The sequence below is a fragment of the Phyllobacterium pellucidum genome, from assembly GCF_013327855.1.
In the GTDB taxonomy this organism is placed as follows: Bacteria; Pseudomonadota; Alphaproteobacteria; order Rhizobiales; family Rhizobiaceae; genus Phyllobacterium; species Phyllobacterium pellucidum.
Map to the genome: position 1 here is coordinate 1 of NZ_JABUMX010000002.1, position 112,154 is coordinate 112,154.

The 112,154-nt window shown below is 58.3% G+C and carries 113 protein-coding genes and 2 tRNA genes (1 of these 115 running past the window's edge); 41 read left to right on the forward strand and 74 right to left on the reverse strand.

Features of this window, described 5'->3' with window-relative positions:
* On the reverse strand, positions 1-689 hold a 689-nt coding region (locus HQ945_RS07815; protein WP_175584987.1), incomplete at its 3' end, for an N-acetylmuramoyl-L-alanine amidase.
* Positions 690-1,393: 704 nt separating this feature from the next.
* On the opposite strand from HQ945_RS07815, the gene HQ945_RS07820 reads away from it, so the two are divergent.
* The 8 genes from HQ945_RS07820 to HQ945_RS07855 all read left to right on the forward strand — a co-directional run bounded on the left by HQ945_RS07820 (position 1,394) and on the right by HQ945_RS07855 (position 10,373).
* Positions 1,394-4,318, forward strand: a complete 2,925-nt coding sequence (locus tag HQ945_RS07820) for an Rne/Rng family ribonuclease (RefSeq protein WP_174207890.1) — start codon at positions 1,394-1,396, stop codon at positions 4,316-4,318.
* 175 nt (positions 4,319-4,493) lie between these two features.
* A complete protein-coding gene (locus tag HQ945_RS07825) occupies positions 4,494-5,888 on the forward strand; it encodes a M48 family metalloprotease (RefSeq protein ID WP_113280740.1) in 1,395 nt (464 codons plus the stop codon).
* 50 nt (positions 5,889-5,938) lie between these two features.
* Positions 5,939-6,730 carry a DsbA family protein gene (locus tag HQ945_RS07830; protein WP_027231425.1) on the forward strand — a complete coding sequence of 264 codons (792 nt, stop codon included), beginning with the start codon at positions 5,939-5,941 and terminating at the stop codon, positions 6,728-6,730.
* Positions 6,731-6,854: 124 nt separating this feature from the next.
* Positions 6,855-7,298, forward strand: coding sequence for a type II 3-dehydroquinate dehydratase (aroQ, locus tag HQ945_RS07835; RefSeq protein ID WP_091922401.1), 444 nt, complete (start codon positions 6,855-6,857; stop codon positions 7,296-7,298).
* 37 nt (positions 7,299-7,335) lie between these two features.
* Positions 7,336-7,815 (forward strand): acetyl-CoA carboxylase biotin carboxyl carrier protein, encoded by a 480-nt coding sequence (gene accB / locus HQ945_RS07840; RefSeq protein WP_027231427.1) that lies wholly within the window; start codon positions 7,336-7,338, stop codon positions 7,813-7,815.
* 31 nt (positions 7,816-7,846) lie between these two features.
* Positions 7,847-9,205: an acetyl-CoA carboxylase biotin carboxylase subunit gene (accC, locus tag HQ945_RS07845; protein WP_027231428.1), complete on the forward strand. Its 1,359-nt coding sequence runs from the start codon at positions 7,847-7,849 to the stop codon at positions 9,203-9,205.
* A gap of 41 nt (positions 9,206-9,246) precedes the next feature.
* Positions 9,247-9,816 (forward strand): leucyl/phenylalanyl-tRNA--protein transferase, encoded by a 570-nt coding sequence (gene aat, locus HQ945_RS07850; protein ID WP_027231429.1) that lies wholly within the window; start codon positions 9,247-9,249, stop codon positions 9,814-9,816.
* Between the two features lie 143 nt (positions 9,817-9,959).
* Positions 9,960-10,373, forward strand: coding sequence for a VOC family protein (locus HQ945_RS07855; RefSeq protein WP_027231430.1), 414 nt, complete (start codon positions 9,960-9,962; stop codon positions 10,371-10,373).
* A gap of 62 nt (positions 10,374-10,435) precedes the next feature.
* On the opposite strand, the gene HQ945_RS07860 is transcribed toward HQ945_RS07855, so the two are convergent.
* The 5 genes from HQ945_RS07860 to gatB form a co-directional block, all read right to left on the reverse strand.
* Positions 10,436-10,828: a DUF2155 domain-containing protein gene (locus tag HQ945_RS07860; protein WP_245273435.1), complete on the reverse strand. Its 393-nt coding sequence runs from the start codon at positions 10,826-10,828 to the stop codon at positions 10,436-10,438.
* Positions 10,829-10,968: 140 nt separating this feature from the next.
* Positions 10,969-11,373 (reverse strand): NADH:ubiquinone oxidoreductase subunit NDUFA12, encoded by a 405-nt coding sequence (locus HQ945_RS07865; protein WP_027231432.1) that lies wholly within the window; start codon positions 11,371-11,373, stop codon positions 10,969-10,971.
* Positions 11,374-11,449: 76 nt separating this feature from the next.
* A complete protein-coding gene (locus HQ945_RS07870; protein WP_174207891.1) occupies positions 11,450-11,938 on the reverse strand; it encodes a GNAT family N-acetyltransferase in 489 nt (162 codons plus the stop codon).
* Entirely contained in the window at positions 11,935-12,444 is a 510-nt protein-coding gene (locus HQ945_RS07875) for a GNAT family N-acetyltransferase (protein WP_174207892.1), read from the reverse strand. Before HQ945_RS07875 ends, HQ945_RS07870 begins: the two co-directional genes overlap by 4 nt.
* Complete coding sequence (gatB, locus tag HQ945_RS07880) at positions 12,445-13,947, reverse strand: Asp-tRNA(Asn)/Glu-tRNA(Gln) amidotransferase subunit GatB (protein ID WP_174207893.1); 1,503 nt, start codon at positions 13,945-13,947, stop codon at positions 12,445-12,447. It lies immediately after the preceding gene.
* A 218-nt stretch (positions 13,948-14,165) separates the two neighbouring features.
* On the opposite strand from gatB, the gene HQ945_RS07885 reads away from it, so the two are divergent.
* The 3 genes from HQ945_RS07885 to HQ945_RS07895 all read left to right on the forward strand — a co-directional run bounded on the left by HQ945_RS07885 (position 14,166) and on the right by HQ945_RS07895 (position 16,862).
* Complete coding sequence (locus tag HQ945_RS07885; RefSeq protein ID WP_174207894.1) at positions 14,166-15,914, forward strand: adenylate/guanylate cyclase domain-containing protein; 1,749 nt, start codon at positions 14,166-14,168, stop codon at positions 15,912-15,914.
* 91 nt (positions 15,915-16,005) lie between these two features.
* Positions 16,006-16,389 carry a DUF6152 family protein gene (locus HQ945_RS07890; protein WP_027231437.1) on the forward strand — a complete coding sequence of 128 codons (384 nt, stop codon included), beginning with the start codon at positions 16,006-16,008 and terminating at the stop codon, positions 16,387-16,389.
* Positions 16,386-16,862, forward strand: a complete 477-nt coding sequence (locus HQ945_RS07895) for a DUF6644 family protein (RefSeq protein WP_113280737.1) — start codon at positions 16,386-16,388, stop codon at positions 16,860-16,862. The genes HQ945_RS07890 and HQ945_RS07895 overlap by 4 nt, the downstream gene beginning before the upstream one ends.
* Before the next feature lie 76 nt (positions 16,863-16,938).
* On the opposite strand, the gene HQ945_RS07900 is transcribed toward HQ945_RS07895, so the two are convergent.
* Positions 16,939-17,304, reverse strand: a complete 366-nt coding sequence (locus HQ945_RS07900; protein WP_174207895.1) for an SET domain-containing protein — start codon at positions 17,302-17,304, stop codon at positions 16,939-16,941.
* Positions 17,301-17,930 (reverse strand): TetR/AcrR family transcriptional regulator, encoded by a 630-nt coding sequence (locus HQ945_RS07905; RefSeq protein ID WP_113280735.1) that lies wholly within the window; start codon positions 17,928-17,930, stop codon positions 17,301-17,303. The genes HQ945_RS07900 and HQ945_RS07905 overlap by 4 nt, the downstream gene beginning before the upstream one ends.
* A 92-nt stretch (positions 17,931-18,022) precedes the next feature.
* Between HQ945_RS07905 and HQ945_RS07910 the strand changes: the two genes are divergently transcribed.
* The 3 genes from HQ945_RS07910 to HQ945_RS07920 all read left to right on the forward strand — a co-directional run bounded on the left by HQ945_RS07910 (position 18,023) and on the right by HQ945_RS07920 (position 20,213).
* Positions 18,023-18,868, forward strand: coding sequence for an NAD(P)H-binding protein (locus HQ945_RS07910; protein WP_174207896.1), 846 nt, complete (start codon positions 18,023-18,025; stop codon positions 18,866-18,868).
* The gene (locus HQ945_RS07915; RefSeq protein WP_113280733.1) at positions 18,865-19,353 is read left to right on the forward strand and encodes an anthrone oxygenase family protein; all 489 of its coding nucleotides are present in this window, start codon (positions 18,865-18,867) and stop codon (positions 19,351-19,353) included. Before HQ945_RS07910 ends, HQ945_RS07915 begins: the two co-directional genes overlap by 4 nt.
* Positions 19,354-19,430: 77 nt before the next feature.
* The gene (locus HQ945_RS07920; RefSeq protein WP_113280732.1) at positions 19,431-20,213 is read left to right on the forward strand and encodes a bestrophin-like domain; all 783 of its coding nucleotides are present in this window, start codon (positions 19,431-19,433) and stop codon (positions 20,211-20,213) included.
* A gap of 11 nt (positions 20,214-20,224) precedes the next feature.
* Here the strand turns inward: HQ945_RS07920 and HQ945_RS07925 are convergent, their stop codons facing one another.
* The 7 genes from HQ945_RS07925 to HQ945_RS07955 all read right to left on the reverse strand — a co-directional run bounded on the left by HQ945_RS07925 (position 20,225) and on the right by HQ945_RS07955 (position 28,458).
* Positions 20,225-21,469 carry a Y-family DNA polymerase gene (locus HQ945_RS07925; RefSeq protein ID WP_113280731.1) on the reverse strand — a complete coding sequence of 415 codons (1,245 nt, stop codon included), beginning with the start codon at positions 21,467-21,469 and terminating at the stop codon, positions 20,225-20,227.
* Positions 21,470-21,556: 87 nt separating this feature from the next.
* On the reverse strand, positions 21,557-23,347 hold the full coding sequence (recJ, locus tag HQ945_RS07930) for a single-stranded-DNA-specific exonuclease RecJ (protein ID WP_113280730.1): 1,791 nt from the start codon (positions 23,345-23,347) through the stop codon (positions 21,557-21,559).
* Between the two features lie 77 nt (positions 23,348-23,424).
* On the reverse strand, positions 23,425-24,036 hold the full coding sequence (locus HQ945_RS07935; RefSeq protein WP_027231446.1) for a hypothetical protein: 612 nt from the start codon (positions 24,034-24,036) through the stop codon (positions 23,425-23,427).
* A 152-nt stretch (positions 24,037-24,188) separates the two neighbouring features.
* Entirely contained in the window at positions 24,189-25,172 is a 984-nt protein-coding gene (gene glpX / locus HQ945_RS07940; RefSeq protein WP_027231447.1) for a class II fructose-bisphosphatase, read from the reverse strand.
* A 178-nt stretch (positions 25,173-25,350) separates the two neighbouring features.
* Positions 25,351-26,667, reverse strand: a complete 1,317-nt coding sequence (locus tag HQ945_RS07945) for a homoserine dehydrogenase (protein WP_027231448.1) — start codon at positions 26,665-26,667, stop codon at positions 25,351-25,353.
* 72 nt (positions 26,668-26,739) lie between these two features.
* Positions 26,740-27,957: an LL-diaminopimelate aminotransferase gene (locus tag HQ945_RS07950; RefSeq protein ID WP_027231449.1), complete on the reverse strand. Its 1,218-nt coding sequence runs from the start codon at positions 27,955-27,957 to the stop codon at positions 26,740-26,742.
* 141 nt (positions 27,958-28,098) lie between these two features.
* On the reverse strand, positions 28,099-28,458 hold the full coding sequence (locus tag HQ945_RS07955) for a hypothetical protein (RefSeq protein WP_036814269.1): 360 nt from the start codon (positions 28,456-28,458) through the stop codon (positions 28,099-28,101).
* Positions 28,459-28,575: 117 nt separating this feature from the next.
* Between HQ945_RS07955 and HQ945_RS07960 the strand changes: the two genes are divergently transcribed.
* The 3 genes from HQ945_RS07960 to HQ945_RS07970 all read left to right on the forward strand — a co-directional run bounded on the left by HQ945_RS07960 (position 28,576) and on the right by HQ945_RS07970 (position 32,180).
* Complete coding sequence (locus HQ945_RS07960; protein WP_113280729.1) at positions 28,576-30,396, forward strand: PHA/PHB synthase family protein; 1,821 nt, start codon at positions 28,576-28,578, stop codon at positions 30,394-30,396.
* A gap of 248 nt (positions 30,397-30,644) precedes the next feature.
* On the forward strand, positions 30,645-31,958 hold the full coding sequence (locus HQ945_RS07965) for a YcbK family protein (RefSeq protein ID WP_246272614.1): 1,314 nt from the start codon (positions 30,645-30,647) through the stop codon (positions 31,956-31,958).
* 146 nt (positions 31,959-32,104) lie between these two features.
* Positions 32,105-32,180 (forward strand) — tRNA-Glu (locus HQ945_RS07970).
* A gap of 120 nt (positions 32,181-32,300) precedes the next feature.
* Here the strand turns inward: HQ945_RS07970 and HQ945_RS07975 are convergent.
* A complete protein-coding gene (locus HQ945_RS07975) occupies positions 32,301-32,483 on the reverse strand; it encodes a hypothetical protein (protein ID WP_246272615.1) in 183 nt (60 codons plus the stop codon).
* Between the two features lie 317 nt (positions 32,484-32,800).
* Here HQ945_RS07975 and sfsA point away from each other — a divergent pair, with 317 nt between their 5' ends.
* From sfsA to HQ945_RS08000, 5 genes are all read left to right on the forward strand, one after another.
* A complete protein-coding gene (gene sfsA / locus HQ945_RS07980; RefSeq protein ID WP_113280727.1) occupies positions 32,801-33,505 on the forward strand; it encodes a DNA/RNA nuclease SfsA in 705 nt (234 codons plus the stop codon).
* Positions 33,506-33,523: 18 nt separating this feature from the next.
* Positions 33,524-34,354 carry a type I methionyl aminopeptidase gene (gene map / locus HQ945_RS07985; protein ID WP_113280726.1) on the forward strand — a complete coding sequence of 277 codons (831 nt, stop codon included), beginning with the start codon at positions 33,524-33,526 and terminating at the stop codon, positions 34,352-34,354.
* A gap of 8 nt (positions 34,355-34,362) precedes the next feature.
* Complete coding sequence (gene radC, locus HQ945_RS07990; protein WP_113280725.1) at positions 34,363-35,163, forward strand: RadC family protein; 801 nt, start codon at positions 34,363-34,365, stop codon at positions 35,161-35,163.
* 95 nt (positions 35,164-35,258) lie between these two features.
* Positions 35,259-36,077, forward strand: coding sequence for an AraC family transcriptional regulator (locus HQ945_RS07995; protein WP_113280724.1), 819 nt, complete (start codon positions 35,259-35,261; stop codon positions 36,075-36,077).
* A gap of 129 nt (positions 36,078-36,206) precedes the next feature.
* Positions 36,207-36,962 carry a 3-keto-5-aminohexanoate cleavage protein gene (locus HQ945_RS08000; protein ID WP_113280723.1) on the forward strand — a complete coding sequence of 252 codons (756 nt, stop codon included), beginning with the start codon at positions 36,207-36,209 and terminating at the stop codon, positions 36,960-36,962.
* Between the two features lie 29 nt (positions 36,963-36,991).
* On the opposite strand, the gene tig is transcribed toward HQ945_RS08000, so the two are convergent.
* Positions 36,992-38,416 carry a trigger factor gene (gene tig / locus HQ945_RS08005; RefSeq protein WP_091921705.1) on the reverse strand — a complete coding sequence of 475 codons (1,425 nt, stop codon included), beginning with the start codon at positions 38,414-38,416 and terminating at the stop codon, positions 36,992-36,994.
* Between the two features lie 635 nt (positions 38,417-39,051).
* On the opposite strand from tig, the gene HQ945_RS08010 reads away from it, so the two are divergent.
* From HQ945_RS08010 to HQ945_RS08030, 5 genes are all read left to right on the forward strand, one after another.
* Complete coding sequence (locus HQ945_RS08010; RefSeq protein WP_051614995.1) at positions 39,052-40,164, forward strand: efflux RND transporter periplasmic adaptor subunit; 1,113 nt, start codon at positions 39,052-39,054, stop codon at positions 40,162-40,164.
* Positions 40,161-43,328 carry an efflux RND transporter permease subunit gene (locus HQ945_RS08015; RefSeq protein ID WP_113280721.1) on the forward strand — a complete coding sequence of 1,056 codons (3,168 nt, stop codon included), beginning with the start codon at positions 40,161-40,163 and terminating at the stop codon, positions 43,326-43,328. The genes HQ945_RS08010 and HQ945_RS08015 overlap by 4 nt, the downstream gene beginning before the upstream one ends.
* 83 nt (positions 43,329-43,411) lie before the next feature.
* Positions 43,412-43,858 carry a pyridoxamine 5'-phosphate oxidase family protein gene (locus HQ945_RS08020; RefSeq protein ID WP_113280720.1) on the forward strand — a complete coding sequence of 149 codons (447 nt, stop codon included), beginning with the start codon at positions 43,412-43,414 and terminating at the stop codon, positions 43,856-43,858.
* A gap of 125 nt (positions 43,859-43,983) precedes the next feature.
* Positions 43,984-44,163 (forward strand): hypothetical protein, encoded by a 180-nt coding sequence (locus HQ945_RS08025; protein ID WP_027231459.1) that lies wholly within the window; start codon positions 43,984-43,986, stop codon positions 44,161-44,163.
* A gap of 160 nt (positions 44,164-44,323) precedes the next feature.
* A tRNA-Leu gene (locus HQ945_RS08030) sits at positions 44,324-44,406 on the forward strand.
* Positions 44,407-44,433: 27 nt separating this feature from the next.
* Here the strand turns inward: HQ945_RS08030 and HQ945_RS08035 are convergent.
* Positions 44,434-45,009 (reverse strand): GDYXXLXY domain-containing protein, encoded by a 576-nt coding sequence (locus HQ945_RS08035; RefSeq protein WP_113280719.1) that lies wholly within the window; start codon positions 45,007-45,009, stop codon positions 44,434-44,436.
* Positions 45,006-46,118 (reverse strand): DUF2157 domain-containing protein, encoded by a 1,113-nt coding sequence (locus HQ945_RS08040; RefSeq protein WP_162737188.1) that lies wholly within the window; start codon positions 46,116-46,118, stop codon positions 45,006-45,008. The genes HQ945_RS08035 and HQ945_RS08040 overlap by 4 nt, the downstream gene beginning before the upstream one ends.
* A 257-nt stretch (positions 46,119-46,375) precedes the next feature.
* On the opposite strand from HQ945_RS08040, the gene HQ945_RS08045 reads away from it, so the two are divergent.
* Entirely contained in the window at positions 46,376-46,522 is a 147-nt protein-coding gene (locus HQ945_RS08045; protein ID WP_081815883.1) for a DUF1127 domain-containing protein, read from the forward strand.
* Positions 46,523-46,681: 159 nt separating this feature from the next.
* Here the strand turns inward: HQ945_RS08045 and HQ945_RS08050 are convergent, their stop codons facing one another.
* Positions 46,682-47,185, reverse strand: a complete 504-nt coding sequence (locus HQ945_RS08050) for a hypothetical protein (RefSeq protein WP_174207897.1) — start codon at positions 47,183-47,185, stop codon at positions 46,682-46,684.
* A 214-nt stretch (positions 47,186-47,399) separates the two neighbouring features.
* On the opposite strand from HQ945_RS08050, the gene HQ945_RS08055 reads away from it, so the two are divergent.
* Complete coding sequence (locus HQ945_RS08055; protein ID WP_113280717.1) at positions 47,400-48,347, forward strand: aldo/keto reductase; 948 nt, start codon at positions 47,400-47,402, stop codon at positions 48,345-48,347.
* Positions 48,348-48,432: 85 nt separating this feature from the next.
* Complete coding sequence (gene trmFO, locus HQ945_RS08060) at positions 48,433-49,842, forward strand: methylenetetrahydrofolate--tRNA-(uracil(54)-C(5))-methyltransferase (FADH(2)-oxidizing) TrmFO (RefSeq protein WP_113280716.1); 1,410 nt, start codon at positions 48,433-48,435, stop codon at positions 49,840-49,842.
* A gap of 134 nt (positions 49,843-49,976) precedes the next feature.
* Here the strand turns inward: trmFO and HQ945_RS08065 are convergent, their stop codons facing one another.
* The 4 genes from HQ945_RS08065 to yajC form a co-directional block, all read right to left on the reverse strand.
* The gene (locus tag HQ945_RS08065) at positions 49,977-50,813 is read right to left on the reverse strand and encodes a phytoene/squalene synthase family protein (protein ID WP_091921717.1); all 837 of its coding nucleotides are present in this window, start codon (positions 50,811-50,813) and stop codon (positions 49,977-49,979) included.
* Between the two features lie 12 nt (positions 50,814-50,825).
* A complete protein-coding gene (locus HQ945_RS08070; protein WP_027231466.1) occupies positions 50,826-51,215 on the reverse strand; it encodes an Mth938-like domain-containing protein in 390 nt (129 codons plus the stop codon).
* A gap of 4 nt (positions 51,216-51,219) precedes the next feature.
* Positions 51,220-53,487 carry a protein translocase subunit SecD gene (gene secD, locus HQ945_RS08075; RefSeq protein ID WP_113280715.1) on the reverse strand — a complete coding sequence of 756 codons (2,268 nt, stop codon included), beginning with the start codon at positions 53,485-53,487 and terminating at the stop codon, positions 51,220-51,222.
* Between the two features lie 62 nt (positions 53,488-53,549).
* Entirely contained in the window at positions 53,550-53,885 is a 336-nt protein-coding gene (gene yajC / locus HQ945_RS08080; protein WP_091921723.1) for a preprotein translocase subunit YajC, read from the reverse strand.
* Positions 53,886-54,048: 163 nt separating this feature from the next.
* On the opposite strand from yajC, the gene HQ945_RS08085 reads away from it, so the two are divergent.
* The gene (locus HQ945_RS08085; protein WP_113280775.1) at positions 54,049-54,912 is read left to right on the forward strand and encodes an ATP-binding protein; all 864 of its coding nucleotides are present in this window, start codon (positions 54,049-54,051) and stop codon (positions 54,910-54,912) included.
* On the opposite strand, the gene HQ945_RS08090 is transcribed toward HQ945_RS08085, so the two are convergent.
* From HQ945_RS08090 to HQ945_RS08160, 15 genes are all read right to left on the reverse strand, one after another.
* Positions 54,913-55,242 (reverse strand): type II toxin-antitoxin system HicB family antitoxin, encoded by a 330-nt coding sequence (locus tag HQ945_RS08090; RefSeq protein ID WP_091921725.1) that lies wholly within the window; start codon positions 55,240-55,242, stop codon positions 54,913-54,915. It abuts the gene before it with no gap.
* Complete coding sequence (locus tag HQ945_RS08095; RefSeq protein WP_113280714.1) at positions 55,239-55,493, reverse strand: type II toxin-antitoxin system HicA family toxin; 255 nt, start codon at positions 55,491-55,493, stop codon at positions 55,239-55,241. Before HQ945_RS08095 ends, HQ945_RS08090 begins: the two co-directional genes overlap by 4 nt.
* Positions 55,494-55,638: 145 nt before the next feature.
* On the reverse strand, positions 55,639-56,955 hold the full coding sequence (locus HQ945_RS08100) for a M23 family metallopeptidase (RefSeq protein ID WP_113280713.1): 1,317 nt from the start codon (positions 56,953-56,955) through the stop codon (positions 55,639-55,641).
* Positions 56,956-57,148: 193 nt separating this feature from the next.
* Positions 57,149-57,802 carry a protein-L-isoaspartate(D-aspartate) O-methyltransferase gene (locus HQ945_RS08105; RefSeq protein WP_027231473.1) on the reverse strand — a complete coding sequence of 218 codons (654 nt, stop codon included), beginning with the start codon at positions 57,800-57,802 and terminating at the stop codon, positions 57,149-57,151.
* Positions 57,799-58,557 carry a 5'/3'-nucleotidase SurE gene (gene surE, locus HQ945_RS08110; protein ID WP_091945896.1) on the reverse strand — a complete coding sequence of 253 codons (759 nt, stop codon included), beginning with the start codon at positions 58,555-58,557 and terminating at the stop codon, positions 57,799-57,801. Before surE ends, HQ945_RS08105 begins: the two co-directional genes overlap by 4 nt.
* A gap of 17 nt (positions 58,558-58,574) precedes the next feature.
* A complete protein-coding gene (gene serS, locus HQ945_RS08115) occupies positions 58,575-59,858 on the reverse strand; it encodes a serine--tRNA ligase (protein WP_113280712.1) in 1,284 nt (427 codons plus the stop codon).
* Between the two features lie 64 nt (positions 59,859-59,922).
* Positions 59,923-60,747, reverse strand: a complete 825-nt coding sequence (gene tatC, locus HQ945_RS08120; RefSeq protein WP_113280711.1) for a twin-arginine translocase subunit TatC — start codon at positions 60,745-60,747, stop codon at positions 59,923-59,925.
* The gene (gene tatB, locus HQ945_RS08125; RefSeq protein WP_113280710.1) at positions 60,744-61,361 is read right to left on the reverse strand and encodes a Sec-independent protein translocase protein TatB; all 618 of its coding nucleotides are present in this window, start codon (positions 61,359-61,361) and stop codon (positions 60,744-60,746) included. Before tatB ends, tatC begins: the two co-directional genes overlap by 4 nt.
* A gap of 58 nt (positions 61,362-61,419) precedes the next feature.
* Complete coding sequence (locus HQ945_RS08130; protein WP_027231478.1) at positions 61,420-61,647, reverse strand: twin-arginine translocase TatA/TatE family subunit; 228 nt, start codon at positions 61,645-61,647, stop codon at positions 61,420-61,422.
* A gap of 185 nt (positions 61,648-61,832) precedes the next feature.
* The gene (gene scpB, locus HQ945_RS08135; protein ID WP_244506643.1) at positions 61,833-62,516 is read right to left on the reverse strand and encodes an SMC-Scp complex subunit ScpB; all 684 of its coding nucleotides are present in this window, start codon (positions 62,514-62,516) and stop codon (positions 61,833-61,835) included.
* A gap of 34 nt (positions 62,517-62,550) precedes the next feature.
* Positions 62,551-63,369 (reverse strand): segregation and condensation protein A, encoded by an 819-nt coding sequence (locus HQ945_RS08140; RefSeq protein ID WP_425500648.1) that lies wholly within the window; start codon positions 63,367-63,369, stop codon positions 62,551-62,553.
* A gap of 60 nt (positions 63,370-63,429) precedes the next feature.
* Complete coding sequence (gene nagZ / locus HQ945_RS08145) at positions 63,430-64,449, reverse strand: beta-N-acetylhexosaminidase (protein WP_027231481.1); 1,020 nt, start codon at positions 64,447-64,449, stop codon at positions 63,430-63,432.
* A 76-nt stretch (positions 64,450-64,525) separates the two neighbouring features.
* Positions 64,526-67,060, reverse strand: a complete 2,535-nt coding sequence (locus HQ945_RS08150) for an SPOR domain-containing protein (protein ID WP_162737187.1) — start codon at positions 67,058-67,060, stop codon at positions 64,526-64,528.
* A gap of 128 nt (positions 67,061-67,188) precedes the next feature.
* Positions 67,189-68,946 (reverse strand): arginine--tRNA ligase, encoded by a 1,758-nt coding sequence (gene argS / locus HQ945_RS08155; protein ID WP_174207899.1) that lies wholly within the window; start codon positions 68,944-68,946, stop codon positions 67,189-67,191.
* Between the two features lie 63 nt (positions 68,947-69,009).
* The gene (locus tag HQ945_RS08160) at positions 69,010-70,218 is read right to left on the reverse strand and encodes a deoxyguanosinetriphosphate triphosphohydrolase (protein WP_113280706.1); all 1,209 of its coding nucleotides are present in this window, start codon (positions 70,216-70,218) and stop codon (positions 69,010-69,012) included.
* 168 nt (positions 70,219-70,386) lie between these two features.
* Here HQ945_RS08160 and erpA point away from each other — a divergent pair, with 168 nt between their 5' ends.
* The 3 genes from erpA (at position 70,387) to HQ945_RS08175 (ending at position 74,116) form a co-directional block, all read left to right on the forward strand.
* Positions 70,387-70,722: an iron-sulfur cluster insertion protein ErpA gene (erpA, locus tag HQ945_RS08165; protein WP_113280705.1), complete on the forward strand. Its 336-nt coding sequence runs from the start codon at positions 70,387-70,389 to the stop codon at positions 70,720-70,722.
* A 40-nt stretch (positions 70,723-70,762) separates the two neighbouring features.
* A complete protein-coding gene (gene xth, locus HQ945_RS08170; RefSeq protein WP_036814313.1) occupies positions 70,763-71,542 on the forward strand; it encodes an exodeoxyribonuclease III in 780 nt (259 codons plus the stop codon).
* A 237-nt stretch (positions 71,543-71,779) separates the two neighbouring features.
* Positions 71,780-74,116 carry a phosphocholine-specific phospholipase C gene (locus HQ945_RS08175; protein ID WP_162737186.1) on the forward strand — a complete coding sequence of 779 codons (2,337 nt, stop codon included), beginning with the start codon at positions 71,780-71,782 and terminating at the stop codon, positions 74,114-74,116.
* Positions 74,117-74,157: 41 nt separating this feature from the next.
* On the opposite strand, the gene HQ945_RS08180 is transcribed toward HQ945_RS08175, so the two are convergent.
* The 7 genes from HQ945_RS08180 to HQ945_RS08210 all read right to left on the reverse strand — a co-directional run bounded on the left by HQ945_RS08180 (position 74,158) and on the right by HQ945_RS08210 (position 83,407).
* Complete coding sequence (locus HQ945_RS08180) at positions 74,158-74,952, reverse strand: tetratricopeptide repeat protein (protein ID WP_036814315.1); 795 nt, start codon at positions 74,950-74,952, stop codon at positions 74,158-74,160.
* Positions 74,939-75,289: a hypothetical protein gene (locus HQ945_RS08185; protein WP_153669261.1), complete on the reverse strand. Its 351-nt coding sequence runs from the start codon at positions 75,287-75,289 to the stop codon at positions 74,939-74,941. Before HQ945_RS08185 ends, HQ945_RS08180 begins: the two co-directional genes overlap by 14 nt.
* A 135-nt stretch (positions 75,290-75,424) precedes the next feature.
* Complete coding sequence (locus HQ945_RS08190) at positions 75,425-76,729, reverse strand: OmpP1/FadL family transporter (RefSeq protein ID WP_036814316.1); 1,305 nt, start codon at positions 76,727-76,729, stop codon at positions 75,425-75,427.
* Positions 76,730-77,124: 395 nt separating this feature from the next.
* The gene (locus HQ945_RS08195) at positions 77,125-79,911 is read right to left on the reverse strand and encodes a valine--tRNA ligase (RefSeq protein ID WP_113280702.1); all 2,787 of its coding nucleotides are present in this window, start codon (positions 79,909-79,911) and stop codon (positions 77,125-77,127) included.
* 218 nt (positions 79,912-80,129) lie between these two features.
* Entirely contained in the window at positions 80,130-80,987 is an 858-nt protein-coding gene (locus tag HQ945_RS08200) for a PopZ family protein (protein ID WP_113280701.1), read from the reverse strand.
* Positions 80,988-81,194: 207 nt separating this feature from the next.
* Complete coding sequence (locus HQ945_RS08205; RefSeq protein WP_113280700.1) at positions 81,195-82,589, reverse strand: TolC family outer membrane protein; 1,395 nt, start codon at positions 82,587-82,589, stop codon at positions 81,195-81,197.
* A 143-nt stretch (positions 82,590-82,732) separates the two neighbouring features.
* Positions 82,733-83,407, reverse strand: a complete 675-nt coding sequence (locus HQ945_RS08210) for a protein-L-isoaspartate O-methyltransferase family protein (RefSeq protein WP_027231494.1) — start codon at positions 83,405-83,407, stop codon at positions 82,733-82,735.
* A gap of 423 nt (positions 83,408-83,830) precedes the next feature.
* Between HQ945_RS08210 and HQ945_RS08215 the strand changes: the two genes are divergently transcribed.
* Positions 83,831-84,382 carry a GGDEF domain-containing protein gene (locus HQ945_RS08215; RefSeq protein ID WP_051614898.1) on the forward strand — a complete coding sequence of 184 codons (552 nt, stop codon included), beginning with the start codon at positions 83,831-83,833 and terminating at the stop codon, positions 84,380-84,382.
* 58 nt (positions 84,383-84,440) lie between these two features.
* Here HQ945_RS08215 and HQ945_RS08220 read toward each other — a convergent pair whose 3' ends face one another.
* Entirely contained in the window at positions 84,441-85,892 is a 1,452-nt protein-coding gene (locus HQ945_RS08220) for an NCS1 family nucleobase:cation symporter-1 (protein ID WP_027231495.1), read from the reverse strand.
* 309 nt (positions 85,893-86,201) lie between these two features.
* Between HQ945_RS08220 and HQ945_RS23100 the strand changes: the two genes are divergently transcribed.
* The 3 genes from HQ945_RS23100 (at position 86,202) to HQ945_RS08235 (ending at position 89,223) form a co-directional block, all read left to right on the forward strand.
* Positions 86,202-87,377, forward strand: coding sequence for an effector-associated domain EAD1-containing protein (locus HQ945_RS23100; RefSeq protein ID WP_113280699.1), 1,176 nt, complete (start codon positions 86,202-86,204; stop codon positions 87,375-87,377).
* 304 nt (positions 87,378-87,681) lie between these two features.
* Positions 87,682-88,836, forward strand: a complete 1,155-nt coding sequence (locus tag HQ945_RS08230) for a nucleotidyltransferase family protein (RefSeq protein ID WP_207719706.1) — start codon at positions 87,682-87,684, stop codon at positions 88,834-88,836.
* A gap of 6 nt (positions 88,837-88,842) precedes the next feature.
* Positions 88,843-89,223 (forward strand): hypothetical protein, encoded by a 381-nt coding sequence (locus HQ945_RS08235; protein WP_174207900.1) that lies wholly within the window; start codon positions 88,843-88,845, stop codon positions 89,221-89,223.
* A 28-nt stretch (positions 89,224-89,251) separates the two neighbouring features.
* Here HQ945_RS08235 and HQ945_RS08240 read toward each other — a convergent pair whose 3' ends face one another.
* The gene (locus HQ945_RS08240; protein ID WP_174207901.1) at positions 89,252-90,139 is read right to left on the reverse strand and encodes a hypothetical protein; all 888 of its coding nucleotides are present in this window, start codon (positions 90,137-90,139) and stop codon (positions 89,252-89,254) included.
* A 151-nt stretch (positions 90,140-90,290) separates the two neighbouring features.
* Here HQ945_RS08240 and HQ945_RS08245 point away from each other — a divergent pair, with 151 nt between their 5' ends.
* Positions 90,291-90,596, forward strand: coding sequence for a DUF982 domain-containing protein (locus HQ945_RS08245; protein WP_174207902.1), 306 nt, complete (start codon positions 90,291-90,293; stop codon positions 90,594-90,596).
* Between the two features lie 405 nt (positions 90,597-91,001).
* Here HQ945_RS08245 and HQ945_RS08250 read toward each other — a convergent pair whose 3' ends face one another.
* The 4 genes from HQ945_RS08250 to HQ945_RS08265 all read right to left on the reverse strand — a co-directional run bounded on the left by HQ945_RS08250 (position 91,002) and on the right by HQ945_RS08265 (position 93,081).
* Entirely contained in the window at positions 91,002-91,655 is a 654-nt protein-coding gene (locus HQ945_RS08250; protein WP_113282351.1) for a hypothetical protein, read from the reverse strand.
* Between the two features lie 152 nt (positions 91,656-91,807).
* Entirely contained in the window at positions 91,808-92,047 is a 240-nt protein-coding gene (locus tag HQ945_RS08255; protein WP_174207903.1) for a hypothetical protein, read from the reverse strand.
* Positions 92,044-92,307: a Pam3-gp28 family putative phage holin gene (locus HQ945_RS08260; RefSeq protein WP_174207904.1), complete on the reverse strand. Its 264-nt coding sequence runs from the start codon at positions 92,305-92,307 to the stop codon at positions 92,044-92,046. Before HQ945_RS08260 ends, HQ945_RS08255 begins: the two co-directional genes overlap by 4 nt.
* A 3-nt stretch (positions 92,308-92,310) precedes the next feature.
* Positions 92,311-93,081, reverse strand: coding sequence for an N-acetylmuramidase family protein (locus HQ945_RS08265; RefSeq protein WP_174207905.1), 771 nt, complete (start codon positions 93,079-93,081; stop codon positions 92,311-92,313).
* A gap of 87 nt (positions 93,082-93,168) precedes the next feature.
* On the opposite strand from HQ945_RS08265, the gene HQ945_RS08270 reads away from it, so the two are divergent.
* Positions 93,169-93,597 (forward strand): thermonuclease family protein, encoded by a 429-nt coding sequence (locus tag HQ945_RS08270; RefSeq protein WP_246272617.1) that lies wholly within the window; start codon positions 93,169-93,171, stop codon positions 93,595-93,597.
* A gap of 10 nt (positions 93,598-93,607) precedes the next feature.
* On the opposite strand, the gene HQ945_RS08275 is transcribed toward HQ945_RS08270, so the two are convergent.
* The 13 genes from HQ945_RS08275 to HQ945_RS08335 all read right to left on the reverse strand — a co-directional run bounded on the left by HQ945_RS08275 (position 93,608) and on the right by HQ945_RS08335 (position 104,718).
* Complete coding sequence (locus HQ945_RS08275) at positions 93,608-94,024, reverse strand: hypothetical protein (RefSeq protein WP_174207907.1); 417 nt, start codon at positions 94,022-94,024, stop codon at positions 93,608-93,610.
* The gene (locus HQ945_RS08280) at positions 94,024-95,331 is read right to left on the reverse strand and encodes a hypothetical protein (RefSeq protein WP_174207908.1); all 1,308 of its coding nucleotides are present in this window, start codon (positions 95,329-95,331) and stop codon (positions 94,024-94,026) included. The genes HQ945_RS08275 and HQ945_RS08280 overlap by 1 nt, the downstream gene beginning before the upstream one ends.
* Positions 95,332-95,333: 2 nt before the next feature.
* Positions 95,334-95,798: a hypothetical protein gene (locus HQ945_RS08285; RefSeq protein WP_174207909.1), complete on the reverse strand. Its 465-nt coding sequence runs from the start codon at positions 95,796-95,798 to the stop codon at positions 95,334-95,336.
* 304 nt (positions 95,799-96,102) lie between these two features.
* Positions 96,103-97,410 (reverse strand): hypothetical protein, encoded by a 1,308-nt coding sequence (locus HQ945_RS08290; RefSeq protein ID WP_174207910.1) that lies wholly within the window; start codon positions 97,408-97,410, stop codon positions 96,103-96,105.
* Positions 97,411-97,412: 2 nt separating this feature from the next.
* Positions 97,413-98,366, reverse strand: coding sequence for a hypothetical protein (locus HQ945_RS08295; protein WP_174207911.1), 954 nt, complete (start codon positions 98,364-98,366; stop codon positions 97,413-97,415).
* Between the two features lie 11 nt (positions 98,367-98,377).
* Positions 98,378-99,184 carry a baseplate wedge 1 family protein gene (locus HQ945_RS08300; RefSeq protein WP_174207912.1) on the reverse strand — a complete coding sequence of 269 codons (807 nt, stop codon included), beginning with the start codon at positions 99,182-99,184 and terminating at the stop codon, positions 98,378-98,380.
* Entirely contained in the window at positions 99,184-100,074 is an 891-nt protein-coding gene (locus tag HQ945_RS08305; RefSeq protein ID WP_174207913.1) for a hypothetical protein, read from the reverse strand. Before HQ945_RS08305 ends, HQ945_RS08300 begins: the two co-directional genes overlap by 1 nt.
* Positions 100,071-100,433 (reverse strand): contractile injection system sheath initiator, encoded by a 363-nt coding sequence (locus HQ945_RS08310; RefSeq protein ID WP_174207914.1) that lies wholly within the window; start codon positions 100,431-100,433, stop codon positions 100,071-100,073. Before HQ945_RS08310 ends, HQ945_RS08305 begins: the two co-directional genes overlap by 4 nt.
* On the reverse strand, positions 100,430-101,101 hold the full coding sequence (locus tag HQ945_RS08315) for a Gp138 family membrane-puncturing spike protein (protein ID WP_174207915.1): 672 nt from the start codon (positions 101,099-101,101) through the stop codon (positions 100,430-100,432). The genes HQ945_RS08310 and HQ945_RS08315 overlap by 4 nt, the downstream gene beginning before the upstream one ends.
* Complete coding sequence (locus HQ945_RS08320; protein WP_174207916.1) at positions 101,098-101,988, reverse strand: phage protein; 891 nt, start codon at positions 101,986-101,988, stop codon at positions 101,098-101,100. The genes HQ945_RS08315 and HQ945_RS08320 overlap by 4 nt, the downstream gene beginning before the upstream one ends.
* A 2-nt stretch (positions 101,989-101,990) precedes the next feature.
* Complete coding sequence (locus tag HQ945_RS08325; RefSeq protein ID WP_174207917.1) at positions 101,991-102,314, reverse strand: phage baseplate plug family protein; 324 nt, start codon at positions 102,312-102,314, stop codon at positions 101,991-101,993.
* Positions 102,311-102,919, reverse strand: coding sequence for a phage baseplate protein (locus tag HQ945_RS08330; protein WP_174207918.1), 609 nt, complete (start codon positions 102,917-102,919; stop codon positions 102,311-102,313). Before HQ945_RS08330 ends, HQ945_RS08325 begins: the two co-directional genes overlap by 4 nt.
* Positions 102,919-104,718 carry a tape measure protein gene (locus tag HQ945_RS08335; RefSeq protein WP_174207919.1) on the reverse strand — a complete coding sequence of 600 codons (1,800 nt, stop codon included), beginning with the start codon at positions 104,716-104,718 and terminating at the stop codon, positions 102,919-102,921. Before HQ945_RS08335 ends, HQ945_RS08330 begins: the two co-directional genes overlap by 1 nt.
* Positions 104,719-104,766: 48 nt before the next feature.
* Between HQ945_RS08335 and HQ945_RS08340 the strand changes: the two genes are divergently transcribed.
* A complete protein-coding gene (locus HQ945_RS08340) occupies positions 104,767-105,426 on the forward strand; it encodes a hypothetical protein (RefSeq protein WP_174207920.1) in 660 nt (219 codons plus the stop codon).
* Positions 105,427-105,625: 199 nt separating this feature from the next.
* On the opposite strand, the gene HQ945_RS08345 is transcribed toward HQ945_RS08340, so the two are convergent.
* The 9 genes in view from HQ945_RS08345 to HQ945_RS08385 are tightly spaced (at most 52 nt apart) and all read right to left on the reverse strand, a layout consistent with a single transcriptional unit that may run on beyond the window.
* On the reverse strand, positions 105,626-106,048 hold the full coding sequence (locus tag HQ945_RS08345; protein ID WP_174207921.1) for a phage tail assembly chaperone: 423 nt from the start codon (positions 106,046-106,048) through the stop codon (positions 105,626-105,628).
* Between the two features lie 50 nt (positions 106,049-106,098).
* Entirely contained in the window at positions 106,099-106,533 is a 435-nt protein-coding gene (locus tag HQ945_RS08350; protein ID WP_174207922.1) for a phage structural protein, read from the reverse strand.
* Between the two features lie 12 nt (positions 106,534-106,545).
* Entirely contained in the window at positions 106,546-107,685 is a 1,140-nt protein-coding gene (locus tag HQ945_RS08355) for a DUF3383 family protein (protein ID WP_174207923.1), read from the reverse strand.
* A gap of 52 nt (positions 107,686-107,737) precedes the next feature.
* Positions 107,738-108,241: a phage neck terminator protein gene (locus HQ945_RS08360; protein ID WP_174207924.1), complete on the reverse strand. Its 504-nt coding sequence runs from the start codon at positions 108,239-108,241 to the stop codon at positions 107,738-107,740.
* Positions 108,238-108,570, reverse strand: coding sequence for a hypothetical protein (locus HQ945_RS08365; RefSeq protein WP_174207925.1), 333 nt, complete (start codon positions 108,568-108,570; stop codon positions 108,238-108,240). The genes HQ945_RS08360 and HQ945_RS08365 overlap by 4 nt, the downstream gene beginning before the upstream one ends.
* A complete protein-coding gene (locus HQ945_RS08370) occupies positions 108,570-109,034 on the reverse strand; it encodes a phage virion morphogenesis protein (RefSeq protein ID WP_174207926.1) in 465 nt (154 codons plus the stop codon). The genes HQ945_RS08365 and HQ945_RS08370 overlap by 1 nt, the downstream gene beginning before the upstream one ends.
* Positions 109,034-109,726, reverse strand: coding sequence for a DUF4054 domain-containing protein (locus HQ945_RS08375; RefSeq protein WP_174207927.1), 693 nt, complete (start codon positions 109,724-109,726; stop codon positions 109,034-109,036). The genes HQ945_RS08370 and HQ945_RS08375 overlap by 1 nt, the downstream gene beginning before the upstream one ends.
* On the reverse strand, positions 109,719-111,701 hold the full coding sequence (locus tag HQ945_RS08380) for a hypothetical protein (RefSeq protein ID WP_174207928.1): 1,983 nt from the start codon (positions 111,699-111,701) through the stop codon (positions 109,719-109,721). The genes HQ945_RS08375 and HQ945_RS08380 overlap by 8 nt, the downstream gene beginning before the upstream one ends.
* Positions 111,701-112,154, reverse strand: partial view of a hypothetical protein gene (locus HQ945_RS08385; RefSeq protein WP_174207929.1) — the 3' portion only. The gene runs 2 nt beyond the window's last position; 454 of the gene's 456 nt are visible here — the last part of the coding sequence; the start codon is cut by the window's right edge — 1 of its three bases falls inside, at position 112,154; it ends in the stop codon at positions 111,701-111,703. The genes HQ945_RS08380 and HQ945_RS08385 overlap by 1 nt, the downstream gene beginning before the upstream one ends.

The following is a 112,154-nucleotide window of genomic DNA, read 5'->3' on the forward strand; positions in this document are numbered from 1 at the left end:
CGCAGGAACGTATCGTCGTTGCGTGTCATCTCGACACGGATGCCGGAGATCTTCTGCAATTCGTCCCGCAACTGCTGCGCGAACATCAGCGTCACATTCTTTTCCAGGCTTCCGCCGGCACTCTCCGGGCCGCTGTCGATCCCGCCATGGCCGGCATCGACGACCACGGTGAACGGTTTCGGCGCCTGGCTTGCTTCACCGGGAGCGGCGGACGCCAATCGATCGCCGGTTGGCGTCGATGTCGTCGAGGCCGTCGTCTGGTTCTGCGTCTTCAATGCTTCCGCAAAGGCACGGTCGGACGACGCGACGAGATCGGCAACGAGCCGGTAGCCGGGACTGTTATCGTTCTTAAGGACATCGATCCGTTCGACCGAAAATGGTCCCTTCAAGGTAAAGATGAGTCGCGAACGCGTTGCGTCGATCATCCCATAGCGCACATCGGTGATGAGACCCCGCGCCTCGGTCGATTTCTTGTCGAAGCCAAAAACCGTCTTCGGCATGTCGATCGCCAGGCGATGCGGATCGCCGAGCAGCATTGTCGAAATGTCCGGCTCCTGGTCGAAATTGATGACGACGCGTGTGCGCAGTTCGTCGCCGGCTGCCTGATAGGTCAAAGCGGCGAGATCGCCCGCCGCATGCGCGACAGCGCCGCCCTGCAATGAGACAACAAGGCCAAGAAATGCAGCCATGATTATCCGACGGAACACATTCACACCTTTGAAACTGAGCGGGCAGGCAATCCCCGCAAGCACCTCTCGGCCGACCAAACACGCACTGGAAGTCTGCTCAGGGCCTATTATCTATGACTATTAGGTAAGGAGCCATGGTTAATAATCTCTTATTCAAGGTTATTTCGTTGCAGCCGTTGATGACACGATTATGAAGAAGGCCTTGTCATTAAGCGACACACCTCCTAAAAGCAAAGGTGAGTTACTTTCCGCCCTCCGGAATCAGCTCTTCGATGTCACCGCAAATGCCGGAAAGACAAGCGGAGCACAGACATGGCGGCGCGATGGCGAAGCTTCGCTGTAGGTAACCGACAAAAGGATTTGGCGCGCGCGGACAGGGATTGTCGGCAGCGCTTTGTGAACGGCAGATCGCGCAGACAAGGCGCATCGGGCCAGCCCCTAGCGGGGTGATAACAGTGGCGGCACAGCTGAAAAGCGTGCCATTCGTGAGGTCGTTTCGTCAGGAACAACAATGTTTGGTACAGATGTGACCATAACCGGCTTACAAGCCGCGGCTGCCTCAAGGCAGGTCCGCGCGTTGCCGCGTCTGTCTGTTTCTGCGAACTTTAATATATCCGGCAGATGTGAAGACGCGGCTCCAGATACCTTGAGGGTATCCGGGCTGTCTCGCGTTGTTAGCGTTGCAGCCGGGGAGAAGAATTATAATGTCGGACAAGATGCTAATCGACGCCTCCCACCAGGAGGAAACACGGGTTGTCGTGGTTCGCGGCAACCGGATTGAAGAATTTGACTTTGAGTCGGAACACAAGAAACAGATCAAAGGCAATATCTATCTGGCGCGTGTCACACGCGTAGAACCATCCCTCCAGGCTGCTTTCGTCGAGTATGGCGGCAATCGCCACGGCTTCCTCGCATTCAGCGAAATTCATCCTGATTACTATCAGATCCCGGTTGCTGACCGTCAGGCGCTGATCGAAGCGGAAGCGGAAGCTGCAAGCCAGGACGAAGATCACGAGGAACATGCAAGCGAGCAGCGCAGCCGTGATCGCAATGATCGCAGCTCGCGCAATCGCCGGCGCGGCCGTCGTGGCCCGCGTTCAGGCGAAGAATCGTCGAAGCTTGATGCCTCTTCGGAAGAGAACGCCGAGGAGAGTGCCGTCACGGACGAATCCTCTGAGGACGAAGCCGTCGTGGAAGTCGCAGCCGAAGAGGCGAGCGAATCCCAGTCTGACGAATCGGGCAGCCAGACCCGCGCGGCTTCGATTGATGCCGACGTGATTTCCGAAGCTGTCGTCGTCGACGGCGATCCGGAAGACACAGAGGACAACGAGACCCCGCGTTCGAAGAAGTCCGGTCGCCGCTCTGGCGACGACAAGGATGATGCGCACGACGAACTCGATGAAGTCGAATCGGTTGGTGCCGAGGATGCGATGGAAGAGGTGCCTACGCACCAGCGCTTTCAGCGCCGCCAGTACAACATTCAGGACGTCATCAAGCGCCGGCAGATCCTGCTCGTTCAGGTCGTCAAGGAAGAGCGCGGCAACAAGGGCGCAGCGCTGACGACGTATCTCTCGCTCGCTGGACGATATTCCGTGTTGATGCCAAACACTGCCCGTGGCGGCGGCATTTCGCGCAAGATCACCAGCGTACAGGACCGCAAGCGCCTCAAGGACATCGTCAAGGATCTCGAAGTTCCGAAAGGAATGGGCGTCATCCTGCGCACCGCCGGTGCAAACCGCACGAAGCCTGAGGTCAAGCGCGACTACGAATATCTGATGCGGTTGTGGGAGAACGTTCGAAGCCTCACCCTCGCCTCTACTGCGCCGACGCTGGTCTATGAGGAAGGCAGCCTCATCAAGCGATCGATCCGCGACCTCTATAACAAGGACATCACCGAGATCCTTGTCGCCGGCGAGAACGGCTACCGCGAGGCCAAGGACTTCATGCGCATGCTCATGCCGAGCCATGCCAAGGTCGTGCAGCCCTATCGCGAATTGACCCCGATCTTTGCCCGCAACGGAATCGAGGCGCAGCTCGACCGTATGTTGCAGCCGCAGGTGACGCTGAAATCCGGCGGCTACATCATCATCAATCAGACCGAAGCGCTCGTCGCCATCGACGTGAACTCGGGTCGTTCGACCCGCGAACACTCGATCGAAGACACCGCGCTGCAGACCAACCTCGAGGCCGCTGACGAAGTTGCGCGGCAGTTGCGGTTGCGCGACCTTGCCGGCCTCATCGTCATCGATTTCATCGATATGGAAGAGAACCGCAACAATCGTGCAGTTGAGAAGCGGCTGAAGGATTGCCTCAAGGATGACCGCGCGCGCATCCAGGTCGGCCGAATTTCGCATTTCGGTCTGCTCGAAATGTCGCGCCAGCGCATCCGCGCCAGTGTTCTCGAAAGCACGACACAGGTCTGCGCCATGTGCGGCGGCACCGGGCATGTGCGCTCGGCCTCGTCGATTGCGCTGCACGTCATGCGCTCGATCGAGGAATACCTGCTGCGCCATTCGCAGAACAATATCATCGTACGTACCACCGTTCCGACGGCGCTTTACGTACTCAATCACAAGCGCCAGAATCTTGCCGATCTCGAGGCTCGTTTTGGTCTGACGATCAGCATCGAGGCCGATGACAGCGTTGGTGCGCAGCACTTCGCCATCGACAAGGGTTCGATCGCACTCGGTCCCATCGTTCTGCTGGCAGAGACCCCGACGCTCGGCATCGCCGACGATTTCGAGGATGCCGATATTCCGGTCGAAGAAGCTGATGAAGTCGAAGACGTTCAGGCGGCCGACACGGCCCGCGTCGACGGCGACGACGGTTCGCGCAAGCGCCGGCGCAAGCGGCGGCGGCGTGGCGGACGTGACCGTCAGGAAGCTGCCGCGGGCGAGCCGGGCCAATCAATCCGCAGCGACGACGATGCGGACGATGCAGATCAACCGCCCGTTCCAGGCGAGGATGCCGCAGCGAAGAAAGCACGCGAAGATGAGAACGAACGGCGCAAGAAGCGTCGCCGTGGTCGCCGTGGCGGCCGCAAGAACCGTCGCGACGGCGATGACGGCGATAATTACATCGCTGCAAAAGCCGTCCCCGACGCGGAACCGGTGTTCGTAACCATACCGCTTCCGGACTTTGCCAAGGCAAAGACGATCGAGACGGTCGCCGACGAGGCCGAAGCTGCCTCCGTCGTCGCTGCGGTCGAGACACCTGCGGTCGAGTCAGTGGCCGAAGGGGTGCTTGCGGTTATCGAAGAAGCGCCCGCCAAGAAACCGGCCAAGCGCAAGTCGCGAGCAAAGGCTGCCGCCGAACCGGCGGAGGCCGCCGCCGAGCCAGTGGAAACCGTCGCCGAAGCTCCGGCCAAGCCGAAGCGTGCACCGCGCAAGTCAACGAAGAAGGCCGTTGTCGAAGAGGCGGTTACTGCCGAGGAATCGCCCGCGCCGCAGCCCGAGACAGTCGAAGCCGAAGCGCCTGCGCAAGCGAAAGCAGAGCCGGTCGCTGCCGAACCGAAGCAAGAGAAAGTTCCGAGCGAGCCGGTCGTTACATCTACCGTTGCTACGGAAAAGAAGAGCGAAGGTGAAGCGCAACCGAAGCGTGGCTGGTGGCAGAAGAAGGGTTTCTTCTGAGCCGCGATCGATTGAATTGAAGACAAGAGGAACCGGCATTCGTGCCGGTTTTTCTTTATGAAAGCCGGTATTTGGCTTGTTGCGCCGCAGATTTGCCGAATTGGGCAGATTTCACAAGGTAGGAGGAGCTTGGGCTCCCTTTCATTCGAAGTTCGATTTCGATACCAATGGGACTATGATGACAATTCGCCGTTCATGCCGCTCGCTCGCCTCCATGATGCGCCCCACTCTCATCGCCCTGACCGCGGGCGCGCTGGTGGTTGCCCAAGGCGCAGTCGCTCTTGCCCAGTCCCAATCATTGCCAATCGTCCGCGATGCCGAGATCGAGGCGCTGGTTACGGACTACGCAACGCCGATCATCAATGCGGCTGGCCTCGGCAAGCGTGCGATCAAGGTCGTCCTCGTCAACAACAGCAGTTTCAACGCTTTCGTTGACGGGCGCCGCATCTTCATCAACACCGGCGCGTTGCTGCAAGCCGAAACGCCCAACGAAATCATCGGCGTCATCGCCCACGAAACCGGCCATCTTGCCGGCGGCCACCAATTCAAGTTGCGCGAGCAATTGGCCAACGCAAAGACCATGGCCGTGGTAGCGGGCCTTCTCGGCGTCGGCGCTATCGTCGGCGGCGCCGCTGCGGGCGCGAGCGGCCTGTCGAAGGCAGGAGCCGGTATCGCGATGGGCGCGCCGGAAGTCGCGATGCGCAGCCTGCTCAATTATCAGCGTACGGAAGAGATGGCGGCGGATCGTTCGGCCATAACCTACCTTGCCGCAACCCAACAATCGGCCAAGGGCATGCTCACGACTTTCGAGCGTTTCTCCAACGCCCTGTCGCTGACGGGCACGCGCATGGATCCCTACCGCATCAGCCACCCGCTGCCGCGTGAGCGCATTGCCAACCTCGAGACGCTGGCCCGGGCAAGCCCCTATTTCGACAAGAAGGACAGCCCTGCGCTGCAGCAGCGTCACGATCTGATGCGCGGCAAGATCGCCGCCTATACCGGCGGGGGCGCCAGCGTCCTGCAAACCTTCCGCAAGGATCCACAAAATATCGGCGCCCGTTACGGCGACGCGATCGCCACCTATCTCAATGGCTCGGCGCAATCGGCCTTGACGAAGCTTGATCCGCTGATCAAGGAGCAACCGAAAAACCCGTATTTCTACGAGATGCGCGGCGAAATGCTGTTAAAGCAGAACAAGGTGCAGGATGCTGCCAACGCCTTCGAGAAAGCAAGTTCACTCGATCCGCGCAAGTCCGGTCTGATCCGAATGAACTACGGCCGCGCCTTAATGCTGACGGGAACGCCGGCGAACCTCAAGATTGCCGTCGACGAACTCAAGACGAGCATAGGCCGCGACCGCGAGTCCCCGGCGGGCTACGCCTATCTGGCCCAGGCCTATGGGCAGATGGGTGACATGGCGCTCTCCGATCTCGCCAGCGCGAACGAAAAATTCTATTCGGGCAAGATCCAGGACGCTCAAATCTTCGCGACCCGTGCACAACGTGGCTTGAAAAGCGGCTCGCCCGAGTGGATACAGGCTCAGGACATTATCAGCGCCAAGCGCAAGTAAGATGCGGCAATCCCTCAAGGGACACAGTTTTTGAAGAAGGATACTCCATAATGGCAAAAGTCGCTCTGATCGGCGCAGCCGCAGGCCTCGTCAGCATCGCCGCATTGGCGCTCGGCTATCACGCAGGCCGGACCGATCTCATGGCCTCCGCACCGGACAAGACCGCGGTTACCGCTTCGACCACCGATCGCACCGAGATCGAAGGCATCGTGCGCAACTATCTGATCAACAATCCCGAGGTCATGCTCGAAGTTCAGACCGCGCTCAATACCAAGCAGGAAGCGGCGCAGAAGGAAGCCTCGACGCAGGTTATCGGCGAAAACAAGGACAAGATATTCCAGTCCGCCAATGACGCTGTTTTCGGCAATCCCACGGGCGATGTGACCATCGTCGAGTTCTTCGACTATAATTGCGGCTACTGCAAGAAGGCGCTCCCCGATATGGACGCGTTGCTGAAGAGCGATCCGAACCTGCGCTTCGTCATGAAGGAATTCCCGATCCTCGGGGCCGATTCGACGCGGGCGCATATCGTCGCCAAGGCATTCAAGGCGGTCATGCCCGAAAAATATCTCGAATTCCACCGCGACCTTCTCGGCGGCGAAGGACGTGCGACCGAAGCTTCCGCCATGGCGATCGCCGTCAAGCTCGGCGCCAATGAAGCGCAGATCCGCGAAAAGATGAATTCGCCTGAGATCACAAAGAGCTTCCAGGAAACCTATGACCTCGCAAATAACCTCAGCATCACCGGCACTCCATCCTATGTCGTCGGAACCGAAGTAGTGCCCGGCGCCCTCGGTGCGGACGCATTGGCCGAGCGGATCAGCCATATTCGCAACAAATAGGTCTGAATATTTACTTCTGACTGCGAAAACCCGTTGTGGACAAGCAATAACGTGACTTTGCAGGCTTTTCGCTTGCCGATAAGCCGTCTATATGGGACCAGCATTTTCGAACCGTCCGGTAATCATGAAGCAAACGATCTTCGTCCTCAACGGCCCAAACCTCAACATGCTTGGCAAGCGTGAGCCGGGTATCTATGGCGCCGTGACTCTGGACGACATCGAAGCCATGTGCCGGACCGAAGCCGAGGCACTCGGCTGCAAGATTGATTTCCGCCAGTCCAATCATGAGGGTGATCTGGTCAGCTGGATACAGGAGGCAGGCGAGCAGAAGGCATTGGTGTTGATCAATCCCGCCGCCTATACGCATACCTCCATCGCGCTGCATGACGCTATAAGGGCGGCATCTGTAACGCTGGTGGAAGTTCACCTTTCCAACATCCACGCACGCGAGTCGTTCCGCCACCACTCCTACGTTTCCTCTTTGGCCAAAGGGGTGATATGTGGCTTCGGGGCCGACGGCTACCTGATGGGCTTGCGCGCACTCATCAAGCTGGCAACGCCGCAGTAGCTGGCAGTGCCAATCAGAATAAGGGGCTTGAAAAAGCATGGCTAACAGAACCACCGGGATCGACAAGGTCATGATCCGCGATCTCGCGGAAATCCTGAACGATACGGACCTCACCGACATCGAAATCGAGCAGGGCGACCTTCGCATCCGCGTTTCGCGCCAGGTCACCGTGCAGGCGGCAGCCCCGCAGCCGTTCTATGCGCAGGCTCCGGCGGCCGGTCCCGCTCAGCCAGCATCGCCCGCAGCGTCTGCGCCGGCGGCAGCGCCCGCCGCCGATCCCTCGAAGAATGCCATCCCCTCACCAATGGTCGGGACCGTCTATCTTGCGCCCGCACCCGGCGCACGCGACTTCATCCAGGTCGGTACCCAGGTGAAAGAAGGCCAGACGCTTCTGATCATCGAAGCGATGAAGACCATGAACCAGATCCCCTCGCCGCGCGCCGGCACAGTCACCGCAATCCTCGTAGCGGATTCCCAGCCCGTCGAATATGGCGAGCTGCTGGTCGTGATTGAGTGATGCCGGACCCCGTGGGTGAATCGAGAGCGTGATGTTTCAGAAAATTCTCATAGCCAACCGCGGTGAAATCGCCCTGCGCGTCCTGCGGGCCTGCAAGGAACTCGGCATCCAGACGGTGGCTGTCCATTCGACCGCCGATGCTGATGCCATGCATGTACGGCTCGCCGACGAAAGCGTCTGCATTGGACCGCCGCCCTCGCGCGAAAGCTATCTGAACATTCATCAGATCGTTGCCGCCTGCGAAATCACCGGCGCGGACGCCATTCACCCCGGTTACGGCTTCCTGTCGGAAAATGCCAAATTCGCCGAGATCCTCGAGGCGCACAATATCACCTTCATCGGGCCTACCGCCGCGCATATCCGCGTCATGGGCGACAAGATTGAAGCCAAGCGTACGGCGAAGCGCCTCGGTATTCCGGTTGTACCGGGTTCCGACGGCGGCGTCACCGACGACAAGGAAGCTGCGCGCATTGCGGCGGAGATCGGTTATCCGGTTATCATCAAAGCCTCCGCCGGCGGCGGCGGCCGCGGCATGAAGGTGGCGCTCAACGAGGACGAACTGTCGATCGCGCTGTCCACGGCGCGCACGGAAGCCGGTGCCGCTTTTGGTGACGATGCCGTCTACATAGAAAAATACCTGCAAAAGCCCCGCCATATCGAAGTTCAGGTCATGGGCGATGGAAATGGCAAGGCGGTACACCTTGGCGAACGCGACTGTTCCTTGCAACGCCGGCACCAGAAGGTCTGGGAAGAGGCCAACTCACCAGCCCTGAACTCCGACGAGCGCGAGCGCATCGGCATGATCTGCGCGAACGCCATGGCCGACATGGGCTATCGCGGGGCCGGCACGATCGAGTTCCTCTACGAAAATGGCGAATTCTATTTCATCGAAATGAACACGCGTCTTCAGGTCGAGCATCCGGTGACCGAGGCGATTACCGGCATCGATCTTGTACATGAGCAGATTCGCGTCGCCTCGGGCGGCGGGCTTTCGGTAACCCAGGAGGAGATTCGCTTCTCCGGCCACGCCATCGAATGCCGCATCAACGCCGAAGACCCGCGCACGTTCACGCCCTCGCCGGGCAAAATCACGCATTTCCACACACCCGGCGGCCTTGGCATTCGCGTCGATTCCGGCGTCTATTCCGGCTACAAGATCCCGCCCTATTATGACAGCCTCATCGGCAAGCTCATCGTTCACGGCCGCAACCGCGTCGAATGCATGATGCGCCTGCGCCGGGCGCTCGATGAATTCGTCGTCGACGGGATAAAGACCACACTTCCCCTCTTCCAGGATCTGATCAACAATCCTGATATCGCCAATGGCGACTATGACATTCACTGGCTGGAGAAATATCTGGCCGGAGATACCGCAGAAGAAGAGGCATGACGGGCAATAACCCGGTAGAATCTTTCAAAATCGACCCCGCGTTGCTGTTGCGTGCCTACGCGACCGGGGTCTTTCCGATGGCCGAAGAGGCCGACAATCCGGAAATATTCTGGGTGCGCCCGGAAAAGCGCGGCATTATCCCGTTTGAGAATTTTCACGTCTCGCGCAGTCTGCGCAAGACCGTGCGCCAGGGTCGCTTCTCCATCCGGCTCGACAGCGATTTCGCCAGCGTCATCGCCGGATGCGCCAGCGGGTCGGGCGAGCGTTCCCGCACCTGGATCAACCAGCCGATCCGCGAGGCCTATGGCAAGCTGTTCGAACTCGGTTACTGCCATACCGTGGAAGCCTGGCTTGACGGCCGCCTCGTCGGTGGGCTCTACGGTATCGCCCTCGGGTCGGCCTTCTTCGGGGAAAGCATGTTTTCGCGCGAGCGCGACGCCTCCAAGGTCTGCCTCGTCCACCTTGTCGGTCACCTGATCGAGAAGGGCTTTACGCTCCTCGACACACAGTTCACCACGAACCATCTCGAGAGCTTCGGTGCAGTCGAGGTGCCGCGCCGCCAGTACCAGAAGATGCTGGAAAACGCACTGGCGCAGTCCGCGGAATTCTGAACGGCGACATCCCGCTTCCACATTGTCGGTGTATGTCTTCTTGCGGGCGAGTGCCGCGCAATTTTTTCTAAAAGAGAATGTCGACCCGGTGCGCACTCGTTCGTCTTAGGGAGGGAATAACCCGACAAACAAGGAGAATTGTCGTGAAGATCAATGCTTATCTGAACTTTGATGGAAAGTGCGAAGAGGCTTTCAACTTCTATGCCGGCGTACTCGGCGGCGAGATCGTCGCGATGATTCGTTTCGACGAAATGCCTGAAGGCAACGACATGCCGAAGGAACTTGCCAAGAATATCATGCACGCGACATTGCATATCGGCGACAACGTGCTGATGGCATCAGATGCACCGCCGCCCTATTTCCAGAAGGCGCAGGGCATGACGGTCGCCATCAACGTCGACACGCCTGCGGAAGCGGAGCGCATATTCTCTGCCCTGTCACAAGACGCGCAACACGTGCTGATGCCGCTCGGTGAAACCTCCTGGGCTCAGCGCTTTGCGATGTTTACCGACAAATACGGGACACCCTGGATCGTCAACTGCCCGAAGCCGATGTAACTGATCGCATCGGACGGCCGGCACGCTGGTGTCGGCCGGTTGAACGCAAATCTAGAGCGAAATCAGCTCTTTGCCGGCGCCGGCACATCCGACTTCTGCTTGCAGCTCTTCAGCCAGACATCATAAACCGGATGCTCGACGGCATTAAGACCAGGGCTGTCGGCAAACATCCAGCCCGAGAAGATGCGCCTGATCTTGCGGTCGAGGGTGATTTCGTCGACCTCGACAAACGTATCCGTTTTTGGTGCCTCGGTATCCGGGCGCGTATAGCAGACGCGCGGTGTCAGCTGCAGCGCGCCGAATTGCACGGTTTCACCGATATAGACGTCGAATGTGGTGATGCGGCCGGTAATCTTGTCGAGCCCTGAAAAAACAGCAATCGGATTGGTGATCTTTTCATCTGCCCGCGCCGGAGCAATCGCGGTGGCCGCCGCAACAGCAGTGGCTGTGGCCATCACTCCAATCATCCGTGCAAACCTGGCGCGAAAGGGAACAGTCAGGGTCGAGCGGATCATTGCACTTCCGGGGTTAGCGGTGTCGGGGATTTCGATTCCAGCCAGTCGATAATGATCAATTGTGGCAGAAGAAGATCGGATCAGGCACCAGGCGTCCAGGCATCGTAATCGCCGGTGACGGTCGGACGATTGTCGCCATGGGCAATGGAGCCCTTGGGGCGATAAGCGGCTGGTGAACCGGTCAGATTCGGCTGGTGGCTCTTTTCCCAGCCATATGGCTTGTAGTTTTCCTGCGACGGGGGCGTGTCGACCCGGTGGTGCATCCAGCCGTGCCATCCAGCGGGAATCGCCGAGGCTTCCGCATAGCCATTATAGACGACCCAGCGGCGCTTGCGCCCTTCCGAATCGAATGTGCTGAGGCCCTCGTAATAAATATTGCCGAGTTCATCCTCGCCGACCTTCGTACCCTTGCGCCAGGTAAAGAACCGGGTCCCGAGCGTCTGCCCGTTCCACCAGGTGAAAAATTGGGTGATGAAAGTCTTCATGGCAATCCTCGAACGATCTCGTTCAGCCTTTGGCAACTCAAGGGTTTATGGCGGTATCACCAAGGAATGGCAAGGGTCAAGTTGCCGCGTGAGCGGGTGCCAGCCGCAATTTGAAACCGGCATGGCTCTTCTCGAATCCGAGCCGCTCGTAAAAGCGGTGGGCGTCCGGGCGCTTGGCATTCGAGGTGAGTTGCACGAGCGCGATATCGCGCTCGCGCGCAACATCGAGACAGTGGTTGATCAGTTTTGCCCCAATGCCCTTACCGCGCATGTCGGAGCGGGTCTGCACCGCCTCGATCGCCATTCGTCGGGTACCACGGCCAGTCATCGATGTTACGAACGTAACCTGCGCCGTGGCGACCACCTCGCCGCCCAGAATGCCAACGAAGAGCAGATCATTGGGACTGGACTCGATGGCGGCGAAGGCCCGCACATAGTCAGGCAATGCTGCAGGATCGGTCGTATCGCCATGACCGCCGATTGTGTCGTCGGCAAACAGCGCGATCAGCGCGGGAAGATCGGCGCGCGTCGCTTCCCGGAAAGTAACATCAGTATCGACGTTCACGGCGCCAGCTCGTAGCCAGTCAGTGATTTCTCGAAAACAACGACCGAGATACCTGAATTCGGCTCGCCCCAATTGTCGATCCGGTTATTTGTCCGCTCGAATCCCCTGCTTTCATAAAAGCGGATAGCTTTCTGATTTGCCTCGATAACTTCAAGCTGCATCGAGAAGACGCCGGGAAACGCGCTTTCGACTTCGGCCAGCAGCAGCGAGCCGACGCCCTGCTTCTGGCGCTCGGGGTGAACATAGAGCTGGTTGAGGATCGACAGCCTGTGATCCTTCTGCGAGGCATAGGCCATGCCGAGAATATCGGCACCGTCATCGGCGATGATGAACTCCGAATAGGGCTTGGCCAACTGCTTCTTCAACGCGTCCAGCGAATGATAGCGGCCGGTGATCGCCTTTACCCTCTCGGCTCCATATACGTCGTCATATGTTGCGTGCCAGGTTGTAACCAGCATTTCGTGGACGGCGTCGAGATCCTCTTTCGTGGCGCTGCGAACCCACATTTACTCGACAATCCCCAATTTCGCCTTGACGAGATCGCTGACCGCCTGCGGGTTGGCCTTGCCACCGGTTGATTTCATCACCTGGCCGACAAACCATCCGGCGAGCGTCGGTTTCGCCTTTGCCTGTTCCACCTTGTCCGGGTTGGCGGCAATGACGTCATCAACAGCCTTTTCGATCGCGCCGGTGTCGGTAACCTGCTTCATGCCCCGGCTTTCAACCAGTTCGCGCGGGTTGCCGCCTTCGGTCCAGAGAATCTCGAAAAGGTCCTTGGCGATCTTGCCGGAAATCGTGCCTTCCTTGATCAGGTCGAGGACAGCGCCGAGCTGGTCGGGCGATACCGGTGATTCCTCGATGCCCTTGCCCGCCTTGTTCAAAGCCCCGAGGAGATCGTTGATCACCCAGTTGGCGGAAAGCTTGCCGTCGCGGCCCTTGGCTACGGCCTCGTAATAGTCGGCAATGGCCTTTTCGGTAACGAGGATCGACGCGTCATAGACCGACAATCCCTGCTCATTCACAAGGCGCAACTTCTTGTCGTCCGGAAGCTCGGGTAGATCGGCCTTCAACGTATCGACATAAGCCTGTTCGAACTCGAGCGGCAAAAGGTCCGGGTCGGGGAAATAACGGTAATCATGCGCCTCTTCCTTTGAGCGCATGGAACGTGTCTCACCCTTGACCGGATCGAAAAGCCGGGTTTCCTGGTCTATGGCGCCGCCATCCTCGAGGACACCGATCTGGCGGCGGGCCTCATATTCGATGGCCTGTCCGACAAAGCGGATCGAGTTGACGTTCTTGATCTCGCAGCGCGTCCCGAACTCACCGCCCGGACGGCGCACCGACACGTTGACGTCGGCGCGCATCGAGCCTTCGTCCATGTTCCCGTCGCAAGTGCCGAGATAGCGCACAATAGTGCGCAGCTTCGTCAGATAGGCCTTCGCCTCGTCCGAGGAACGCAAATCGGGCTTCGATACGATCTCCATCAGGGCGACGCCGGACCGGTTGAGATCGACATAGGACATGGTCGGGTTCTGGTCGTGCAGTGACTTGCCCGCATCCTGTTCGAGGTGCAGCCGCTCGATGCCGATTTCTATATCTTCGAAGTCGCCTTTGCGGTCAGGCCCCACCGAGATGGTCATCGTGCCCTCGCCGACGATGGGCTGCTTGTACTGCGAGATCTGATAGCCCTGCGGCAGGTCGGGGTAGAAATAGTTCTTGCGGTCGAAGACCGACTTGAGATTGATTTGCGCCTTGAGTCCGAGCCCTGTCCGGATCGCCTGGCGCACGCACCACTCATTGATCACCGGCAGCATGCCCGGCATCGCCGCATCGACCAGCGACACGTTGGCATTCGGCTCGGCGCCGAACTCGGTCGATGCACCGGAGAACAGCTTCGAGTTTGAGGTTACCTGGGCATGGACCTCCATGCCGACAACGATTTCCCAATCGCCTGTGGCGCCGGATATGAAACGCTTTGGGTCGGGCGTACGGGTATCAACTAAAGTCATGCTGCCTGTCATTCCTGGCTCATTCGTGTGTTCTATTGGCTAGTGCAATCCGCTCGGTCAGGCAAGTGTTTCTCATATGCGAATGGCTGAAAGCCAAGCCCTAATCCCTCTGATGCAATAGCAAGCAGGGCAGACACGCAGTAATACACCGACTTGGCGCATGCCAAACACCGTGATTAACTGAGTGCGTCAGATGGGGATCGGGGGCGACACCTGATATGGCAGATGAACGTGTCAAACGACGACTCGCTGCGATTTTCGTCGCCGACGTGGTAGGCTATACGCGCCATATGGAGCAGGATGAGGCAGGCACCCTCTCCCGTCTGAAGGCCCGGCGCCGCGATGTTCTCGACCCGCTGCTGCTCCGTCACGAGGGGCGTCTCGTTAAAATTCTCGGCGATGGAATTCTTGCGGAATTTGCCAGCGCCGCAAGCGCGGTTCGCTGCGCCGTGGAACTGCAGCGGGACATGGCCGCGGCCAATGAAGGACTGCCCGAGACGCGCCAGTATGTGCTGCGCATCGGTATCAGCCTCGGCGATGTCATCGTCGAGGGCAAGGACCTCTACGGCAACGGCGTCAATCTCGCCGTAAGGCTCGAAAGTCATGGCAACGCCGGCGACATAACGATCTCGTCCAACGTATTCGATCAGGTCTGTCGTGAGGTCGTTGCGGAGTATGACGATCTCGGGCCCGTTTCGATGAAGAATTTCGCCAAGTCGGTTCATGCCTACCGCGTCCGGCCGTGTCCGCAGCAGCCGCCAGGAGCGGATGGTGGTCAGTCCACGCCATTGTCGTTGCCGCCGCGGCCGTCCATTGCGGTACTGCCGTTCAACACGATGGGCGCCAATGCCGAGCATGGCGCCTTCGCCGATGGGCTTACCGAAGACCTCATTACCGAGCTTTCGCGCACGCCCGGCCTTTTCGTCATCGCCCAGCATTCAGCCTTTGCCTACAAGGGAAAACCAGTGGACGTCCGCCAGATCGCCACCGAGCTTGGCGTGCGTTACCTGCTCGAAGGAAGCGCCCGCCGTTCCGCAGAGAGAGTGCGCGTCAACGTTCAGCTCGTAGACACGCTCGGCGGCGGCTACCTGTGGGCCGAGCGATACGACCGTGAGATCGAGGATATTTTTGCGGTGCAGGACGACGTGGCCGCAAGGATCGTGGAGGCGCTTGTTGGACGACTTATCGTCCCGCCCATGCGCATTCGCCCAAAGAGCATGGAAGCCTATGATCTTTGCGTGCGCGCGCGCTCGCTTGGCTGGAATTCCGCCGGATCCCCTGAAGCCATCTACGAATCCATCGTCCTGCTCCAGCAGGCGATCGCAATCGATCCATCTTACGCCGAAGCCTATGGCTGGTTGGCATTCAATCTGTGGTCCACCTGGGCAAATGCCATGGATGCTACCGGGGACAATCGCAGACTGTCGCTTGAAATGGCTAGAAAGGCAGTGGCCCTCGATGCCAATGACGCTCAAAGTCGCTGGATATTGGGTTATCTCCTTGCCTATGAAGGGCGATGGTCGGAATCGGACGCGGCGTTCGATGCAGCGATCGCAATGGATCGGAACTCGGCGGACGCGTTGATCTTTCGCGCAGAGCTTCTCGCCTTTGCCGGACGAGCGAGCGAAGCCATGGACGTCATGGAACAGGCGTTCAGGCTAAATCCGCATCCGACCGCCTCATATTATTGGGAACAGAGCCTCGTATATTACGTCGCCGGTCAATATGAAAAAGCGATCGAAACCGTGCGCCGCGGCCCCGCATACCGCACTGGGGCCCGACGCATTCTTGCGGCAAGCCTTGCGCAGGCCGGGAATCTGAACGAAGCCCGCCAGGAGGCAGCGCTCTTCATGGCCAACAACCCGAACTTTTCCATCGGAAAGTGGGCGGAATCGCAGCCATTCCGCGATCCGGAGACGCGGCAATTGTTTGTCGAGGGATATCGCAAGGCCGGGCTGCCCGAGTGACGCTGCCCGGCCTTCACAAGACTGTTGTTTGGCCTTCCCGCTAATCGATGGGATAGTTTGACCTGTCAGGCAATTGAAAAGGGAGGCAGTCATGCAGACTCTGCTAGGCCGAATTTTCAGTGGTGCCGCCGTTGCAGCGATATTCGCCACCGGTGCGCTCGCACATCACGGCTGGTCCTGGGCCGAAGCCGACCAGATCGAACTGCGCGGCATTATCCGGGAAATCTATATTGGGCCGCCGCACCCGACCCTTGATGTCGAAACCGCGAGCGATGGGCTTTGGCGCATCGAACTTGCCAATCATAACCAGACCACGCGCGCCGGCTTCATCGAGGGGTCGGCAAAAGAGGGTGATGAAATCGTCGCGCTCGGCAACCGTTCCACCGACCCGCAAGAGAAGCGTATGAAAGCGGTGAGGATTTCGGTCGCGGGCAAGACCTATGATCTTTATCCCGAGCGTATAAAAACGCAGTGAGCAGCGGTTTCGTCGAGCTGCTGCAGGGACTCTCCGAATGGCCGGTCGCCGTGCTGCTGCGGCGCTATCAGATTGCATATCTGATCGCCAACGCCGTCCATATCATATCCGTCGGCCTGCTCATCGGCGCCATCGTCACGCTTGATCTTCGCATTCTCGGCCTGTTCAAGCAGTACCCTGTGAACATGCTTGCGCCGCCTCTCATCCGCGTAGCGGCAACGGGCATCGCGCTTGCCATGATGACCGGGTTCATCCTGTTCACCGTGCGGCCGGTAGCATACGTCAACAACCCTGCCTTCCTTGCCAAACTTGCCCTGATCGCGCTGGGCCTGGGCAACGCATTGCTGCTCAGCCGCAGCCGGTCCTGGCGGTTCGAAAAGCAAGTGTCCGGCGGAGCGCGCATCGCCGCGCTCATATCGTTGACCGTCTGGATATGCGCCGTCATTGCGGGACGCTGGATCGGCTTTATCTAGTCGTCGTCCTGCATGAACGTCGTATCGTCCCGTTGCATGTAGCCGTCGGGTACCGGCTGCACCGCATAGTCGAGCGTCAGTTCTTCGCCTGCGGCGATGGAGCGTATTGCCCGCATGGTGCGATAGTCGGCGCGCCGATCTCGATACTGGGATTGAAACTGTGGTTGATAAAGCCGTAGCTCGTGCGCAAGGGACGAACCAGCAGCATTTCGCCCGGCAGCGCATTCCATTCCATTTCCGTCAGCAAGACCGGGTAACGCTTCGCTTCCACCAACTGACCATCGAGAACACAAAGTACCTCGTCCCTCGCCCAGGCACGGCTGGTGAAAAGCCCCTGCCCCTGCAGCCCGCTTTTTGCCACGTATGTATCGGGAATAGTCTCGATAAGCGCTTCGCCGTTGAGGAAGATTTCGGCGCAGGTATCGATCGTCGGCTTGCTCATTCTTGATCCATCTCCCGCAAGACCATGTTCTTGAAGTGCTCAACCAAGGCATCGCCCTCCGCCCGCTCGACCGAGATGGCAAGGCGCATCGTTGCTTCGCCAAGCTGCATGATGAGAAAACTCGACCGTTCGAGTTCGGTCCGGTCGGCAACGGGATTGACGCGTGCACGGGCGCTCGCCAGTACCGCGCCATTGATGCGGCTATCGGCAAGATCGATATCGCGCAGCGCCTTGTCGGCCTGCATGCCGGACCAGATATCGCGCATTACCGGCTCGGCCAGGAACATAGCATAATAAATATCGATCAATTCGCCGAACGCCCGGCGCAAACCCACCTTGTCGCTAACCCCTTCCAGTCCTTCGGCAATGCATTGCTGGCCGGCCACATTATAGCGCTCCGCCAGCGTCCGAATGATTGCCGCCTTGTCGGGGAAATACTGGTAGAGCGAACCGATCGATATGCCTGCCATTTCGGCGACATCGCTCATGCGCATGGCATCGCTGCCGCTTTTTTCAATGAGCGCCGAGGCGCACGCCAATATGCGCTCAACCCGTTCGCGGCTGCGTTTCTGGGTGGGTTCACGCCGCGTCCCCGTCTCTGTTGCCACGATGCCAGTGTCATTCATGAGTATTCCTCACATTTTTCTTGACTCCTATAATATGAGGATTTATCACATTTGCAAATATGAGACTTCCTCATATTTAATGGGAGCTGAAAATGACAACGTTCCATAGTTCGCAATTTCCTGTTCTGATCGTTGGCGGCACAGGCAAGACCGGCCGACGCGTGGCCAAGCGCCTTGCCGCCCTCGGCCTTCCCGTCCGCATCGGTTCGCGCCAAGGCACCCCGGCCTTCGATTGGGAAAATCCCGACACGTGGGCCGTGGCACTGGAGGGTGTATCGGCGGCCTATATCACCTACTACCCGGATCTCGCCGTTCCGGGCGCCGCGGATGCCGTCGGAGAGCTTGCCCGCCTTGCCGTTCGCAAGGGCGTGAAGCGTCTCGTTCTCCTTTCAGGACGCGGAGAGCCGGAAGCGCAACGCGCCGAACAGGCTTTGCAGGCATCGGGGGCGGACTGGACGATCATACGCGCGAGCTGGTTTGCGGAGAACTTCAGCGAGAGCTTCTTTCGCGAACCGGTCCTTGCCGGTGATCTTGCGCTGCCGGTGCAAGGCGTGCGCGAACCCTTCATCCATGCCGATGACATTGCCGACATCGTCGTCGCCGCGCTGACGGATGCGAGGCACATCGGAGAGCTTTACGAGGTCACCGGCCCGCGCCTGATCACATTTGCCGAGGCGACCGCGGAAATCGCCAAGGCGACCCGCCGGGATATCCACTTCACCCCGATCCCTCACGACGTCTTCATGCAGGGGCTGGCGGCCGATGGCGTTCCGGATGATGTCGCCGCGTTGATCGATGAGCTTTTCAGCTCGGTGCTGGATGGACGCAATGAATATCTCACCGATGGCGTGCAGCGGGCACTCGGCCGGGCACCGCGGGATTTTGCCGAATTCGCCCAAGCGGGCGCCGCGGCCCGCGTATGGGAGCAGGTGAAATGATTGCTCTCATTCCAATCCTCACTCTTCTTGCCGCCCTTGGCAGCGGTCTGATGGCCGGGCTGTTCTTCGCGTTCTCGAGCTTCGTCATGGCGGCGCTCGCTCGCCTTCCCGCCGATCAAGGCATTACCGCCATGAACTCGATCAACGTGACCATTCTCAACCTCAGCTTTAGCGTCGCCTTCTTCGGAACAACTATTTTGTGTCTTGGGCTTGGCGTGGTCGGATTTCTCCGCTGGTCCGAGCCCGGATCGATTTGGCTCGTTGCAGGAAGCCTGCTCTTCCTGATCGGCACGATCGCTGTGACGATGATCTTCAACGTGCCACTGAATGATGCGCTTGCCACCGCCAACCCCGCGAGCCCCGAGAGCGCAGCGCTCTGGACGCGTTACCTTGCCCAATGGCTGCCGTGGAACCATGTCCGCGCGCTCACCAGCATAGCGGCATTGATCAGCTTCATCCTGGCCTTTGCCCGACAGTCAGCCTGACCAAACCTTGTCTCCTGTCCTTTTTCCGGAAACACAGTAGATTAACCAGGCAATTGCGCTTGTTCCCGGGGGAATACATGGCTTTTGAGCTTCTTGTCGCGGTGCTGTTCGTTGGCGGAACGATAACCCTGACGCTCATTGCCTATTTCCTGATGCGCCTCATTACGGGCGGCGATCCCGATGGCCAGGAACGCGATCTGGCAAGTTCGATCATCTTCCGCGTATCGGCCTTGCACGGACTAATCCTGGCTCTCGTCTTTGCGCAGGAGATGATCGACTACCAGCAGCTTCGCAATGAAACCGCCACCGAATCCAACGCCATTGCCGATATCTACTTCGACGCCGGCCGCTATGGCGGCGGCCATGCCGGGGCGATCCAGACGCCGCTCGGCGAATATATCAGCGTGGTGGTCGACAAGGAGTGGGCGATCCTCGGCGCCACCGACCGCCTGACTCCGGAGGCCTGGGCGAAGTGGGACGCAGCCTATGCGGCCGTGCTTGATCTCGAACCGACGAACAAGCGCGAGGAAAGCCTGCGCAACCACATGCTTGAGCGTCTCTACACAGTTGCCGAAAGCCGAACCAAGCGGGAAAGCAATGTCGCCGACTCGATGAGCGGCATCTTCTGGTTCGCGGCTCTCTCCGGCGTCGTGTTCATCGCGCTCGCCTATTATTCCTATCCGCCGCAGCGACGAAATATCGTTCTCATCTCCATGTTCGGCGCCTATACCGGCATTATTCTGTTTCTCATTTATGCCTTCTCCAACCCCTATAGCCCGCCCGCAGCTATGAGCCCCGGCCCGCTTCTGCGCCTCCAGGAGCAGATCCGCCACTCGATCTCGCAACCACCGCAGACGTAACGAATTGTCCCTCAAAAATCTTCGGCGGCAGGTATTCGGCCAAATGCGATCTTCGACCCTATGTAGTTTCCGGGCCCATTCGCTGGACCAAGGTTCAGCGCCTTGGATCCGTGCCTTACCCTAATCGTGTCGAGAACATCCGACACCCGCTCCCACTGACTCTGCGCTTGACGGCTGTCGCGCGTATCGAACAGGTCGCGACTGGCTTCCTGCTCCTCGGAGAGCTCATGCAGGACGACGGTGACGGAACTGATGTTGTTCATCTCGCCTGACATCACAAATTTCTCGTGCAATCCATTGAGTGCATTGAGAAAAGTATGATCGTCGCGCGCCGGCCTGAACCGCTTGTCCATGCTTGTGCGGCTTTCGCGGCGCGTGCCCACGGTGTAGGTCAGCGCCCCGGCGCGATGATGTGAACGGCGCAGCCTCCGTGCCGCGCTCATTGTCAAAAGACGCGCACATTGCAGCACCTTCTGCGGCGTCCGCCAGTCCGGAGGCAAATTGCGGCCATGGCCGAACATGCGCGTGATCGTTTCCGGCTTTTCGACGGAGTAGCCGTGCAAGGCGGCAACGAAACGTTCGCCTTCGACGCTGTTCCAGATCGCCCGCGCGTGCTTGGGAGCAAGTGCCCAAAGGCCTGCGATATCGGTGACACCTGCCTCTATGAGACGCGTCTCCATGCCCTTGGAAATACCCGGCAGATCGCGCAAGGCAAGACCCAGCAATTTCCCCGGCAGATCGGCGTGGTCGAGAACCACGAAGCCATCCGGCTTATCCATCTCCGCCGCAACCTTGGCGAGCAGTTCATTGAACGAGATGCCGATCGAACAGGTGAGCACCGGACCAAACTCGTGGCGCAACGATCGCTTGATGCGCGACGAGAGCTCCGCTGCCTGCCGCGCTTCGGATTCGAGCAGAGTGCAGGCCAGTTCGTCGATCGAGCGCACCGCGGCGATCGGAACGCACCGCTCGATGATTTCAAGAATGCGGTTGTGCAGGCGCACGTATACATCAGGCCGCGCCTCGATGAACACGATGTCCGGACATTTCTCCCGCGCCTCACGTACTGAAGTGCCCGTCTTGACGCCGAATGGCTTGGCTTCGCGGCTTGCGGCGATCACGCTGGTATAGGGAGAATCGAGCGGAACGACCGCTATTGGCCTACCCTGCAGCGCCGGATTGAGTTGCTGCTCGGCGCTCGCAAAGAAACTGTCAAAATCCAGATATAGCTTTTCAGGATGGGTCGGCTTGCGCATGTTCCGGGGCTCTCACATTGAGAACAAAAATAGAACATTTGCTCCGGAATTAAAACAGCAATCTTGGCAATTGCGAAGAAGCTCCGGTCAGACAGCACGTGCCGCGTCGAGAATGCGAAACTGTGTGGTTGTCGAACCATTCCAGTGGTTGAGGGATAGATTGCCCGCAACGTGGATGGTTTGGCCGAGATTTTTGAACAGGAAATCGCCGAGCGGGCCACCGACAGCGCGAAACGCCATGGCATTGATCCGCGAGCCATCGGCACTGACGAGTGTCGCTCGCACATGGCCGCTTCCCACTTCCCGCGCATCGGTAAGACGGTGATGCGGCAGTACAAGCACCGGTTGTGGATGCCCCGAGCCGTAGGGTCCCGCCCGCTCCATCAGGTCGTGCAAGGCCACGGTGGCGCCGGCGGCGCTGAGCGCTCCGTCGATTTCCAGCGATTCATTGCCGCGCAATTCCCCGACCATGGCCGCTGCATTTTCTTCGAAAAAGGCCCGCAAGGCGCCGAGTTTGCCGCGTTCCACGGTTATGCCGGCTGCCATGGCATGCCCGCCGCCCTTGACGAGAAAGCCCTGTTCGACCGCGCCGCGTACCAGCCTGCCGAGGTCGAACCCGTGGATGGAGCGGCCGGAGCCCGCGCCGGTGCCATTGGCATTGAACGCGATGGCAAAAGCCGGACGCCGGGTTTTTTCTTTCAGCCGGGCCGCGATCAGCCCGACGATCCCCGGATGCCAGTCGTCATTCGCGGTAACGACGATGGCGGGGCCGGCGGCCGCTGAAAGTTCGGTCATTGCCTCCGCTTCAGCCTGTTCCAGCATGGCGGTTTCCATCGCCTGGCGTTCTTGATTGAGGCGGTTGAGTTCCTCGGCAATGCGCAGCGCTTCGTTTGGATCGTCCAGCGTCAAGAGACGCGCGCCGAGGCCAGCATCGCCGATACGCCCGCCGGCATTGATGCGAGGGCCGATCAGATAGGCGAAATGAAAGGCATTGAGCGGTTCACCGATGCGTGCAACGCGCGCGAGGGCCGCGAGGCCGACATTTTGCTGGGCCCGCGCGACAAGAATGCCCTTGACGACGAAGGCACGGTTGAGTCCCTGCAGCGGCACGACATCGCAAACGGTCGCAAGCGCGGCAAGGTCGAGCAACGACAAGAGGTCGAACGGGGGCGCGCTCGCGCCGACACCCTGTTCGCGCATCGCGCGCAACGTCTGCACGAGCGTCAGGAACACGACGCCTGCAGCACAAAGGTGGCCCTGCCCCGAAAGATCGTCCTCGCGATTGGGGTTGACCACGGCAAGCGCGGCAGCTGGCAACGCGCCGCCAAGCTGGTGATGGTCGAGCACGACGACATCGGCGCCCGCAGCCTTCGCCGCCTCGATGGCGGCCGCGCTGTTGGTTCCGCAGTCGACCGTTACGATCAGGCTCGCCTGCTGCGCGAGTTCCTGCATCGCCGCAGGATTGGGACCGTAGCCTTCGAAAATCCGGTCAGGGATGTAGATGCGGTTGGCGATGCCATAATGGCTGAGGAACCTTGACAGGATCGCCGAGGAGGCCGCCCCGTCAACGTCGTAGTCGCCGAAGATGGCGACCTTTTCGCGGTCCGCAATTGCCCTTGCGATGCGTGCCGCGGCAATTTCCATATCGGTCAGCGATGTGGGATCGGGCATGAGGCTTTTCAACGTCGGGTCCATGAAGGCAACCGCCTCGTCGAGCCCGACACCCCTGCCGGCCAGCACGCGGGTCACGATATCCGGGAAACCATGGTTCTGCGCCATAGCGAGCGCAATGTTCGCCTCGCGCTGGGCGAGCCGGTCCACCCATTTCAGGCCGGTTGCCGATTTTTCAACGCCGAGGAAGAGCCGTGCCGATGTCATTGCATCGTTCAATCACCCGCCGACTGCGAAAGCAATGCTTCGAAAGGCCTATCCAACGCCAATCACGCCAACGGGTGTCAGTTGCTGGCAGGAGGCAGCGCAAGTTCGCTGATGGCGGAGGCCATGGCGGAGGCAAAGTCGGCAAGTTGCCGGTCGACCACCTCTTTGGAGCTGAGGCGATAATTCATTACGGGCTGTATAAGCATGTAGCGCCCGAGCACGCCGGTGGCGCAGACGAGAAAATCGTCCTTCTTCTGCGGATCGTCAGAGCTGACACAGGCCATGGCGCGGTTGCCGTAGCTTATATTGGTCCGCTGCGCCACCTGATTGGGCTGGCTCGAATGGTATTGGAATGCCTGGTCGAGCAAGCTGCGCACCACGGGATCATCGGGGCCGTCCTTGACCGGGTACATGCCGGCGACATTGCTGGCACGGACCCCGTTGACCGAGACGATCGCTCGCGCATCCACGCCGCCATATTCGACAGTCGCGCTGAAATTCTGCGGATCGGCATTGCGGCTGATGACGGTGAAGGGGCCGGAGGTATCAGGCAGACCGACGAGGATGTCGCGCGAACGGTAGCCTTGAATGAGATCCAGGTCCGTTTCCTGCGCATGAAGCGGAGAAAACGGCACTAAAACCAAAAGTATCGACAATATATTGCAGACAATTCCGTAATGGATATTCATGCCTGACCCGTTGCGAAGAGGTACTCATATGACAAAATACCAAAAAACACGTGATCCCAATAGGGTAGAGTGAAATCAGCAGTAATTATCGTAAAAAAAAAGCTGCCGGTCCTGAACGAGACAGGCAGCTTTATGTGAAGGCGGGCGCGTCGTTACTGAAACTTGGCCATGTCCTGATGCTTGGCCTTGATCTCGCGCACCGTTTGCGAATGCGAACGCATGACGACCGTATGCGTCTGGATGTAGTCGCGGGCAAACTTGACGCCGCTGAGCATGTTGCCGTCGGTCACGCCCGTGGCGGCAAAGAGCACGTCGCCCTTCGCCATTTCTTCCATCGTATAGACCTTCTTGGGATCGGAGATGCCCATCTTGGCGGCGCGTGCGATCTTGTCGTCGCTGTTGAGCTGCAAACGCCCCTGCATCTGGCCGCCGATGCAGCGAAGCGCCGCCGCGGCAAGTACGCCCTCAGGGGCGCCGCCAATGCCGAGATAGATGTCGATACCGGTCTCGTCCGGATCCGTCGTATGGATGACGCCGGCAACGTCGCCATCACCGATCAGGCGAATTGCAGCGCCCGTCGCACGCACCTCCTCGATCAGGCGCGCATGCCGCGGGCGGTCCATGATGCAGGCGGTGATTTCGTTGAGCGGCACGCCCTTCGCCTTGGCAACGGCGGTGATATTTTCGATGGCAGGCGCGTCGAGATTGATGATTCCGGCTGGATAACCCGGACCAACGGCGATCTTTTCCATGTAGACGTCGGGCGCATAGAGAAGATTGCCCTTCTCGGCAATCGCGATGACTGCGAGAGAATTCGGCAGGTTCTTGGCGCAGATCGTCGTCCCTTCAAGCGGGTCGAGGGCGATATCGACGGCGGGACCGTTCCGCGTGCCGACTTCTTCGCCGATGTAGAGCATCGGCGCCTCATCGCGCTCACCCTCGCCGATCACCACGGTTCCGGCAATCGGGAGCCGGTTGAGCTCCTGACGCATCGCATCCACAGCCGCCTGATCGGCCGCCATCTCGTCACCCCGGCCGCGCAGGCGTGCAGCAGCCACCGCTGCCCGCTCGGTTACGCGCACCAATTCGAGGGTAAGGATGCGATCGAGACCATTTTGTTCGGAGGTTTTCAGCATAGTTTTTCCTGCGTTGGTGTGGCGACGCCGTATTTTCGGATCGCCACAGCTCTCCTTAGCGTCGGTATGCAACCTTTTGTCAAAGTCGCACCGATGCGGCAAGGGCTCGCAAAAAAGCTAATCGATTAAACGCCCTAGGCGCAGTTTCTTCCAGTGGTTGCGGCTGCGCGAGGCGGTCTCAACCCGCCCGTTCGATACGGATCATCTGCGGTTTGTCGGTCGCGTGGCCATCCTTGACGATCCCTTCGAGCGCTTTCTTCACCGCAGCTTCAGTGGTCTCGTGCGTGACAAGAATAACCGTCTTCGTCGCTTCCGGCTGGTTGTCGGCGCTCTGGCGCTGGACGATGGATTCAAGCGAGATATCGTTGTCAGCCATGCGCTTGGCGATAGCGGCAAACACGCCGGCGCGGTCGTGCACCGTCAGGCGGATGAAGTAGCCGCCCTCGTGCGAGCGCATCCGCGCCCGCTTGTAAGGCGCCAGCGCCTTTGCCGGTGTACCGAACACAGGACCGTGCTGGAAACCCGGCCGGCTTTTGGCAATATCGGCAAGGTCGCCAATAACGGCCGAGGCCGTCGCCGCGCCGCCGGCGCCAGGTCCTGACAACAGCAATTCACCCAGAAGATCGGTTTCAATCGCGACCGCATTGGTGACGCCGTGGACCTGCGCAATGACGGATTCGACCGGCACCATCGTCGGATGAACGCGCTGCTCTATGCCACTGTCGGTTTTCAGGGCCACGCCCAGCAACTTGATGCGATAGCCGAGTTCGTCGGCCGCCTTGATATCGGCGAGCGAGATGTTGCTGATACCCTCAAGATAGATGTCGTCCGCGGAGATCTGAGTGCCGAATGCAAGGCTCGTCAGGATTGCGAGCTTGTGTGCCGTATCATTGCCCTCGATGTCGAAGGTCGGGTCCGCTTCCGCATAGCCGAGACGCTGCGCATCGGCGAGACAGGCATCGAACGAGATACCCTCTTCCCACATGCGCGTGAGGATATAGTTGCAGGTGCCGTTCATGATGCCATAGACGCGCGAAACAGTATTGCCGGTGAGCGACTCGCGCAGCGCCTTGATAACCGGGATGCCACCGGCGACCGCTGCCTCGAAGTTGAGGAGAACGCCCTTATCCTCCGCGATCTTTGCCAAGGCGACGCCATGCTTGGCAAGCAGCGCCTTGTTGGCGGTGATGACGTGCCGGCCGGATTTCAGCGCAGCCTCCACGGCGGCACGCGCCGGCCCTTCGTCACCGCCGATCAATTCGATGAAAACGTCGATGTCGTTTGATTTGGCAAGGGCAACCGGGTCTTCGAACCAGCTCGCTGAGGAAAAGTCGACGCCACGATCGCGCTTGCGGTCACGCGCCGAAACGGCGGTAACCACGATTTCCTTGCCGCACTGGCGAGTGAGCATTTCGCCCCGGTCACGCAATATTTTCAGAACGGAGGCACCAACAGTACCCAGTCCGGCGATACCCACGCGCAGCGCTTCACTCATCATGCAATTCCCTGAAATTTTGCTGAAACGGCGCCGGATGGCGCCGCCGATTTTACTGCGAACGCCGCCAGATCAACGACGAACGTTCAACGGGATGACGTTGTGCAGTTTTTCGTCGGCCGTGGCAAGAAACCGCTTCAGACTGCGTGCGGCCTGACGTATCCGGTGCTCGTTCTCGACAAGAGCGATGCGGATGTAGTCGTCGCCATGCTCGCCGAAACCGATGCCGGGGGCGACCGCAACGTCAGCGTGCTCGATCAGCAGCTTGGAGAATTCGAGCGAGCCGAGGCTGCGGAATTTTTCCGGGATCGGCGCCCAGGCGAACATGGTCGCCGCCGGTGGCGGTACATCCCAGCCTGCCCGGCCGAAGCTGTCGACGAGCACGTCACGCCGGCGCTTATAGATGCCGCGCACTTCCGCGATGTCGGACCCGTCGCCGTTGAGTGCAGCGGCCGCCGCAACCTGGATAGGCGTGAACGCGCCGTAATCGAGGTATGATTTGACCCGGGTCAGCGCCGCTATCAGCCGCTCATTGCCGACGGCAAAGCCCATGCGCCATCCGGGCATCGAAAAGGTCTTCGACATCGATGTGAACTCGACCGCGACATCGATCGCGCCCGGCACCTGCAAAACGGAGGGAGGCGGCGCGCCGTCAAAATAGATCTCCGAATAGGCGAGATCCGATAGAATGATGATCTCGTTCTTGCGGGCGAAAGCGACGACATCCTTGTAGAAATCGAGCGACGCCACATGGGCGGTCGGATTGGACGGATAATTCAGAATAAGTGCCAGCGGCTTTGGAATGGAGTGGCGAATGCCGCGTTCCAACGCCGGAATGAACTGATCGTCGGGCTTTGCCGGAATCGAGCGAATGACGCCGCCCGACATGATGAAGCCGAAAGCATGGATCGGATAGGTCGGATCGGGGCAAAGCACGACGTCGCCCGGAGCGGTGATCGCCTGCGCCATGTTGGCGAAGCCTTCCTTCGAGCCAAGGGTCGCGACGACCTGCGTATCCGGATTGAGCTTCACGCCGAAGCGCCGCTCATAATAGGCGGCCTGGGCGCGGCGCAAACCGGGGATGCCTTTCGATGCCGAATAGCGATGCGTGCGCGGGTCCTGCACGGCCTCGCACAGCTTGTCGACAATGCCCTGGGGCGTCGGAAGGTCTGGGTTGCCCATGCCGAGATCGACAATATCCGCACCCGCCGCTCGCGCGCTCGCCTTCAGGCGATTCACCTGTTCGAAAACGTAAGGCGGGAGGCGGCGAACTTTATGAAATTCTTCCATAGGCTGGGTCCGGTTAAAAGGGTTAATTATGCGCGTCGCGCTATACAACGAAACGCTACAGCGGTCGAGTAATCATTGCGGGCATTCGCGCCGGCGATCGCGACAGCCTCCCACCTCATTGTGGGAAAGATGCGGCCAAAACTAGGGCGTTGTCTTCTTGCCTTCGATCGCCGTCAAATCGTCCTGCTGCTGCTTGATCAGCTTCTGCAAATCCGCCTGCTTCTTGGCAGCCGCCGCCGGATCGGCCGAGGGACCGGATTGCGCGGCTGTCTTTGCCGCCGTCGTCCTGGCGATCAGCGCCTGCTTCTCTTCCGGGGTAAATTGCGTCGTCTCGCCCTTCGGGTCCGGCGTAAAATGCGGATAGGTGCCGGTATTGACGGGTCCGGTCAGCGGCGAATTCGCCATGACCGGCTGCGCCGAGTTATTTGCGCAGGCGCCGAGCCCCGAAATCAGAACGGCGCCGAATGAAAGGCGCATGAGGTTTTTGACCGGCAAGTTCATTTTATGTCCCGATTGCGAAAAACGAATTCATAATGACGATAACAATTGCACGTTAGAGGGATAGCACCAATTTATGATATGATGTCAATATTGTGCGACATGGGAGGAAGTGCCTGCATGGACAATCAAGGGGACAAGACAGGCAAAGCGCCGAACCTTGATAATTATGTCATCAAGGATCCAGAGGCGTTTGCCCGCAATGTCGCCCACATGATCGAGCAGGCCGGCAAGGCCGCATCCGCCTGGGTTGAGCCGCGCGAAAAGGGCCTGAAGCGCGATACGCTTGCCGACCCTGTGACCGATGTCGTCAAGACACTCTCCAAGGTTTCCGAATATTGGCTCGCCGAACCGGCGCGTGCCCTCGAGGCCCAGACAAGGCTGTTCACCAGCTATATGGCGATCTGGTCGAACTCCATTCGCCGCATGAGCGGCGAAGACGTGGAGGATGTCGTCACGCCCGACAAAGGCGACAAACGCTTTGCCGACGAGGATTGGGGCAAGTACGCCTTTTTCGATTTTCTCAAGCAGGCCTATCTCGTCACGTCCCGCTGGGCCGCCGAGCTCGTCGAAAACACCGAAGGGCTCGACGAGCATACGCGGCATAAGGCCTCCTTCTACGTGAAGCAGATTACGACTGCGGCCTCGCCGAGCAATTTTCTCATGACCAATCCCGAACTCTATAAGGAAACAGTCGCCAGCAACGCGGAAAACCTTGTCCGCGGCATGAAGATGCTTGCAGAAGATATCGCCGCCGGCGGCGGTGACCTCAGGCTCCGCCAGTCCGACACGACAAAATTCTCGCTTGGCGAGAATGTAGCCACCACGCCGGGCAAGGTCATCGCGCGCAGCGAAGTCGCCGAGATCATCCAGTACGAGCCGACGACGGAAAAGGTGCTCAAGCGCCCACTTCTCATCTGCCCGCCCTGGATCAACAAATTTTACATTCTCGATCTCAACCCGGAAAAATCATTCATCAAATGGGCAGTTGATCGGGGACACACGGTCTTCGTCATCTCCTGGGTCAATCCAGACGAGCGCCATGCTCACAAGGACTGGACGGCCTATATCAACGAAGGGCTGCGCTTTGGCCTCGACACCATCGAAAAAGCCACGGGCGAAAAAGGTGTCAATGCCATCGGCTATTGCGTCGGCGGTACGCTGCTGAGTGCGGCGCTTGCGCTTTTTGCCAGAGAGGGCGAGGACCGCATCAAGAGCGCGACGCTCTTCACCACACAGGTGGATTTCACCCATGCCGGCGATCTGAAGGTTTTCGTCGATGAAGACCAGATCAGTGCATTGGAAAAGGCGATGTCTGCCGAGGGCTACCTTGAAGGCACGCGCATGGCGACGGCCTTCAACATGCTGCGCTCCGGCGACCTTATCTGGCCCTATGTCGTCAACAACTACATGCGCGGCCGCGATCCCCTACCCTTTGACCTTCTCTATTGGAACGCCGACGCGACGCGGATGAGCGCAGCCAACCATTCCTACTATCTGCGCAATTGCTATCTCGACAACAATTTGGTGCGCGGCATGATGCAACTCGCCGGCGAAAATCTCTCCCTCGCCGATGTCAAGATTCCGATCTACAACCTTGCGGCCAAGGAAGACCACATCGCTCCAGCCCTTTCGGTCTTTACCGGGTGCAAGTTTTTTGGTGGGGATGTCACCTACGTCCTCGCCGGTTCGGGCCATATTGCCGGTGTCGTCAATCCGCCGGCCAGGAACAAATACCAATATTGGACGGGCGGAGCTCCCATCGGCAATTTTGATGACTGGGTCGCCAAAACCCGGGAGCACCCGGGTTCCTGGTGGAACCACTGGGAAAAATGGATCGAAACACAGGCTCCAGAACGCGTTTCCGCACGCAAACCCGGCGAACAAAACGTTGAGATTCTGGCCGAAGCACCAGGAACCTATGTTCGCGTCAGGGTGTAGGAAAGAGTTGATTCGAACCGGCGGCGGCTGCCAAAGCACAGGTGAAGACAATGGCAAAAAAGCGGCCAATCACGTTTTCGCCTCATTCTATCTATACTGGACGACTTGTGCAGATACCTAAAAGTCTTTAACTCTGGCGACTCTACGCCGGTGTTTTTGCACTTAGACAAAACTTCGCGAGCTTTCTGCTCTTATAAAAGCGGTCTCCACGATCCACGGAAATCGCGAAAGACGAGACGGGGGAATCGTTGAAAATACTGCCAGCCTCAGTTTCTGCCTTGCGGGCAAGTACCGTCGCATGCGTCGTTGCGCTCTCCGCATTCGCAGCAACCTCCTGCACCACTGGCACCAGCCCCAGCGTGACCTCCGCACTGACCAGCGCTGCCGAGTCGACACAAACTGCCGAAGCCAAGTCCACCTCAGAACACGGTATGCCCTCCACCGGCACGGCGACAGTATCGCCCGAAGCGCTTGCGCTCGCCGGCAACACCGAAGCCAATGCCCTGCAAGCCATGAAGGATGCAACGAAGCCAGCCGACGCCAAGGCTGCTGCGGCAGTCGCGTCGACAGAACAGCAGGCAGCGGCCACCGCACCGGTCGAAGCGGCTCCGCAGCAGAAAACCTCGCTCTTCGGTTCGAGCGCGCCGGCAAAGCCGGAAGGCACCTTAGATGTCGCAAGCGCCGCAGCAGCGGCAGCTCCGGCCAAGACTTCGCTCTTCGGCAACAGCATGCGCGGTGAAGGCGCACCAGCGCCGCAAAAGGCTGCGCCGAAGCCTGCCGAGGCCGCGGAAGCACCGGCCAGCGCCGAGACGGCGAAGCCCGACGAGGCTGCAGCCAATGCAGACGTCAAGCCCGCCGAGACCAAGGCGGCGGCTGCCACCGCCCCGAACAAGGACAGCGGTCTCCTCCTTCGCCTTTTCGGCAACAGCCAGAACAGGCCAGCGGCAAGCCGCCAGGTTGCAATCATCCAGCCAAGATCCCAACCGCAGCTTCGCTCCGCCGAGCCTCCGGTCCAGACGGCATCGGCCGCGCTTCCCTCGGCCGAATCATTCGAAGGCAAGACCGAGCATCTGTCGTCCTTGCCCGGCGTTCGCCCGAATGCCGGCATTCAGATCATGCAGCGCGACAGCCTTTACGAAGACGATGACGTCGAGGCTGCGCCGGCACAGGTGATCCTCGCTTCCGCTGCCGGCCTCGCGCGTCTCGCCCCGAACGGCTTGAAGGTGCAGCGCGAGAATGTGCAGGTCGCATGTCTCAAGCCGCAGCTCGTCGGCTTCCTCAAGTCGATCGAGCGCCGCTTCGGCAAAGCGGTAATCGTCACCTCCGGCTATCGCAGCCCGCCCTACAACCGCCTGGTAAATGGCGCCAAGGCCTCGCTCCATATGTCATGCGCCGCCGCCGATATTCAGGTGCCGGGCGTTTCCAAGTGGGTTCTGGCCAATTTTGCCCGCTCCATGCCCGGCCGTGGCGGCGTTGGAACTTATTGTCACACCGAATCGGTTCATGTGGACATCGGACCGACCCGCGACTGGAACTGGCGCTGCTCGCGTGGCCGTGGCTAGCCGCACCGCGAAAACCGCCTCGTCCTTAGACGCTGTCCTGTGTCGGCTAACGCGCAAGTTGAACAATCTTCATTTTTTTTGAAAAAAGAATGCTCAATGGGGTTGCGGCGCAAAAACTGTTTCACTATAAGCCGCTTACCTGCGGGGCGCCCATCGTCTAGCGGTCTAGGACGCCGCCCTTTCACGGCGGAAACAGGGGTTCGATTCCCCTTGGGCGTACCAGGTTTTCTTCTTGGAAAATCAGAACCTTAAAGCGCAAAGCTCGTTTGCTTTTGTGGCGCGTATCCCGTGCAAACGGCCAGCCCTGCGCGAGCTGGCCGCACGATTTGGCGTTTACACGACTCAGTTGGATGGCGCAGGCTTTGCTGGCTCGGGAGCAGGTGTCGCTGGCGCCGGATCCGGTGTGGTCGGCTCGGATGTCGTGGCAGGCGCGCTGGTTTCACCCTCTTTCGGCTTGTTGTCGCATGCGGCCAAAGTGAGCGCGGCGACGGCTGCGACGGGTAAGAAAAACTTGAAGTTCATCATGTTCTCTCCTGTTTGTTTCGTCCCCATACATAGAATGGGTCAGCGAAAGCGGTTCGAACACCCCGGCATTTTCAAGCTTTATCACGCACTGTTAGACAAAGTTATGAGACCGATATCGGCGGCTGACCTATCATCTCCTTATTGCCGGGACTCATTTGCCGGCAGTAGGGTTCGGTTTACCTCCACTCGGACCCGATTCTCCCACCCCAGAGCAAACTAACCTGCCTTTAGAGGCAGGTTTTTTTATGCGGCATCTGTTGTCACTGGACCCGTTCACGCTGATTGCCGTCTTTTTGCGCTTCGGCTAAACCCAAATCATGAATTTCGCTTCACCCCTCGTTACCGGCAGGCTGGTCCAGCGCTACAAGCGCTTTCTCGCCGATATCATTCTCGACGACGGCGGCGCTGCGATCACGAGTTCGGTCCCTAATACCGGTTCGATGCTTGGCCTCACCGATCCCGGCATTCCGGTCTGGCTCTCGCTCTCCGACGGCGCGAAACGCAAATATCCGCACACGCTGCAGATGGTCGAGGTTGGCGGCACGATGGTCGGCATCAATACCGGCCTGCCCAACCGGATCGCGGAAGAAGCCATCCTTGCCGGGATGATACCCTCGCTCTCGGGCTATGCCGAGCTGAGACGCGAGCAGAAATATGGCGCGAACTCGCGTATCGATCTCCTTTTGCGCGGCCCCGGTCGTCAGCCGGCCTATGTCGAGGTCAAGAACGTCCATTTCTCCCGAAAAGCCGGCCTTGCCGAATTCCCCGATTCGTCAACGGCGCGCGGCGCAAAACATCTGGACGAGCTCGGAAACATGGTTGAAAATGGTTTTCGCGGTGTAATGCTTTATGTCGTCCAGCGCGGGGATTGCGAACGACTGAGGATCTGCGGCGAGCTTGACCCGGTCTACGCTATGGCTTTTGATCGGGCAATGAAGCGCGGGGTTGAAGCATACGCTGTAAAATGCCACATCACGCCCACGGGCATTGCTGCCATAAGCACGATGCCAATTATCGATTGATGCCAACCGGACTTAACTATGGTCACCTATCTCGACGCACAGAACGCGCCTCTTAAGAATACCGGCCAGATCCGGCTGCACGGCCCGGAAGGGTTCGAGGCGATGCGCAAGGCTTGCCAGCTGACGGCCCGCTGCCTCGACGAACTGGCATCGATCGTGGCGCCCGGCGTCACGACAAATACGATCGACCGGTTCGTGTTCGAGTTCGGCGCCGACCATGGCGCCCTGCCCGCGACGCTCAACTATCGCGGCTACACCAAATCGAGCTGCACGTCGATCAACCACGTGGTTTGCCATGGCATCCCCGATGACAAGCCGTTGCGCGAAGGCGATATCGTCAATATCGACGTCACCTATATCCTCGATGGCTGGCACGGCGATTCAAGCCGCATGTATCCCGTCGGGCAAATCAAGCGCGCTGCTGAACGCCTGATGGAAGTCACGCTTGAAAGCCTGATGCGCGGCATTGCCGCCGTTCGGCCGGGCGTGCGCACCGGGGCCATTGGCGCTGCCATCCAGAGCTATGCCGAAGCCGAGCGTTGCTCGGTCGTGCGCGACTTCTGTGGCCACGGTGTTGGCCAGCTCTTCCACGACGCACCCAACATCCTTCACTACGGCACGCCAAATGAAGGTATTGAACTGCGCGAGGGAATGATCTTCACGATCGAACCGATGATCAATCTCGGCCGACCGCATGTGAAGGTGCTTGCAGACGGATGGACGGCGGTGACACGTGACCGCTCGCTCACCGCGCAATACGAACACACCGTCGGCGTCACCAGCACGGGCTGCGAGATATTCACTCTATCGCCGGCCGGCCTGTTCGCGCCCGGACTGAACCTCGGATAGGATAGGCAATGAGCGAAGAAAAGCCGGAACCGACTTTCTTCCTCAACGAACCCTCCGCAAAATCCACCCCTAAACAACCAGTCGTTGAGCGTTACGGTGCTTCGCACAACGCGCAGCCGAAGGAGTCGGGCAATGACACGCCGCATTATGTCGGTCATCGCGATCGCATGAAGGAGCGCTTCGAGAAGGTCGGCCACGATGGTTTCGCCGACTATGAAATGCTCGAAATGCTGCTCTACCGCTCTATCCGACAGGGCGACACCAAGCCGCTTGCCAAGGCGCTCATTGCCCGTTTTGGTTCACTGGCGGAAGTCCTAGGCGCGCCTGAGCACCTGCTGCGCGAAGTAAAGGGCTGCGGCCCTGCCGTCACTTTCGACCTCAAGCTGGTATCCGCGCTCTCGCATCGTGTTATCCGCAGCGATATTCGAGAGAAGGCGTTGCTGACATCGTGGAACAAGGTCATCGAGTATTGTATCGCCGCGATGGCCCACGAACCCCGCGAGCAGTTGCGCATCCTGTTCCTCGACAAGAAAAACGCGTTGATTGCCGATGAGGTGCAGCAGGTCGGCACTGTCGACCACACGCCTGTTTACCCGCGGGAGGTGATCGCACGGGCACTGTACCTTTCCGCCAGCGCGATCATTCTGGTTCACAACCATCCGTCCGGAGACCCGACGCCTTCCAAGGCGGACATCGAGATGACACGGACCATCGCCAATATCGGCGCGCAGATGGGCATTGTCGTCCACGACCACATTATCGTCGGCAAGAACAGCCACGCCAGTCTCAAGGGATTGCAACTTTTCTGAGAATTGCCGGACAATATCCTGTTCGACAGCAAACCCGATCAAATGAACCATTCTGAAAAGTCCTATTCAGGTATCGTGCTTGCATGGAGATTTGAATGAACACGGTCGAAAAAGCGATCTGGTACATTGAAGGGCATTTTTCCGAGGGTATAACCCTCGATGACATCGCCGCTTCGGCGGGCCTGTCGCGCTTTTACATGTCACGTGCCTTTGCGGCTGTGACTGGCTGTTCGGTCAGCGGCTACATCCGGGGCCGCCGGCTCAGCTCGGCCGCCCGGCTTCTCAGCGAAGGTGCTCCCGATATTCTCTGCGTTGCGCTCGGGGCCGGTTACAATTCCCATGAAGCATTCACCCGCGCCTTCCGCGATCAGTTCGGCATGACGCCGGAACAGGTTCGTGCGCAAGGCCATGTCGACAACATCCCCCTGGTGGAGGCTATCAAAATGGACGAAACATTGCTCGTAAATCTGGAAGTACCGCGTGTCGTTGCCGGCAAGCCTCTTCTCGTCGCAGGATTGGGCGCGCGCTACAATTGCGAGAGCAGCAAGGCGATCCCGTCTGCACCGCATATCGGGCATATTGCAGGTCAGGTCGGCGACATTGCCTACGGCGTTTGCTGCAATAGCGACGATGAGAACAACTTCGATTACATCGCCGGCGTCGAGGTCAGGGATTTCTCCGAAATTCCCGACACATTCAGCCGCCTCCGTATTCCGTCCCAGAAGTACCTCGTTTTCACGCATCAGGATCATATCTCGACGATCCGAAGCACCTTCATGACCATCTGGGGCAACTATCTTCCGGAGTCTGGCCATGAGGTCGCCGATGCTCCCAATTTCGAGCGCTATGGGCCGCAATTCGATCAGAGAACCGGAAATGGCGGGCTCGAGATCTGGATACCTGTGAAGTCCTGATCGTTTTCATTGGTGGGCCAGCGGCAGCCGGCCCGCCGCAACCATGCGCCGCTCCAACCGTTATTGCTGACAGATGGCTGTTAGCAGGTTTGCTAAGATCAGCCGCCTTGGCAAGATGGGAGCTGACACATGCTGCAAGCCTGCCTCAACGGCGGTCGTAACCGCGATTTTCACGCTGCCGTTCCCTTTACGGCAGACGAGCTTGCCCGCGACGCCGCGCTTGTCGTGGCGGCAGGCGCCGGCGAGCTTCACATACATCCGCGGGATCTGGATGGTAACGAAAGCCTTGCCGCCTCTGATGTCAGCGCCGCGATCCGCGCCATACGTGAAAGCGTTCCGGAGGTACCGATCGGCGTTTCGACACATTGGCGCATCCCACCCGGCGGCAAGGCGCGCCAGGCCCCGATCGCGCAATGGCAGGAGCTTCCTGACTATGTATCGGTCAATCTGATTGAAGAGGATGCTGCCGAGATCATGGCGCTTGTCTGGGATAAGGGCATCGGCGTCGAAGCCGGCCTATGGTCGATAAGCGACGCCGAGCGCTTCATTGCCCTTCCTGACGCCAAGAAGTGCCTGAGAGTGCTCATTGAAGTCAATGAACAGGACTTTGATGAGGCAATGGCGGTGGCAACTGGGATCATATCAGTGCTGGAACAGGCGAAATTCGAGCTTCCCATTCTGCTGCACGGCGATGAAGCGAGTGTCTGGCCGATGTTCAACCTGGCAATTGCGCGCGGCTATGATGGACGCATTGGCCTCGAGGATGGCAAGCTCCTTCCCGAAGGCAAGGAAGCCGAGGACAATGCCGACCTGATCCGGGCTGCGGTGGTCCTGGCGCATGGCGGCGATACGCTTCTCGGTACCGCAAATGAAAAGGGCGGCTGACGCCGCCCTTTCCGGATCGATAGTGAGGCTTATGCCTCGTCGTCAGTCTTCTTCTTGGCAGCCTTCTTCGGCGCGGCCTTCTTCGCAGGCTTCTTGGTCTCTTCCGACTTGGCATCCGCCTCATCGTCGGCCATCAGCTCTTCCTTCGTCACCTTCTTGTCGGTGACCTTGATGTTCGAAAGGAGATGGTCGACCACCTTCTCCTCGAAGATCGGCGCGCGCAGATTGTTTACGGCTTCCGGCGTCTTACGGAAGAATTCATAAATCTGCTGCTCCTGGCCCGGATAGCGGCGAACCTGATCGTAGACGGCGCGCTGCAGCTCTTCTTCCGTTACCTCGATGCCGGCCTTGTTGCCGATTTCGGAAAGGACGAGGCCGAGACGAACGCGGCGTTCGGCCAGCTTGCGATATTCTTCGCGCGCTTCTTCTTCCGTCGTGTCTTCATCTTCGAAGGTCTTGCCGGCTTCCTGGAGGTCGTGACCGATCTGTGCCCAGATGTTGTTGAACTCGGCGTCGATCAGGCGCTCCGGCGATTCGAACTTGTATTCACCGTCGAGCGCGTCGAGAATCTGGCGCTTGACCTTCTGGCGCGTAAACGTGCCGTACTGGCTCTCGATCTGTTCGCGGATGACCTGGCGCAGGCGGTCGGCGCTTTCGATGCCGAGCTTCTTTGCGGTCTCGTCGTTGATTTCGAGTTCGCCCGGCTTGGCGACTTCCTTGACTGTGACGTCGAAGGTTGCGTCCTTGCCGGCAAGGTGCGCAGCACCATATTCAGCCGGGAACGTCACGTTGATCTGCTTCTCGTCGCCAGCCTTGACGCCGATGAGCTGATCTTCGAAGCCGGGGATGAATTGGCCGGAGCCGAGGACGAGCGTCGCGTCGGTGTCGGCGCCGCCATCAAACGGAACGCCGTCGACTTTGCCGAGGTAGTCCATCGTCACGCGATCGCCGCTCTCGGCCTTGCCCTTCTTCGTCTCGAAGGTCTGGGCGGAGCTGGCAACGCGCTTAACCTGCTCTTCGACTTCCTCGTCGCTGACATCGACGACTTCGCGGGTCACGCTGATGTTCGACGCGTCCTTGATCTCGATGGCAGGAAGAACTTCGTAGTTGAGCGAGAATTCGAAATCGGCTTCGCCGCTCAGAACCTTTTCCGCTTCCTTCTCGTCCTCAGTCATTACGACTTCCGGCTGGGTAGCGGACTTTTCGTTGCGGTCGGCAAGAATGGACCGCGAGGAATCGCTCAAAATCTCGTTTACGACTTCAGCCATGAACGACTTGCCGTACATCTTGCGCAGATGGGTCATCGGCACTTTGCCAGGGCGGAAGCCATTGATGCGCGCCTTGGCGCTGGCGCCCTTGAGGCGTTCGGAAAGCTTTGCTTCCAGATCCTTGGCCGGAACGACGACCTTGATCTCGCGCTTCAGCCCTTGATTGAGCGTTTCAGTAACCTGCATGTCCAAACCTTCACTTTTTTAACATTTGTCCCGCCGTTGCCGGCTCGTTGGCCTAAATTGCGGGAGAAAACTGCCTGCCCTTGCGGCTTCCGGTGCGGACGAGGAGCTTTACTCACCATCCACGTTGATTTTATTGCCTAATTCCAGTGCAACTCTCGATTTGCGACACGAATTCTAGCACAGAATGTGGCACAAAGTTGCGAAAGAGATTGCACCCTCACCGACTGGTCGCTCCCTTTACTTGCCTTGCGGGCAAAAATCAATGGCGCAGCCCGGTTGCTGCTTCGAGAAAAATGCCCGTTTTGCAAGGCGTTTAACCTTTAAATACCAGTCGCGATTGCAAGGTGACAACCGATTCGAACTATGCAAGTCTGGATTCGTGGGGTTTTGAGACAGGTTGTCTCCGCGTCGCCCGGCTGGGCGCACGAGCGTATCTGGTTGAATTACTCCACCTGAGCGTTGAATTCTGACTTTGCGTAACTAGACCCGATCGTCCGATGATTTGCAGTTTCAGCCGCTCCATCCGGTTGATTTGTCTCATCCCGCGTGGTCGTTCAGTGTCCGATTGTTTTGGAGGCCTGCCCTTGCCACGAACATTCATTTCCGCCGTTAAACTCGGCCTTGCAGCCGCTATTATGACCGCAACTTCAGCTTTGGCGCAGGAGGCTGCCGCCCCGCCTCCACCACCTGTATCGGTTGCAAAACCCATTGTTCGCGATGTGATCGATGCCGATGAGTTCATCGGCCGGTTCGACGCCGTCGATCAGGTCGCTGTGCGCTCGCGTGTGTCGGGCTATCTCGATACGGTCCACTTCAAGGACGGTGCGCTCGTCAAGAAGGGCGATCCGCTGTTCACGATTGACCAGAGGCCGTTCCAGACTGCACTCGATCAGGCGCAAGCGGCGCTCGAGGTCGCAAAGACCACCCTTACCTACGCCGAAGCCCAGTACAAGCGCACTGAATCGCTGACCGGGAGTGGCACCCTGTCGGTATCGACGCTCGACGACCAGCGCCGCGCCTATCTCGCCGGCCAGGCGAGCGTGCGTGGCGCGGAAGCCGCGGTCGCTCAGGCGAAGCTCGACATGATGTACACCGAAATCACCGCGCCGCAGGACGGACGCATCGATCGAAGGCTGATTTCCGTTGGCAACCTCGTCAATGCCAATGACACGATCCTGACGACGATCGTCTCGCTCGATCCTATCGACTTCTACTTCGACGTCGATGAGCGCAACCTGCTTTCCTATGCCCGTTCGGCGCGCGAGCGGGGCAGCGACCTTCAGGAAGGCGGTGGCGGGCTGGATGTTACGGTTCGGCTGACGGACTCGAAGGAACCACCGGTCAAGGGCAAGCTCGACTTCTCCGAAAACCGGCTCGATGCCCAGACAGGCACGATGCGGGTGCGAGCCCGCTTCGCCAATCCGGATTTCGTCTTGCAGCCCGGCCTGTTCGGGCGCGTCGAAGTCTCAGCCTCGAACACCTATAAAGGCATCCTCGTCCCTGATGATGCAGTTGGCGCGGACCAGAACGAGCGCATCGTCTACACAGTAAGCGAAGACGGCACGGTTACGCCGAAGCCGGTGCGGCTTGGGCCCAAGCAATATGGCTATCGCATCATTCGCGAGGGTCTGACCGGGGACGAGACGATCGTCGTCAATGGATTGATGCGCATCCGTCCGGGCGTAAAGGTCAAGCCGGAACTTATAACCCTGCCACCCGAAGCCAAGGCGACGGGGGTCGGCCAATGAGGTTCGCGCATTTCTTTGTCGACAGGCCGATCTTTGCATCCGTCCTGTCGATCGTGCTGTTGATCGTGGGCGGCATTGCCTACACGCAGCTTCCCGTCGCCCAATATCCGGAAATCGCGCCGCCGACGATCGTGGTGCGCACCTCCTATCCCGGCGCGGATGCGCAAACCATTGCCGACACGGTGGCGACGCCGATCGAGCAGGAAGTCAACGGCGTCGAGAACATGCTCTACATGTCCTCCTACTCGACCGCAGACGGGTCAATGGCGCTGACGATTACCTTCAAGCTCGGCACCGACCTCGACCAGGCGCAGGTGCTGGTCCAGAACCGCGTTTCCATCGCCGAACCGCGCCTGCCCGAGGAGGTACGGCGTCTCGGCGTGACCACGACGAAAAGCTCGCCCGACCTGATGATGGTCATCCACGTTCTTTCGCCGAACAACCGCTACGACCAGCTCTATGCGTCCAACTATGCACGCACCCGTATCCGCGACGTCCTCCTGCGGCTCGACGGCGTTGGCGATCTGACCATCTTCGGCGAACGCGAATATTCGCTGCGCATCTGGCTCGACCCGCAGAAACTTGCTGCCTACGGCATGACGGCGAGCGACGTCGTCCAGTCGCTGCGCGATCAGAACGTGCAGGTTTCGGGCGGTTCGATCGGCGGGCCGCCGACGTCGGGCAACAGTGCATTCCAGTACACCGTCACGACGGAAGGGCGTTTCAGCGACGCGAGGCAATTCCGCTATGTCATTGTCAAAGCTTCAGATACCGGCCGCCTCGTCCAGTTGCAGGACGTGGCGCGCATCGAGCTCGGCGCCAAGGACTATGTGACCAACAGTTACCTCGACGGTAGTCCCGCCGTGGCGCTCGGCATTTTCAGCCGGCCCGGCACCAATGCCTTGGCAACCTCCGAAACCATTCAGGAGACGATGAAGGAACTCGCCAAGGATTTCCCGGACGGACTGACCTACAACATTGTCTACAACCCGACCGAGTTCATCTCCGAATCGATCAACGAGGTCTACAAGACCATCATCGAGGCCGTCATTCTGGTGGCTCTCGTCGTGCTCGTATTCCTGCAGTCCTGGCGCACCGCCATTATTCCCATCGTCGCCATTCCGGTGTCGTTGATCGGAACGCTCGCCATACTCCTTGCCTTCGGCTTCTCGCTGAACATGTTGACACTGTTCGGCCTCGTCCTCGCCATCGGCATCGTCGTCGATGACGCGATCGTCGTCGTCGAAAACGTCGAGCGCAATCTTTCGTCCGGCATGACGCCGAAGCAAGCGGCCCACGTCACCATGGATGAGGTCGGAACGGCGGTCGTCGCCATCTCGCTCGTACTCATTGCCGTATTCGTGCCGACCGCCTTCATCCCCGGCATTTCCGGCCAGTTCTATCTGCAATTTGCCATCACCATCGCCGTCGCCACCGCGATCTCGGCGCTCAACTCATTGACGCTCTCCCCGGCCCTTGCGGCAATCGTCCTGCGCCCGCACGGGCATTCGCAATCGAGAAACCCGCTTGCGCGCGCCGGCCGCTTCCTCGCCAACGGCTTCAACACGGGCTTCGACCGAATGGCACATGGCTACTCCTGGATCATACGCCATCTTGTCGGCTCGACCGTCGGGCTTCTGGCCTCGCTGCTCGTCTTCGTGGGTCTCCTCGCCGGCACATGGTACATGGCCAATATCGTACCGCGCGGGTTCATTCCGACCATGGACCAGGGCTATGCCATCGTCGTCGTCCAATTGCCCGATGGCGCGTCGCTGGAGCGCACCGATGCGGTGATCAGGCGTGCCTCGGACATCGTCCGCAGCGTTCCCGGTGTAAGCCATGCCGTGGCGTTTGCTGGCTTCAGCGGCGCCACCTTTACCAATGCGTCGAATGCAGGCGTGGTGTTCGCGCCGTTCAATTCCTTCGAAGAGCGACTGCCAAAGGGCGAGACGGCGCAGGCGATCATCGGCCAGCTCTTCACGAAGATGCAGAGCATCCAGGAGGCCTTCATCATCGCCGTGCCGCCGCCGTCGATCCGCGGCATCGGCAATTCCGGCGGCTTCAAGATGCAGATTCTCGACCGCGACAATCCGGACATGCGCCGCATCCTGCCTCTTGCCTATCAGATGATGGGTGAAGCCAACAAGACGCCGGGACTCACCGGGGTCTTCACGACCTTCTCGGCGTCGAGCCCGCAATATTTCCTCGAGATCGACCGCGACAAGGCGCGGGCATTGAACGTACCGATCCCCAACATCTTCGAGACGCTGTCGATCAACCTCGGCACCTCTTATGTCAACGATTTCAATGCATTCGGCCGCGTTTATCAAGTGCGCGCGCAGGCGGACCAGCAATATCGCATGGACCGGGCCGACATTCTGGCGCTGAAGGTTCGCTCGGCGACGGGAGCATTGGTGCCGCTCGGAACGCTGATCGAGATCAGGGACACGACCGGACCCTCGCTGGTGCAGCGCTACAACATGTATGTTTCGGTGCCATTGCAGGGCAATCCGGCGCCGGGCATTTCGACTGGTGATGCACTCGACAAGATGGAGCAACTGGCGGCGCAGACGCTGCCGGTGGGAACGACGTTCAACTGGACAGAACTCGCATTCCAGGAGCGCAGCACCGGCAATACGGCGATCTACATCTTCGCCCTGTCGGTCATTTTCGTCTTCCTGGCGCTTTCCGCTCAGTATGAAAGCTGGATCCTCCCCCTTGCCATCATCCTGATCGTCCCGCTCGCTGTGCTCGCCGCGCTGATCGGCGTGCACCTGCGTGGCATGGACAACAATATCCTGACCCAGATCGGGCTTGTAGTGTTGATCGGCCTTGCCGCGAAGAACGCGATTCTGATCGTCGAGTTTGCGCGACAACACCAAGACGACGGCGCGACACCCGTCGAAGCCGCAATCGAGGCAAGCCGTTTGCGCCTGCGCCCGATCCTGATGACCGCATTTGCATTCATCTTCGGCGTGGTTCCGCTGATGATCGCAACCGGCCCCGGCGCGGAAATGCGCCAGTCGCTGGGAACGGCCGTGTTCTCGGGCATGCTGGGCGTTACGTTCTTCGGGTTGTTCCTAACGCCGGTGTTCTACGTGGCGCTCCGTTCATTCGGGCGCAAGCGCAAACCCGCGGTGGAGGCTCCGGCGCGGGGCTTCTAGTCCCGCTCCATTACTGGCTTGCGTTAAGGGTCGGCGGGCATCATGCTGGTGCGCGCTGACTTATCATTCATGCGGAGCGAGAGATGATTATTACCGAAATGTCGCGGCAGGAAATCAAGGAACTGCTGACCCGGGCCAGCATCGGCCGGCTCGCCTGCGCCAAGGATGATCAGCCTTACATCGTCCCGCTTCGCTTCGTCTACAATTCCGTCTACCTCTATTCCTTCACCACTGTTGGGCGAAAAATCGAGTGGATGCGCGAGAACAACAAGGTCTGCGTCGAGTTCGACGAGATCGATTCGACCAATAGCTGGAAGAGCGTGGTCGTTACCGGCAGGTTCGAGGAGATCACAAAGGAACATGGCGACGAGCGCAACATGGCCCATGATCTCTTGAACAAGAAGGCCGAATGGTGGGAGCCCGGCTACGTGAAGACAGTCATTCGCGAACAGGAACGCCCGCTTGCCCCGGTTTACTTCCGCATCGCTATAACAGAAACGACCGGCCATAAGGCGGTCAAGGAGCGTTAGACGAAGTTCGCACATTCCCCTTTTCCATAAGGTAGAAGAATGTGATCCTGGCCTGCGAACTGGTGCAACCAACGATACCCCTTAGACGTTGTATAATTGAGGGACCAATCAAAAGGAGCACCACCATGGGCGGAACGTCCAATCAGCATTTCGTGCGCAGGATGCCAACTGCTTCGGATCATCTCATCGATACGATTCGGCAGGCGACGCCAAAGCCAAAATTCAATCCTGAACGCTTGTCGGACGTTTTGAAGCGCTCCAAGGGGGCTTTTTCGATTACGAAGAGCCGGCCATCCGCCAAGTAGGCGCGTACCTATACTGTCCAGCCCAAGTCCGTATCGGCGGGCCATGCCTCGCATGGTCCCGGCTCGCTAATCTTCTTTTGGAACAACCCCTTTTTCCTTTGACGGCAGAAATCACGATGCTATAGAGACCGGCGCTTGGGGTGCGGTAACGCCTCCATCTGCGGATGTGGCGAAATTGGTAGACGCACCAGATTTAGGTTCTGGCGGGAGACCGTGGGGGTTCGAGTCCCTCCATCCGCACCACTGGCGCTTGACGCATAGTTGCGATCTTCAGTAGATCGGCTCCTCGTAGAGAACTTCTCCGTTATTTTTCAGAGCGCGAATTTGCGCATCTCCCGACGGCGAAACCGCGATGACAGCCTCAATCCTGCGTTCCCGCTGCTGGTCTTCGATCACACGTCCTTCCCCCTCCGGCACATAATAGCGCTCGATCCCGTATTGGATGTGAAGATCGTGATAGATCGCGGCATTGGCGTAACCGGAGGTGCGGCCGCGCAGCTGTATTTCACCGGGCGCCAGATCCTCGCGCTTTTGCCACGAGGCGCTGCTTATGCCCCAAGCACCGTCATCCGCCTGCTTCAACGCTACATAGATATCGGCGAACCCGGTTGACGTCGGCGGCGTCCCAGTCACCTTGTTAGCCTCTATTGTCGCGATGCCGTAACCAAGTGTGACATAGTCGCCGCGCAGGAAATCATGTGGATCGACCGGCTCGGTAAGCAGCGTGATATTGGTGCCGCTGCGCAGGATCGACGCCCGCTGTGCGACCATGGCGTAGAGGGCTCCGGACTGTAAAATTGCCACAACGGCGCCGAGCAGGATCAGGCGATTTACCTTCAGGATCATGCCGTTGCTTCCTTTTTCGGATTCTTTCTTTGAAGTCTTCGCTCCATTCTGACGACGAAGGCCGCCAGCAACAAGACGAGGATGCCGGCAGTCAGGAAGAAGCCCGCGGTGCCTATCAATGTACCGATCGTCTTGAACGCCAGGTACAGCACCTCAAGCGAAAAGACAGTGTAGGAAACCCAGCGCACCGTAAGGTTCCGGTGCCCCGAAAAGGCGAGGCCCGCGACGGAGCATCCCAAAATCGCAAAGCCGATGGCAACCTGATTGGCAACTCCTTCGCTGAATTCGTCGAACTGGAAGAAGATGAGGGCGATGACCAGCATGATGAAGCCATATCCGCCGATGGCCTCGCTCCAGCCGGTCAGCTGCTGGGTCGCCCTGCTCCGCAGTGCATCCGCGAGGAAGAGTGCCGCGCCGAGAACGGCCGCGATCCAAAGGATTGCCTGGTCGTCCAGATCGAACCGGACCACGAAGACATAGGCGATGAGGAGAATGGCAATGAAATGTCGCGCCTGCTTCGCCTTCGTCCACCAGACAAGTCCCGCGCAGGTGATTGCAAGTACAGGCACCAGCCAGATGTAGTTCCAGTGGTCTGGAATCGATGGTTCGAGCGAAGTGAACAGGTAGAAGCCGGTAATTGCGACGCTCGTGGACGTCAGTACCTTTGATCGCAGTAGGAGGGCCGCCACCATCGTGCCCGCCACCCAAAGAAGCGCCGCATCGGTGGTGTCTCCCGAGAGGTGGTACATTTGGCCAACGAGACCGATACCGGCACCGAATGTGATGGCGGCGATCAGGTAGAGCGCTTCGCTGAATATCCTGTCGCCCAGGCTTGCCCGCCAGGCGCCGCCGATATAGCCGGCGCCGATCACCGATATGATCAGTCCGAGCCGAACAAGGCGCGGCATGAGTTCCCAGTTGGCCGCGACGAGGGAGACGATGGCTGCGCCCAGCAAAACTGCGCCGAGAACCGCAAGGACGCCTCCAAGCCCGAGACCGTGTCCCCTGCCGTCCATGTCCTTGCGCAAGCGTTCGGCCGTCGTCTCATCGATCAGACCGTCCCGCTGCCAGCGCGCAATGTGTTTCTTCACGCCAATGGTTATCGCCAAGGTCTGCTCCTGAATCGCTGCAACGAGTCTTTAGTATAGCGAGGTGGCGGTCATCCTCCTATGGCGATCCCTGCGTGCTCGCAGCGCCACAATCACGACATTTGTGCGCCGCAACAATTAACATCGATTAATGTTGCAATGCAGCAATTGCATAGCTGATCTGCAAACTTGGCTCTGCAACTTTCAGGGGCCGTGCACTATCTTCCACTCAACGATCAAGAGTGATCAAGCAAACAACAACCGAAGTGGTGATTGAAATGAACCTTATCCGCTCCTACAGCAACTGGCGTCGTTATCGCGACACGGTTTCCGAACTGAACCGCCTGTCGTCCCGCGAACTCAGCGATCTCGGCATTGCCCGTTCGGACATCCCGTACGTCGCCAAGAAGTCCGCAATTCGCTAATCGCATAGAGAATATCGCCGGGGCTTATCCTCCTCCCGAAGCCCCCGCGATCAAAGGCCGATACTCCGCCTCCCTGATCGGCCTTTATCAAACGACACCCACCGCACCTCCTCCCGCGGTGGGTGTTGTTGTTTCAGGCCGCCTCCAGCCTATTGAGCCCTAGCGGACGCCGCCATATCCCCTGCTTTTCCATTCTGCGAGCGTCATGACGTCTGGAGCGCCGCCTCCCGGCTCATACCAGGAATCGACTGCCCAAAGCGTACCGCTGCGGTCCTTCAGAACAGCAGTGAAGTGTGGATAGCGCCCGTCGAAAAAGCTTCCGCGCGAATCCCGCCGGGCAACGGTGTGGAACTGCAACAGGCCTGCACCCTGCAGATAGTGCAGGAAGTGATCGGTATTCGTGGATTCGTCCACGCAATCCATCTGGCCGCGCTCGCGTCCCTTGCCAAAGTCCATCTTCGGCCGGTCGACGACGCCAATCACCTGCGTATTGCGTTGTTCGAATACTTGAACCGCCCGGCGAACCGCCGCGCGCTCGCCCTCCGGCGATTTGCGGCCGGACGCCATGATGGAGGCAATGCGGGAACGGTCGGTGCCGGTCAGCGTTACATTGGTCTTAAAATAGCAGCCATAACCGTGGCAAACGCTGAATGTCTGCGCCATGGCGATGGATGCGGGACTGCAAAGAATGAGAAAAAGAAAACAGAAGACGAGTTTATTTAAAACTTTTGTTTGCATGCGCCAACACTAACAATTGTTTTCACCGAAGCCCAACAGATTTGCATAATATGGTTGCTCCCGGAAATCCTCACCTGGCAACCGCCGGCGCCGCACCCTAAATCACCCCTGGCGCACCTCACCCAATCGGAGAATGATCATGCAACAACGCCGTCTCGGCCGAACCGGCCTTTCCATCGCCCCGCTCGTCTTTGGCGGGAATGTCTTTGGCTGGACCGCAGACAAGAAGACATCCTTCGACCTGCTTGATCGCTTCGTCGATGCCGGCTTCAACGCTGTCGATACGGCCGATGCCTATTCGCGCTGGGTGTCCGGCAATGAAGGCGGCGAATCCGAAACCATCATCGGCGAATGGATGAAATCGCGCAAAAATCGCGACAAAATTGTCATTATCACCAAAGTCGGCTCCGACATGGGACAGGGCAAGAAGGACCTTTCGGCTGCCTATATCGCCAGGGCGGCTGAGGCTTCCTTGCGCCGGCTGCAGGTAGATGCGATCGATCTCTATCTTTCGCACTGGCCGGATCCGGAAACACCCTACGAGGAGACCCTCGGCGCCCACGCGGAACTCCTGAAGGCGGGCAAGGTCAAGTCAATCGGCGCATCTAATCTCGATGCCCAGCAACTGCGTGCCGCACTCGACGTATCCAGGGAAACTGGCCTGCCGCGCTACGATGTGCTGCAGCCGGAGTATAATCTCTACGACCGCAAGAGCTATGACGGACCGCTGCGCGATCTCTGCATGGCCGAACATATCGGCGTCATCACCTATTTCAGCCTCGCACGCGGCTTTCTGTCCGGCAAGTATCGCAGCGAAGCCGACCTTGGCAAAAGCGCGCGCGGCGGCGGCATCAAGGATTATCTCAATCCGCGTGGATTCCGCATTCTTGCCGCGCTTGACGATATTGCCGCCAAGCACAAGGCGAAGCCCGCGGAAATCGCCCTCGCCTGGATCATGCAGCGCGAAGGCGTTACCGCCCCGATTGCCAGCGCGACGTCCCTTGAACAGTTGGACAGCCTGATCAAGGCGGCTTCGCTCAACCTGAGTGCCGAAGACGTTACCCAACTCGACAAGGCCAGCGCCTGATCGCTTGGATCGAAAGCCGCCGCATTGCGCCGTGCGGCGGCTTTTGCACATTGATGCGGGCGGTCAAAGCGTTTATTGGAAAGCCATGTCCATCAAACCTGTACACATCATTGGCGGCGGTCTCGCCGGTTCCGAAGCTTCATGGCAACTGGCGCAAGCCGGTGTGCCTGTCATCCTGCATGAAATGCGCCCTGTGCGCGGCACGGATGCCCATAAGACCGAAGGACTGGCCGAGTTGGTCTGCTCCAATTCGTTCCGTTCCGACGATCCCGAGACCAATGCGGTCGGCGTGCTTCACGCCGAAATGCGGCTTGCCAATTCGCTGATCATGGCCGCGGCAGACGCCCACCAGGTGCCGGCCGGCAGCGCCCTTGCCGTCGATCGCGACGGTTTTTCCGACAAGGTCACCGCAATCCTCGAAGCGCATCCGCTCATCACCATCGTGCGCGAGGAGATTACCGGCCTGCCGCCAGCAGAGTGGGATAAAGCAATCATAGCGACCGGACCGCTGACGGCTCCTTCGCTTGCCGAGGCCATCGGCCGTGAGACCAGCGCCGACGCCCTCGCCTTTTTCGATGCGATTGCTCCGATCGTGCATTTCGATTCGATCGACATGAACGTCTGCTGGTTCCAGTCGCGCTACGACAAGGTTGGACCGGGCGGCACCGGCAAGGATTACATCAACTGCCCGATGACCAAGGAGCAATACGAGGCCTTCGTGCAGGCCCTGATTGCCGGCGACAAGACGGAATTCAAGCAGTGGGAGGGCACGCCCTATTTCGACGGCTGCCTGCCCATCGAAATCATGGCCGAACGCGGGCCGGAGACGCTGCGTCACGGTCCGATGAAGCCCATGGGGCTCACCAATGCGCACAATCCGACCGTCAAGGCTTATGCAGTCGTTCAACTGCGCCAGGATAATGCGCTTGGCACGCTCTACAACATGGTCGGCTTCCAGACGAAGCTGAAATATGGAGCGCAGACTGAAATATTCCGCATGATCCCCGGACTCGAAAACGCCGAGTTCGCGCGCCTCGGCGGCCTGCACCGCAATACCTACCTGAATTCGCCCACACTCCTCGATCCGACGCTGCAATTGAAAAGCCGGCCAGGACTGCGCTTTGCCGGTCAGATCACCGGCTGCGAGGGATATGTAGAATCGGCCGCGATTGGTCTGCTCGCCGGCCGGTTTGCCGCCGCCGAACGACTGGGCCAAGCCGTTACGCCGCCGCCGGCCACGTCGGCATTTGGGGCGCTCCTCGGCCACATTACCGGCGGCCATATTGTCACCGATGAGGAACCAGGAAAGCGCTCCTTCCAGCCCATGAACGTCAATTACGGGCTCTTCCCGCCTATCGAGGCACCGAAGTCGGAAGGCAAACGCCTGCGCGGCAAGGAAAAATCCAATGCCAAGAAGCGCGCCATGAGCGCCCGCGCCCTCGCCGATTGTCGCACCTGGCTCGGATTGCCGGCGATTGCCGAGGCTGCGGAGTAGCAAGCTACTTCACTTCGGAGTTGCGTTCCTCAAGGGTGCTCACGACTCTGGGCTGCCGCCCATCTTTCCGCTTGCGGGGGGATGCCCGGCAGTGCAGAGGGGGATAACTGCGACCCCGATCAGCCTTGTCCATGTTAACTGACGGAAGCCTTCAGCATCGCCCACTGCCGGCGCAGCGGCGTGATATCGGCAACTTCGTTCGCAGCATCAGCGCCCTTTGCCTTCAGCTTTTTCAGATAGATACGCGTAAGGCGCGCCGGGAGATAGGCAGGACGCAGGCTGACGCGCAGCTCCTTCGCTCCAGCTTCAAACTTTGCCAGATGGTCAGTCGCAAGCGCTATCATGGCAGCGACTGCACGCGCAATCGCTTCTCCATCAGAACCATCGAGGAGATTCTGCGGGCTGCAGCCGACCGCTGTCAGAATATCGGCCGGGATATAAATCTGGCCGCGCCGCCTGTGCAGGGGCAGGAGCCGCAGCAGGCCGGAAATCGCCTGCGCAACGCCAGCATGTCCCGCCGTATCCGCGTGCTTCAGAGCGGCATCCTCATCGAGCACCAGCGATGCCAACTGGATCAAGGCCGACGCGGTCTCGCCGCAATAGCCTTCAAGATCATTGCGGCTGGGCATCGGGTCGTCATAAAGGTCGAAAATCCGGGCCTCGCAATAATTGTCGAAAGCCTGCCGCGGCAGGTCGTGCGTCTTGATCGTGTCGAGGAGCGCGGCGGCCACCGGATTCGCCGAGACCGCGCCATGTTCGGTGCCGTTGATCAGATCGCGCCACCATTGCAGCCGTACTTCGCCGGGCAAGGGATCGTGGATCAGGTCGCGAATGCGAGCGATCTCCGCATTGAAGGCATAAATCGACGCCAGCGCGCCGCGCTTGTCCTCGGGGGCATAAAGGATCGAGACATGGCGATCAGGGTCCGCATCGCGCAGGAACTGCATGCAGTAGGTTTCATTGGCGTTCATCGAGATGCCGCCTTAATCGACGGCGATCAAGGCAGCCGCCACCGCCCGATCTTCGGCCAGCAAGACATTATAGGTGCGCACTGCCGCGCCCGTGCTCATGGGATCGGCGGAAATGCGGTATTTGCGCAAGGCGTCGCGCAGTTCCTGCGGCAGCCGGCGCAGCTCCGTGCCGGTGCCTACCAAGAGGATCTCGATGTCATCCGCCTGCTCGATCACGAGCGACAGATCGGCAGCCATCACGATCGGCGGTGTTTTCGGCTCCCAGCCATGAATGCCTGATGGAAGACACAGGATCGAGCCACGATGGGACATGTCGGCAAAGCGAAATCCGCCATTGCCATAGGCATCGATCGGCGCGCGCCCCGGAAAATGGGCGTCCCGGATTTCAATGCCCTTGGCCAAGTCCCTAAACTCCGTTCTGCTCGGACGCCACCCTCGTGGTGTCATCGACAACGTCGCGGCCCTTGAGCCCGAACAACATCAATAGTGGACCGGCCACGAAGATCGATGAATAGGTCGCAACAATGATGCCGACGGCAATGGTCAGCGCGAAGGAACGCACGTCATCGCCGCCATAGATGTAAAGCATAAGGAGTGCGAGGAAGGTAGCAAGTGAAGTCAGGATAGTGCGCGACAAGGTTTGATTGATCGATGCATCGAGAACGGCCGACAGCGACATGGTATTGCCATGGCGCCTGAGGTTTTCGCGGACACGATCATAAATCACCACCGTATCGTTGAGCGAGTAGCCGACGATGGCAAGAAGCGCCGCGATGCTCCAGAGATTGAATTCCATCTGGAAGATAACGAACATGCCGACGATGAGCACGACGTCGTGGATCGTGGCAAGGATAGCGCCGAGAGCAAAATGCCACTCGAAGCGGAACCAGACATAGGCCAGGATGGCGACGAGCGACAGGACCACGGCGAGCACACCCGCCTGCGACAATCCACTCGATACGGACGGGCCGATGACATCGACACGGCGGAAATCGTAGTCGTCCTGCAGTTCGCCGCGGATCTTTACGCCGACGGTCTGCTCGGCATTCTCGCCCTCGCCCTGGCTTCCAACCGTTATCAAGGCGCGGTCGTCCGACTTGAACGGTTCGATTTTGACCTCGCCGATGTTCAGATCATCGAGTCGGCTATAAACATCGTCAAGGTCGATTGGCCCTTGCCGCGACTGGATTTCGACCAGCGTACCGCCCTTGAAATCGATGCCGAAGTTCATGCCGACAACGGCAAAGAGGACGATGGCGGCAATGCTCGAAAGCGCCGAGAAACCGAGGGTCAGGCCGCGCAATTTCATGAACGGGATTCTGGTGTTGTTCGGCACGAGCTTGAGCGGTGCGCCAGGCACTTCCTTTGGCTTCGAGCGTTGCACCCAGATCGATATGAGCCACCTGGTCAATGTAAATGTCGTGAACAGCGTCGTAACGATGCCGATCGTCACCGTGAGGGCGAAGCCGTGCACGGGGCCGCTGCCGAGAATAAACAGTACGAGCGCTGCAATCAGCGTGGTCACGTTGGCATCGACAATTGTCGCGAGCGCCCGGGAAAACCCGGAGTCGATGGCCTGGATGACTGAAAAGCCCGCCCGCCGGTCTTCACGGATGCGTTCATAAATAAGGACGTTCGAATCCACCGCCATGCCGATCGTCAGGACGATACCGGCAACGCCGGCAAGGGTCAGCGGTGCGCCGAAGAGCGTCAGCACTGCAAGGATCAGGAGGACATTGACGACCAGCGCAACGCTGGCGATGACGCCGAGGAAGCCATAGGTCAGCAACATGAACAGGATAACGAGCGCTGCGCCGATCAGGGCCGCAATCTTGCCGGATGATACTGCTGCAGCGCCAAGGTCGGTACCGATGGTGCGCTCTTCGATCACGGTAACATCGGTCGGCAAGGCGCCCGCACGCATGACAAGCGCAAGATTGCTCGCGCCGGAGAGGTCGAAGTTGCCGGTAATCTGGCCGGTATTGCCGGGAATGGCCTCGCTGATCACCGGCGCCGACAGAACCTGATTGTCCAGGACGATCGCAAAGGATTGCCCGACATTGGCCTTCGTCGCCTTGGAGAAGCGATCGGCGCCGATGCTGTCGAGCCGGAACGTCACCACAGGCTCCTGTGACGCTGTGTCGATACCGGCCTGCGCGTCGACAAAATTCTTGTTCGAAACGAGCGGCTCGGTCTTGACGAGATATGGAACCGGCGGATCGTCGAAGGAATAGACGACCTCATCGCCTTCCGGCGGTGTGCCATCGACTGCCTTCTGAGCCGGCATCGACGAATCCACCATCTGGAAGGTGAGTTCGCCTGTCAGGCTCAAAATGTCCTTGAGGAGCTGCGAATCGTAGAGGCCCGGCACCTCGACAAGGATACGCCCGTTGCGCTGGCCCTCGACATTCGGATTTGTATAGCCGAGTTCGCTCAGGCGCCGTGTCAGCACCGCCATCGTCGCATCCGTATCGGGGAGATGGTCCTTGTCGACCTGCAGGCCGATGCGCGATCCGCCTTCGAGATCAAGCCCGAGGGCAAGCTGCTTCTTGGGCAGCCAGTCCGGCAGCTTTACCAGTTGATCCTGCGTGAACAGATTGGGAAGAGCCAATATGACGGCTGCCAGAACAACGGCCCAAATGAGTACGGTCTTCCAGCGGCTGAAATAGAGCATTCGGCAATAACCTTCGGCATAGAATCAACAGGGCGGCTCCGTGGCCGCCCCGTAACTATGCCTTATTTCTTGTTATCGGCAACCGGTTCGCCCTTGACCCGTACATCGGCGACCATGCCGCGCAACACCCGTGCCTTGACGCCATCGCCGATCTCGACATCGAGTTCGCCCGTATCCTCATACACCTTCACGACCTTGGCGATGAAACCGCCGCCGGTGACGATCGTGTCGCCGCGGCGAATTGCCTTCAGTTGTTCCTCGCGCTTCTTCGCCGCCGTGCGCTGCGGACGGATGATGAGGAAGTACATGATCACGAAGATGAGGATGAATGGCAGAATGCTCATGAGCATTTCCGGTGCGCCGCCGGCGGCCTGTGCATATGCAGGAGTTACGAACATTGAGACAAACCTCCAGAGAAGACATATTTTGATTATACCTGAGCCTGCGCAATACAATGTTTGCGTTGGCAAAAGCAACCGTACAAAACCGTGAGGGCGGCTTTTCGATTTATCGTCAACATGATAGTTGCAGGTGCGCAGGTAAAGCAAAGGCTGGATGGGAATGTCGCGGGAATTGCTGACGGATAAACTTGACCGCTTGATTAAGGTGCTGGAGCGAATGGCGCCGCCTGAGCCGCAGGCAGTCGACCTCGATAGCGCCGACTGTTTCGTCTGGAATCCGGACCATCTCTGCTTCGATCCAGTAACCAGGGTCAATCGCGTCGATATCTCGCTGATCCGCGGCGTCGACACTGTCCGCGATATCCTTTTCGACAACACCAAGCGTTTTGCCGAAGGCTTCCAGGCCAACAATGTGCTCCTGTGGGGCGCGCGCGGCATGGGCAAATCCTCGCTGGTCAAAGCGGTACACGCCTCGATCAATGCTGCAGCGGGCGATAATGGCGCGCCCCTAAAGCTTGTCGAGATCCACCGTGAGGACATTGACAGCCTCCCTGCCCTCATGGCGGCGATCAAGGACACCGACTACCGGTTTATCCTGTTCTGCGATGACCTTTCCTTCGACCATGACGATACGTCCTACAAGTCGCTGAAAGCTGCGCTCGAAGGCGGTGTCGAGGGCCGGCCGGACAATGTCATCTTTTACGCGACATCCAACCGGCGGCACCTCTTGCCGCGCGACATGATCGAAAACGAGCGCTCGACGGCGATCAATCCGTCGGAAGCGGTGGAGGAAAAAGTGTCCCTTTCCGACCGTTTCGGCCTGTGGCTCGGATTTCACAAGTGCAGCCAGGACGATTATCTGGCCATGATCGACGGCTACGCCGCGCATTTTGACCTTGGCGTCGAAAAGGGCGAGCTCCATGCCGACGCCCTGGAATGGTCAACGACGCGCGGCTCGCGCTCGGGGCGTGTCGCCTGGCAGTTCACTCAGGATCTCGCTGGGCGGCTTGGGAAGAAGCTGTAGTCAGCTCGCCGCCTTGTCCAAAGCCTCTTCGGCCCATTGGTTGAGGCTTTTCCCGGCCCGTTCTGCAGCCAGGACTGCGCGGCGATGAACTTCGGGCTTCACCCGAAACATCATCTTGCCCGAGTAGGGCTTCTGCGGCTCCTTGCCGATCTTGGCGCAAGCCTCGATATAGTCATCCACCGCTTCATGAAAAGCCGCTTTAAGGTCGACGACTGTATCGGCATGAAAGCCGACGCCGTCGCTTATATCCGCGATTTTGCCGAAAAATATTTCATCTTCGTCGTCATACTCTACCCGCGCAGTATAATTCTTGTAGTGCATGACGTTCATGGTTCGATTCCAATTCTTTCCAGAAAGGCCCGGGCGGCGCCGACTTGATAGCGCTTTGCTTCCTTGGTGGGATGGGGCCTGTGAAAGCTTTCCAGTTCACCATCCTTTTCAAATTTGACACGCGAGCCACGACCCTCGATCGTCCGTGCCCCGACGCTGACCAGCAAGCTTTCGATATCCGACCATGCTATCGAGCCAGCGACCGGGTCAGAAAAGACAGCGAGCAGGGTTCGCCTATGCCTGCTATTCATCAAAATGCCTCTTTAAAATATATTACTTGCAAGCATTGAATGCTAGCACAATCGTCAATCTAAAATGCAAAACCCCCGAAGGTTGATATCCAACTTTCGGGGGCCAAATTACATAAAGGCTTCTGAGCTCGCGGTCGAAGCCTGATCAGGATTCGAGATATTTCGACGGATCAACCGGCGTCGAGTTCTTGCGCACCTCGAAGTGCAATTTCGGCTGGGTGGCGTTGCCGGTCATGCCCGACTTGCCGAGTTCCTCGCCGCGCTTGACCTTCTGTCCGCGCTGGACATTGAGCTTGCTGGCATTGCCGTAGACGGTGACAAGGCCGTTGTCGTGGCGCACGAGCACGGTATTGCCAAACTCCTTCAAGCCGTCGCCCGAGTAAATGACGACGCCGTTCTCGGCGGCCTTGATCGGCGTGCCTTCGGGTACGGAGATATCGATGCCATCGCTACCCTTCCCGTAATTGGCGACGACACGTCCACGCACCGGCCAGCGCATGCCGGTGACGCCGGTCGCCGATGGTGCTGCGGCCACGTCCTTCTCCGCATCGTCGATGACCTTCTCGCTCTCCTGCGGCGGTGTATACGGCTTGGCCTGGCCGTCAGGCTGGGCATTGGCCGGAGTTGCTGCAGTCGGCGCGGCGTTGGCGACAACCTTGGGCTGTTCGGCGGGCGGCGTCGATGCGGTCTTGACCTGGTCGACCGCGCCCTTCGACTTCATGTTATTGGCGACATTCTGCGCAAGCGAACCGCTGGAAGGCGGAATGATCAGCGACTGGCCGATACGGACAGTACCGTCGGTCATGTTGTTGGCCTGCTTGATGGCCTCGACATTGGCGCCGGTCTTGCGCGAGATCGCATGCAGCGTATCGCCGCTCTGCACCGTATAGGCACCGTTATTATTAGCCGGCGTCTTTGCAGACGTAGCGTTGGGCTGCGTTGCCTTTACCTGCGGCGCTTGCGGCATTACGGCAACGTTGTTGGCAGAATTATGGGCTGGCTGGGCAGGCATGCGTGCTTCACGTCCGTCGGGGGTCTTCAAAGTGTTTGTGCTGGAGCCAAGCGGTGCCGCCCGCATGGGCTGGACCGGTTCAGCGGATGCCATCTGCTGGCTGCGCGCCGGAGCGCTGGCAACCGGAGCAAGCGCAGGACGCGAGGGCTGCGACGATACGGGCGGCAAGGCCGACGCACTGGCTGCGCCAACCGGCGGCAGGTTGCCGCGCTGAACTTTTCCGCTGCCGACCGAAGCGGTCTGCGTCGAATCGACCGGCGGCGTATAGGGCTGCGGGCCGTTGTTCTGCGCCATGACGGAGCGCTGGTTATCGCTGTAGCCGGAGCTGAAATCGGCGCTGGTGAAGCGCTGCACGCCTGAGCTGCAACCTGCAGCCAATCCAGCAACCGTAAGAATAGCGGCATTTAGAGCCAGCCGCCGTGACGCTTTGTCTAATGTACTCAAACGCATCGCATGTCCCGCCCGTACTCAATACAAGTTTATTGACGCCATTAGATCGTGTTAATGTTACCCGACGGTTAAAGTGCTCATAAAATTTGCGAAAAATTCACCAAACCCGTAAAGGGTTGCCCTTCGTCGGCTTAGAGATAGCTACGCGGGGGCGCTACGAGCTGCGCCGAGTGCACGTAGTTGATTACGTAGATCAGAGCGCGGCGGATAGGCCTTCGAGAAGCGGCAGGAAACGCACCGGCATCATGTCCTGGCGCTCGAAACGGCTGCCGATCTTCGAAAGGCGGGCCATGACCTGCCTACCCTCAAGCGCGCCGATCGGCGCGATCATCACGCCGTTCGACGACAAGAGGTCGACGAACTGGCGCGGCAGGCTCTCGAACGAGCCCCAGACAATGATCCGGTCAAACGGGCCGTCATTGGCAAGGCCGTGCCTGCCGTCGGCATGTTTGACGAAGGTGTTCTCGATCTTCAGCGCTTGCAGCCGTTGCTGGGCAAGCTCGGCAAGCGTTTTGTAGCGCTCCAGCGACAGGACACGGCCCGCAAGGCGCGCCATGACGGCGGCCGTGAAGCCAGTACCGGTACCAACTTCCAGCACGCGGTGGGTCGGCTCGAGATCAAGCGACTTGATGAGCTGCGCCTGAAGGTCGAGCCCTTCCATGAACTCGCCGCACTCGATTGGCAGCATCCCCTGGCCATAGGCCAGAGTACCAAGATTGCCATTGACGAACGCCATGCGCGGCGTCGCCTCGAAGGCACCGAGCAGGCGTTGGTCGGTATTGCCGAGCGAGCGCATGCGCAAAACGAACGCGGCAAACCCCTCCCGTTCGGACAATGCAGGCTTCATGCGAAGGCATCCTCCAGCGCCGCACGCGTTTCGTGCGCGGTGAGGTCGAGCTGGAGGGGCGTTATCGAGATAAAATTCTTGCGGATCGCCGCGACATCACTGTTTTCGGCCGGCACATCCTTGCCCCGCCCGTAGCGCAGCCAGTAGTAGGGCAGACCACGACCGTCATGACGCTCTTCGATGGCGAGGCCATGGGAAAGCTTGCCCTGCACGGTGACCCGCGTCCCGGCGACAGCGCCGGCGTTGCAGTTCGGGAAATTGAGATTGATAAGGACGCCCTTCGGCAATTCGACGCCGAGCAACTTCTTCAACAGATCCGGCGCGTGCGCCGCCACGACGTCCCAGGGCAGCACCCGGGCGTCGCCCTCAAGCCCATATTCCTGCGACAGCGCAATCGACCTGATGCCGAGCAGCGTGCCTTCGATGGCACCGGCGATGGTTCCCGAATAGGTGACGTCATCGGCGGTATTCGATCCCGCATTGACGCCCGAGAGGATAAGGTCAGGCGGCTCCGGCATCAGGTGCTTCACGCCCATGATCACACAATCCGTCGGCGTGCCGCGCAATGCAAAGTGCCGCTCGTCGATCCTGCGCAAGCGCAGCGGATTGGAGAGCGTCAGCGAGTGCGCAAGACCGCTCTGGTCGGTTTCCGGCGCGATCACCCAAATATCGTCCGAGAGGCTTCGGGCAATGCCTTCGAGCACACTCAGACCTTCCGCATGAATTCCATCATCGTTGGTCAGTAGTATGCGCATTGCCCTATCCTTGCCTGTTAAACGGCTCTTTCGATTCGTGTCAGCCCACCCATATAGGGCACGAGTGCTTGAGGAACCGTAACGCTGCCGTCCTCATTCTGGTAATTTTCGACAACCGCGATAAGCGCGCGGCCGACCGCGACACCGGAACCATTCAGCGTATGGACGAAGCGCGTCGACTTCTCCCCTTCCGGCCGGTAGCGCGCATTCATGCGACGGGCCTGGAAATCGCCGCAGACAGAGCAGCTCGAAATTTCGCGGTAGCTCTTCTGCCCCGGCAGCCAGACCTCGATGTCATAGGTTTTCTGCGCGCCAAAGCCCATGTCGCCCGTGCACAGCGTCACGGTGCGGAACGACAGATCGAGACGCTTCAGCACCTCCTCGGCGCAGGATGTCATGCGCTCATGTTCCTCGATCGAACGATCAGCATCGGTGATCGACACCAACTCGACCTTCATGAACTGGTGCTGGCGCAGCATGCCCCGGGTATCGCGCCCGGCCGACCCGGCTTCCGAACGGAAGCACGCGGTCAGTGCCGTCATGCGCAGCGGCAGGTCGCGCATGTCGAGGATTTCCTCGCGTACAAGATTTGTCAGCGGCACTTCGGCGGTCGGGATGAGGTAGCGGCCTTCGGTCGTCTGGAACAAATCTTCGGCGAATTTCGGCAATTGGCCCGTCCCGTACAGAACCTCGTCATTGACGAGGAGCGGCGGGCTCACTTCCATGTAGCCGTGCTCTTGCGTGTGCAGGTCCAGCATGAACTGTCCGAGCGCCCGCTCGAGCCGTGCAAGCTGGCTTTTCAGCACCGTGAAACGGCTGCCGGAAAGACGCGCGGCGCGTTCGAAATCCATGTAGCCGAGCTGTTCGCCGATCTCGAAATGCTCCTTCGGCTCGAAGGCGAAGTTCTTCAGCTGCCCTATGCGGTGAACCTCGACATTATCGGACTCGTCCTTGCCGACCGGCACGCTGTCGAGCGGAATGTTAGGCAGTACTGAGAGCGCATCGGTCAGCGCACGGTCGAGCTGACGCTCTTCCTCTTCGGCCGACTGCAGGAAGAGCTTGATTTCGGCGACCTCGGCCTTCAGCCGATCCGCAGTCGCCTGGTCCTTGGCGCCCATGGCCTTGCCGATTTCCTTGGACGCGGCGTTGCGGCGCTCCTGCGCCTCCTGCAGTTTGCCGATATGCTGGCGGCGCTTCTCGTCGAGCTCGATCAGGCGGGATGACGCCGGCTCGTTGCCTCGTTTGGCCAGAGCTGCGTCAAGCGCTTGCGGATTCTCGCGGATCCATTTGATGTCGAGCATGGGAGTAAAGCCGTCTTGGATGCGTGGTAAAATGGGCCCGAAGACCCGGCGAAATCGGAGAGTGTCAGGAGGAGACTTCGCTTGAGCCCGATTGCGCTTCGGCTTCGGCCGCTGCACGCTTCCTCTCGACCAGACGCACCATCCAGATGGAAATCTCGTAGAGAATGATCGTCGGGAGCGCAAGACCGATCTGGCTGACCGGATCCGGCGGCGTAATCACGGCGGCAACGATGAAGGCGATGACGATGGCGTATTTGCGCTTCGACTTCATGCCGTCATAGCCAACCAGACCGACGCGGGCCAGCAACGTCGCGACGACCGGAAGCTGGAACACCAGGCCGAACGCGAAAATCAGCGTCATGATCAGGCTGAGATACTCGGAAACCTTCGGCAGGAGCGAGATCTGCACTTCACCTGCGACGCCTTGCTGCTGCATGGCGAGGAAGAACCACATCACCATCGGTGTGAAGAAGAAATAAACGAGGGCCCCGCCCATGAGGAAGAGGATCGGTGACGCAACGAGAAACGGCAGGAATGCCATGCGCTCATTGCGGTAAAGGCCAGGCGCGACGAATTTGTAGATCTGTGAGGCGATCACCGGGAATGCCAGGACGATGCCACCGAACATGGCGATCTTCACCTGCGTAAAGAAAAATTCCTGCGGCGCGGTATAAATCAGCTGCGCCTTGGCCGGATCGAAACCCGCCCAGCCCACGGCCCATTGATAAGGAATAACGAGAAGATTGAAGAGCTGCTTGCCATAGTGGAAACAGCCGAGGAATGCGACGAAAAACGCAACGAGCGCCCAGATCAGACGCCGGCGCAATTCAATGAGGTGCTCGATCAGAGGCGCTGAGCTCTTGTCGATTTCGTCGTCGGACTTGTTCAAGATTGTTTCCCCGTATCGCCAGTCTTGGCGCGCGGCTTGGCCGTTGTCTTTGCGGGCGCCTTGGCAGCTTTGGCTACCGGAGCCTTGGAAGCGGCGGTCTTGGCGGGTGCGGCCTTCACTTCAGTTGCCTTGGGCGCCGCCGGCTTTGACTTCCGCACAGCCGGTTTCTTTGCCGGCGATTCAGTCTTGGGCTCGGCGACAGTCGAGGCGGCGGCCTGCGTCGCTGCCGGCAATGGTTCCATCACCTGCGGCTGAAGCTGTGCTGCGCCGGGCGCGCTCGGATCGGGAATGGCAACGTTATCCTTGGCTGACGCAGCCACGTCCTTGAGACTTGAGCGAATATCCTCGCCCATCGTCCTTACCGGATCGAAAACCTTGCGGATATCGCTGCGCGGATCGAGGCTTTTAGCGTCGTTGATGATGTCGCGGACATCGTCAAGCTCCGCTTCCTTGAGCGCCTCGTCGAACTGGCGGCGGAATTCTCCGGCCGTTGCACGAAATTTCGCTGTTGCCTTGCCAAAGGCGCGTATCATCTTCGGCAAATCCTTCGGACCGACCACCACGATCAGGACGATCACGATAACCAGGATTTCCGACCAACCGACTTCAAACATTCAACATGCTCCAGCGCGGCAAATCCGCCGCGCCCATGACGAGGCTAATCATTGCCGATCAAGACTTGGTCGTCTTTTCCTTGACCGAGTTCACCGGCTGGCCAGTCTGGTTGTCGATCGTCTTCGAGCCGTCGGCCGTTGCTTCGTCTTCATCGCTCATGCCGCTTTTGAAGTTCTTGATGCCCTTGGCAACATCGCCCATCAGTTCCGGAATTTTGCCGCGACCGAACAGAAGAAGCACGACTGCAAGCACGATAAGCCAGTGCCAAATTGAAAAACTACCCATAATTTCCTCACATTCGCCCAATGGTTCGGGCTGATCTATGCCTTTTCCCCGTGCTTTTCAAACACTAGAGCTGCTTGCTCTTTCACATTCATGTAAGCGACGCGCAAGGCCCAAGTTTAAAACCCGCACAAAATCTTGCGTGACGGGTTGTTTAGGCCACATTATCCTTAAGTCCAAAGCTTGTCTCAATCATGTTCGACGCGCGGCGTCAAAAGACCAAGCTCCTCAAGATCGATGTCCGTCAGCGGATCCTCATCCTCGGTCAGCTCATCCGGATCATTGGTCGGAACGGGCACGGCGAAATTTGCCGGCATGCGCGCCGACAACAAGCCTGCCCCGCGCAGTTCATCGATGCCCGGCAGATCGCGCACCTCTTGCAGGCCGAAATGATCAAGGAATGACGCCGTAGTGCCATAGGTGATCGGCCGCCCCGGCGTGCGTCTGCGGCCGCGGAATTTTATCCAACCTGTTTCCATGAGAACGTCGAGCGTTCCCTTCGACGTTTCAACGCCGCGAATGTCTTCGAGCTCCGCTCGCGTCACCGGCTGGTGGTAGGCAATAATAGCCAAGACTTCGAGCGCCGCCCGCGACAGCTTTTTCTGCTGCACCGCCTCGCGGTTCATCAGGAAGGCGAGATCAGCCGCGGTCCGAAACGCCCAGGCGCCGCCGACCTGACGCAGGTTGATACCGCGCTTTGCGTAGAACTCCTGAAGCTCGCCGAGGAGTGCCGGAACATCGACGCCGGATGGCAGCCGCTCCTGCAACGCCTTCTCGGTCACTGGTTCAGCGGACGCAAACAGGATCGCTTCCACCATGCGCAGCGCCTCGGAAACCCCGATCCGCGCTGTCCAGTTCGCGCCCGGCTCCATGATTTCGTCGTCTTCCAGCGTATCGTGAATGTTGTCAGCCATTGACCACATCCTCCATCGGCTCGAAATAAGGCTCGGTCGCCTTGGTCTGCCGATTGCGCAGATAGATCGGATTGAAGGCGCCGGTCTGGCGAATTTCAAGATGGCCTTCGCGCACCATTTCAAGGCTTGCCGCAAAGGAACTCGCGATTGCGGTTGCTCGTTCTGCCGGCGAGACGATAAATTCCAGGAGATATTGGTCGAGAGCGGTCCAGTCCTTCATTTCGCCGACAAGGCGCATGAGGATTTCTCGGGCATCCTTCAGCGACCAGACACTGCGCCGGGCGATCTGCACCTGCGACACTGCCTGCTTCTGCCGTTGCGAGGCATAGGCCGTCAAAAGCTCGTAGAGCGTCGCGGCATAAGTGTTGGTCTGGTCAACTATGACCGCTTCGGGCATGCCGCGCGCAAAGATATCGCGCCCGAGCCGCGGGCGATTGACGAGCTTCATCGCCGCATCGCGCATCGCTTCGAGGCGCTTCAGCCGGAACTGCAGGGTTGCAGCCAGTTCCTCGCCGCTTTCGCCGTCATCGCCCGGCGACTTGGGGATCAGCAGCTTGGATTTCAGATAGGCAAGCCAGGCGGCCATGACGAGATAATCGGCCGCAAGCTCAAGCCGCAAAGCCTGCGCCTGGCGAATGAAGACGAGATATTGTTCGACGAGTGCGAGCACGGAAATGCGCGCAAGATCGACGCGCTGGTTGCGCGCCAGATGCAGCAACAGATCAAGCGGGCCTTCGAAGCCCTTGATATCAATGACAAGCAAGGGTTCACTGACGCCGCGATCGGACGGACTTTCCCAAAGCGCCTCCATGGGCACCCCGTTATTGCCGTTTAGCTTCTGTTCCGTCGCTGCCAAAAGTCTCTCACGCTTCTATGCCACCGCCTCGAAATAGCGCTGGAATTCTTCCCGGAGTTCCTCCTCATTCGAGGTATCCGGCTGCTTCCTGTATTCAATTGCCCGCTTTGCGCGCTCGAATGCCTTGCCTTCGAGCTCCGGCGTACACGATGCAACTGCCCGCATCTGATCCATGATGCCATGGCAATGAAGCACGATATCGAGTCCGGCGGCAAAGATTGCTTTGGTGCGGTCGAAATAATCCCCAGAAAGTGCGTTCATGGAGATGTCGTCGCTCATCAGCAGCCCGTCGAAGCCAATATGGCCACGTATAACCTCTTCGACAACCTTTCCCGAGGTCGTCGCCGGATTCTTCGGGTCTATGGCGGAGAAGATCACATGCGCGCTCATCGCCATCGGCAAATCCGCAAGAGCGCGGAACGGGGCGAAATCATGCTCGGCCAACGCATCGAATGGTGTCGTTACTGTCGGCAGCTCATGATGCGTATCGGCAAACGCGCGGCCGTGGCCCGGCATGTGCTTCATAACCGGCAACATGCCGCCGGCGATCAGTCCGTCCGCTGCGGCGCGGCCCATTGCCGTGACGATCTCAGGCTCCTTGCCATAGGCACGGCTGCCGATGACCTCGTTTGCGCCCTCGACCGGAACATCGAGTACAGGCAGGCAGTCAACATCGATCCCGCGTTTCAGAAGGTCGAAGGCGTGCAGGCGTGACAAAAGCCAGGCAGCGCGCAGCCCCTCTTCCTCATTCTCGCGATAAAGCGCTCCGAGAGCCGAACCGGAAGGATAGTTGGGCGCCAGCGGTGGACGCAGGCGCTGCACGCGCCCGCCCTCCTGATCAATCAGCACGAGCGCATCCTCGCGATCGACGAGATCGCGCAAGTGCGCGCACAGATCCTCGATCTGCGCCGGTTCGCTGACGTTGCGGGCGAAGAGAATAAAACCCCACGGGCGTTCGTCGCGGAAAAACGCAATTTCGTCTGGGGTCAGTTTCAAACCGGCAGTGCCGGCAATCCATGCTTTTGATTCGCTCATGCGAGAAGTCTACTTCCTCAATCCAAAAAAGGAAAAGGCGGCCGGAGCCGCCTTGTCTCATTCGTTGTAGTGCCGATCACTGCGTGACGAAGCAACTGCCACCGGCAGACTTGTATTTCGTGCACAGATTGATCGCGTCAGCCTTGGATCCTGCCGGGATGCGTACCCGGAAGAACGTGCCCTTGCCGGCAATCTCGGCCTGTTTGATATCAACGCCGCGACCGCCGATCACACCCGCATATTTCTGCGAGAGCGATGCGTAGGTCTTCTGCGCGCCCTCGACGTTTGGCTGCGATGCGATCTGGATCAGGTAGCTGCCCGCTGCCGGGGCAGCAGAGGCGACCTGCTGTCCTGCGGCATTCTTTGGTGGCACGCGGTCGACGATGTCGACCGGCTGATCGGCGGGGCGATCGACAACCGGTGCATTCCGAGGCGCCGCCGATACGGAGGCGACCGTTTCCTGCGTGATCTTCTTGGTCTCAACCGCCTTCGGCGCAACTTTTGCGGCGACGGGTGCCTTGGCGGGCTTTGCCGGCTCCGATGCAGCGGCCTGCGCCGGGGCGGCAGGTGCATCATTGCTCTCGACCAGATCGCCAATGGCATCGTCACCCGAGGTATCGGCCATCTGCGACGCGGTCGGAGCGTCGTTCGCTACAGCTGCAGCCGCCGGACGATCGACCGGGGCAGCGGCTGGACCGCTGCTGAGCGCCTGATCATTCTGCGGGATGGATGCAACCATCGTTCCGTCCGGCTTGACGACCATGGTCTGGACCTTGCGCGGCGCCAGCGTATTCGTATTGGCCGCCGGCTGCTGATCGTTGGCGGCGATATCCTGCTCGGCCGGATCGACCCGTGCATCGACCTTGTCGGTCGCCGGGTCCTCGGCATCTTCATCGGCGGCCAGATCGACCGGATCTTCACGCGTGGTCACGAGCTGATCCTGCTTCGGCGCCGTCGGTGCAGCCGTTGCATCCTTATCGTAGACTGCCTTGTCCTGATTGGGCACGATTGCAGTACTGGTCGTCTCGGGTTGAACCTTGATCGGCGTCTTGTCGGCCATGATCACGACCGGGTCACCGCCCGCACCGCCGGTCCATTTATAGGCAACGGCGCCCGCGACGGCGACGAGCACCACGGCAGCGGCCACACCCGGCACAAACAGGCTGCTGCAGCGCTTCGCCTGCTTTTCGCCGTAAGGCGTTGCGGCGATATCGACATTGTCGCGGCGCGGATCGTAGCCGAAGTCATTGTCGTCCTCGGGACCATAGGCCGGCGTTTGATGCTGGCGGGCACCGGCGGCTGCCGCACCCATGGCGGCGACACCAGCGGCGGCCGCATAACCAGCCGCACTATACTGGCCCTGCTCCGCCTTGTTGCCAAACACATCGGCAAAGATGTCGGCATATTCGTCTTCTTCGGGCTCGGCTTTCGCCGCAGGTTCCTCAGCGACTGACTGGCTCGAACGCACCTCTTCGGCCTCGATCGATCCGAAGACTTCGGCAAATTCACTCTCGAGCTCGCCGAGCGCATGATGTTCGGGAGCATCGTCCTCGTAGTGCACTTCCGGCAGGTCGAGCGCTTCGGTGAAATCGACGCGATTTTCCGTTACCGAGATCGTGTCGACGTCAGGGGCGGCATCGATCGCCGATGCGGCCCGGTCGAGTTCATCGGCGTAGTCATGCAGATCGTGAACTTCGGGAAGCTTCGGAGCGCTCGCGACCGGCATCGCTACCGGAACTTCGATCTGCTCGCGGACGGGGGCCACTTCTGCAGCCGGCTCGACAGCCTGATAGAGCGGGAATACCGGCTGGCTCTCGGCAACTTCTTCCTCGGCCTCGGCCGAAACGTCGAAATCGTCGAACGCCGCCATCAATGCCTCAGAGTCGAACTCGTCCTCAGCGGCTTGGGGCTGCTCATCGGTGGCTTCGTAGCTCTGCTGCGTCGGTTCCGGCGCGTTGTAGGCGACCGGTTCGGGCGCACTGTAAACGGCAGGCTCCGGGGCTGGCTGGTGAGCGGCCGGCTGCTGATAGGACATCGCCCGAGCAATCGACGGGGCGGGATGCTCCGCACGGCCGGTCATCTGCGCCTGCGATCCATAACCCCAGGAGGCAGTTGCCGAACGCTGCACCACGGGTTGCGGCGATCCAGCGAGAAGGTTCTCAAGTTCGTCTTCGAGGCTCATCGATGGCGCATCGACCACCGAACGGCCCTCGCCTGCCTCATTGTCCGCATAAGAAAGGTCGGGCTCGTAATCGGCATAGTCCGGTTCGGCATAGGCTGCGAGGGGTCCTGACGCCGCTTCATGATGGCCGTAATTCGGATCGCCCGCGAGTTCGCGCTCTATGGCTTCCTGAAAATCGTCGACCGCATGGCGATCGTCATCCGCCTGCTGCTGGTGATCAGGAACTTTCGCGGCGGACTGCACGGGCGCAGGCTCGTCGAAGCCTCCCATGAGTTCGCGTTCGAGGTCCAAGGCAAAGGCGTCGTTCGACGCGGCATCATGCCCTTCATCGGGCGTTCCCATGATACGGGAAAGCTCCATCAAAGGATCGTCATTGCCGAATCGCGAATCGTCCTGCCGGTGAGAACGCTGAATAATATTGTCCGCCATAGCGTTAATCCTGTACTCAACTGTGGGACGTCCGCAAACGTCTCGCATTGGCCTTACCAGCGCAATGTGGGCAAAAGTTGTCAGAATTGCTACGCTTTTCGGCGGTTTATACCGTGTTATACCCGCTTTTAGCGCATTTCGGTCGGAGCGTCCGCACCTATTATTGTCAATCCGGACGCCAAGACTTTCGAAACAACCTGAACCAGCCCTAGCCTGGCTTCTGACAAGTTTGGATCGTTAACCTTAATAAAACGTAAGTCCGGATTTTCCGTGCCTCTGTTCCACTGCGTATGCAGCGCGCTGGCAAGGTCATAAAGGTAGAATGCGAGCCGGTGCGGCTCCTGATGCAGCGCCGCTGTCTCGATCAGCCGGGGATATTCGGCCAGCTTGCGGATGAGCGCGATTTCGCTCTCGTCGGTCAGCAAACCGAAGTGCTTTGCACTGCCCGCCAATGCTTCTTCGCCAATATTCATCTGCTCCATCGCCTGCCGGAAAACCGAGTGGCAGCGGGCCGAGGCGTACTGCACATAGAACACCGGATTGTCCTTCGAATGCTCTGTCACCTTGGCAAAATCGAAGTCGAGCGGCGCATCGTTCTTCCGGTAGAGCATCATGAAGCGGACGGGATCGCGTCCCACCTCCTCGACGACATCGCGTAGTGTCACGAACTCGCCGGAACGCTTCGACATGCGAACAGGTTCGCCATCGCGAAAGAGCTTTACCAACTGGCAGATGAGCACCGTAAGCTTGGCCGTGCCGCCTGAAACGGCGCGCGCCAGCGACTCGAGCCGCTTGATATAGCCGCCATGATCGGCGCCCAGCACATAGATCATCTCGTCGAAATGACGGTCATACTTGTCCTTGAAGTAAGCGACATCGGCGGCGAAGTAAGTGAACTGCCCGTCAGACTTTACCAGCGGCCGGTCGATGTCATCGCCGACATCGGTCGAACGGAACAGAGTCTGCTCACGATCTTCCCAATCTTCCGGAAGCTGGCCCTTCGGCGGCGGTAGTTTGCCCTTGTAGACATGACCCTTCAACGTCAGGTCGTTGATCGCCGACCGGATCAGCTTCGCATTGTTCGCATGCAGCGTCCGCTCCGAGAAGAACACGTCGTGATGCACATTCAGCGAAGCAAGATCATCGCGGATCATCGCCATCATGGCATCGATCGTCCGGTTCTTGACGATGGCAAGGGCCTCTTCTTCCGGCATTTCCAGGAGTTTGGTGCCGAAATCGCTGGCCAGCGCCTGGCCGACGGGAACGAGATAGTCGCCCGGATAGAGCCCGGCGGGAATTTCGCCGATCTGCTCGCCAAGCGCTTCGCGGTAGCGCAACATCACCGAGTTTGCCAGAACGTCGATCTGCGACCCGGCATCATTGACGTAATATTCCTTGGTGACGTCATAGCCAGCAAACTTGAGAAGATTCGCCAGGGTGTCACCGACGACGGCGCCGCGGCAGTGGCCGACATGCATCGGTCCCGTCGGATTGGCCGAAACATACTCGACATTGACGCGGTGCCCGTAGCCAAGCTGCGAGCGTCCATAATTGAGGCCGGCGCCTTGCATGATCGCCAACTGCCGGTGCCAATAGGAGTCTTTCAATCGCAGGTTGATAAAGCCCGGCCCCGCGACATCGACGCTGCCGACATCGGGATCGCTCTTCAGCGCCTCGCCTATCCGCACGGCGAGTTCGCGCGGATTCTGCCCAACCGTCTTGGAAAGAACCATGGCGGCATTGGTCGCGATATCTCCGTGGCTCGGATCGCGCGGCGGCTCGACGCCCACGCGGGACAGATCGATTTCGCTGCCTTGCGCAGTCTTGAGTTCAAGCGCTTGCAGGGCTTTTTTTATCCGCGCGTCGAAATCGGCGAAGATGTTCATGACGTCATACTCGTTTGGGTTTTAGCAGGGTCTAGCGGCTAGCTACCGCAATTTGCGCCCGCATTAAGCTAAATCGGGCGTATGGTCAAACAGGCGTCGGTGTTCTCGCACAGCATAGGTGTCGGTCATGCCCGCAAGAAAATCGGCGACGAGCCGGGCCCGCATGGTCGCATCCCCCTGTTCACCCTCCTCCCGCCAGCCCTCGGGCATCGATTGCGGGTCGGCGAGGTAGGCATCGAAAAGCTCGCGTACAATCCTGTCCGCCGATCTGCGCACCCGCATGACGCTGTCGTGGAAGTAGAGATTTTTGTAGAGAAATGCCTTCAGCGATTTCTCCTCTTCCCGCATCGAAGCGGAGAACCCGACAATGGCACGACCCGCGGCGTGGACATCGCCAATATTGCGCGGCCTGACCGCGTCAAGGTTTGCCTGTGCCGCCCGAATGACATCTTCAACCATGATCGTGATCTGACGCCGCACGATCTCGTGCGACGTGCGCACATCGTCAAGCGATGGGTATTTCTGCCGGACCGCCCGCAGGATGCCGCCGGTAATGGCGACATCTTCCAGCCTGTCGAGCGAGAGGAGGCCGGAACGCAACCCGTCATCGATGTCGTGGGCATTATAGGCGATATCATCGGCAATCGCCGCGCACTGCGCCTCAAGCGAAGTGAAGTTCGCAAGTTCGAGGTCGAACCTTGCATTGAACTCCACAATTGGCGCGGGGACAGGATGCTCGAGCCCCTCGCCCTTTGCATTCGTCAGCGGTCCATTGTGCTTGACCAGCCCTTCCAGGGTTTCCCAAGTGAGGTTCAGCCCGTCGAAATCGGCATAGCGTTTTTCAAGGTTCGTCACGATCCGCAGTGACTGGGCATTGTGGTCGAAACCGCCAAAATCGCGCATCCTTTCGTTGAGCGCATCTTCGCCCGTGTGGCCGAACGGCGTATGGCCAAAATCGTGGACCAGCGCGATTGCCTCGGCGAGATCCTCGTCGAGCCGCATCGAGCGCGCCAGCGCCCGCGCGATCTGCGCAACCTCTATGGTATGTGTCAGGCGCGTGCGGTAGTGGTCGCCCTCATGGGCGATGAACACCTGCGTCTTGTGCTTCAACCGGCGAAAAGCCGTCGAGTGAATGATCCGGTCGCGATCGCGCTGAAAAACCGTACGCGTCGGGCTTTCGCTTTCAGCTACCAGCCGTCCGCGGCTCTTTTCGGGGTCGCACGCATAGGGCGCCCTTTCCCTATAGCCGAACCCGATACCCTGCATGGACATTCTCGAACTTCCCTCACGCGCAGCTTCCAGTTGGCAGGAACCTGCGCGCCGTTGACTTCACAGTCGTCAATTCTTAGCTATGCTATATGATGAATGGCAAGGTGTGACATGATAATGTCGAACCGGCCAAACAGGGTGCGGAGTAATCCGCGAAGGAAGCTTAAGCGAATGACCGAAGCCGTAAACATTTCCGTATCCGATGCCGCTGCAAAGCGCATATCGGCTATCCTGAAATCCGATCCCGAGAAGACGGCGCTGCGCATCTCGGTCGAGGGTGGCGGCTGCTCCGGGTTCTCCTATAAATACGATCTGGTCGATGCCCAGGATGTAGACGATATCGTCATTGAAAAGCTCGGCGCGAAGGTGCTGATCGACGCGATTTCCCTGCCCTATATCGGCGGTTCGGAGATCGACTTCGTCGACGACCTGATGGGTCAGTCGTTCCAGATACGCAATCCCAACGCCACGGCGTCCTGCGGCTGCGGAACGAGTTTCGCAATCTGAATTCCTGTTATTGCCGCCGTCGCAACCCAGAGCGGATCTCATGAAAATCGTTACCTGGAACATCAACGGCGCCAAGGCGCGCATCGACGTCCTGACAACATGGCTGCAGGAATCCAATCCTGACATCGTCTGCCTGCAGGAAATCAAATCTGTCGATGATTCCTTTCCACGCTTCGAGATCGAAGCGCTCGGCTATCATGTCGAAACGCACGGCCAGAAGGGCTTCAACGGCGTCGCGATTCTCTCCAAGAAATCGCCAGATGAGGTGACGCGCGGACTTCCGGGTGATGACAGTGACGAACAGGCCCGGTTCATCGAGGCGGTGTTCTCGACCGAGCGAGGCGCGTTGCGCGTCGTCTCGCTTTATCTGCCGAACGGCAATCCCATCAACACGGAAAAATTCCCATACAAGCTGAACTGGATGGCGCGACTTGAACGCTGGGCCGAAGCGAGGCTGGCGCTCGAAGAGCCGCTGATCCTCGCTGGCGACTACAACGTCATCCCCGAACCCATTGATGCAAAAAACCCCGAAGTCTGGGTAAACGATGCGCTGTTCCAGCCGGAAACCCGTCAGGCGTTCCGCCGCCTCGAAAACCTCGGATTTACGGATGCCGTTCGCAATGTCAGTGAAGAAGCGGGCATTTATACCTTCTGGGACTACCAGGCCGGCGCCTGGCAAAAAAATAACGGCATCCGCATCGATCACCTGATGCTGTCGCCGGAAGCAACCAATCTCCTCGAATCCGCAACCATCGAGAAGCATGTGCGTGCCTGGGAAAAGCCGTCCGACCACGTACCCGTAGCGATTTCAATCGCCTAGCATCAAGTATCGGTAACGCGCCGGATAATATTTCTGAAACAAACCTGAAATATTTCTGAAACAATTTTTTTAGAAGCGTGCCGCATCACGCACGCCTCCAAGTCCACATAAACTATAGTCGCATTGACGCATTGACGTGACGTTCCGTATGGGGTGCGCACAATTGCGGCAATCTTTACGCCGTCCATTTCAAGCAAGCATTTTGCATCTGAACTTTATGACGACTGGAGATTGAACTTGAGCGATAATCGCACGCACAGGCAGATGAGCCGCCGCAAATTCATGGAAATGATGGGTGTGAGCGCGGGCGGCGTCGCGGGGCTGAGCATGTTGCCGCCGGCCATCCAGCAGGCGCTGGCAATCGAGCCCAACAATGCGACCGGCACAATCAGGGATGTCGAGCATGTCGTGATCATGATGCAGGAGAACCGGTCGTTCAATCACTACTTCGGAACCTATAACGGTGTACGCGGCTTTACCGACCCGCGGCCCGTGGTCTCTCCAACTACCGGCAAGGACGTATTCCGTCAGCCGATTACCGATAGTCTTTCCAATAAGGACGGGAAGCGCTGCGGCGTGCCCTTGGGGACGAGCGAAGTCCTGCCCTACCCGATCGATTACGACAAGACCGGCGAAGGCCTGCGCGGCACTGACCATGGCGTCAACAGCGGCCAGTCCTGCTGGAATCACGGCCGCTACGACAATTGGATCGCCGCTAAAGGCGATGTCCTGACGATGAGCTACCTGCGCCACAAGGACGTAAGCTATCACCGCTATCTCGCCAACGCCTTCACCGTTTGCGATCATTACTTCGTATCCTGCCATGGCGATACGATACCGAACCGCCAATTTCTGGTGTCAGGCGCCGCCGCCAATCCTGCCTTGAAAAATCCGAAGGTGATCTGGCCGTCGTGGGACAAGACACCAGCCGTGCGCGTAGTCTCCGACTGGACGACCTATCCCGAGCGCATCGAGAAATTCAATGCGGAGCAGAGCAATCCTGGACGGAAGATCACCTGGCGCACCTACCAGGGCGGCACAGGCAAACCGGGCGAGCCGACCGATTGCTACGAGGAAAACAACCTTGCCTATTTTGCTGCCTATAACGACCAGCCCGTGAAGGGGTGCTACTGGGTGGATGGCGTCTGCTACAAGGATGGCAAGGTATATACTGGCAGCCTGGACAATCTTCCGACGCTCGTCCGAAACGGCGTCACCAACCGCTCGATCGCGCAGATGCGTGAGGATGTCCTCAACAATCGGTTGCCCAATATCTCATGGGTCGTGGCACCGTATAAGAACTGCGAACACCCATCCGCGACAGTCACAGACGGTGCGTACTATATCAACGAGGTCCTGAGCGCGCTCGTCGCCAATCCCGAGGTGTGGAGCAAGACGATTTTCCTGCTCAACTACGACGAGAACGACGGCCTGTTCGACCACGTCGTGCCACCCATGCCTGTCGATGAAAAGGGCCCGGGCAAGATGTCGCCCTCGCTGCTGAATGGCCTCGACCGCGAACTGTATAACCACGAGAAAGAATGGGTCGGTCAATATATCGGCTTCGGACCGCGTGTGCCGATGCTGGTGGTCTCGCCATGGAGCAAGGGCGGCTGGGTGTGCTCGGAAGTATTTGACCACACCTCCACATTGCGCTTCCTCGAAGCGCGTTTCGGCCTGGAGAGCGACAAGACGGGCGTGGAAAACCCGCTCTATGAGAGCAATATCACGCCGTGGCGCCGGGCGATCGCCGGCGATCTTACCTCGGCGTTCGACTTCGCCAAGAATGATGCTGCCTTCGTGGCCTATCCGAAAGGCGGACCATTCGTGAACAAGAGCGGAAAATTTCCTCCGAACGTGCCGCTCACGAATGCCATGCCGAAACTGGAAAACCCGGTCACGACATTCGGCACCGACAATACCAGCAATCCCGATTTCTCCCGGAAATCCAGGCCACTCCCCTACGAGTTCCACGTCAACGGGCATTTGGATGCTGCAAAAAAACAGCTGGTGGTCGATTTCGTCAACGCGGGCAAAGCGGGCAGCTGTTTCTACGCCTACGACTATGTGCTCAAGGATCAAAAGCCGCGCCGCTATTCGGTGATCAGGGGGGAACCGTTGCAGGATGCGTGGGATGTGACCGACAAGGGCTATAACCTCGCCATCCATGGGCCGAACGGCTATCTGCGCCAGTTCAAGGGCGCCCTGACAGCCGAACTCGAAGTCGATCCTGAAGTCGAAATCCTGTATCAGGTAAACGGTGACGTGACGCTCAAGTTGGTCAATGCCGGAACAAAGGACCAGACTCTCAAAATTACGGTTCTTTATGACAAGATCGGATCGGCCGATCGCACCCCTTCAACGAAAATGCGCCCGCTCAAGCTTCTGACCTGCGTTCCGCAGTTCGAGGAGATCAAAACTCGGTCAGGCTGGTACGATATTACGGTGGAATTGGTCAATGAAAGCGGCAAGTCCGACGGCATCTATCTGCGCCGGTTTGCAGGTCATGTCGAAACGGGCGCCGCAAGCGTCACCGACCCGTTCCTGACCTTCAACAATGTGGAGACGGCTTAGGCGAGAATTGACCTGCCCGGGCAATTTTGTGCGGGCAGGTTTCAGAAATCGCCGGTCTTGATGATGTCTTCGGCAAGCACCATGGCTGTTCGCCGGTCGGCTTCGTCGGAGATCGAGAATGCCTGTTCCTGGATATCGCCGATCCAGGCGCGATCCTGCTTGCTCGCGTGTTCGAGCGCAGCGGTCATCATGGCGAGGCCGCGTACGGTCTTGCCGGCCTGGAACAGAAGATTGCCGAGCATCGCCTGCGCGCCGGCATTGCCTTTCTGCGCGGCGAGACGGAACCAGCGGGCGGCCTGGTTGGGATTGGACTGTCCGCCCTCGCCCTTCATCAGCATCTTGCCGAGTTCGAACTGGGCGTCGGAATCACCGAAGTTGGATGCCGCCTGCATGTAAAGATCGCGGGCAGCGCTTGGATTAGCCCCGACCGGTGAGTTCGGGATGCCGCGCTTCAGGTAGCCTGCAAGCGCCACAAGGGCGTCAGCGACGTAGCTCTCGTTCTGCGTTCCCTGGTCAGCGCCCTCGCGAATGACCTGCTCGAACATCTGGTAGGCCTGGTAGTCGTCTTCCTTGACGCCGTCGCCCTCGGCATACATGCGGGCAAGTTTCCAGTTGGCGCCCTGATGGCCCTTTTCCGCGGCAAAGCGCAACGCTTTGACTGCCTCGTCCTTGTGGCCGTTCTTATAGGCTGAAAAACCGAATTTGAAGAGCGCGAAGGGACTGGAATCCTCCTTCACTTCATTCTGTGTATCGAATGCAAAGCAGGGCGCCGTCATGGCGCTCATCAGAAGGCCAATCCCGATCAGGGGTGCACGAAGACGATCAGCAATGACCATGGCAGCAATCTTCCTTCGCCCGGATCAGTTGTGTCGCTGCATCAATGCGCGCCATTGCAACCTTGCGGGCCCAATCCCCGCCGCGCTGCTCTGACAGGGCAGCCATGGCCGGAACCTCAATATCCTGCACATCATTCCAGCAATCATTTGACAGATTTCCGGCAATACTGGGGCTGTCAGTAAAATGATGGCGAAACGTCAGACGACGATCTGAAAAACTGCCATGCGGAATAAGTATTGCGTCCATCATTTCCCCGTGCGGAACATCAGCACTATTACTCGATGTTTTTCCGCCGCCCATTCGAGGTGCGCTGGGTTTGTGGCGCAAAATGGGCAAATTTGTTCCCCGAACCCGTGCGGAAGATCATGCCGGACAAGTGTTGCTGAATCGTCACAAAATCAGTGACCTAGCACACATGGCGCAACAAAAAGCCCGGCACATGGCCGGGCTCTTGGGGGTGCGTGGGTCTGATCAGAACTTGACCTTGCCGGAGATGGACAGAGCAGTTACAAGGTCATCGCCGAAGTCATAGGACACATCGGTGCCGCAGGTCTGATTGCCCGGGCATGCCGTAGGGCCGTAGGAACCGGAGGTAAGCATACCGACAGCGCCGCCCACACGCAGCTCGACATTCTTGTTGGGAGCGTAGGCAACACCGCTCGACAGAAGATAGGTATCCGTCTGGGTGGTCAGGCCCGTTGACGTGCCGCGGTCCCAGCTGAGCTGCGCTGAGGCCGACCATTGATCGTTGAACTTGTGGCCAAGGCCCGCAGAGACAGTCCAGCCATCCTGGAACATCAGGTCAAGCGAGGTCAGGCGGAATGGTGAGCTCGGACCGCACGAACCAAGCGACTTGGTTGAAGTCGGGCAAAAGGCGATGACTTCGAGAACGCTCCAGTCTACCCACTTCACCGTACCGAAGGCGAGCCAGTCCGGAGCAATACCGGTCTGCCAGTTGAACTGGACCGACTGCGGCATGGTCGCGGTGCCGTAGACATCCGTGATCCGGCCGACGAAGGGATTGCGTAGCGCGCCGGCCATGACGCCAGGAATTTCCGTCAGGTCGACCGTGCCATTGATCTGGCCGAGATCGATCTCGGCATTATAGATCAGGCTGGCGCGAAACGCGTATTCGGGAATTTCGTAGGCAGCACCAACGCGCCAGCCAACACCGTCTGCCTCAAGATCAAGAAGTCCACTTCCGTCAAAGCCGGCAGCCGCAGGTCCAAGTGCTCCCTGAATAATGGCCGGCCCAAGAACGAGGCGGCGCTTGAAGCCGGAGACTTCCTGGTACGACACGCCGCCGATGGCACGCAGTTGGCCTTTGCCAACGTCAAAGCGATAGGAGCAGGTCAGGCCATAATCATGGCTGCGGATCTTTGTCTCGATGTTCTGGTTGGCGCCTACCCAATCATAGCCGGGGTCGGTGTGAACGCCCCACGGTTCGGCGTAGCTGGCAAGACAGTCGGCATCGTCGGTAAGGCCGACCTTCACGCCAAAACGCGGAACGGTATAGTCCGGCGTTTCGTCCACGGACGTCGCGCCGCCGCCAATACCGTTCGATCCAAGACCGTCGCGCGGGTTGGTATCAACCGCATTCTTGATCCGCCGTTCCGGCATCACATAGATGGCGCCGGCTTCCGAAGCGAAGCGGCCCGGTTCGAACAACAGATCCCAGTTATAACCTCCGCGCTCGAGCCCCCCGGCCTGAGCAGCGGAGGCCACACTTGCCAAGAGCAATGCCCCGCCCACGATTTTCGATATTGCCCCTGACATAAAACCCCTCCCGAAGTCCAAAAAGCACGCTGAACATCAATACGGTTCAGCAGAATTGTTACTAATACGTAATAGGTAACAAAGCTCGCAGAACGTGCAACGACTTTAAGGGAGGACTCTCTTTGGTTAAATTAACGGGTTTTTGCAAAACCACGAAATTTGCCGCCTCGAAGCGACGCTTTTCGCAATTTTCCCAACTAATCCGAAAGGGTTACGGCCAAAAAGGATGGTTTTCGCGTCAAAGTTGCGGTTGTTGCGCAAATGCAACGACGTTGAAAAATGACGAAATTGGGGTAAATGACAGGCGAAAATAGGAAGTTACCCACAACCCCCATCGGGGAAAGCCGGAGGCAACAACCGAGGATTCGCTCAGGTAAGCGAATCCTCGTTATGGGTTATTCGACGTCGCGGACACGCTGAATTGCAGTCTCGATCTTTGTAGCCGCAGCTTCGAGTTCAGCGAGACGCTCGCGCTCAGCGGCGACGATTTCCGGCTTCGCATTGGCAACGAATTTCTCATTGCCAAGCTTCCTGTTGATCTTTTCGAGCTCGTCGGCAATCTTGCCGGCTTCCTTGCGGAGCCGCGCCACCTCGGCATCGACGTCGATAAGGCTGCCAAGCGGAAGGCAAGCAGTGGCTTCGCCGATAACGAATTGCGCTGAGCCCTTCGGCACATTATCGCCGATCGTGATCGAATCGACGCGCGCCCGCCATTTGATCGAGGCCTCGTGCCGCTGCAGCCGCTCGCGCGTGGCTTCGTTGGCTCCGACGACGACGAGCGGCGCAACAGCTGCTGCCGGGACGTTCATTTCGGCCCGTACGGAGCGAATGCCGGTGACAAGATCGATCAGCCAGTTGATATCGGCAGCGGCTTCCGCATCAAGGAAATCCGGCTGCGGCCATGGAGCATGGCAAAGCAGGGTATCGCGGCTCTGGCCCTCTCCCGCCGTATGGGCCCAAAGCTCCTCGGTCATGAACGGCATGAACGGGTGTAGCACCTTGTAGATCTCGTCGAGCACGTAGGCAGCGCAAGCCTGCGCTTCCGCCTTCGCTTCGGCATCCTCGCCATTGAACACCGGCTTCAATAGTTCGATGTACCAATCGCAGAACTGGTTCCAGACGAAGCGGTAGGCTGCGCCCGCCGCCTCATTGAAGCGATAGCTGGTTATCCCGTCGGTGACGTCGCGCACTGCATTGGTTAGTTCGGTCAGGATCCAGCGATTGACCGTGAGCTTGGCATCCTGCGGGCGGAACGACGGGTCACGCTTGACGCCGTTCATCTCGGCAAAGCGCGTCGAGTTCCACAGTTTTGTGCCGAAGTTGCGGTAGCCGGCAATACGGCTCGGGTCGAGCTTCACGTCGCGCCCCTGCGCCGCCATGATGGCGAGGGTAAAACGCAACGCGTCTGCGCCGTACTCGTCGATAAGGTCGAGCGGGTCGATGACATTGCCCTTCGACTTTGACATCTTGGCGCCGTTCTTGTCGCGGACGAGAGCGTGCACATAAACCGTATGGAACGGTTCTTCATTCATGAAGTGCAGGCCTATCATCATCATCCGGGCGACCCAGAAGAAGATGATGTCGAAACCGGTGACGAGCACATCGGTCTGGTAATAGGTGGCAAGTTCCGGCGTCTTGTCCGGCCAGCCAAGCGTAGAAAACGGCCAGAGTGCCGAGGAGAACCAGGTGTCGAGCACATCTTCGTCGCGCGTCAGGATTTCACCCGGCTTGAGGTTTTCCAAGAGGTCTTCGACATAGGCCTTCATCGGGCCTTCATGCGCGAGATAATGCTGGATAGCGGCGCTCAGCGCTTCTTCCTCGGTACGCTCAACGAAAACCTGGCCATCGGGACCATACCAGGCCGGAATCTGATGACCCCACCACAACTGGCGGGAAATCGTCCAGGGCTGGATATTTTCCATCCATTCGAAATAGGTCTTTTCCCAATTCTTCGGAACGAAATTGGTCCTGCCTTCGCGCACGCTTGCGATCGCCGGCTTGGCGAGTTCGGCTGCGTTCACATACCACTGGTCTGTCAGGAACGGTTCAATCGGCACATCGCCGCGGTCACCATGCGGGACCATGTGCGTATGTTCCTCGATCTTCTCAAGGTAGCCGCCCTCCTCCATCATGGTCACGACCAGCTTGCGCGCCGCAAAGCGATCCTTGCCGTCGAGCACATGGATAAGTTGGGTGAGATTTCGCGAAGGCTCGAGGCCTTCCAGGAAATCGTCATTGTCCTTCAGATGTATCGACGCATCGGTATTGAGGATGTTGATCTGGCGCAGATCGTTGCGCTTGCCGACTTCGAAATCGTTGAAGTCATGTGCCGGCGTGATCTTGACCGCCCCGGAACCTGCTTCCGGATCCGCATAGCTGTCGGCAACGATCGGAATATGCCGGCCGACGAGCGGCAGCACGACATTGTTGTCGACCAGCGCGTGATACCGCGTGTCGTCCGGATTGACGGCAACACCGGTATCGCCAAGCATGGTCTCCGGGCGCGTGGTAGCGACGACGATGAACGTGTGCGGGTTTTCCGGGTCGAATGCGACGTTCTCAAGCGGATAGCGGAAATGCCAGAGATTGCCCTTGATCTCCCGCTGCTCGACTTCGAGGTCGGAAATCGCCGTGAGCAACTTCGGATCCCAGTTGACGAGGCGCTTGTCCTTGTAGATCAGACCTTCCTTGTAAAGCGTTACAAAGACTTCGAGAACCGCCTTCGAAAGGCCCTCGTCCATGGTGAAGCGTTCGCGCGACCAATCGCAGGAAGCCCCCAGGCGCTTGAGCTGTCCCGCGATGATGCCGCCGGACTCCGCTTTCCATTCCCACACACGTTCGACGAACTTTTCACGTCCCATGGCGCGGCGCCCGGGAAGCTGGCGTTCCATCAACTGGCGCTCGACAACCATCTGGGTCGCAATGCCGGCATGGTCCATGCCGGGCTGCCACAAAACGTTCTTGCCGCGCATGCGCTCGAAGCGCACGAGAATATCTTGAATGGTATTATTGAGCGCATGGCCCATGTGCAACGAGCCGGTGACATTGGGCGGAGGAATGACGACGGCAAAAGGATCGGCGCCCGGTCTCGAACCGGCCCCGGCCTTGAAGGCCCCGGCCTCGTCCCAGATTTCTGCGATCTTCGGCTCTATGGCCGCTGCGTCATACGTCTTCTCAAGCATGCAAATGGTCCGTCATTTCGCGGAAAGGATTGGCTACGGTGTAAACCGAATGCCTGCCTATAAGTCAATGATGCTTGTCGAACGCGTGCCCGGCACTGCTCGCAGAATCATTGGGCTTCTTACCCAATGGCATGCGCAATGTGGCGCATTTTGGTTCAGCGAGCGCATCCTCGCCCGCGCGGTAGAGCCTCGCCGAAATCGCAATTGAATTGGAAGGCCTAGGCCCGCCGCCCACCACGTGCGACGCGCTCGATCTCCTCGCGCACAAGGCGCTCTACCAGCGTCGGAAGGTTATTATCGAGCCATTCCTGCAAGAGCGGGCGCATGATCTCCTGCGCAATCTCGTCAAAGGAGCGGCGCTGCTCATTGCGCACGGCAAACGACAAATTATCGAAAGCGGCACTGACCTCGCGCTCCGCTGCTGCGGAAAGAATCGGCTCCAGCGCCTGTTCGAGATTGAGCGAGACCGCCTCGTCCGGATTTGCGCTATGCACGTCTTCCTGTTCCTTCGTTGGCTCGGCCACGTACTCGGGCACTGCGGCAGGTTCTACCCTTGGCGCAACCGGTGGCCTGACATCTGCGATCGGCTCGAACTCCGGCAGAAGAGCTCGAGCCTCCTCGATACTCATCTCAGTCACTGGCTGCTGGAGATGGGCCGGAACATCCAGAACGGGTGCCGACACGACAGTTTCGTTCGCTTCAGCCTGCGCCGCGTAGCTGGCGGTTGCCTGCTCTGCCGCATCTTCGGCGGGTAGTTCCATCGGTTTCGCTTGGGCAATCTCCGGTTCGCTGGCTTTCGCCTGTACCGGTGACGCAGCCCGGCGCAAGGGCGCTTCAAAGGTCGGCCGCGCGCTGGCAACCGGTGGCCGTACTGCGATCCCCTCGCGCGGTGGCAGGACCGTTTCTTCGCTGACGGGGGGCTCGGAGCGCGCTACAGGCGAAGCGACGTCGGTGTTGACCGCTTTGGGCGGCACATCGTCGGTCCGCGTCGTGTCGCTTTCTTCAATGATACGACGTATCGATGCGAGAATCTCCTCCATCGAAGGTTCCCGCGCGACGCTGGATGATTGTGCCATAATACCCTTGCCCACTACATCTTGTTCCGTTGCGCTGCAACGAATCTGTATTCAGTGTAGAGGCTCGGATTGAGTTTGAGAATCCCTGCGCGCGGTGTTTGGCGCTAACCCACAGATTTTCTGGAGGCGATTGCCCGAAGCCCTGAAATGGATTTGCCGCCAGGCGATCGACCTGACGGCAAATAATCAATCAGAAACGGAGAAGAGTTAGCGGCCGTCTGGTGTCCGCAAGCCGATCCACTTGTCCTTGACTGCATCGTAATGCTCTTCAGGCTTGTACTCTGCAACCTGGAGTCCAATCTGCATCGCGGTCAGGCGACCCACGGCGGAAAGAACCGCATAGCTCGTCACCACGCTGTCGCGCTCCGCTTGCGCGAGATTGATCTGGCCAGTCAGAACATCAGCCTGGGCATTCAAGACGTCGAGCGTTGTCCGCTGTCCGACCTTGCGTTCTTCGATGACACCGTTCAGGGCAAGCTGGGCGGCGGCAACAACCGAACGCTGAGCAACAATCTGCGCCTTGGCGGATTCCATCTCCGAATAGGCTTGGGCAATTGCCTGGCGCACGCTGTCGCGAGCGACGTCAACTTCGATACGACGCTGGCCCAACGTTTCCTTTGATTGGCGCACGAGCGCAGAGGTTCGGCCGCCATTATAGATCGGGATCGTCACCTGGATGCCCGCTGAAGCAGACGTTCCGTCGGTCGTTCCCGAACTGATACCACCGGAAAAAATCTCGTCGCGTTGGATGGTGCCATTCAAGCCGATCTGCGGCAGAAGCTGACCTTCATTGGCCTTCACATTGTAGCCCGCCGAGTCAACGGCGTACTGTGTGGAAAGGATCGCGGGGTGATTGTTGGTGGCAATGGAGAATGCCTGATCCATAGATTTCGGTACGGCTTTCGTTGCCATCGCCGCGGCAGCAAGCCTGCCCGGAGTGTCACCGACGATCTGGATATAGGTCGCCTCGGCGGTCTTCTCGTCGGACTTTGCAGCATCGAGCGTTGCAATCGCGGAAGCCTTTGATGCCTCTGCCTGCGCAACGTCCGTCCGGGTGCCCTCGCCAACGTCGAAACGCGCCTTTGCGGCGCGCAACTGTTCATCGAGGAACTCGAGATTCTTCTGGCGCAAAATGACGATCTGCCGCGTCAGATAGACGTTCATATAGGCCTGCGCAGCGCTGAAAAGCAGGTTCTGCTCGTTATTGCGCAGGTTTTCGCGCGCGGCCAACACCTGGGTTTTCGCAGCCTTGATGTTGTTGCTTACGGTAAAACCGTCGAAAAGCACCTGATTGACCGAAACGCCGAATGTACCAACATTCGAAGTGCCGCTTGGGCCGCCATCCAGGCGGCGATTGGTAGACGTCAGATCCGCCGTCGCAGAAACGATCGGGCGGTAGCCGGACTTCGCGACTGCAACGCCCTCATCGGTAACGCGCACGCCGGCCCTGTCTGCGTTCAGCGAAGCATTGTTGTTATAGGCCTTGGCCATCGCGCCAAAGATCGTCTCTGCCATCGAAGGCGTTGTGGACAACACCGTCGCTGACAATAGCGCTGCGGTTAGAACTCGCTTACCCGCTTTGAACACCATAAGCCCCTTCATTCTCTAACTCTCACGTTTAACCGAACCGATTGGTTCGACAACATGTGGTTCAATAACTGCCAATTGCCAAGATGGCCACAGGCACAACTTCCGATGTGCAACAAAATTCAGCTACAGTTGCACATTTGTCTCATCGCCCGCAGTCAGAACTCGAACGCAGCAACCTTCTCAAATCCAGGAAGCGGTTTGACCGCGGCATTGAAGGCACGGCGCCCGGAAACAATCCCCTCATTCTTTCCGTAGAGCATAGCCTTGCCCGCGTTTCCGGTCCCCACGACCACCGCGAGTCGTCCCCCCTCCTTCAACTGGTCGAATAATGTACCAGGAACCTCGTCCACGCTACCCTCAATAATGACTACATCGTAGGGCGCCTCGGCCGGATATCCCTGCTTCAGCGGCGCATTGACCAGGACAACGTTGTCGAAGCCGAGCGCAGGCAAGGTTTCGGCGGCCTTGTCAGCCAATTCCTTGTCGCTTTCGAGAGCTATCACCGAGCTTGCGATTCGCGACAGGACGGCAGCGGAATAGCCCGTGCCGCAGCCAATATCGAGAACGACATCGCCGGGCTGGATATTGCAAAGCTGTACAAGTTTCGCGAAGGGAGACGGCTCCATCAGATAACGCGGGCCCGATCCGGCACGATCCGAAGCGAGCAGCACATCCTCGTCGATATAGGCCAGCGGCTGACGCGCAGCCGGCACGAATTTTTCCCGTGGAACGTCTAGAAAAGCCTGCAGAACGGCCTTTGCGGTCACATCAGTCGTGCGCAACTGATTGTCGACCATCTTGATCCGCAGGTCTTCGAAATTCGGTGTCATTCTCTACAAGCTTTCCTGGCAAGGCGCTTGCAACCACTACGCTTTGCAAGCGCGTAACATGCTTCTGGCGAATCCCCATCAAACCCGCCGTCCGTCAAGCTGATGGTCCTTCGCAGGATCACCCTCTCACAGAAGTTACTATTTTACTTAAAGGGTGTGGCAAAAAATTCCGTTAGCGTCAATGAATGACTAATGCGCTTCGGACTGCATGACCCAAATTGTTGGAGGATTGCGGCGTTCGTGCACCACTTGCGCATGCGCAACGCCGGGCGGAGATCATAGCCAAATGATGCCATGCGCGCGCCTCGGGTACGGTTGCTTAACCCTTGGCTGAATGCGGGATTGAACGTTGGGCGCCCACCTGTCATTGTCCACATGGAACGCGGAGGATGCGTCCACATGGACGATAGGAAATCGAGGCAAATGATTGAGGTCAAAGGATTCGGCGATGTTCCGTTCACGCAGGACGAGTTGACCGGACTGGCGGACCGCGCCGCGCTTGAAGAACATCTCGACAGCCTGTGCGGCACCTATGCGGACAGCGATTTCGACGATCGTCTGCAGTTCGCGATCCTGTGCATCGACGTCGATGGCTTCGGCAAGTTCAATGAGCGCTATGGCCGCGCCGATGGCGACACCCTGCTGCGGTTGGTAGCCGACCGGCTCCAGTCATGCATGCGCAGGAACGATGTCGTCTATCGCATTGCCGGCGACGAATTCGCCATCATCCTTTTGCAAGTAACCGCCAACGAAGTTGCGAACATCGCCGACCGCATCATCGGCACCGTATCCGAACCGCTCGACCTTGGGCGCGCGGAACCGGTCACGGTCACCGTCAATGTTGGAGCAGCGCTGGCGCCGCGCGACGGCGATACGCCGGAAAGCCTGCTCTGGTGTGGCGACGCAGCGCTCTACATCGCCAAGAAGGCCGGCAAGGGCGTTTACCGCAGGTATTCGGAACGACGTTCGAGTTGAACGATCCCGGCAAGTCCCCACCCGCTTCTCGCAGTAACCCTCGACGGTAGCCTGCGATTCAGGTGGCGAAAGCCGGTTTGGCGCGCGCTCCCATGCGCAGCATGAAATACACACCGCCACCGATCGCCACGCCGAAGAACCATCCATAGGTTCCCCACCAGGCCGGTAGAATACTGGTGAAGGTCGGAAGTATCGAAGAAAACAGGACCCCGGCCGCGAAGGCAATGAACGCATTTGCATGCCACCCACCCTGGAAACGGAATTCCCCGTTTTCCTGGTAAAGCGCGTTCACATCGAGGACGCCTTTGCGTATCAGGTAATAATCGACCATCATAACGCCGAATATCGGGCCCATGGTCGATCCTATGAAGTTGACGAAGTGGGCAGCACCCGTCTCCCACGGCGCGAATGGATAGAGCAACAGGGCAATCAGTGCCGCGATATAACCGCCGCGCTTGAAGCTGATCTGCCGTGGAAAGGCGTTGGAAAAATCGAAGGCCGGGGAAACGAAATTCGCCACCACATTGATGCCGAGCGTCGCAACGGCAAAGGTGAGAGCGGCCAGCAGCGCCAGGAACCAGTTGTCGAACTTCGCTGAAATGCCATCGGGATGGAGAAGCACTTCACCATACACCGTGTATGCGGCCGTCGTGGTGATGCCGGCCACGAGGCAGAAGGCGAGCAAATTGATCGGCAGGCCCCAGAGGTTGCCCTTGCGCAGCGTTTTTACATCCTTCGCATAGCGTGAAAAGTCACAGAAATTGAGATAGAGCGCGGCGAAATAGGTGATCCATGTCGCAGCCACCGCTGCGAGCGCTGCAACTGAACCGGGTTCACCCGGAACGCCTGCATCCTTGGTCTTTTCCAAGAGCACATCGCGCGGAATTTCGCTGCCGAACGAAAATGTCCCAGCCTTGATGACCAGATAGATCGCAAGGAAAAGCATCATGATCCACACCGCGGGACCGGCCCAATCCTGAAACCTGCGGACCGTTTCCATGCCGCGCTGGATGATCATCAGTTGCAGCGACCATATGATTACATAGCAGATGACTTCCAGCGTCGAATGGCCGAGCATATGGCTGTTCTGGTGGAAGTTGAGCATGGCGTCATTGCGGATCAACAGCGCGACGATGGCGCCCGAGGCCGCTGCGGTCTGTGCACCGTACCAGAAGCATGCAACCACCGCCCGCACCAGCGCCGGCACGTTTGCACCGAACGTGCCGAACGATGCTCGGGCGAGCACGGGGAACGGTACGCCGGTTTTGACGCCGGCATTGCCGACGAGGCTCATGAGGAAGAAAATCACCAGGGAGCCAAGGCCAATGGCGATGATGAAATTGAGGAAGCTGCCGCATAGGAGAAAAAGACTGGCGGCGAGATAATAGCCCCAAAGACTGTGAACGTCCGACGTCCACACGTTGAATATACTGAAGGCACCCCACTTTCGTTCCGTGGCAGGTGCCAGATCCTCATTGTGCAATGCAGGTGAAGGATTGCTTAGAGACATATCGCCTTCCTCATTCAGACGGGATATCGAATAGTTCAATGCCCTCGGCATCGAACGCTGCAACCCCAATCAACCCCTCCAACAATACGGAACGCTGATTGGTTTCGCAGAGCATAGCCAACAGTCGAGCCATTTCCTATTCTATTGTGCGCAGGCTAAATACTTCTCCACAATCGTATTTGCACTGGCGAGCCTTATGGTGGCGATGAATTGCGGCACGACGTCTGCGTCTCCGGCTGTGTTACGCAAAAAGCCGGCTCCGCAACGCTCGTGCAATCGAGTATATTGAGCGGAAGGGGGCGCGAACACGTGTTCAAGTGGCGTCGATCAGTCTGGATTAGCGTAGGCGTCATCTCGCTACTTGCGGTAGCCACGGCCTTCACTGTCTTGAGTTTCCGGTATGATGGGGCCGAAGGCCAAAAAGTAACGCTCAATCGCGATAAGATAGCACCAACCGATACTGGCACGACGTTCCCTAACGCTGACGGCGCGTTCGGTGATGTGAATGCGAAACCGCCTCCAGACGCATTTCATGCCAACGGTTCGGGGCAGGTAAGCACCCGCCTGGACGAACGTGGCGAAACCCTCAAAGCCCTCCCCGTCGGTAAGATTGTTTTGATTGCTCCCGGAGAAATGACGGTCCAGGAAACGCGGACGGTGAGTGCTCGCGTCGGAGTCAAGATATCTGACGAGGCTCTCATGGGAACTGTGACCCATGATGAACAGACTTCGTTAAAGACGTTGCATGTTTCGACAGAAATGGAAGCTCAACTGGAGGGCAGCTCATTCCGTATCGTACCGATCAGCGAGCGGGTTCAGCCAATTGCCGAAGGGGATTTTCCAACCGTTTGGAAATGGCAGGTAACGGCGCTTAACGAGGGAGATCAGATTCTGGAAGCTACTCTTTATGCGCTCATTCCTGATGGAGATTCTACAGCACGCCTGCGTATCGACAGCTATTTCGGAGAAGTCTCCGTCAAGGTGAAGCCTGCGTCCTGGGGCGAAGTGTTTCTCAAGACGCTGGTTCCACTCCTGGCGTCCCTTGTAGTGATGGGCGGGATCGTAGTCTTGGTCGCACGCGTGCGACGGCGCAAAACACCTTTGTTACCACAAGGCGGGGCCGCGTCCTTCGTCAAACGTTCACAAACAGTCAGCGACCCGATCCCCATCGACTATACGACGGTCAATTGGGACGATATCTCCGGCAAACAGCAGAAAGTCCTGCGAGAATCGATTGTGCGCACGTTTCCTAAGGCCGCGGATTTCGACTTGTTCCTCGCAAACGAACTCAACAAAGGGCCGATTGGACTGAAAGTCAGTGATGGCGGATTTGAGCAACAGGTCCATGACTATCTGCTTTATGTCCAAGCCGAGGGATGGACCCTCGATCTGGTTCGAGCCCTTCAGGAGAAGCGCTTTCCGAGCACCAGGCATCTCGTCGAGCAAATTCGAGCGACTGCAAGCATCGACGCTCAACTTAATTGACGAAGTCACTGACCTGATGATGCATGAGGGAAATGATCGGCTGAACGGATGCCAAGCCACATCCTATAGGTGAAGTGGTGGCCCATGCTGCCACGCCCGACAAAAAATCAAGCAATGTCAAACAGTTGGAGCGGAGCCAGAAGAGTTGGAGGCCTCGCCCGGAACTGGCCTTCTAAACAAAATCAGGGACTTGCGGCGAGGTGTGGCACTTTTCCGGGTCACACGATTTCAATGACTTGCAAAGGGCCCTGCCACACCTTTATCTATCAATCGCCAACGGCGGACGCATCGACAGGAATATACAGTGGCAAGTTCAGATATGGCATTCCCGGGCGGGTCAAAGAAAAACGTTACGCGATCAGGCGACATTGTTCGAGATAGGGTCAAGAACACTGAGCCAGATTGGGTAATTGAGCCGGGAAAGGTTATCGCCTTTTGGGAAGCGCGGGGGGTGATCGATGATTGGCGAGCAGCTCATCGGCATATCTTGAATACATTCCAAGCATTCTTACGAAATCGGACCCGCGGAACAAAGATCGTAGTGGCGCAGCGCCACAAGCGCCTCAAAACGATCATCGACAAATTGCAACGTTTTCCCACGATGCAATTGGCTCGGATGGATGACGTGGCCGGGTGTCGTTTGATTTTTCCCACTGTTGAGGAGCTATACGTATTTCGTGAACAGATCCACGCGGCACGTATTCAGCATCGCCGTAAGAACGACGTCGACAAGTATGATTACATCAAGTCACCCAAATCGACAGGATACCGAGGAATTCACGACGTCTATGAATATAATGCCCGATCGACATTGGGCGCTCCATACAAAGGCCTCCTCATCGAACTTCAGTACCGGACAATTTATCAGCACGCCTGGGCAACTTGCGTTGAGGTCGTAGGTTTCATCACGGAGAGCCAACCAAAGTTCGAGCGCGGTGACGACCGCTACGGCACCATTTTGCAGTATGCGAGCGAATTGATCGCCCGAGAGTACGAAAAACGTAACTCTTGTGTCCCCGAACTTTCCAATCGAGAGCTGGTAGACGCATTTCTTAAACTCGATGATGAATTGAATTTCATGTCTATGCTGCGGGGCATCCACGCAGTGGATCGGGACATCGACGCTCGAAAGAACGTTATCCTGATTTTTTCCGACAAGGAGCCGCTACGAACCATATCTTTCGAGAATTCATCGGACGCCGTGCGTAAGCTGTTCTCACTAGAGAAGGAAATCGACATAACCAAGGACGTCGTACTTGTGCGCGCCGACACGGGAGATGAGGTGCGAGATGCTTTTCGAAACTACTTCTCGGATGCGCGCGAGTTTATTCGTTACGTCGAAACCGCGTGCAATAATCTGATGAGGGACGATTTTGCCTTTGTTTTCGTGCCCAGTGAAGCTGAGGATGACCTCGAAGCGCAAGACGAGGCATTCGAGAACGAGGGCTTCAAGTTTTAGATTAATATGCACATCACCTGGAAACGAACGGTCATCGGAGGCGACGAGCTTCCTTACGACTTCTGCGCCTACGTCGAGAACATCACGATCGCACGTATCTTTCGCAACACGGATTCGAACAACCTCAGTGTGTGGTCTGTAAACATGCAGATCGGAAATGCAGCCACCGATTCATGCCTGACCAGGCGTGAGGCTATAGAGTGGGTGGAGCATAGGTTCGCCCACTTCTTAACAACCGAGGCCGGCAAGCGTGATCCGCAGGAATGGCCGCATGATCAGCGCACGATGGAGCTCAGATCGATGAGACACGAAAATCCGGAGCGATACGCCGTCCTCGTCGAGGATCTGCGCAGCGGCCGGGTCGAGCGCATTGGTTCGAAACGGTAATATGAGGCTTTGTTTCTATTTCCAAGACTCAAAAGGGATATGGCGTAGGGGTCATTGGCACTCCGTCGTTGACGGTAGGAAGGATGTATCGATCCGCAATATCCCACGTGGGTCGGTGAAAGCTGAATGCTCGTCGCAAGGACGGCGACGCGAACTGTCCCCAAGCTGACTCGAGATATTGGGCGTCTAGCATTATTGCGCAGGCGCTAACTGCTAAGATGGCAGATTGGAGAGTTGCGAGCTTGAATTTCTCCTCCCGATCATGCTTTACCTTGTTATAATTCTGATACCACTCCAGGGTCTTCTTGGCCTTCCATGTTCGTAGGGGCTCGATCTCGCCCCACCACGGAAATGCGGTGAGGGTGACACCATAGCCATCCAATTGCATCGCATCGACTAAACTTTGATAATCTGTCAGATTGAAGTTTGCGTTCTTGCTCTTGGGGTTTGCTCCGTTGGCCTTGAGCACGCCCTTGCACTGAGCCTCAAACTCCGTACACGCCAAAATAAAAAGATTTCGGATTTCGTGCCCGAAGACGTCCTTGTTATCTTCGGTGGGTTGCACGACACGGCAAATCTCAAGAAAATGCGAATATAAGGCATCCATCTGAATCATGCTGGATGCTATTTCGAACTTCTCTTTTTCGAAGCCCGGATAGCCTCCTCTGCTTAAAGTAGAATAGGGGATGGTCGGCCGCGTCATCCGCGGAAAATATCTGGAAGCTTCCACACGAGACTTCCTTATCGCAAATTCGGGATTTTTTTCCTCGAGCAATTGCCCAATATCCGATCCCCTTGGAATATCGAATCCTAGATGATCTGGGTTGGGGTAGGCCATGTAGACCCTGTTCTCGTCCTCGCGCACCTTCCAAAGCGCAGCATCGAAACTTTGCGAGGAACCCACATAGAACTCCATTTAACACTCACCTTTTCACAGATTGATTTTCTTCGCAGAAGCTAGCCTCTGGCAACAAATAGATAAATCGATTGATTCGGAATATCGAAACGCCGGTCCTATATTCCCGTTCATGGTGTATGAGGATTACAAGACATTTCAGCGAGTGCAGGTGTTCGGAAGGCAGCCGGGCCAGCTGGTCAGCGTGACGTCAGCCTATGACGCAGCAAGGTTCGTGCTCGAGCAGTGGCCAGATCAGGCTGGCCCGAAACATCTCATGGCGCGAGAGATATTGCTGAAGTGTCTTGAGGGCAATTGTTCGGCCGCCGTGGCGCGTGTGGCCTTTATCGAGGCTGCGAGGGAAGCTGGCATCTATATGGAGGCGGAGCCGCTACGAACCGCCTACACGGGCAAGCCGGATCCGAAGTGGGGTGAGCGCAAGACGCTCGCGAGAGATAGGCGGCCTAGAAAGGCATAACGGAGGGCACGATGACGAACCCGCACTCGCACTGGCTAGAAAATGAGATAGCGAACCTAAAGAAGATAATAGCCGCAATCGAGAGCGGCAAGGTAAGGACGTGGGACTGGCATCAAGGTGAGAAGCAGAAGGAAACTAGCCAAGCAACATTGACGAAAGCCCAAAAAGACTTGCCGGAACTGGAGTCACTTCTCGCTAGGATTAAAGCCGAATAGCAGACACCTTTCCGAACATTACATGGCGATCAACGCAAAAAAGAGCCCGCCAACCGGTATGACCGGCGGCGGGCGAATTTCATCATCTGATAAATCACTCGGGCTGGCTAAATAGAGGCAAGCCTTTCCAGTGGGCCATGATTGAACAAGGGCCCCTTCCCCGGCGGCCCTAACCAGCAGGACCGATAAACTATTGGGCCGCGGCCCGGGCCCGCTCGCGCTCTATGCGTTCCATCCGATCGAGCAATTGCATGTTGAGATCGCGCTGGCCGAAGAAGCCGGATTGGGTTTGCTTGATCTCGTCAATCTGTCGCTGCAGGTTCTGGCCGGATGCCAATCGCGAATCCCGTTCGCTGGCAAGCTGGGTGTCGTAGGACGCCCAGACACGTTCATGTTCCTTGCGGGGAACCTGTCCATCCTGCAACGCCTTGACCGATGCTTCCATGCGGGCGCGGTCTTCCTGCCCTCGCGCCTGGCGCCAGTCCATTTCCTGACGCGTGACCATATTCTCGGAAAGCGCCGAGACAGCGCTCTTCAAGTCGGTGGTGGCGGTGTTGATAGGCCAATAGGCCAAACCACCCAGCAGAGTGCAGAACGTCAGCGCTACCCCAAGCGCCTGCCACTGTGGCTTGTTCCGTTCGGCAATGGTCGTCGACAAAGCTGAGATGGAATTCCGCGTTTCGTTGGCGAGGCCGCTGAGCGCCGTCTCCATCTGCTTGAAGCCAGAGCGCATCTCCGATTCAAGATCGGTCTGCCGCCGCCCGAGGTTGGTTACCCGTTCACCCAACTGAGCATGTGCGGCGTCCAGATACTGACGTGCCACAGTGTCATTGTTGTTGCTCATGTCATCCACCATCAAACTTTCCTGCCCTCACTCAGACCTAACGCTTGCAGTAACTGTCGAACGCAGCGTTGTGCCTGCGGACCTGGATACTGGTTTCGGGGGTGTCCTTGCTGGAATAGGTGATCGCCGGGAAGATCGAGCACACTGACTTTTCAGTCTCGGCGATACTTGTCGTTTTGCACGCTGTCAGAAGGTTGGACGTGATTACGAGCATCAGCAGCATCAGCAATATCTTTGAGGTGTCGCTCATATGCGTCTTTCTCCTTGGCCTTCTGTTTGGTGCGCTCTGCCGACCGGCCCTTGAGGTACGCAGCGCCGATCGCAGCGATGAGGGTAGCAATGCCGGCGATAATGCCGTTGCTGCCCGAGAACAGAGCGAGGATGGTGCTCATGAAGTTGTCCCTGTCGCTTCATTGACAACCTGTTTGACCACCGCCGGGCCGACGGCATCCTTTGCAACCTCCTTGACCGCACGATTGGCGCGATTGATCTGCCAGCGGTCGTAGAGCCACCAACCGGTGGTGACCAGGTTGATGATCAGGCCGGAAGCTGCGGTCCAGCCGGTCTCGTCGAAATAGCCGTAGCCGACGAGTAGGCCCCCGAGCGCCTGGAGAATCTGACGGAGGATGGGAATGAAGAGTGCGATGTCCATTTGCTATGCCTTCTTTGTGAAGAGTGACGTGAAGAACTGGATCAGAGCCGCAAGCGGTGAAGGTTGCGGCTGAGTTGGCAATGGTGGTGGAGAGACTGCCGGCGATTGCTCAACGGGAAGCGGTGCCGGCGGTGGAGCGGGAGACACGGGGACAGTCACGGGCGGCGGCGCTGGCGCTGTGGCGACCTTCTTCGACCACTTGGCATATGCTGCGGCCAGTTTGGTGTCGTATTTGTTTTTGGCGTAGGCGGACCCGTTGTAGCGTTTGGCGAAGCCAGCCCAGTCTTTCGCCTTCAGTGCGGTCAACATCGCGGGATTGCTTTTGATGAAGAGGACCATGCCCTCGAGCTGATTGCCTTCGCTTTCAGCAAACCATTTCACCATGGCAACAGCGCTGGGCTGGCCGAGCGCCGGATAATTGAACCCCATGATCTGGCCAAGCCCCCAAGAGGTGGACTTTGCGGCTACCTCCTCGCCGGCAATCTTGGCGCAGCGATCGATGTTCGGCAGTGACGATTTGGGATAGGGCTTGGTTCCCCACTTCTCATAGGCGAGCCCGGCGAGGACCAGCGCATTGCGGATGGAGCCGGAGGTGTATTTGTACGCGATGTGCGGCTCATAGAGGCAGACCAGGGCGCCGGATGAGTAGAACCCCTCACCTCTTGCTTCCACCTCCGCTACCGCGCGCAGCGCTGCCTCTTCAATACCGTATGCCGATGCCAGGCGTGCAAAATCGGCATCGGACAGGCGAAGCGCCTTACCAATGTAAAACATGGTTTTTCCTGTTCGAACTATTTGAGTGGCTGGACAACGACCCGTTCGGGACTCATGATGTCAGTTTGGGTCTGGGGATCAGAGAAATTGAAGCGAGTTCTACTGGCGGCCGCCGCTGCTCTCCTTGCAGCTCCTGCGCTTGGCAGCAATGAAACTATCATTGGGCGCGCAAGCGTTATCGACGCCGACACCATCGAGATACACGGCCAACGGATAAGACTATTCGGTGTAGATGCTCCGGAGGGTCGGCAGACGTGCCAGGACGCGGACGGCAAGACCTACCGTTGTGGTCAGAAAAGCAGTTTTGCGCTCGACAATTTCATTGCCCAGGCTCAGCCGGTTTACTGCGAGCCGCTCGATATCGACAGGTATAATCGAGTGGTTGCGACCTGCTCAAACGCAGAGGGCAAGGATATTGGCGCCTGGCTGGTGCGAAATGGCCATGCTGTCGATTACACGCGATATTCGACCGGCACTTTCATCAACCCGTGGGAGTTTCGAGCTCTCCACAGGTAGATTGGCCAATTTAAAGCGTTGAAGCCTCGCGCCAGAGATCATCGATCTGAGCCGAACTCATTCCATTCATAGCCCCGAACTGAGCTACCAACGGATGTGACCTCTGGAACGTCTGCGCGCCAATGATCAGCATCTTGGCATTAAAACGCTGGGGCTCGGGAAGCGAACCGATGAAGTCATTGAAAGCGCTCGGCAATGCTCCGGTGCTCACATACGCGAGCGCCTCTTCCTCAGTAATCAGCCCCATGATAGCAAGCTGCTGGAAGAACTGGCGGTCCGATATGGTTCCCGGAATTGGTGGAGGAGGGTTAAGGAAGGCGACAACCTCTGCGGCATCATCTTCCAACCACTCCTCGGCCCACCCAGGCTGCAGATTTGCATAAAGTCCATCTACCACACCATCTACATCTCGGGTGACGTAAGGCATCAGCGTATCCTTCCTCTTGTGTCAACCCACCCCGTTGTTACTTCGATATTTGCCGTGGCGGTTCCACCGCTGATGACGAAAGAAAAGTAAAGTCGCGCAGATCGATCAGTCATAAATATGGGCGGGAATGGCGACGTCACTAAAGCACCGCCGCCAGCGCCAGCGGCTGTTTGAGAGGATGTAATGGCGGCAGTAGCTGCCTTTACTGAACCAATCTGAAAGACGACATTTCCGTTAGCATTGCATCCAACGCTACTATGTCCGAAGGGATACACCTTCACGCCAGTAGGGACACCCAGAACGTGGAGCGTATCCGTAAAGGCATTTATGGCATTTCTGTCAGTAGTGGGTGAATTCCTGGTAAATACATCCTCTTCTTGCGTATAGAGTTCAAGAGCTCCCCCAACGCGTCGAATAGACATTATGCGACGATAATGCGTGTACCCTGTTGGAAGCTTTGGCCCGGGCATTAAGGTATGCACACCTGACTGCGTGCCGGAAGAATTAACGGCAGAGCCCCCATTAGTTAGAGAGAACTGGAATGCGTTGTCAGTCAGGCCTGACGCTATCACATAGTACTGCGTTCCCGCTAGAATTCCGGTTGGAAGGCTGCCATTGGTGGAAAATTTGATTGGCGAACCAGCGACCAAGCCATGATTGGAGGCTGTCACGACTGCTGGTGAAGCAACCGTGATCGTCGCTGACATTGCCTCATCGTGGGACAGTGAAAATATGTGATCGACAATATCATTCACCGGATCATAAATGCGATGGAAATGATACGAAGCGTTGGCTATCGATCCTTGATCCAACCCGCCGTTGTTATCACCGACAGACCAAAGCGCGTCCAACCTTTTTGTCTGCTTGGTAGTGTTCTTCATCAAGGCATATGGAGAAACAACACTTGCACACTCACCCGCCTCGACACGAATATCATTGGTAAGATCGCCGGTATCATTGGATGTGATGCATCCAAATATATGCCCGTGAAGCAACAAACCAGACGGATCATTGATCGTTGGTTTATTAATGGTCGGAGTGGTGAATGTATCAGAAACCTTGTTCCCCTTCAGTCCAAGCGCGGAAGCCATGGTCGCGGCGAACGCTGGATCGTCCGCGAGTGAAGCGGAGATTTCGTCAAACGTATTCATGTTCGATGGAGCGCCAGACTGCATAGCGGCAAGGATCAGGTCATAAACCTGCTGGACCCGCAACTTTACGGTCAATCCATCCTTCTGGGCTGCGAATTCATGAAGCAAATTCGGCAACGCAGTTGACGGGAGATCCTCTATCTCAATGATGGCCATAATTAAGCCCTCGCCGCCCAAGCCGTTGCATGACCTTGATCGCCCTGCGCCCAAACAGCGATGCTGTATCGGCTCAAGGCGCGAGCACCCATTGATATTTCAGAAAAGCCGGCGGCATCAAAAGCCGGATTATTGCCAACCCAAAAATCCTGCACTGCCGTAATATAGACTTGAGGTGTGCGGGCGAAATTCACGCTTTGAGTGGCGTAGTGAGTAATAAGTTTCGGATCCATAACGTCATTTTCCCACTGGAAAGAGGGGCTGGACGGGTTATATCCCGCATCCCCGTATGGTGCAGATGCGCCAAAGCCATCGGCCGTGAGCAGATTTTTGTTGGCCAAGTTCGTGATAGTGGGAACATTCGAACTGTTGGTGATAACCCGCGCAAAGATGATGTCATCAAAGGTACTGTCGAACTTGATGTTGGTCTCGACCAGCGCTGTAGGGTTGTAGACGTTATTGGCCACGTCGATGAGGCGGAAGCCGTTCGTTGGGTCCCAGCGAAGATGATACGTCTTAAGTCATTGAAAGCGCTCGGCAATGCTCCGGTGCTCACATACGCGAGCGCCTCTTCCTCAGTAATCAGCCCCATGATAGCAAGCTGCTGGAAGAACTGGCGGTCCGATATGGTTCCCGGAATTGGTGGAGGAGGGTTAAGGAAGGCGACAACCTCTGCGGCATCATCTTCCAACCACTCCTCGGCCCACCCAGGCTGCAGATTTGCATAAAGTCCATCTACCACACCATCTACATCTCGGGTGACGTAAGGCATCAGCGTATCCTTCCTCTTGTGTCAACCCACCCCGTTGTTACTTCGATATTTGCCGTGGCGGTTCCACCGCTGATGACGAAAGAAAAGTAAAGTCGCGCAGATCGATCAGTCATAAATATGGGCGGGAATGGCGACGTCACTAAAGCACCGCCGCCAGCGCCAGCGGCTGTTTGAGAGCATGTAATGGCGGCAGTACCTGCCTTTACTGAACCAATCTGGAAGACGACATTTCCGTTAGCATTGCATCCAACGCTACTATGTCCGAAGGGATACACCTTCACGCCAGTAGGGACACCCAGAACGTGGAGCGTATCCGTAAAGGCATTTATGGCATTTCTGTCAGTAGTGGGTGAATTCCTGGTAAATACATCCTCTTCTTGCGTATAGAGTTCAAGAGCTCCCCCAACGCGTCGAATAGACATTATGCGACGATAATGCGTGTACCCTGTTGGAAGCTTTGGCCCGGGCATTAAGGTATGCACACCTGACTGCGTGCCGGAAGAATTAACGGCAGAGCCCCCATTAGTTAGAGAGAACTGGAATGCGTTGTCAGTCAGGCCTGACGCTATCACATAGTACTGCGTTCCCGCTAGAATTCCGGTTGGAAGGCTGCCATTGGTGGAAAATTTGATTGGCGAACCAGCGACCAAGCCATGATTGGAGGCTGTCACGACTGCTGGTGAAGCAACCGTGATCGTCGCTGACATTGCCTCATCGTGGGACAGTGAAAATATGTGATCGACAATATCATTCACCGGATCATAAATGCGATGGAAATGATACGAAGCGTTGGCTATCGATCCTTGATCCAACCCGCCGTTGTTATCACCGACAGACCAAAGCGCGTCCAACCTTTTTGTCTGCTTGGTAGTGTTCTTCATCAAGGCATATGGAGAAACAACACTTGCACACTCACCCGCCTCGACACGAATATCATTGGTAAGATCGCCGGTATCATTGGATGTGATGCATCCAAATATATGCCCGTGAAGCAACAAACCAGACGGATCATTGATCGTTGGTTTATTAATGGTCGGAGTGGTGAATGTATCAGAAACCTTGTTCCCCTTCAGTCCAAGCGCGGAAGCCATGGTCGCGGCGAACGCTGGATCGTCCGCGAGTGAAGCGGAGATTTCGTCAAACGTATTCATGTTCGATGGAGCGCCAGACTGCATAGCGGCAAGGATCAGGTCATAAACCTGCTGGACCCGCAACTTTACGGTCAATCCATCCTTCTGGGCTGCGAATTCATGAAGCAAATTCGGCAACGCAGTTGACGGGAGATCCTCTATCTCAATGATGGCCATAATTAAGCCCTCGCCGCCCAAGCCGTTGCATGACCTTGATCGCCCTGCGCCCAAACAGCGATGCTGTATCGGCTCAAGGCGCGAGCACCCATTGATATTTCAGAAAAGCCGGCGGCATCAAAAGCCGGATTATTGCCAACCCAAAAATCCTGCACTGCCGTAATATAGACTTGAGGTGTGCGGGCGAAATTCACGCTTTGAGTGGCGTAGTGAGTAATAAGTTTCGGATCCATAACGTCATTTTCCCACTGGAAAGAGGGGCTGGACGGGTTATATCCCGCATCCCCGTATGGTGCAGATGCGCCAAAGCCATCGGCCGTGAGCAGATTTTTGTTGGCCAAGTTCGTGATAGTGGGAACATTCGAACTGTTGGTGATAACCCGCGCAAAGATGATGTCATCAAAGGTACTGTCGAACTTGATGTTGGTCTCGACCAGCGCTGTAGGGTTGTAGACGTTATTGGCCACGTCGATGAGGCGGAAGCCGTTCGTTGGGTCCCAGCGAAGATGATACGTCTTTGACGGGTCGGTCGCGAAGTCCGTTTGCGATGTAGTTACCGTGAAAATGCCGCGGTGAAGGAAGTCAACGCCGCCGGGCAGACGCACCTGTCCAGTTCCAGGCGATGTGACAACAATGCGTCCATCAGTGTTAAGCACCTCCGGAAAGATTGGTAAGCGAGCCCGAGCCTGCGACATAAGGATATAACCGGCAGGATTGCCACCGGTCGCCGCAGCGATTAGAGCTAAGACCGCTTGCCGCACTGTTGTGTTGTCGGCGTCAGAAGGCGTAATGCCGGCATACCCGACGAGATCGCCGAGTTCAGCTTCGAGTCTATTGAAGAGAGCATTGAACAGTCGCTGGTCAGCGGGGCCGCAAGGAAAGCCGTTCGCAACTTCTTCAGGCGTGGGAAGCCGCTTTTCACCGGCATTCGCAAAGGGTGGAGACCAGTCAGCCATGTTTTAATCCTTCACATGCAGTCGTAGGGTTTAACGTCAATTTCGCACATCCATTCAGCGTCCCTTGTAAGAACACCGGTGCCGATAACATCGCCGTTCTCGGTGCCAATCTCGTCGCCGTTCTCGGTGCCGAGGGTGCCTTGAGCGTCATAAGGCTCACAAAAGCCTCCCCACCCATCTCCGAACCCGAATACGTGCAGTGGGCCGAAGTGAAAGCGAATGTTGATTCCGGCCGCGACAGGAATTACGCGCGGATAGAGTTGGATTAGAGCCATCTCCGGCGCGGAGAGTTCTCGACCAGGTGCGATGACTACGCGGCCGTTTCCAGAATCAAGCACCCTCGCTTGCGGCCCGAAAAAGACTTTCGTCGCTTCTGCCAGACTGGTCAGATCGAAAAACGACAACATCTGGTAGCGTCGCACCTTCAGGAATTTGCGATACATTTCGTCGTCGTTGATGCAAAGATCAGCGAATCCTTGGCTTTCGCAGTCGTCCCAAGATGAGTTCGGTTCGCAAAATCCGACAATATTTTCAAAGATGTTGCCGCTGTCACAAGAGAAGCCAAAGACCGGCTGGACAGAGCAAACGCAGTGGCAACGCGGCCAGCCAAGTCGCTTACCAACGAACGTCAGCTGTTCGCCAACCGCAGTCTCGATGTCGAAGAATGACGGCAGATCGCATATCGTGTTGATAGCCTCAGCGGCTTTCTTCAAATAAGTTCGCATCACGAAAAGCAAATTGGGGCTTTCGCGATATTGGGTCAGAACCCTATCGATCCGCTCCTCGGCCATATCCGCCGGTGTACGACAATAGGACATCAAGCCACCACGTTGACGGTTACATTGTCTGGCAATAGCTGAGACATTTCGATGAACCCGATATCAGCCCCCGAAGAAGCCGGGAGTCCATCACGAGACGCCGTCATTGTAACCACTTGCACATTCGGATACCGGCCTTCGACCAGCGATCTCACGGTGAAGTTGGTGACATCCTTGCCATTGATGTTGGTGTCTTCCCAATCGGAAATCAAAGCGGCCTTTATCGCCGCGGGCGAAGGTGGTGGACACCCAAATTGATCTTTGAACACGGCGACGTTGATTACGACAGTGACCGGTACAATGATCGGGCGAACCAAGCCGATCGTTCGGCAGAATCCATCAATAGACGTACTGACGAACACGTTTCCATAGGTGTTGATGCCCGGCACGACGTAGAGCCTCACCGTGGACGCGATCTCCTCATCGTCACCGCCGATGACCGCAACCGCCACAGAGGCCGGCGACAATCCATTCTCGTCGATGGCGGCCGTATCGTTCGAAAACACCTGGGAGTAGACCACACCAGGGATCGACGCGACCGCGCGTGCAATGTCCTGAAGGTCAATGCGGGCGCGGCCCTGATTAGTTATTGACCGGCGGAACGCTGCATCATCTTCTGCCCCGCGGTTGAGCAGTCGAAGGCGGCCAAGGATTTCTAGATTGACGCCTTCGGCCTGGTCCGGATCATTCTCCTGATAGACAGCCTCAGCCAATTCCCAGACCTCAGCGATAAGGTCAGCCATCAGGCCATTGATCTGGCCGAGTGGCGATTGGGAGGTCTGGATGACACCCGGGCCGAACTCGGTCACCATCTGAGCTTCAATCTCACTTAGAATGGTGTTCAGCGGCTTGCGGACGTATCCAGTAGGCTGGATGCCGTATACGGTCATAGGGAAACCTCTTGATCGTAATCAGTGCGAACATTCACCGACGAAATGGCCAGTTGACGAGTGCCGCGATTGAACCGGACAGAGAACGAGGTGATCTCATCGACGCCATCAGTGTTGAGGATCTCATTCTTGACGACGGCTTCAGCGAGCGCCGGATCATATTGCCGGCCCATGATCTCATCGAGCCAAACGACGCCGGCAGTAGTATCGAGAAACCATTCCCGCTGGAACGTCATGAGCCGCTGCCGGGCATGCTGCCCCACGGCCTCGGCATCTTTCACGATCGCTAGCTCACCGCTCGCGCGCAGAAAGAGATCGTTGGTGTTCTGGTCGATCGCCAGTCCAATACGAGAGGTCATAGCACCATCGCCCTCAGTTTCTCGGCCAGGTCGGTAAGGTCCTCGCCGATCTCGGCATACTGGGCCCTGTGCACCAGGTCAGGTTCCGTACCAAGCAGGGTGAAGCCTTCGGCCGTCTTCTCGACGTTTTGCACCAGGAAGTCGAAGATGTTGCCTTCCGACCCTTCTAGTTTGAATTTCCCGTCAGGCGAGCCACGAAGGCCATGTGTGCCATCAGCATTGAAACGGATGTGGACGTTGCCAGGATCGACGTTTGGCAGAGGGTCTGTAAGGCTGTCACCACCTGATATTGAGGCGCGCATATCCGATAGGTTGCTCGATCGGGCGTCCGAGAAGGTGCCTTCGTTGTCGACATCGTAATTCTCCATCGACCGCATCTGCGGTCTAAGATTGACTTTGGTGCCGGCTGGCAGCGGATGGGTAATCGCAGAATTACCCGAACGCGGAAAATCGATCGGCACTTCCATGAGATCAGGCATCGGAAGATCGGAGCCATCAGCCTTCCGCTTCTTGAAGAGCGGCCTGATTGTTGCCGTGCCTTTAGTGTGATCGTAATCGACGATCTCACCGGGCATGTTGCCCCATTGGTCTTCCCGCTCTGCCTGGGCCTGCTGAGCGATGACCTCACGGCTCAGATTGGTGGTCTTGCCGACATATCCGACGCTCATTTCTTCTTGCCCTCGTCGACTTTGCCACCCTTGATCGCCTCGCCGTGCACCTGGACGACAAAGTCACCGTCTCGGTTGTCGCCGCTGTAGTCGCACTGGCTGACCCGGTATTCGCCGCCCTCGGCGTTCATTTCGAGGGTTTCGCTCTTGATCTGGACCCGGCGGTTGGGCCGGATTTCTGGATTGAGAAGTGCGGAAACCTTGACACCGTTGTCGGTGATGGTCGGCGTGTCGACCATCCCGGTCTCAGGACTGATCAGGACAATGCCGCCGATGTATCCATCGTGCGGAATGATCTCCATGGTGCCGTTCTGGACGGACCAGTAGAATCCTTTACCGCGGCCGAGCGTATCCATCTCGCGCTTGCAACCGCCACACATTGAGTATGGCCGCTTGAACTTCCTCTCGCTGATGTCGTCGGGGAACTTCCATTCGCCGCGATCGACACCCTCGGCCTCAAGCTGCTTGTAAATCTCGTCGACGACTTCCTTCACCTCGGTACCAGCGCGAAAGGTTTTCGAGATGGTGGCCTTGCGAAATGCTCGATCGCCCTCGCCGCAGCTCAGCGTCGTAATGATGTCAGGACCATCGCGCTTGTGCTCGACGTCGCGCATCTGGCCCTTGAAGATGATGCCGACGTTGCCGCCCTCACCAGGCGGCATATAGCCGGCCTCGAGCACGATGTCGTCGAGCTCCTTACCGATCGCGTTGCGGTGGCCTTCTGATAGGTTCCATATCTGGATCTTGGCGCTGTTCTGGCTCGACGAAATGCTTTTCGACACGTCGAAACTGATCTTCAATTCGTGCGTCTGGATGCCACCGGGATTGATGACAAGCGAACCGGAGCCCGATGCCGTCAGTCGCACCTTGCGCAGGAACTGTCTCATTGTCAGGCCGCCAACGCGTCGGCGATTTCCGCCTCGGTGGTGTGGTAAAGCCGAACCAAACCGCTGGGCAGGCCATCTCGATCGGGTGCCTCCCCTGCAGCGGTCGCGAAAGCGAAGATAACGCCGATACCAAAGTTAAATGCGGCCAAGAGATCGACACCGGTCACGATCCGCCGTCCGTGAAGCACGGGTTGGTCGTCGATCGACAGGTCCATGGCCCAACGGTCCGTTGTGAGGTTATAGCGCAGTCGAATCGTCACCCGGCGCTGATTGAGAACCGCCGCGAATTGCTGGTCCGCTTCGTCAATGACTGTGAATTCGATCATTGGAACATCTGCTTTAACATAGAGGTGTTCTTCACCGCTGAAGATGAGGCGTTCGGGGTCGATGCCGTATTCAGTGGAGCGGTTTTTGCTGGAGAATCGCCGCGCTGCACGGGACCGCTAGCCCGTGCCTTGGTAGCCGCGTCACCTGCCCGCCCCTTCGATGGAGCGGCCGACTTGCTGCTTTTCGTGCCACCTGGCTTGCCTGTATCAGTCGGATCGCTGCCGGGTTCGGCAGCGGCATAGGCAGTCTCGACAATGATGACTTCCTGGAGTTCAGCGCTCCCTTTCAGAATGCGCGAAAACGTATCGTCACGATCTGCCTTCAGCGCCTTGATCAGCATATTGGAATAGACATACAGCCCCGAGACCACGACGAAGGGCACACGGCTCTCCTGAAAGCGAACGAGGGTGTTGTAGGTCTGCGCAGCGCTGGCATCAGCAAACTCCAACGTGAGCCGCTTGGGCTCAACGTAGGCGTGATCTGTGATCTTGCTGCCGTTCTCCACGGGCTGCTCTGTTATGCCGAGTGTCGACTGATGCGACTCCGTCAGCACTACGGATACGGGTATCGGTCCGATCGCACCGGAAAACAGAATGGCTGCCATTAGAATGAAGGCTCCGCTTCGATGCGCGTGGCTTGAGGTGTCGCCGCTTGCCCCACCGCACGCCCGACTGCAGCCCCAACAGCGCCGGGCGCTTGGGTCGGCGATTGAACGGTCACGTTGACGCCACCAACGTTGACGTTTGAGTTGATCGTTTTCTGGCTGGCGTCCCGGTTCACCGTTGGTCCGCTTCCGGCCATCCTTCCGAAGTTCGAACCTGCATTCGCGCCGATCTGTGCGGGTGTCAGCCCAGCACCGGAGCTCAGTCCGCCACCCACAAACGCGGGCATGTTAATCGTCGAAGGCACCATCCCGGCTATCGCGGCCCGAACAGCGGCCGATCCGGCTGTAATTTGATCAGCAATCCGCTGTCCCAGCCCTGCGAAGGCTTCAACAATCTTGGCTGGCAATCCGATAATGGTGTTGAGGACGTCAATCAGCGTTTGTGCCGCCTTCCGGCCGTTCTCAAAGGCGTCGCCGAAGAAGTCATCCGGAATCGCCCACTCGAGTAGCCGAAACATCGCCCCGATAAGGTCCTTGAACAGGGTTACAACCCCGCCCATCACCTCGCCAAACATGCGGAAGCCTTCGGTTACCGCTCCACTATCCCAATCTGTCAGTGCCGAAAAGAACCCGGCCGCAAAGGTGGCAGCATCAGTGAAGTAGTTGACCAAGTCGCGAATGATATCGCCGAGGGCCTTGATGGCTTCATTATCAGCTACTACTGCCCAGAGTTGATTTAGCCAATTGACGAAATCACCAATGACGGATTCGCCACCGGTCATGTAACTCACGACATCGTCGACGGCTATTGCCAAACCGATAAAGGCCGCCGTTACCGGAAACGTTGCCGCCACGAGAATACCGAGAGCGATGCCCAGTGCTTCTAGGTATGGCTTCACCTTTTCGAAGTTCTTGGTATAGAACACAACACGCTGAACGGCGCTGCCAATCATGTTGTCTATCCGCTCGAATGCACCACTGATGCCCTTTGCGATCTCATCGACGGTGCCGTCATCAAACCAAGTATTGAGGGCGTCCATAAAGTCGCCCAGTTTGCCCTTGACCTTATCGAAGATGCCTGCATCGCCGATCTTGCGCAGGAACGCAGTCCAGCTATCGCCAAGGTTCGACATCATGCCGTTCCAGGTCTTGGACTGGCGTATCATGGCACCCGCGAAGCGCTTGCCCCAAATCTCCTTCAAGGTCTTGGTAACTTCGACGCCCGTCTTCTTGACGGTCTTGGTCATCTGTTTGCCGTTGTCGACCCACGAGAACGTGACGTTATCGCCGGCGACCTTGGCCTTCACGCCGAATTCCTTGATACGCTCAAATTCACCCGTAGCGGCATCAGCAAGCGCTTCGACCGCTTGCATGAGGTTCTTACCCATACCCGAGGCCGTGTCGCCCAGCGACGTCAATGTGCCGTCCATCGGGTCCATGCCGTAGGCGCGCAGCTTCACGAATGCCTGCGTTACCTCATCGACTTCGTAGGGCGTGGTCTTGGCAAACTGGGAAACCCAGTCCAAAGCCGCCTTGGCCTTGTCAGCACTCCCCTCGATCGTCTCGAGCGTGGCCTGGTAGGATTCGAACTTGGCGGAAGTGTCCAGCACACCCTTGCCGAGGAAGGCAAATCCCGCCGCAACAGCCGCGCCAGCGAAGGCAGCAGCCTGGCCGATACGGCGGCCGACATTCTCAACCTTCTTTTCCAGCGCATCCAGGCTCTTGTTGTAATGCTTAAGCTCTGCTTCCCCCGTTACTTCATATCCGAGGATGGCTATGAGCTCGTCAACTATTGCCATGGTGTGCGTTCCATTTCATACAATGCGACAGGACAGGTGGAGATGATTATGCGAGCAATTTTATTAGGCTGCTTTGTTGCATTGGCGACATTGCCTGCAACGGCCAAATCCAACGCCTACACCTGTTCGAATTTCGTCAACGACTTATCCGCGATTCGGGCGGGAAAGTCGGTCGATGACCCGCAAGTTGACGGGAGAATCACAATCACCATGGGCTATCTTATGGGTGCCTATGCCGTCGCCACCGGCAACGTCGCGTCCGAACAAACTGACGAAAAACTGTTGCGATACGAGAATGCCGTTTTGCAGACTTGCAAGACCAGCCCTGAACTCAAACCGACGGACGTGGCTTTCCGTGAAACCAAGGCGCTTCCCTACAAGGATGCGAAGTCCGATGCTACGAAGAGCAAATATCAGCAGATTTCGTTTACCGACTTGAAGCTCGATATCGGCGAGATGAAAGGAAAGATGGTCGAAGTTTCCGGCCGCTTGTCCTTGTTCGCGGACATGGCCATTCTGCAAAATCCCGACGACAAATTTAGCACCAACAACATCTATGTCGACACCAAGAAGCTGACGAGGGACGAGCGCAAAACCATGCTCACCCAATGTCAGCATGGCTGCACGGTGACGGTGAAGGGCAAGATCGCCACTGGCACGCTCATGCAGGAAGGCATAGCGGCCGATACGGTCGTCTTTTCCGATTAGGACTTCTCGGAGGCCTTCTCCTGCATCGCTCCCTTCAGGTCCAATGCTTCATGAGCGTCCATGACGTCACGCAAAGTGACCCACTCGCGCAAATCATGGATGGTATAGAGGGGAGGCTCTGAGAGGATTGGGCGCCAGAGAAAGAGATTGAGGTTCGGCGCGATGCGGGCGATCTGGTGGTCCGATAGTTGCTTGCCGCTTACTTTCGGACGCCACTCGCCAGGAGTGCGGAAAAAAAATCACCGAACTGCTCCCGGAGAACGAAGATCACCACCGGCATTACATCGCCCAGCTCGCCGGTGAAGTCATTGTCAAAGTCCACGTTCTCATAGTTGCCGTTCGGCCGGGCGATCATGGCCACCTCGACTATGTCCTTCACGAGGTTTGCCGTTTCGCGTGGATCAGACTTGCTGAAAATGTCCGAGAAAGCGGCGATTGCAGCGGCATTGGACTTTGCCTTCGCCTCTTCACTCGCGTTTTCACCTCTGCCCGCGAAGATTTCGCCGATGCGATCGATGGCCGGACCCAGCACCTTTGCGAGGCGCGCCTGAAGGATGATTGCATTCGTCGCCAGCATAGGCTCAGTCTTAAAGACACGTTTATTGATCTTCTTCTCGGCCATTTCTTATTCCTTGAGAACAATTGGTTACGCGGCGATGTTGAAACCCGCGATCAAGCCGCGGGGATCTCGGGCTTCCAATCGCCGGTGACGAGTACCCATTCACGGGCCGAGGCGTTGACACCCTTTTCGTCATTCGGTGCTGTCATGATAAAGCATTGGTCGGTCGACCCGCCTTCGTTGCTGTCCACATCAATGACGACAAACGGGAAACCGATCACGCGAACACCATCGGCGCGCTGACGCTGCAACTTCTGCATCAGGTTGCGATGCGTCGGTGAAGTATGCTGCAGGCGAATTGTAATGGTCGCACCGTTGTTGGCGGTCTGCGAAAAGATGCTCGAACCGTCGGCGCCCACCAGCATGGTGCCCACATCTGCCAAGGGCGCGATGACGATCGGATCGTCGCCGTCCCAGAGCCCGACAACGCGCTGACCATCGAGTGTCGCAGAGACGTTCTTCATGCTGTATGCGGAGGATTTTGCCATCGTTCAGTCTCCTTAGAACGTCATCTGCAGGTTAATGGTGGTGTAGTGGACGGCGCCCGCATAACGGAAGATGATCTGGATTTCCGGTGCGACACGAGCATGGCGCTGGCTCTCGGGAACATCGAACACTGACGGTATGATGAACCGAACCGCCGGCGAGTAGTTGCCGTTGGCATCGAGGTCATTGGCGATGATCCCGGCGCGGAAGGCGGAACGCATAACCTGGCGCGCACCAGAAACGAGGGTTTCAAGCCCCGCGTCCGTGTACGGGATGCGATCGTTGTTCAGCAGGATGTTGAGGGTTTCTTCCTCGGTTCGCGCTATCAACCAATCCGTCGCGTGAATCTCGTCAATGAATACGTTTGGCGTCAGCGTTGATCCTTCGACGACGAAGAAGCGCCCACCGATGTCGATATAGGTGTTTGCCATGTGGCCGGCCGTCAGCGATTGGCCAAGCGCCGGCGTGAAGCCAGTAATCGACTGGACTGCAGCCGAGTTCTTGTTGATCGGCGCGATGGTAGCGAGGCTCTTGAACTTCGCAGTATAGGCGCTGTCAGCCTCATCAAAATTGCGGGTGCCAAGTGCGGCCGCCAAAGCGATGTCGCAGTATTCGGTCGCATCGGTGTGATAGAATGTGGCCGTGCGGTCGGCAGTGCCCTTGTGGCGGGCCGAGATGCAGGTCGTGTTCGCCGGCGTTTCGTGGCCGACGTCATTCGACCCGATGATGGCCATCTTGTTCTTGGCCTGAACCCAAGTCACGAGCCCGTCGAGCTGCGCGGTATCGCGAAGAGCGGCGTCAATGGTGATCCAGTACCAGTCGGCGTCGGCATCATAGAGCGTGTCCAACTGGGTCTGAAGCTCTGCCGCGGTCGGGGAAACATCAATGGTAACGAAGCCCGCCTTTATCTGGATCGGGCGCGGTTCCTGGGCAAATGCCGCGAGAGCGGCCTTGTAGAACTCATCGCTTGGCGAGAAAGCTGCGGCCACCTCGTCCATCGACCCGGCAAGAAACGTGCGATGCGATGCGTCGAGCACGCCTGCCTTGGCGGTACCAGTCAGAAACAGCGGGACACCGAAGCCGCGCTTGCTGGCGAATGCGTCATTGCGGGACAGCGTAACATTGACCACCCGCGAGTATGGAAGCTTGGCCATACCTTGATCCTTTCAGATAAGCCCCAGCGGGCGATTTGAGGAAGTTGAGGCATCAGCCCCGGATAAATTCGAACGAGTATTCCTCGATCGTGTCGATGACGAAGCCGTCCTTGACCAGCCCACGCAAGAAGACATCCATTTGGGCGCGTGGCTCCCAACGGTTGTTGATCCAGTCCGGAACGTCGCGAATCTGGCTGATCTCGTGCGGGATCAGACCGGGCATCAACGGCTCGTTCATCTGGGTGAGATGAAAGGCAGTGCGAATCGGCCTCAGCACATCCGTCGGCGATGGTCCGTATGAGTGAACGGAGAACCTGAACTCAACCTCGATGACAGGCGTGGCGAGGATTTTGGTCTTGCCTTCGCCGTTCGGAACTCCCGTATCCGTGTAGACGTCTTCCTGCGCCCATTTGCGGACTTCGGCGACACCGGTCGGGTTGACCATGATGTATGGCAGCGCCGGATCATCTCCGCCCTGATAGGACTGAATGACGGTCTTGCCGGTAATTGAAGCAATCCAGTGCACCAGCGCAACGGTCACCTGGGCATCGGTCATTTCAGCAACCCAAGCGCGGCGCGATAGAAATCACCTTCGTCGCGATCACGCACGAACAGAACCCTGTGCTCCTTGCCTTTGTAGGTGATGACATCGTCGATCAGGATCTCCGAACGGCTCCATGCCAGATACTTGGCTTCTGTCCGGATGCCTTCCGGCATGTCCTTCAGTTCCCAGCCTGAAACCGGCTGTATCGTGGCGCTGATCGCGATCGAGGCCGGTGCGCCCGCTACCCACACGCCATCGGCGTTGTACGCGCCGGTGGCCTTGCGCGTACGCGTGACTGACACCGCGAAGGCATCTATCGCAATCCCGACGTCAAGCAGCATCAGTCATCTACCTTGTAGGTGATCGAGGCGCGCAAGCGGCCGGTGTCGATCAACGGATTATCGGAACCCTTGAGGGCGATTGTAACCGGCGAGTTCGGCGGAGATCGAAGCGCCGTAATTTCCTTCTGCACGTCGCCCTGCCCCATTATGCCGAGCTTGGTGACGACAGATTTCATATTGGTCGAACCAAGTAACACCGCCTTGGCTGCGCTGCGCATCGCCGAGCGGTAGTTTGAGCGGTTGTTGCGCATCGCATTGGTGAGGAACGGTCGTTCCGGTATCGGTCCGCCCCAACCGCCACCTGATGCTCCGCCTTTGGTGCCGAAGTGGTTCCAGACACCGATCTTGATGATTTCTCCGTCGGCGGCGCCCTTTGGAAGCCCGACTTTGACCTTTGACGGGCCGGACAGCCCTTGCGCGCTCAACGTCATGTGTCGGATGCGCTTGGCCTTGACCGTGAACATCAGACCGCAACAACCCCGCCGAAGCTGAGGCGCATGAGAGCGAGATAGCGCTGCCCGTAGACACTGGAAGCGTATCCACCGGTTATTCCTGCGGCACCGCCCACACCGGCATACTCGACCTCGACGTCACCGACCTTCATGCGCTTCACCGCGCCCGAGATCGTGCCACCGCCGACACCGCCACCTTTGGACCGCTGCGGCTCACCCTCCATGGCGAGCTTGTGCGCGGCCAGCAGCATTTGAGCTTGCGCCCGGTCTCGCTGAAGCCAGCCGTCACCGATCACACTGCTGGATTCGCCCAGAACCAGCGAAATCAGTGCATCCGACACGGGTGCGAATTCCGGATAGCGGGCCTTGAACATTTCAGCGCTCAAGGCGTTCGTCAGCGGCGAGATCGCAAGCGCCCCCAGGAACAGCGTCGAAACACTGCTGTCCGGGAATGTTATCTGGGCACTGTGATAGAAATTCCCGACCAGAGCGGACGTATCGCCTGGCGTCAGCGTGACCTTGAACACGCCCCCCGTCGCATCGGTGATCGAGCCAGCCTTGGATATCAGTGCCGTGCCGTATGGCGCTGCTGCTGCCTTCCACGTGATGGTGGCACCCGTCAGATTGATCGGCGTACCATCTTCATTCTTCGCCTGAACGTTGATGATCCGACTATCACCGGCAATAATCGAGATATCAGCCATTCCCGTTTCTCCGTGCAATGATCGTCGTCGACTGCCGAACAGCAATCACTGAAGAGGCATGAACCATACCCACAACACTCGAATCGTGATCCACCCCGACAATTGCATCTTCTCGGTCGGCAACGGCCACTACGCTCGACACCCGCGATCGGAACAACGGAGATGCAGCAGCTTTCGAAAGCTCGGCCGGTGCCCCTGCAATCAGAATGCCGGTATCGAGAGCCAGCAATCGGCGCCCGATATTGAGAGCCGCGACCGCACCGGCGATATCAATTGCGCCAGTATCGCCCTGCAAGCGCCGGCTCGTGCGCATCATCACAGGTGACCCTGTTACGACAATGCTGCCCTGGTTACCGATGAGCGTTCGACTGCGCTTCAGCGTTGCAGGCGAGGTGTTAATTATGATCGACTGGCCGTTGGCCGTGACCCGGCGACTGCGATTGACCTGGGCAGGTGTGCCCGACACAACCAAAGAGCCAGCAGATGCAGTCAGCCGGCGCGTGACGATCATTGTGGCCGAGGAGCCGGTGATCGTAAGAGCACCGCCCAGTGCTTGCAGTGAACCCGCCTGAGACTTGAGAAGCGTGGCTGCCGTGCCGTTGATCGCAACAGCGCCTGCTGATGCAACGAGCCGATGGGCAACCTTCAGGTTGGCGGTGGCCGTCGCAATCGCAATCGCCGCAGTCGTGGTCGCCAGTACGCGCGCGCGCCGGAGAGAAGCACTTGTGCCAGCAATGACAACAGCACCCGCAGAAGCAGCAATCTTGCGACCACGGTGAAGTTGAGCATTCGTCCCCGTGATGGATACGCTGCCGCCTGATGCGCCCAGCCTGTAGCCTTTATTCAAGCCCGCGGCGGCGCCCGTGATCGCCACGGCTCCCGCATTTGCGCTGATCTTGCGGCCTGAGACGATCAAACCCGCAGACGAGCCGCTGAGAACGATCGCTCCGCCGCTTGCCGTCAGCGGTGCAGCGCCTTTGCGGAGATTGGCGTTTGTACCCGCTATCGTCACAGTGCCGGCAGAGCACGTCAGAATGCGCGTGACCTTGATGGTGGTCGAGGTGCCCGCGATTGCGACTGTGCCGCCATTCGAAGTTAGTTTGCGTCCGGCTTTCAGGGCCGCCGACGTGCCGGCAATAGCCCCAGAACCGGCATTTGCAACGAGCGTGCGCCCAACCTTGAGATTGGCCGCTGTACCAGCAACTCCAACGGATCCACCGTTTGCAGTTAAACTATATCCGGTTGACGCTGCCTTGGCGGCCAGTTCGAGGAAGAACGTTCCGGCGAATTGAGTGCCTGAGCCGATGCTGTTCGTGTACTGCGGCAGCGGGATCGCTACATTCGCCCAGTTGATTGCTATGTGGAACTGACGACCGTCGGCGGGCAGATTAAAGGTGTTATCCGATAGCTCGGTCAGTCCCGAACCTGGAGCATTTGTTGATACCGAGACGTTATTCTGGACACCGATAAGTACAGTGCCGTTCTCGTCGTCAAGGAAACCTGATGAACTGCCAGTGAAGACAGTCGTGCTTTGCGTTACCGTCGTGAAGTGGCTCGGAGAAGCCTGAACCGCACCGTTGCGCCCTTGGCTCACATCGCAATCGAACTCAGCGACGTGCCAGACACAGCCCTGATGCGAAGTTCCGAACGTGATCGTAAGTGCGCCACTCGACGGGCTGGCGGCACTCGCGATCCAGACGCTTGCGCCGGACCAAGTGCCCTCAAGCGAACCTTCAGCGAGCTTCGTGAACGTCAAGCCAGCGCCTGAAATGCCGCTCGGCGCATTGTTATCGCCGACGTACATGCAGACAAGGATGATGGCCTTGTTGGCCGCTGGCGAGATGCTGGCGGTATTGTACGAGGTGCCAGTAGCGGTGCTGCCGCCCGTTGTCAGAAGGTTGGCGGTGATGGGGACTTTATTGCGCGGTGTCGTGCCCGTCGCTCGATCGAGCCGGAGATATGTCGCAATGGACATTAATCAACGCTCCAAATTTCGAACGCGAAACCTCCAAAAGCGTCGTTGGCGGTGGTGTTGTTCGGTCCGCCGTATTTCAAGCCAGTTGAGGCGACGAGCGTCTCAACCCCATATGCTGCATCCCATGTAAGCGATGCGCCAGGCGTCAGACCAGTGACGAGAAATTCAGCATCCACGCTGACCATGGCGGTGGCAACCGCGGTGTTTCCGAGAGATTGCGTCGGGGCCACACGCCCCTTGACCGTGGAGCCTTCGAGGACACCCAGCAGGATGCTCGGGAATGTCGTAGCGCCATGCAAGACACCATGCATCCGAACCAGAACATTCCCGCTGGCCGGCACCGTGAAGTTCAGCCGGAGATTGGTGGTATCGAGAGCGGTCATCGCCAATGCGGCGGTGGTGACCTTGTTTACTGCTGTCGTGGGGTCGTAAAGCTTGCCAGCGAGAAGCGCC

Excerpts from the sequence above, each read along its gene's own strand:
- HQ945_RS08360 (WP_174207924.1), bottom strand. The coding sequence starts at position 108,241 with ATGACCGATGCCCAGGTGACCGTTGCGCTGGTGCACTGGATTGCTTCA.
- HQ945_RS08300 (WP_174207912.1), bottom strand. The coding sequence starts at position 99,184 with ATGTCCTATTGTCGTACACCGGCGGATATGGCCGAGGAGCGGATCGAT.
- HQ945_RS08025 (WP_027231459.1), top strand. The coding sequence starts at position 43,984 with ATGGGCGGAACGTCCAATCAGCATTTCGTGCGCAGGATGCCAACTGCT.
- sfsA (WP_113280727.1), top strand. The coding sequence starts at position 32,801 with ATGAATTTCGCTTCACCCCTCGTTACCGGCAGGCTGGTCCAGCGCTAC.
- map (WP_113280726.1), top strand. The coding sequence starts at position 33,524 with ATGGTCACCTATCTCGACGCACAGAACGCGCCTCTTAAGAATACCGGC.
- HQ945_RS08305 (WP_174207913.1), bottom strand. The coding sequence starts at position 100,074 with ATGACCGTATACGGCATCCAGCCTACTGGATACGTCCGCAAGCCGCTG.
- HQ945_RS08320 (WP_174207916.1), bottom strand. The coding sequence starts at position 101,988 with ATGAGACAGTTCCTGCGCAAGGTGCGACTGACGGCATCGGGCTCCGGT.
- HQ945_RS08095 (WP_113280714.1), bottom strand. The coding sequence starts at position 55,493 with ATGAATAGCAGGCATAGGCGAACCCTGCTCGCTGTCTTTTCTGACCCG.
- HQ945_RS08255 (WP_174207903.1), bottom strand. The coding sequence starts at position 92,047 with ATGAGCACCATCCTCGCTCTGTTCTCGGGCAGCAACGGCATTATCGCC.
- HQ945_RS08180 (WP_036814315.1), bottom strand. The coding sequence starts at position 74,952 with ATGGTCATTGCTGATCGTCTTCGTGCACCCCTGATCGGGATTGGCCTT.
- HQ945_RS08195 (WP_113280702.1), bottom strand. The coding sequence starts at position 79,911 with ATGCTTGAGAAGACGTATGACGCAGCGGCCATAGAGCCGAAGATCGCA.
- tig (WP_091921705.1), bottom strand. The coding sequence starts at position 38,416 with ATGCAGGTTACTGAAACGCTCAATCAAGGGCTGAAGCGCGAGATCAAG.
- HQ945_RS07820 (WP_174207890.1), top strand. The coding sequence starts at position 1,394 with ATGTCGGACAAGATGCTAATCGACGCCTCCCACCAGGAGGAAACACGG.
- HQ945_RS08330 (WP_174207918.1), bottom strand. The coding sequence starts at position 102,919 with ATGGCAGCCATTCTGTTTTCCGGTGCGATCGGACCGATACCCGTATCC.
- yajC (WP_091921723.1), bottom strand. The coding sequence starts at position 53,885 with ATGTTCGTAACTCCTGCATATGCACAGGCCGCCGGCGGCGCACCGGAA.
- gatB (WP_174207893.1), bottom strand. The coding sequence starts at position 13,947 with ATGACTTTAGTTGATACCCGTACGCCCGACCCAAAGCGTTTCATATCC.
- HQ945_RS07885 (WP_174207894.1), top strand. The coding sequence starts at position 14,166 with ATGGCAGATGAACGTGTCAAACGACGACTCGCTGCGATTTTCGTCGCC.
- HQ945_RS08375 (WP_174207927.1), bottom strand. The coding sequence starts at position 109,726 with ATGGCTGATATCTCGATTATTGCCGGTGATAGTCGGATCATCAACGTT.
- HQ945_RS08380 (WP_174207928.1), bottom strand. The coding sequence starts at position 111,701 with ATGTCCATTGCGACATATCTCCGGCTCGATCGAGCGACGGGCACGACA.
- argS (WP_174207899.1), bottom strand. The coding sequence starts at position 68,946 with ATGAACATCTTCGCCGATTTCGACGCGCGGATAAAAAAAGCCCTGCAA.
- HQ945_RS08150 (WP_162737187.1), bottom strand. The coding sequence starts at position 67,060 with ATGGCGGACAATATTATTCAGCGTTCTCACCGGCAGGACGATTCGCGA.
- HQ945_RS08355 (WP_174207923.1), bottom strand. The coding sequence starts at position 107,685 with ATGGCCAAGCTTCCATACTCGCGGGTGGTCAATGTTACGCTGTCCCGC.
- HQ945_RS08065 (WP_091921717.1), bottom strand. The coding sequence starts at position 50,813 with ATGAACGCCAATGAAACCTACTGCATGCAGTTCCTGCGCGATGCGGAC.
- HQ945_RS07975 (WP_246272615.1), bottom strand. The coding sequence starts at position 32,483 with ATGATGAACTTCAAGTTTTTCTTACCCGTCGCAGCCGTCGCCGCGCTC.
- HQ945_RS07910 (WP_174207896.1), top strand. The coding sequence starts at position 18,023 with ATGACAACGTTCCATAGTTCGCAATTTCCTGTTCTGATCGTTGGCGGC.
- HQ945_RS08100 (WP_113280713.1), bottom strand. The coding sequence starts at position 56,955 with ATGCGTTTGAGTACATTAGACAAAGCGTCACGGCGGCTGGCTCTAAAT.
- HQ945_RS07865 (WP_027231432.1), bottom strand. The coding sequence starts at position 11,373 with ATGAAGACTTTCATCACCCAATTTTTCACCTGGTGGAACGGGCAGACG.
- HQ945_RS08140 (WP_425500648.1), bottom strand. The coding sequence starts at position 63,369 with ATGGAGGCGCTTTGGGAAAGTCCGTCCGATCGCGGCGTCAGTGAACCC.
- HQ945_RS08090 (WP_091921725.1), bottom strand. The coding sequence starts at position 55,242 with ATGAACGTCATGCACTACAAGAATTATACTGCGCGGGTAGAGTATGAC.
- serS (WP_113280712.1), bottom strand. The coding sequence starts at position 59,858 with ATGCTCGACATCAAATGGATCCGCGAGAATCCGCAAGCGCTTGACGCA.
- HQ945_RS07960 (WP_113280729.1), top strand. The coding sequence starts at position 28,576 with ATGGACAATCAAGGGGACAAGACAGGCAAAGCGCCGAACCTTGATAAT.
- HQ945_RS08250 (WP_113282351.1), bottom strand. The coding sequence starts at position 91,655 with ATGAGCAACAACAATGACACTGTGGCACGTCAGTATCTGGACGCCGCA.
- HQ945_RS08315 (WP_174207915.1), bottom strand. The coding sequence starts at position 101,101 with ATGAGCGTCGGATATGTCGGCAAGACCACCAATCTGAGCCGTGAGGTC.
- HQ945_RS08035 (WP_113280719.1), bottom strand. The coding sequence starts at position 45,009 with ATGATCCTGAAGGTAAATCGCCTGATCCTGCTCGGCGCCGTTGTGGCA.
- HQ945_RS08325 (WP_174207917.1), bottom strand. The coding sequence starts at position 102,314 with ATGATCGAATTCACAGTCATTGACGAAGCGGACCAGCAATTCGCGGCG.
- HQ945_RS08265 (WP_174207905.1), bottom strand. The coding sequence starts at position 93,081 with ATGTTTTACATTGGTAAGGCGCTTCGCCTGTCCGATGCCGATTTTGCA.
- tatB (WP_113280710.1), bottom strand. The coding sequence starts at position 61,361 with ATGTTTGAAGTCGGTTGGTCGGAAATCCTGGTTATCGTGATCGTCCTG.
- secD (WP_113280715.1), bottom strand. The coding sequence starts at position 53,487 with ATGCTCTATTTCAGCCGCTGGAAGACCGTACTCATTTGGGCCGTTGTT.
- HQ945_RS07935 (WP_027231446.1), bottom strand. The coding sequence starts at position 24,036 with ATGAATATCCATTACGGAATTGTCTGCAATATATTGTCGATACTTTTG.
- HQ945_RS07995 (WP_113280724.1), top strand. The coding sequence starts at position 35,259 with ATGAACACGGTCGAAAAAGCGATCTGGTACATTGAAGGGCATTTTTCC.
- HQ945_RS08235 (WP_174207900.1), top strand. The coding sequence starts at position 88,843 with ATGCACATCACCTGGAAACGAACGGTCATCGGAGGCGACGAGCTTCCT.
- HQ945_RS07955 (WP_036814269.1), bottom strand. The coding sequence starts at position 28,458 with ATGAACTTGCCGGTCAAAAACCTCATGCGCCTTTCATTCGGCGCCGTT.
- glpX (WP_027231447.1), bottom strand. The coding sequence starts at position 25,172 with ATGCTGAAAACCTCCGAACAAAATGGTCTCGATCGCATCCTTACCCTC.
- HQ945_RS08280 (WP_174207908.1), bottom strand. The coding sequence starts at position 95,331 with ATGGCCATCATTGAGATAGAGGATCTCCCGTCAACTGCGTTGCCGAAT.
- HQ945_RS08020 (WP_113280720.1), top strand. The coding sequence starts at position 43,412 with ATGATTATTACCGAAATGTCGCGGCAGGAAATCAAGGAACTGCTGACC.
- HQ945_RS08340 (WP_174207920.1), top strand. The coding sequence starts at position 104,767 with ATGCGAGCAATTTTATTAGGCTGCTTTGTTGCATTGGCGACATTGCCT.
- HQ945_RS08295 (WP_174207911.1), bottom strand. The coding sequence starts at position 98,366 with ATGGCTGACTGGTCTCCACCCTTTGCGAATGCCGGTGAAAAGCGGCTT.
- HQ945_RS08260 (WP_174207904.1), bottom strand. The coding sequence starts at position 92,307 with ATGGACATCGCACTCTTCATTCCCATCCTCCGTCAGATTCTCCAGGCG.
- HQ945_RS08205 (WP_113280700.1), bottom strand. The coding sequence starts at position 82,589 with ATGAAGGGGCTTATGGTGTTCAAAGCGGGTAAGCGAGTTCTAACCGCA.
- accC (WP_027231428.1), top strand. The coding sequence starts at position 7,847 with ATGTTTCAGAAAATTCTCATAGCCAACCGCGGTGAAATCGCCCTGCGC.
- HQ945_RS08220 (WP_027231495.1), bottom strand. The coding sequence starts at position 85,892 with ATGTCTCTAAGCAATCCTTCACCTGCATTGCACAATGAGGATCTGGCA.
- HQ945_RS08200 (WP_113280701.1), bottom strand. The coding sequence starts at position 80,987 with ATGGCACAATCATCCAGCGTCGCGCGGGAACCTTCGATGGAGGAGATT.
- HQ945_RS07875 (WP_174207892.1), bottom strand. The coding sequence starts at position 12,444 with ATGTGGGTTCGCAGCGCCACGAAAGAGGATCTCGACGCCGTCCACGAA.
- HQ945_RS08105 (WP_027231473.1), bottom strand. The coding sequence starts at position 57,802 with ATGAAGCCTGCATTGTCCGAACGGGAGGGGTTTGCCGCGTTCGTTTTG.
- HQ945_RS08085 (WP_113280775.1), top strand. The coding sequence starts at position 54,049 with ATGTCGCGGGAATTGCTGACGGATAAACTTGACCGCTTGATTAAGGTG.
- HQ945_RS08335 (WP_174207919.1), bottom strand. The coding sequence starts at position 104,718 with ATGGCAATAGTTGACGAGCTCATAGCCATCCTCGGATATGAAGTAACG.
- HQ945_RS08345 (WP_174207921.1), bottom strand. The coding sequence starts at position 106,048 with ATGGCCGAGAAGAAGATCAATAAACGTGTCTTTAAGACTGAGCCTATG.
- HQ945_RS07900 (WP_174207895.1), bottom strand. The coding sequence starts at position 17,304 with ATGAGCAAGCCGACGATCGATACCTGCGCCGAAATCTTCCTCAACGGC.
- HQ945_RS08290 (WP_174207910.1), bottom strand. The coding sequence starts at position 97,410 with ATGGCCATCATTGAGATAGAGGATCTCCCGTCAACTGCGTTGCCGAAT.
- erpA (WP_113280705.1), top strand. The coding sequence starts at position 70,387 with ATGACCGAAGCCGTAAACATTTCCGTATCCGATGCCGCTGCAAAGCGC.
- HQ945_RS07905 (WP_113280735.1), bottom strand. The coding sequence starts at position 17,930 with ATGAATGACACTGGCATCGTGGCAACAGAGACGGGGACGCGGCGTGAA.
- HQ945_RS08130 (WP_027231478.1), bottom strand. The coding sequence starts at position 61,647 with ATGGGTAGTTTTTCAATTTGGCACTGGCTTATCGTGCTTGCAGTCGTG.
- surE (WP_091945896.1), bottom strand. The coding sequence starts at position 58,557 with ATGCGCATACTACTGACCAACGATGATGGAATTCATGCGGAAGGTCTG.
- scpB (WP_244506643.1), bottom strand. The coding sequence starts at position 62,516 with ATGGAGCCGGGCGCGAACTGGACAGCGCGGATCGGGGTTTCCGAGGCG.
- HQ945_RS08190 (WP_036814316.1), bottom strand. The coding sequence starts at position 76,729 with ATGTCAGGGGCAATATCGAAAATCGTGGGCGGGGCATTGCTCTTGGCA.
- HQ945_RS07860 (WP_245273435.1), bottom strand. The coding sequence starts at position 10,828 with ATGGCCACAGCCACTGCTGTTGCGGCGGCCACCGCGATTGCTCCGGCG.
- HQ945_RS07920 (WP_113280732.1), top strand. The coding sequence starts at position 19,431 with ATGGCTTTTGAGCTTCTTGTCGCGGTGCTGTTCGTTGGCGGAACGATA.
- HQ945_RS08370 (WP_174207926.1), bottom strand. The coding sequence starts at position 109,034 with ATGTTCACGGTCAAGGCCAAGCGCATCCGACACATGACGTTGAGCGCG.
- xth (WP_036814313.1), top strand. The coding sequence starts at position 70,763 with ATGAAAATCGTTACCTGGAACATCAACGGCGCCAAGGCGCGCATCGAC.
- HQ945_RS08350 (WP_174207922.1), bottom strand. The coding sequence starts at position 106,533 with ATGGCAAAATCCTCCGCATACAGCATGAAGAACGTCTCTGCGACACTC.
- HQ945_RS07890 (WP_027231437.1), top strand. The coding sequence starts at position 16,006 with ATGCAGACTCTGCTAGGCCGAATTTTCAGTGGTGCCGCCGTTGCAGCG.
- HQ945_RS08010 (WP_051614995.1), top strand. The coding sequence starts at position 39,052 with ATGACCGCAACTTCAGCTTTGGCGCAGGAGGCTGCCGCCCCGCCTCCA.
- HQ945_RS08160 (WP_113280706.1), bottom strand. The coding sequence starts at position 70,218 with ATGTCCATGCAGGGTATCGGGTTCGGCTATAGGGAAAGGGCGCCCTAT.
- HQ945_RS08275 (WP_174207907.1), bottom strand. The coding sequence starts at position 94,024 with ATGCCTTACGTCACCCGAGATGTAGATGGTGTGGTAGATGGACTTTAT.
- HQ945_RS08015 (WP_113280721.1), top strand. The coding sequence starts at position 40,161 with ATGAGGTTCGCGCATTTCTTTGTCGACAGGCCGATCTTTGCATCCGTC.
- accB (WP_027231427.1), top strand. The coding sequence starts at position 7,336 with ATGGCTAACAGAACCACCGGGATCGACAAGGTCATGATCCGCGATCTC.
- HQ945_RS08310 (WP_174207914.1), bottom strand. The coding sequence starts at position 100,433 with ATGACCTCTCGTATTGGACTGGCGATCGACCAGAACACCAACGATCTC.
- HQ945_RS07915 (WP_113280733.1), top strand. The coding sequence starts at position 18,865 with ATGATTGCTCTCATTCCAATCCTCACTCTTCTTGCCGCCCTTGGCAGC.
- HQ945_RS08045 (WP_081815883.1), top strand. The coding sequence starts at position 46,376 with ATGAACCTTATCCGCTCCTACAGCAACTGGCGTCGTTATCGCGACACG.
- HQ945_RS07830 (WP_027231425.1), top strand. The coding sequence starts at position 5,939 with ATGGCAAAAGTCGCTCTGATCGGCGCAGCCGCAGGCCTCGTCAGCATC.
- nagZ (WP_027231481.1), bottom strand. The coding sequence starts at position 64,449 with ATGAGCGAATCAAAAGCATGGATTGCCGGCACTGCCGGTTTGAAACTG.
- HQ945_RS07925 (WP_113280731.1), bottom strand. The coding sequence starts at position 21,469 with ATGCGCAAGCCGACCCATCCTGAAAAGCTATATCTGGATTTTGACAGT.
- HQ945_RS08210 (WP_027231494.1), bottom strand. The coding sequence starts at position 83,407 with ATGACACCGAATTTCGAAGACCTGCGGATCAAGATGGTCGACAATCAG.
- HQ945_RS07950 (WP_027231449.1), bottom strand. The coding sequence starts at position 27,957 with ATGGAAGAATTTCATAAAGTTCGCCGCCTCCCGCCTTACGTTTTCGAA.
- HQ945_RS08215 (WP_051614898.1), top strand. The coding sequence starts at position 83,831 with ATGATTGAGGTCAAAGGATTCGGCGATGTTCCGTTCACGCAGGACGAG.
- radC (WP_113280725.1), top strand. The coding sequence starts at position 34,363 with ATGAGCGAAGAAAAGCCGGAACCGACTTTCTTCCTCAACGAACCCTCC.
- HQ945_RS08000 (WP_113280723.1), top strand. The coding sequence starts at position 36,207 with ATGCTGCAAGCCTGCCTCAACGGCGGTCGTAACCGCGATTTTCACGCT.
- HQ945_RS08240 (WP_174207901.1), bottom strand. The coding sequence starts at position 90,139 with ATGGAGTTCTATGTGGGTTCCTCGCAAAGTTTCGATGCTGCGCTTTGG.
- aroQ (WP_091922401.1), top strand. The coding sequence starts at position 6,855 with ATGAAGCAAACGATCTTCGTCCTCAACGGCCCAAACCTCAACATGCTT.
- trmFO (WP_113280716.1), top strand. The coding sequence starts at position 48,433 with ATGTCCATCAAACCTGTACACATCATTGGCGGCGGTCTCGCCGGTTCC.
- HQ945_RS08365 (WP_174207925.1), bottom strand. The coding sequence starts at position 108,570 with ATGCTGCTTGACGTCGGGATTGCGATAGATGCCTTCGCGGTGTCAGTC.
- HQ945_RS08055 (WP_113280717.1), top strand. The coding sequence starts at position 47,400 with ATGCAACAACGCCGTCTCGGCCGAACCGGCCTTTCCATCGCCCCGCTC.
- HQ945_RS07945 (WP_027231448.1), bottom strand. The coding sequence starts at position 26,667 with ATGAGTGAAGCGCTGCGCGTGGGTATCGCCGGACTGGGTACTGTTGGT.
- HQ945_RS07825 (WP_113280740.1), top strand. The coding sequence starts at position 4,494 with ATGATGACAATTCGCCGTTCATGCCGCTCGCTCGCCTCCATGATGCGC.
- HQ945_RS08050 (WP_174207897.1), bottom strand. The coding sequence starts at position 47,185 with ATGGCGCAGACATTCAGCGTTTGCCACGGTTATGGCTGCTATTTTAAG.
- recJ (WP_113280730.1), bottom strand. The coding sequence starts at position 23,347 with ATGACATCGGCACGGCTCTTCCTCGGCGTTGAAAAATCGGCAACCGGC.